Source organism: Streptomyces sp. NPDC107550, assembly GCF_055639095.1.
Genome location: NZ_JBVKBC010000008.1, coordinates 52878 through 162926 on the forward strand (window position 1 = coordinate 52878; position 110049 = coordinate 162926).

The 110049-nt window shown below is 73.7% G+C and carries 106 protein-coding genes and 1 riboswitch (1 of these 107 cut by a window edge); of the genes, 58 read left to right on the forward strand and 48 right to left on the reverse strand.

All coding sequences use genetic code 11. From position 1 onward, the window contains the following. Positions 1-209: 209 nt before the first annotated feature. The 5 genes from ACZ7LY_RS13735 to ACZ7LY_RS13755 all read right to left on the reverse strand — a co-directional run bounded on the left by ACZ7LY_RS13735 (position 210) and on the right by ACZ7LY_RS13755 (position 5928). A complete protein-coding gene (locus ACZ7LY_RS13735; RefSeq protein ID WP_471624759.1) occupies positions 210-1103 on the reverse strand; it encodes a TIGR03619 family F420-dependent LLM class oxidoreductase in 894 nt (297 codons plus the stop codon). Positions 1104-1334: 231 nt separating this feature from the next. Next, entirely contained in the window at positions 1335-1724 is a 390-nt protein-coding gene (locus ACZ7LY_RS13740) for a universal stress protein (protein WP_471624760.1), read from the reverse strand. Next, positions 1721-2197 carry a universal stress protein gene (locus ACZ7LY_RS13745; RefSeq protein ID WP_471624761.1) on the reverse strand — a complete coding sequence of 159 codons (477 nt, stop codon included), beginning with the start codon at positions 2195-2197 and terminating at the stop codon, positions 1721-1723. Before ACZ7LY_RS13745 ends, ACZ7LY_RS13740 begins: the two co-directional genes overlap by 4 nt. A 133-nt stretch (positions 2198-2330) precedes the next feature. Then, positions 2331-4694 carry an ATP-binding protein gene (locus ACZ7LY_RS13750; protein ID WP_471624762.1) on the reverse strand — a complete coding sequence of 788 codons (2364 nt, stop codon included), beginning with the start codon at positions 4692-4694 and terminating at the stop codon, positions 2331-2333. A gap of 328 nt (positions 4695-5022) precedes the next feature. Then, positions 5023-5928 (reverse strand): LysR family transcriptional regulator, encoded by a 906-nt coding sequence (locus tag ACZ7LY_RS13755; RefSeq protein ID WP_471624763.1) that lies wholly within the window; start codon positions 5926-5928, stop codon positions 5023-5025. Positions 5929-6008: 80 nt separating this feature from the next. Here ACZ7LY_RS13755 and ACZ7LY_RS13760 point away from each other — a divergent pair, with 80 nt between their 5' ends. The 3 genes from ACZ7LY_RS13760 (at position 6009) to ACZ7LY_RS13770 (ending at position 8515) form a co-directional block, all read left to right on the forward strand. Further along, on the forward strand, positions 6009-7301 hold the full coding sequence (locus tag ACZ7LY_RS13760; RefSeq protein ID WP_471624764.1) for an MFS transporter: 1293 nt from the start codon (positions 6009-6011) through the stop codon (positions 7299-7301). A gap of 166 nt (positions 7302-7467) precedes the next feature. Then, a complete protein-coding gene (locus tag ACZ7LY_RS13765) occupies positions 7468-8136 on the forward strand; it encodes an NAD(P)-dependent oxidoreductase (protein WP_471624765.1) in 669 nt (222 codons plus the stop codon). 118 nt (positions 8137-8254) lie between these two features. Continuing rightward, a complete protein-coding gene (locus ACZ7LY_RS13770; RefSeq protein WP_471624766.1) occupies positions 8255-8515 on the forward strand; it encodes a DUF5133 domain-containing protein in 261 nt (86 codons plus the stop codon). Positions 8516-8525: 10 nt separating this feature from the next. Here the strand turns inward: ACZ7LY_RS13770 and ACZ7LY_RS13775 are convergent, their stop codons facing one another. Continuing rightward, the gene (locus ACZ7LY_RS13775; RefSeq protein WP_471624767.1) at positions 8526-9101 is read right to left on the reverse strand and encodes a DUF4232 domain-containing protein; all 576 of its coding nucleotides are present in this window, start codon (positions 9099-9101) and stop codon (positions 8526-8528) included. Positions 9102-9272: 171 nt separating this feature from the next. Between ACZ7LY_RS13775 and ACZ7LY_RS13780 the strand changes: the two genes are divergently transcribed. Both ACZ7LY_RS13780 and ACZ7LY_RS13785 read left to right on the forward strand, forming a co-directional pair. Beyond that, the gene (locus tag ACZ7LY_RS13780; RefSeq protein ID WP_471624768.1) at positions 9273-9911 is read left to right on the forward strand and encodes a TetR/AcrR family transcriptional regulator; all 639 of its coding nucleotides are present in this window, start codon (positions 9273-9275) and stop codon (positions 9909-9911) included. 162 nt (positions 9912-10073) lie between these two features. Further along, complete coding sequence (locus ACZ7LY_RS13785; protein ID WP_471624769.1) at positions 10074-11705, forward strand: MDR family MFS transporter; 1632 nt, start codon at positions 10074-10076, stop codon at positions 11703-11705. Positions 11706-11990: 285 nt separating this feature from the next. On the opposite strand, the gene ACZ7LY_RS13790 is transcribed toward ACZ7LY_RS13785, so the two are convergent. From ACZ7LY_RS13790 to ACZ7LY_RS13815, 6 genes are all read right to left on the reverse strand, one after another. Next, the gene (locus tag ACZ7LY_RS13790; protein ID WP_471624770.1) at positions 11991-12557 is read right to left on the reverse strand and encodes a GNAT family N-acetyltransferase; all 567 of its coding nucleotides are present in this window, start codon (positions 12555-12557) and stop codon (positions 11991-11993) included. 37 nt (positions 12558-12594) lie between these two features. Further along, positions 12595-12975, reverse strand: coding sequence for a hypothetical protein (locus tag ACZ7LY_RS13795; protein ID WP_471624771.1), 381 nt, complete (start codon positions 12973-12975; stop codon positions 12595-12597). A gap of 70 nt (positions 12976-13045) precedes the next feature. Then, entirely contained in the window at positions 13046-13618 is a 573-nt protein-coding gene (locus ACZ7LY_RS13800) for a GNAT family N-acetyltransferase (protein WP_471624772.1), read from the reverse strand. Between the two features lie 125 nt (positions 13619-13743). After that, positions 13744-14010, reverse strand: a complete 267-nt coding sequence (locus ACZ7LY_RS13805) for a metal-sensitive transcriptional regulator (RefSeq protein WP_471624773.1) — start codon at positions 14008-14010, stop codon at positions 13744-13746. Continuing rightward, positions 14007-14573, reverse strand: a complete 567-nt coding sequence (locus tag ACZ7LY_RS13810) for a rhodanese-like domain-containing protein (protein ID WP_471624774.1) — start codon at positions 14571-14573, stop codon at positions 14007-14009. Before ACZ7LY_RS13810 ends, ACZ7LY_RS13805 begins: the two co-directional genes overlap by 4 nt. Before the next feature lie 124 nt (positions 14574-14697). Then, on the reverse strand, positions 14698-16320 hold the full coding sequence (locus tag ACZ7LY_RS13815) for an FAD-dependent oxidoreductase (RefSeq protein ID WP_471624775.1): 1623 nt from the start codon (positions 16318-16320) through the stop codon (positions 14698-14700). 257 nt (positions 16321-16577) lie between these two features. On the opposite strand from ACZ7LY_RS13815, the gene ACZ7LY_RS13820 reads away from it, so the two are divergent. Further along, positions 16578-17546, forward strand: coding sequence for an SDR family oxidoreductase (locus tag ACZ7LY_RS13820; RefSeq protein ID WP_471624776.1), 969 nt, complete (start codon positions 16578-16580; stop codon positions 17544-17546). Positions 17547-17663: 117 nt separating this feature from the next. On the opposite strand, the gene ACZ7LY_RS13825 is transcribed toward ACZ7LY_RS13820, so the two are convergent. After that, positions 17664-17900 (reverse strand): hypothetical protein, encoded by a 237-nt coding sequence (locus tag ACZ7LY_RS13825; RefSeq protein ID WP_471624777.1) that lies wholly within the window; start codon positions 17898-17900, stop codon positions 17664-17666. A gap of 310 nt (positions 17901-18210) precedes the next feature. Here ACZ7LY_RS13825 and ACZ7LY_RS13830 point away from each other — a divergent pair, with 310 nt between their 5' ends. Continuing rightward, the gene (locus ACZ7LY_RS13830) at positions 18211-19989 is read left to right on the forward strand and encodes a hypothetical protein (protein WP_471624778.1); all 1779 of its coding nucleotides are present in this window, start codon (positions 18211-18213) and stop codon (positions 19987-19989) included. Between the two features lie 193 nt (positions 19990-20182). Here the strand turns inward: ACZ7LY_RS13830 and ACZ7LY_RS13835 are convergent, their stop codons facing one another. Then, positions 20183-21040, reverse strand: coding sequence for an endo alpha-1,4 polygalactosaminidase (locus ACZ7LY_RS13835; RefSeq protein ID WP_471624958.1), 858 nt, complete (start codon positions 21038-21040; stop codon positions 20183-20185). 334 nt (positions 21041-21374) lie between these two features. Next, positions 21375-21531: riboswitch (cobalamin riboswitch) on the forward strand. A gap of 37 nt (positions 21532-21568) precedes the next feature. On the opposite strand from ACZ7LY_RS13835, the gene ACZ7LY_RS13840 reads away from it, so the two are divergent. From ACZ7LY_RS13840 to ACZ7LY_RS13855, 4 genes are all read left to right on the forward strand, one after another. Beyond that, a complete protein-coding gene (locus ACZ7LY_RS13840; RefSeq protein WP_471624779.1) occupies positions 21569-22552 on the forward strand; it encodes an ABC transporter substrate-binding protein in 984 nt (327 codons plus the stop codon). Next, positions 22549-23592: a FecCD family ABC transporter permease gene (locus ACZ7LY_RS13845; RefSeq protein ID WP_471624780.1), complete on the forward strand. Its 1044-nt coding sequence runs from the start codon at positions 22549-22551 to the stop codon at positions 23590-23592. Before ACZ7LY_RS13840 ends, ACZ7LY_RS13845 begins: the two co-directional genes overlap by 4 nt. Beyond that, on the forward strand, positions 23589-24380 hold the full coding sequence (locus tag ACZ7LY_RS13850) for an ABC transporter ATP-binding protein (RefSeq protein WP_471624781.1): 792 nt from the start codon (positions 23589-23591) through the stop codon (positions 24378-24380). Before ACZ7LY_RS13845 ends, ACZ7LY_RS13850 begins: the two co-directional genes overlap by 4 nt. 222 nt (positions 24381-24602) lie before the next feature. Beyond that, positions 24603-25295, forward strand: coding sequence for a restriction endonuclease (locus ACZ7LY_RS13855; RefSeq protein ID WP_471624782.1), 693 nt, complete (start codon positions 24603-24605; stop codon positions 25293-25295). Between the two features lie 51 nt (positions 25296-25346). On the opposite strand, the gene ACZ7LY_RS13860 is transcribed toward ACZ7LY_RS13855, so the two are convergent. The 3 genes from ACZ7LY_RS13860 to ACZ7LY_RS13870 all read right to left on the reverse strand — a co-directional run bounded on the left by ACZ7LY_RS13860 (position 25347) and on the right by ACZ7LY_RS13870 (position 27235). Continuing rightward, a complete protein-coding gene (locus ACZ7LY_RS13860) occupies positions 25347-26027 on the reverse strand; it encodes a DUF5701 family protein (protein ID WP_471624783.1) in 681 nt (226 codons plus the stop codon). Between the two features lie 79 nt (positions 26028-26106). Further along, a complete protein-coding gene (locus tag ACZ7LY_RS13865) occupies positions 26107-26727 on the reverse strand; it encodes a DUF1345 domain-containing protein (protein ID WP_471624959.1) in 621 nt (206 codons plus the stop codon). 40 nt (positions 26728-26767) lie between these two features. After that, on the reverse strand, positions 26768-27235 hold the full coding sequence (locus ACZ7LY_RS13870; protein WP_471624784.1) for a GreA/GreB family elongation factor: 468 nt from the start codon (positions 27233-27235) through the stop codon (positions 26768-26770). Positions 27236-27543: 308 nt separating this feature from the next. On the opposite strand from ACZ7LY_RS13870, the gene ACZ7LY_RS13875 reads away from it, so the two are divergent. The 5 genes from ACZ7LY_RS13875 to ACZ7LY_RS13895 all read left to right on the forward strand — a co-directional run bounded on the left by ACZ7LY_RS13875 (position 27544) and on the right by ACZ7LY_RS13895 (position 32157). Then, positions 27544-27822 (forward strand): hypothetical protein, encoded by a 279-nt coding sequence (locus tag ACZ7LY_RS13875; protein WP_471624785.1) that lies wholly within the window; start codon positions 27544-27546, stop codon positions 27820-27822. Positions 27823-28180: 358 nt separating this feature from the next. Next, entirely contained in the window at positions 28181-28570 is a 390-nt protein-coding gene (locus tag ACZ7LY_RS13880) for a nitroreductase/quinone reductase family protein (RefSeq protein WP_471624786.1), read from the forward strand. 63 nt (positions 28571-28633) lie between these two features. Beyond that, a complete protein-coding gene (locus tag ACZ7LY_RS13885) occupies positions 28634-29335 on the forward strand; it encodes a ribonuclease H family protein (protein WP_471624787.1) in 702 nt (233 codons plus the stop codon). A gap of 247 nt (positions 29336-29582) precedes the next feature. Next, positions 29583-30368, forward strand: a complete 786-nt coding sequence (locus ACZ7LY_RS13890; protein WP_471624788.1) for an SAM-dependent methyltransferase — start codon at positions 29583-29585, stop codon at positions 30366-30368. 157 nt (positions 30369-30525) lie between these two features. Continuing rightward, entirely contained in the window at positions 30526-32157 is a 1632-nt protein-coding gene (locus tag ACZ7LY_RS13895) for a GMC oxidoreductase (RefSeq protein ID WP_471624789.1), read from the forward strand. Between the two features lie 46 nt (positions 32158-32203). Here ACZ7LY_RS13895 and ACZ7LY_RS13900 read toward each other — a convergent pair whose 3' ends face one another. From ACZ7LY_RS13900 to ACZ7LY_RS13915, 4 genes are all read right to left on the reverse strand, one after another. Then, complete coding sequence (locus tag ACZ7LY_RS13900; protein WP_471624790.1) at positions 32204-32683, reverse strand: carboxymuconolactone decarboxylase family protein; 480 nt, start codon at positions 32681-32683, stop codon at positions 32204-32206. After that, a complete protein-coding gene (locus ACZ7LY_RS13905; RefSeq protein ID WP_471624791.1) occupies positions 32680-33762 on the reverse strand; it encodes an NAD(P)H-dependent amine dehydrogenase family protein in 1083 nt (360 codons plus the stop codon). The genes ACZ7LY_RS13900 and ACZ7LY_RS13905 overlap by 4 nt, the downstream gene beginning before the upstream one ends. Positions 33763-33822: 60 nt before the next feature. Then, positions 33823-34686, reverse strand: a complete 864-nt coding sequence (locus ACZ7LY_RS13910) for a fructosamine kinase family protein (RefSeq protein ID WP_471624792.1) — start codon at positions 34684-34686, stop codon at positions 33823-33825. Between the two features lie 481 nt (positions 34687-35167). Next, complete coding sequence (locus tag ACZ7LY_RS13915; RefSeq protein ID WP_471624793.1) at positions 35168-36517, reverse strand: benzoate/H(+) symporter BenE family transporter; 1350 nt, start codon at positions 36515-36517, stop codon at positions 35168-35170. Between the two features lie 185 nt (positions 36518-36702). Here ACZ7LY_RS13915 and ACZ7LY_RS13920 point away from each other — a divergent pair, with 185 nt between their 5' ends. Further along, positions 36703-37251 (forward strand): helix-turn-helix domain-containing protein, encoded by a 549-nt coding sequence (locus ACZ7LY_RS13920; RefSeq protein WP_471624794.1) that lies wholly within the window; start codon positions 36703-36705, stop codon positions 37249-37251. A 16-nt stretch (positions 37252-37267) separates the two neighbouring features. On the opposite strand, the gene ACZ7LY_RS13925 is transcribed toward ACZ7LY_RS13920, so the two are convergent. Beyond that, complete coding sequence (locus tag ACZ7LY_RS13925) at positions 37268-38812, reverse strand: substrate-binding domain-containing protein (RefSeq protein ID WP_471624795.1); 1545 nt, start codon at positions 38810-38812, stop codon at positions 37268-37270. A gap of 121 nt (positions 38813-38933) precedes the next feature. Beyond that, positions 38934-39593: a DUF6629 family protein gene (locus ACZ7LY_RS13930; RefSeq protein ID WP_471624796.1), complete on the reverse strand. Its 660-nt coding sequence runs from the start codon at positions 39591-39593 to the stop codon at positions 38934-38936. A 129-nt stretch (positions 39594-39722) separates the two neighbouring features. Here ACZ7LY_RS13930 and ACZ7LY_RS13935 point away from each other — a divergent pair, with 129 nt between their 5' ends. Further along, the gene (locus tag ACZ7LY_RS13935; RefSeq protein ID WP_471624797.1) at positions 39723-40310 is read left to right on the forward strand and encodes a MarR family winged helix-turn-helix transcriptional regulator; all 588 of its coding nucleotides are present in this window, start codon (positions 39723-39725) and stop codon (positions 40308-40310) included. Next, complete coding sequence (locus tag ACZ7LY_RS13940) at positions 40307-43078, forward strand: FUSC family protein (RefSeq protein WP_471624798.1); 2772 nt, start codon at positions 40307-40309, stop codon at positions 43076-43078. Before ACZ7LY_RS13935 ends, ACZ7LY_RS13940 begins: the two co-directional genes overlap by 4 nt. Here the strand turns inward: ACZ7LY_RS13940 and ACZ7LY_RS13945 are convergent. Then, the gene (locus tag ACZ7LY_RS13945; protein WP_471624799.1) at positions 43068-43427 is read right to left on the reverse strand and encodes a Ser-Thr-rich GPI-anchored membrane family protein; all 360 of its coding nucleotides are present in this window, start codon (positions 43425-43427) and stop codon (positions 43068-43070) included. The genes ACZ7LY_RS13940 and ACZ7LY_RS13945 overlap by 11 nt on opposite strands. 234 nt (positions 43428-43661) lie before the next feature. On the opposite strand from ACZ7LY_RS13945, the gene ACZ7LY_RS13950 reads away from it, so the two are divergent. Together ACZ7LY_RS13950 and ACZ7LY_RS13955 are read left to right on the forward strand one after the other, a co-directional pair. After that, complete coding sequence (locus ACZ7LY_RS13950; protein ID WP_471624800.1) at positions 43662-44069, forward strand: hypothetical protein; 408 nt, start codon at positions 43662-43664, stop codon at positions 44067-44069. Positions 44070-44121: 52 nt separating this feature from the next. Beyond that, positions 44122-44685, forward strand: a complete 564-nt coding sequence (locus ACZ7LY_RS13955) for a DUF5709 domain-containing protein (protein ID WP_471624801.1) — start codon at positions 44122-44124, stop codon at positions 44683-44685. Positions 44686-44695: 10 nt separating this feature from the next. Here the strand turns inward: ACZ7LY_RS13955 and ACZ7LY_RS13960 are convergent, their stop codons facing one another. After that, entirely contained in the window at positions 44696-44899 is a 204-nt protein-coding gene (locus ACZ7LY_RS13960) for a hypothetical protein (protein WP_471624802.1), read from the reverse strand. A 141-nt stretch (positions 44900-45040) separates the two neighbouring features. Here ACZ7LY_RS13960 and ACZ7LY_RS13965 point away from each other — a divergent pair, with 141 nt between their 5' ends. Beyond that, a complete protein-coding gene (locus tag ACZ7LY_RS13965; protein ID WP_471624960.1) occupies positions 45041-45295 on the forward strand; it encodes a YkvA family protein in 255 nt (84 codons plus the stop codon). Here ACZ7LY_RS13965 and ACZ7LY_RS13970 read toward each other — a convergent pair. Together ACZ7LY_RS13970 and ACZ7LY_RS13975 are read right to left on the reverse strand one after the other, a co-directional pair. Then, positions 45282-45959: a TIGR00266 family protein gene (locus ACZ7LY_RS13970; protein ID WP_471624803.1), complete on the reverse strand. Its 678-nt coding sequence runs from the start codon at positions 45957-45959 to the stop codon at positions 45282-45284. The two genes, ACZ7LY_RS13965 and ACZ7LY_RS13970, sit on opposite strands and share 14 nt — an antisense overlap. Positions 45960-46043: 84 nt before the next feature. Beyond that, positions 46044-46790 carry a YwiC-like family protein gene (locus ACZ7LY_RS13975; protein ID WP_471624804.1) on the reverse strand — a complete coding sequence of 249 codons (747 nt, stop codon included), beginning with the start codon at positions 46788-46790 and terminating at the stop codon, positions 46044-46046. A 272-nt stretch (positions 46791-47062) separates the two neighbouring features. Between ACZ7LY_RS13975 and ACZ7LY_RS13980 the strand changes: the two genes are divergently transcribed. From ACZ7LY_RS13980 to ACZ7LY_RS14000, 5 genes are all read left to right on the forward strand, one after another. Further along, on the forward strand, positions 47063-50719 hold the full coding sequence (locus ACZ7LY_RS13980; protein WP_471624805.1) for a nitrate reductase subunit alpha: 3657 nt from the start codon (positions 47063-47065) through the stop codon (positions 50717-50719). A 1-nt stretch (position 50720) separates the two neighbouring features. Then, positions 50721-52250 carry a nitrate reductase subunit beta gene (narH, locus tag ACZ7LY_RS13985; protein WP_471624806.1) on the forward strand — a complete coding sequence of 510 codons (1530 nt, stop codon included), beginning with the start codon at positions 50721-50723 and terminating at the stop codon, positions 52248-52250. Beyond that, complete coding sequence (gene narJ / locus ACZ7LY_RS13990) at positions 52247-52900, forward strand: nitrate reductase molybdenum cofactor assembly chaperone (protein ID WP_471624807.1); 654 nt, start codon at positions 52247-52249, stop codon at positions 52898-52900. Before narH ends, narJ begins: the two co-directional genes overlap by 4 nt. After that, the gene (gene narI, locus ACZ7LY_RS13995; protein ID WP_471624808.1) at positions 52900-53616 is read left to right on the forward strand and encodes a respiratory nitrate reductase subunit gamma; all 717 of its coding nucleotides are present in this window, start codon (positions 52900-52902) and stop codon (positions 53614-53616) included. The genes narJ and narI overlap by 1 nt, the downstream gene beginning before the upstream one ends. Before the next feature lie 122 nt (positions 53617-53738). Continuing rightward, positions 53739-54794, forward strand: a complete 1056-nt coding sequence (locus ACZ7LY_RS14000; RefSeq protein WP_471624809.1) for a PP2C family protein-serine/threonine phosphatase — start codon at positions 53739-53741, stop codon at positions 54792-54794. A 58-nt stretch (positions 54795-54852) separates the two neighbouring features. Here ACZ7LY_RS14000 and ACZ7LY_RS14005 read toward each other — a convergent pair whose 3' ends face one another. After that, the gene (locus tag ACZ7LY_RS14005; RefSeq protein WP_471624810.1) at positions 54853-55305 is read right to left on the reverse strand and encodes a hypothetical protein; all 453 of its coding nucleotides are present in this window, start codon (positions 55303-55305) and stop codon (positions 54853-54855) included. Beyond that, positions 55295-55786, reverse strand: coding sequence for a cupredoxin domain-containing protein (locus tag ACZ7LY_RS14010; RefSeq protein ID WP_471624811.1), 492 nt, complete (start codon positions 55784-55786; stop codon positions 55295-55297). Before ACZ7LY_RS14010 ends, ACZ7LY_RS14005 begins: the two co-directional genes overlap by 11 nt. Before the next feature lie 193 nt (positions 55787-55979). On the opposite strand from ACZ7LY_RS14010, the gene ACZ7LY_RS14015 reads away from it, so the two are divergent. The 4 genes from ACZ7LY_RS14015 to ACZ7LY_RS14030 are packed head-to-tail and all read left to right on the forward strand — an operon-like array spanning position 55980 to position 59656. Then, positions 55980-56564 carry an RNA polymerase sigma factor gene (locus ACZ7LY_RS14015; protein ID WP_471624812.1) on the forward strand — a complete coding sequence of 195 codons (585 nt, stop codon included), beginning with the start codon at positions 55980-55982 and terminating at the stop codon, positions 56562-56564. 5 nt (positions 56565-56569) lie between these two features. Next, positions 56570-57280: an anti-sigma factor family protein gene (locus ACZ7LY_RS14020; RefSeq protein ID WP_471624961.1), complete on the forward strand. Its 711-nt coding sequence runs from the start codon at positions 56570-56572 to the stop codon at positions 57278-57280. 59 nt (positions 57281-57339) lie between these two features. After that, entirely contained in the window at positions 57340-59130 is a 1791-nt protein-coding gene (gene glsA / locus ACZ7LY_RS14025; protein WP_471624813.1) for a glutaminase A, read from the forward strand. Positions 59131-59188: 58 nt separating this feature from the next. Next, entirely contained in the window at positions 59189-59656 is a 468-nt protein-coding gene (locus ACZ7LY_RS14030) for an SRPBCC domain-containing protein (protein ID WP_471624814.1), read from the forward strand. An 11-nt stretch (positions 59657-59667) separates the two neighbouring features. Here the strand turns inward: ACZ7LY_RS14030 and ACZ7LY_RS14035 are convergent, their stop codons facing one another. Then, positions 59668-60408 (reverse strand): DUF4232 domain-containing protein, encoded by a 741-nt coding sequence (locus tag ACZ7LY_RS14035; protein ID WP_471624815.1) that lies wholly within the window; start codon positions 60406-60408, stop codon positions 59668-59670. 184 nt (positions 60409-60592) lie between these two features. Here ACZ7LY_RS14035 and ACZ7LY_RS14040 point away from each other — a divergent pair, with 184 nt between their 5' ends. Then, positions 60593-61366, forward strand: coding sequence for a type 1 glutamine amidotransferase family protein (locus ACZ7LY_RS14040; protein ID WP_471624816.1), 774 nt, complete (start codon positions 60593-60595; stop codon positions 61364-61366). A 340-nt stretch (positions 61367-61706) separates the two neighbouring features. Here the strand turns inward: ACZ7LY_RS14040 and ACZ7LY_RS14045 are convergent, their stop codons facing one another. Then, on the reverse strand, positions 61707-62363 hold the full coding sequence (locus ACZ7LY_RS14045; RefSeq protein WP_471624817.1) for a hypothetical protein: 657 nt from the start codon (positions 62361-62363) through the stop codon (positions 61707-61709). 23 nt (positions 62364-62386) lie between these two features. Between ACZ7LY_RS14045 and ACZ7LY_RS14050 the strand changes: the two genes are divergently transcribed. The 7 genes from ACZ7LY_RS14050 (at position 62387) to ACZ7LY_RS14080 (ending at position 68243) form a co-directional block, all read left to right on the forward strand. Next, a complete protein-coding gene (locus ACZ7LY_RS14050; RefSeq protein ID WP_471624962.1) occupies positions 62387-62614 on the forward strand; it encodes a LysR family transcriptional regulator substrate-binding protein in 228 nt (75 codons plus the stop codon). A 104-nt stretch (positions 62615-62718) separates the two neighbouring features. After that, positions 62719-62829: a putative leader peptide gene (locus ACZ7LY_RS14055; RefSeq protein ID WP_471624818.1), complete on the forward strand. Its 111-nt coding sequence runs from the start codon at positions 62719-62721 to the stop codon at positions 62827-62829. Positions 62830-63083: 254 nt separating this feature from the next. Then, the gene (locus ACZ7LY_RS14060) at positions 63084-64289 is read left to right on the forward strand and encodes an LLM class flavin-dependent oxidoreductase (RefSeq protein WP_471624819.1); all 1206 of its coding nucleotides are present in this window, start codon (positions 63084-63086) and stop codon (positions 64287-64289) included. Between the two features lie 21 nt (positions 64290-64310). After that, positions 64311-65672, forward strand: coding sequence for an NtaA/DmoA family FMN-dependent monooxygenase (locus ACZ7LY_RS14065; protein WP_471624820.1), 1362 nt, complete (start codon positions 64311-64313; stop codon positions 65670-65672). A gap of 70 nt (positions 65673-65742) precedes the next feature. After that, positions 65743-66132 carry an STAS domain-containing protein gene (locus ACZ7LY_RS14070; RefSeq protein ID WP_471624821.1) on the forward strand — a complete coding sequence of 130 codons (390 nt, stop codon included), beginning with the start codon at positions 65743-65745 and terminating at the stop codon, positions 66130-66132. Positions 66133-66265: 133 nt separating this feature from the next. Further along, entirely contained in the window at positions 66266-66835 is a 570-nt protein-coding gene (locus ACZ7LY_RS14075) for a group III truncated hemoglobin (RefSeq protein ID WP_471624822.1), read from the forward strand. A gap of 82 nt (positions 66836-66917) precedes the next feature. Next, entirely contained in the window at positions 66918-68243 is a 1326-nt protein-coding gene (locus ACZ7LY_RS14080) for a hypothetical protein (RefSeq protein ID WP_471624823.1), read from the forward strand. A gap of 49 nt (positions 68244-68292) precedes the next feature. Here the strand turns inward: ACZ7LY_RS14080 and ACZ7LY_RS14085 are convergent, their stop codons facing one another. Next, positions 68293-68952 (reverse strand): YceI family protein, encoded by a 660-nt coding sequence (locus tag ACZ7LY_RS14085; RefSeq protein WP_471624824.1) that lies wholly within the window; start codon positions 68950-68952, stop codon positions 68293-68295. A gap of 300 nt (positions 68953-69252) precedes the next feature. On the opposite strand from ACZ7LY_RS14085, the gene ACZ7LY_RS14090 reads away from it, so the two are divergent. Then, positions 69253-69762, forward strand: a complete 510-nt coding sequence (locus tag ACZ7LY_RS14090; protein ID WP_471624825.1) for a DUF3592 domain-containing protein — start codon at positions 69253-69255, stop codon at positions 69760-69762. A 78-nt stretch (positions 69763-69840) separates the two neighbouring features. On the opposite strand, the gene ACZ7LY_RS14095 is transcribed toward ACZ7LY_RS14090, so the two are convergent. The 3 genes from ACZ7LY_RS14095 to ACZ7LY_RS14105 form a co-directional block, all read right to left on the reverse strand. Further along, positions 69841-70728 carry an MBL fold metallo-hydrolase gene (locus ACZ7LY_RS14095; protein WP_471624826.1) on the reverse strand — a complete coding sequence of 296 codons (888 nt, stop codon included), beginning with the start codon at positions 70726-70728 and terminating at the stop codon, positions 69841-69843. A gap of 136 nt (positions 70729-70864) precedes the next feature. Continuing rightward, positions 70865-72514: an amidohydrolase gene (locus tag ACZ7LY_RS14100; RefSeq protein WP_471624827.1), complete on the reverse strand. Its 1650-nt coding sequence runs from the start codon at positions 72512-72514 to the stop codon at positions 70865-70867. A 64-nt stretch (positions 72515-72578) separates the two neighbouring features. Then, positions 72579-74024, reverse strand: a complete 1446-nt coding sequence (locus ACZ7LY_RS14105) for a purine-cytosine permease family protein (protein WP_471624828.1) — start codon at positions 74022-74024, stop codon at positions 72579-72581. Positions 74025-74181: 157 nt separating this feature from the next. Here ACZ7LY_RS14105 and ACZ7LY_RS14110 point away from each other — a divergent pair, with 157 nt between their 5' ends. From ACZ7LY_RS14110 to ACZ7LY_RS14125, 4 genes are all read left to right on the forward strand, one after another. Continuing rightward, entirely contained in the window at positions 74182-74793 is a 612-nt protein-coding gene (locus tag ACZ7LY_RS14110) for a TetR/AcrR family transcriptional regulator (RefSeq protein WP_471624829.1), read from the forward strand. Between the two features lie 362 nt (positions 74794-75155). Further along, positions 75156-76490 carry an NAD-dependent succinate-semialdehyde dehydrogenase gene (locus ACZ7LY_RS14115; RefSeq protein WP_471624830.1) on the forward strand — a complete coding sequence of 445 codons (1335 nt, stop codon included), beginning with the start codon at positions 75156-75158 and terminating at the stop codon, positions 76488-76490. Between the two features lie 281 nt (positions 76491-76771). After that, a complete protein-coding gene (locus tag ACZ7LY_RS14120; protein ID WP_471624831.1) occupies positions 76772-78136 on the forward strand; it encodes a beta-xylosidase in 1365 nt (454 codons plus the stop codon). A 102-nt stretch (positions 78137-78238) separates the two neighbouring features. Next, the gene (locus tag ACZ7LY_RS14125) at positions 78239-79396 is read left to right on the forward strand and encodes a DUF916 domain-containing protein (RefSeq protein WP_471624832.1); all 1158 of its coding nucleotides are present in this window, start codon (positions 78239-78241) and stop codon (positions 79394-79396) included. Positions 79397-79441: 45 nt separating this feature from the next. Here ACZ7LY_RS14125 and ACZ7LY_RS14130 read toward each other — a convergent pair whose 3' ends face one another. Continuing rightward, a complete protein-coding gene (locus tag ACZ7LY_RS14130) occupies positions 79442-80230 on the reverse strand; it encodes a VOC family protein (RefSeq protein ID WP_471624833.1) in 789 nt (262 codons plus the stop codon). 257 nt (positions 80231-80487) lie between these two features. Between ACZ7LY_RS14130 and ACZ7LY_RS14135 the strand changes: the two genes are divergently transcribed. The 3 genes from ACZ7LY_RS14135 (at position 80488) to ACZ7LY_RS14145 (ending at position 83614) form a co-directional block, all read left to right on the forward strand. Continuing rightward, positions 80488-80856, forward strand: coding sequence for a hypothetical protein (locus ACZ7LY_RS14135; protein ID WP_471624834.1), 369 nt, complete (start codon positions 80488-80490; stop codon positions 80854-80856). Positions 80857-81039: 183 nt separating this feature from the next. Then, a complete protein-coding gene (locus ACZ7LY_RS14140) occupies positions 81040-82419 on the forward strand; it encodes a hypothetical protein (protein WP_471624835.1) in 1380 nt (459 codons plus the stop codon). 436 nt (positions 82420-82855) lie between these two features. Beyond that, positions 82856-83614, forward strand: a complete 759-nt coding sequence (locus ACZ7LY_RS14145) for an RNA polymerase sigma factor (protein ID WP_471624836.1) — start codon at positions 82856-82858, stop codon at positions 83612-83614. Positions 83615-83696: 82 nt separating this feature from the next. Here the strand turns inward: ACZ7LY_RS14145 and ACZ7LY_RS14150 are convergent, their stop codons facing one another. Next, positions 83697-84383 (reverse strand): phosphatase PAP2 family protein, encoded by a 687-nt coding sequence (locus ACZ7LY_RS14150; RefSeq protein ID WP_471624837.1) that lies wholly within the window; start codon positions 84381-84383, stop codon positions 83697-83699. Positions 84384-84640: 257 nt separating this feature from the next. Between ACZ7LY_RS14150 and ACZ7LY_RS14155 the strand changes: the two genes are divergently transcribed. Continuing rightward, positions 84641-85486, forward strand: a complete 846-nt coding sequence (locus ACZ7LY_RS14155; RefSeq protein ID WP_471624838.1) for an SAM-dependent methyltransferase — start codon at positions 84641-84643, stop codon at positions 85484-85486. 36 nt (positions 85487-85522) lie between these two features. Here ACZ7LY_RS14155 and ACZ7LY_RS14160 read toward each other — a convergent pair whose 3' ends face one another. Further along, complete coding sequence (locus ACZ7LY_RS14160) at positions 85523-86305, reverse strand: GNAT family N-acetyltransferase (RefSeq protein WP_471624839.1); 783 nt, start codon at positions 86303-86305, stop codon at positions 85523-85525. Positions 86306-86549: 244 nt separating this feature from the next. Then, complete coding sequence (locus ACZ7LY_RS14165; RefSeq protein ID WP_471624840.1) at positions 86550-87410, reverse strand: GNAT family N-acetyltransferase; 861 nt, start codon at positions 87408-87410, stop codon at positions 86550-86552. 231 nt (positions 87411-87641) lie between these two features. Here ACZ7LY_RS14165 and ACZ7LY_RS14170 point away from each other — a divergent pair, with 231 nt between their 5' ends. From ACZ7LY_RS14170 to galU, 3 genes are all read left to right on the forward strand, one after another. Further along, positions 87642-88697 carry an SDR family NAD(P)-dependent oxidoreductase gene (locus tag ACZ7LY_RS14170; protein WP_471624841.1) on the forward strand — a complete coding sequence of 352 codons (1056 nt, stop codon included), beginning with the start codon at positions 87642-87644 and terminating at the stop codon, positions 88695-88697. 205 nt (positions 88698-88902) lie between these two features. After that, positions 88903-91182: a bifunctional glycosyltransferase/CDP-glycerol:glycerophosphate glycerophosphotransferase gene (locus ACZ7LY_RS14175; protein WP_471624842.1), complete on the forward strand. Its 2280-nt coding sequence runs from the start codon at positions 88903-88905 to the stop codon at positions 91180-91182. A 186-nt stretch (positions 91183-91368) separates the two neighbouring features. Continuing rightward, complete coding sequence (gene galU, locus ACZ7LY_RS14180; protein ID WP_471624843.1) at positions 91369-92271, forward strand: UTP--glucose-1-phosphate uridylyltransferase GalU; 903 nt, start codon at positions 91369-91371, stop codon at positions 92269-92271. A gap of 84 nt (positions 92272-92355) precedes the next feature. Here the strand turns inward: galU and ACZ7LY_RS14185 are convergent, their stop codons facing one another. Further along, positions 92356-94080 carry a molybdopterin-dependent oxidoreductase gene (locus ACZ7LY_RS14185; RefSeq protein WP_471624844.1) on the reverse strand — a complete coding sequence of 575 codons (1725 nt, stop codon included), beginning with the start codon at positions 94078-94080 and terminating at the stop codon, positions 92356-92358. A 320-nt stretch (positions 94081-94400) separates the two neighbouring features. On the opposite strand from ACZ7LY_RS14185, the gene ACZ7LY_RS14190 reads away from it, so the two are divergent. After that, complete coding sequence (locus ACZ7LY_RS14190; protein WP_471624845.1) at positions 94401-95069, forward strand: fasciclin domain-containing protein; 669 nt, start codon at positions 94401-94403, stop codon at positions 95067-95069. A 197-nt stretch (positions 95070-95266) separates the two neighbouring features. Here the strand turns inward: ACZ7LY_RS14190 and ACZ7LY_RS14195 are convergent, their stop codons facing one another. Both ACZ7LY_RS14195 and ACZ7LY_RS14200 read right to left on the reverse strand, forming a co-directional pair. After that, positions 95267-96022, reverse strand: a complete 756-nt coding sequence (locus tag ACZ7LY_RS14195; protein WP_471624846.1) for an anti-sigma factor — start codon at positions 96020-96022, stop codon at positions 95267-95269. Further along, the gene (locus tag ACZ7LY_RS14200; protein ID WP_471624847.1) at positions 96019-96603 is read right to left on the reverse strand and encodes a sigma-70 family RNA polymerase sigma factor; all 585 of its coding nucleotides are present in this window, start codon (positions 96601-96603) and stop codon (positions 96019-96021) included. The genes ACZ7LY_RS14195 and ACZ7LY_RS14200 overlap by 4 nt, the downstream gene beginning before the upstream one ends. A 337-nt stretch (positions 96604-96940) precedes the next feature. On the opposite strand from ACZ7LY_RS14200, the gene ACZ7LY_RS14205 reads away from it, so the two are divergent. The 3 genes from ACZ7LY_RS14205 to tpg all read left to right on the forward strand — a co-directional run bounded on the left by ACZ7LY_RS14205 (position 96941) and on the right by tpg (position 100929). Further along, the gene (locus tag ACZ7LY_RS14205; protein ID WP_471624848.1) at positions 96941-97933 is read left to right on the forward strand and encodes a trypsin-like serine peptidase; all 993 of its coding nucleotides are present in this window, start codon (positions 96941-96943) and stop codon (positions 97931-97933) included. Between the two features lie 188 nt (positions 97934-98121). Beyond that, on the forward strand, positions 98122-100359 hold the full coding sequence (tap, locus tag ACZ7LY_RS14210) for a telomere-associated protein Tap (RefSeq protein ID WP_471624849.1): 2238 nt from the start codon (positions 98122-98124) through the stop codon (positions 100357-100359). A 12-nt stretch (positions 100360-100371) separates the two neighbouring features. Further along, a complete protein-coding gene (gene tpg, locus ACZ7LY_RS14215; RefSeq protein ID WP_471624850.1) occupies positions 100372-100929 on the forward strand; it encodes a telomere-protecting terminal protein Tpg in 558 nt (185 codons plus the stop codon). A gap of 11 nt (positions 100930-100940) precedes the next feature. Here the strand turns inward: tpg and ACZ7LY_RS14220 are convergent, their stop codons facing one another. The 3 genes from ACZ7LY_RS14220 to ACZ7LY_RS14230 all read right to left on the reverse strand — a co-directional run bounded on the left by ACZ7LY_RS14220 (position 100941) and on the right by ACZ7LY_RS14230 (position 102807). Then, positions 100941-101462: a P-loop nucleotide/nucleoside kinase family protein gene (locus ACZ7LY_RS14220; protein ID WP_471624851.1), complete on the reverse strand. Its 522-nt coding sequence runs from the start codon at positions 101460-101462 to the stop codon at positions 100941-100943. A gap of 68 nt (positions 101463-101530) precedes the next feature. After that, on the reverse strand, positions 101531-102385 hold the full coding sequence (locus tag ACZ7LY_RS14225) for an NAD(P)H-binding protein (RefSeq protein ID WP_471624852.1): 855 nt from the start codon (positions 102383-102385) through the stop codon (positions 101531-101533). Beyond that, positions 102385-102807, reverse strand: a complete 423-nt coding sequence (locus ACZ7LY_RS14230) for a nuclear transport factor 2 family protein (protein ID WP_471624853.1) — start codon at positions 102805-102807, stop codon at positions 102385-102387. Before ACZ7LY_RS14230 ends, ACZ7LY_RS14225 begins: the two co-directional genes overlap by 1 nt. 93 nt (positions 102808-102900) lie before the next feature. On the opposite strand from ACZ7LY_RS14230, the gene ACZ7LY_RS14235 reads away from it, so the two are divergent. The 3 genes from ACZ7LY_RS14235 to ACZ7LY_RS14245 all read left to right on the forward strand — a co-directional run bounded on the left by ACZ7LY_RS14235 (position 102901) and on the right by ACZ7LY_RS14245 (position 106668). Next, positions 102901-103506: a TetR/AcrR family transcriptional regulator gene (locus ACZ7LY_RS14235; protein WP_471624854.1), complete on the forward strand. Its 606-nt coding sequence runs from the start codon at positions 102901-102903 to the stop codon at positions 103504-103506. A 361-nt stretch (positions 103507-103867) separates the two neighbouring features. Next, positions 103868-105820 carry a beta-N-acetylhexosaminidase family protein gene (locus ACZ7LY_RS14240; protein WP_471624963.1) on the forward strand — a complete coding sequence of 651 codons (1953 nt, stop codon included), beginning with the start codon at positions 103868-103870 and terminating at the stop codon, positions 105818-105820. A 362-nt stretch (positions 105821-106182) separates the two neighbouring features. After that, on the forward strand, positions 106183-106668 hold the full coding sequence (locus ACZ7LY_RS14245; RefSeq protein WP_471624855.1) for an ANTAR domain-containing protein: 486 nt from the start codon (positions 106183-106185) through the stop codon (positions 106666-106668). Positions 106669-106781: 113 nt separating this feature from the next. Here the strand turns inward: ACZ7LY_RS14245 and ACZ7LY_RS14250 are convergent, their stop codons facing one another. From ACZ7LY_RS14250 to ACZ7LY_RS14260, 3 genes are all read right to left on the reverse strand, one after another. Beyond that, the gene (locus tag ACZ7LY_RS14250; RefSeq protein WP_471624856.1) at positions 106782-108008 is read right to left on the reverse strand and encodes an ATP-grasp domain-containing protein; all 1227 of its coding nucleotides are present in this window, start codon (positions 108006-108008) and stop codon (positions 106782-106784) included. A 78-nt stretch (positions 108009-108086) separates the two neighbouring features. Continuing rightward, complete coding sequence (locus ACZ7LY_RS14255; RefSeq protein WP_471624857.1) at positions 108087-109322, reverse strand: ATP-grasp domain-containing protein; 1236 nt, start codon at positions 109320-109322, stop codon at positions 108087-108089. A gap of 14 nt (positions 109323-109336) precedes the next feature. Further along, positions 109337-110049: the 3' portion of a cupin-like domain-containing protein gene (locus ACZ7LY_RS14260; RefSeq protein ID WP_471624858.1), read on the reverse strand. It continues 244 nt past the right edge of the window; 713 of the gene's 957 nt are visible here — the last part of the coding sequence; its start codon lies beyond the right edge, outside the window; the stop codon is at positions 109337-109339.

The window sequence follows — 110049 nt, forward strand, 5'->3', positions numbered from 1 at the left end:
GGGCGCGAGGAACTGCGCGCCCAGCCCCAACGAACCCCGCACCCGGCGACGACGCCCGGGGCTCCGCCCCAGCCCCCGCTCCTCAATCGCCGGAGAGGCTTGAATTGGCCGGCGCTGTAAGCCCCCTCAGGGGCGCGGGGAACTGCGCGGCCAGCCACGATGAAACCCGCACCCGGCAAGGAACCCCACCCCGCCGAGAGGCCCATTCCTCACGCCGGCAAGACCTTTTCCGTCAGGAGTTCGAGGACGCGGCGGTCGTCCTCGGCACTGCCCCGCACCCCGGGCTCACCCGGATACGTGTCGAAGAGAACATGCGTCGCCCCCAGTTCCCGCAGCACCGCCACATCCGCCCGGATCCGCGCAACACTCCCGTGCCCGAGCGGCCGCCCCTCCGTGTCCGCGACCTCCCCCACCCGGACCTGCAGGCGCGGCGCCAGCCCCGGCACCGCCCGCCCCGCCGCCTCCGCCTCCCGCGCGAGCACCGGCAACTGCCGCCGCAGCCCCGCCAGCGTCGGCATGAACGGATGCCACGCCTCCCCGAGCCGCGCCGCCCGCCGCAGCGCCGCCGGGGAGTCGCCGCCCACCCACACCGGCACATGCGGCTCCGTCGCGGGCGCGGGCGCGGTGCGGACGTCCTCGTAGGAGACGTACCGGCCCTCGAACGAACACGGGTCCTGCGTCCAGGCGGCGCGGATGGCCGTCAGGTACTCGTCGGTGATCGCCCCGCGCTCCTCGAACGGCACGCCGAGCGCCCGGTACTCCGCGGCCGACCAGCCGACCCCCGCGCCGAGGATGAAACCGCCCTCGTTGAGCTGGTCCAGGTTCGCCGCGAGCCGGGCCGTCTGGAGCGGATGCCGGTAAGGGATCACGGTGATGGTCGTGCCGAGCGTCAGCCCCGGCACCCGCCCCGCGAGATGCGCGGCCAGCAGGAACTGGTCGTAGAAGGGCGCCGGGTACACCGCGTGGACATCCGGGGTGACCGCGATGTGGTCCGAGATCATGGCGAAGGAGAAGCCCAGGTCACGGGCGTCCGTGGCTTGGCGGAGCAGGCTCTCGGGGGTCGTGCCGGAGCCGAAGTTCAGAAGGTTCACGCCGTATCGCATGGCGCGCAGTCTCGATGATCTTGCCGGGACGGTCGAAGCGGACCGACGCGATCCGGCCGCATCACCCGCCGTGCACCCCCGTCGCCTCCATTCGGACGGTGTCCCCAACACCCGCACCCGGCACGGCATTTGCCACCCCGCACGCACCGGCGTCCCGGCAGCACATCCGGACATGTCCTGACGTGGCGCGGGGCTTGTACTGGCCGGTGCGGGTAGCCGCCCGCGCCCGTGTCACGCGTACGGCACGACCGCGACCGGGCTCGTCGCGTGATGCACGACCGTGTGCGAGGTGCAGCCCAGATGGCTGTTGCCCGCGCGGCGCCCGAGCACGGTCAGACTCGCCCCGGCCGACGCCTTCAGCAGATGGTGCCCGGCCTGCCCGTACAGCAGCCGCTCCACGACCGGGACCTCCGGGTACGCGGAACGCCACGCTCGTACCGCGTCCCGCAGCAGCCCCTGGCGCCGCTCCTCCTCGCGGGCCGCGTCGCCGGGCCGCGCGGGCTCGGCGGTGTGCCCGGCGACCGGCGGCAGCGTCCACGCGTGCAGGGCGTGCAGCCCCGTACCCCGGCGGGCCGCCGCCTCGAACGCGTACGACAGGACCTCGTCGGCGGTCGCGCTCACGTCCAGGCCCGCCACCACCGGCCGGTGCTCCGCCGCGCCCGGCACGTCTCGTCCTGCGGCCGCCCGTCCTCCCGTACGAGCACCACGGGACGCATCGAACGCGCCGTCACCGCGAGCGCCACCGAGCCCACGGGCAGGTCCGCGCGGTCGTCGAAGCCGTGGGAGCCGAGCACCATCGCCTCCGAGTCGGCGGCGGCCTCCAGGAGCGCGGTGACCGGCGGGGCGGGCCGGCGGCGCGCGATGATCTCCAGCGCCGGATGCGCGTACGACAGGTGCAGCGCGGCCCGGTCGAGGACGCCCCGCGCCGGCAGGTCGACGTCCGGCGGCGCGGGCGCGGCGCGCGGCCCGCTGCCGGCGTGCAGCAGACGCAGCGGCAGCCCCCGGCGCAGTGCCTCGCGTGCCGCCCAGTCGGCGGCGGCCGTGCTCTCGCGCGACCCGTCGGTCCCGACGGTCAGTACGCGGGTGTCGGTCATGACGGAACCCCTCCGTGGCGGTGGCGGTGGCGGTGGCGGTGGCGCGTGGCAGGTGCGCGACCACGGGTTCCACGCTGCGCGCGGCTCACGCGTGCCGGACGCGACCGCCCGGCGGACCGGGCCGGGCCTCGGGTCAGGGCGTGGGCGGCGGCGCGGCCGTGTCGCCCGCCTCCGTGCCGTGCAGCGCCGCGATCTGGGAACGGGAGGTGAAGCCGAGCTTGGTGAGGATGTGCTCGACATGGGAGTCGACGGTCCGCTTGGAGACGACGAGCTGCGCGGCGATCTCCCGGTTCGTCAGCCCCTCGCTGACCAGCGCCGCCACCTGCCGCTCCCGGGGCGTCAGTCCGTCCGCCGGACCCGAGCGCTGCGGCGGCACGTCCGGCGCGGCGGTCGACTCGTCGGCGAGCGCGAGGTCCACCACCGCGTCCAGCGGCAGCACCCCGCCCTCGCTGAACGCGTCGTGGTAGCCGTCGGCGCCGAGCGCGGCCCGCGCCTGCCCCGCCGCCCGGTCGTGCAGTTCGTGCAGGACGGGGATGCCGAACCTGGCCTCCTTCGCCGAGCGCCGCCACAGCGCGTCCGCCGCGCCCTGGAGCACCGCGACCCGCTCGAAGTGCCGCAGCCGCGCCGCGTGCCAGGCCAGCCCCTCCATGAAGTGGGCGAGGCCCATCAGGTCGTGCAGGACGGCCTTGCACCGGATGCCCTCGCGGCAGCACTCGACGGCGCCCTCGTGATCGCCGTGCAGCCACAGCCCGACGCTCTTGACCCACAGCGCCCAACTGCGCGCCCACTGTTCCGCCGGATGCGCCGCGCCGCGCGCCAGGGAGTCGTCGCACCAGGTGATGCCCTTCTCGTGGTCGCCGGCGAGGATCAGCATGAACCCGCCGTAGAAGCCGAGCATCAGCAGACCGGTGTCGTCGCCGAGCGCCGTCATCCGCAGCCGCGCCTCCTCCAAGTCGTCGGCGCAGCCCTCCATTCGGCCGAGGAAGTAGCGGCGGTGCGCCTGGAACGCGAGCGTCCACGCGGCGCCGACCCGGTCGCCGATGCGCGTGGCGACGGCCTCGGCCTCCTTCAACAGCTTCTCGTTGTTGCCGCGTTCGCCCTGGAGGTCCATGTACCAACTGGTCAGGTACAGCGCCCTGACCCGCTCGGGCGAGTCCTCGCGGCAGCCGTCGAGGGCGCGGCGCAGCCAGTAGCGGCCCTCGGTGAGCAGGCCCGTCGCGTGCCAGAACCCCCACAGCGCCGTCGCCGTGCGCAGGCCCGCGCAGTGCAGCCGGGGCGTGCTCATGCAGTGTTCCAGCGCGGCCCGCAGGTTCGCCTGATCGCGGACGAGCGCCCGCAGCAGCGGGATCTGCGCGTCGCCGGTCCACTGCTCGTCGAACGCGGCAGCCGCCGCCCGGAAGTGCGCCAGGTGCCGGTCACGGGTGCGCTCCTCGTCGCCGAGCGCGGCCAGTCGCTCCAGGCCGAACTCGCGGATCGTGTCGAGCATCCGGTACCGCGTGCCGTCCGGCGTCTCGACGCGCAGCACCACCGACTTCTCCACCAGGCCGATCAGCGCGGTCAGCACGTCCTCGACGGGCAGCCCCGGCCCGCCGCCCGTCCCGGGCCCCGCGCACACCGCCTCGGCGGCCTGGAGGCTCAACTCGCCTGCGAACACGGACAGTCGGGCCCACAGCAGCCGCTCCTGCGGGGTCGACAGCTCATGGCTCCAGCCGATCGCCGTACGCAGGGTCTGGTGGCGCGGCACCGAGGTGCGCCGCCCGCCCGCCAGCAGCCGGAAGCGGTCGTCGAGCCGCGTCAGCATCTCGTCCAGGGACAGCACCCGCAGCCGGGAGACGGCGAGTTCGATGGCGAGGGGGATGCCGTCGAGGCGGCGGCAGAGCGCGAGGACGTCCGCACGGTTGTCGTCGTTCACGGTGAACCCCGGCACGGCGGCCGACGCCCGGTCCGCGAACAGGTGCAGGGCGTCCGGATCGCCGCCCGCGCCCGCCTCCGGCACGCTCAACGGGCCGATGGCGAGGACGTGTTCGCCCGCCACGTCCAGCGGCTGCCTGCTCGTCGCCAGGATCCGCACGCCGGGCGCCGCCCGCAGCAGCTCGTCGCAGAGCATCGCGCAGGCGTCGACGAGGTGCTCGCACGTGTCGAGCAGCAGCAGGAGTTCCTTGTCCTCCAGGTAGTCGGCGATCACCTCGGAGGCGGGCCGTCCGGCCTGCTGCTCGGGCAGGTCGAGCGCGGCGGCCACCGTGCCCGCGAGCAGGGCCGGGTCGGCGAGCGCGGACAGCTCCACCAGATGCACGCCGCCCGCGAACGACTCGCGTGCCGCGTGCGCCGCCCGCACCGCCGTACGGGACTTGCCGACGCCTCCAGGGCCGGTGAGGGTGACCAGCCGGGCCCGCGTCAACAGCTCGGACACCTGCGCGAGTTCACGGCGCCTGCCGACGAAGCTCGTCGCCTCGGCGGGCAGTTCACCCGACACACGTCGACCGGAACTGCGGTTCATGAAAGGACTCTCCGTACGGGGAAGCGGATGCGGGGCGATGGGGGGGGCGGCTCCTGCCGCCACCGTAGGGGAGTGTCGCGCGCGCCCCGCGATTTCCCCTGATAGCCGCCTCGCGGCCCGCCGGGGGTGGGACACTTCCCCTTTTGCCCGCGCCCCGGCGGACGCTGCCTGCCCGCCCGCGCCTCGGCGGTGCTGCTCCAGCTCGGCCGAGCCGGAGCGGGCGCTGCTTTGCCCGCACCGCGCCAGGCGGCACCGCCCGCGCCAGGCGGCACCGCCCGCGCCAGGCGGCACCGGCCGCGCGGGTGTCCGGAAGTGCCTGGGCCCGCCCCTACGTCACCGCACCGGCCGGCGCCGGCCCCTCCACCGTCGCCAGGAACGCCGCCGCGGCGGGCGAGAGGCGGGCCGTGTTCCACACGAGCCGCTCCTCACGCACCGGCCCGTCCCGCAGCGGGACCACCGCGAGCCCCGGCAGCCGGGGCACCAGCCGCGACGGCAGCAGCGCGAGACCCAGCCCGCCGCGCACCAGATCGGCGAGGAAGTCCAGGCCCTTCACCTCGAACGCCACGTCGCGCCGCAGCCCCGCCGCGTCGAACGCGTCGTCCGTCTGCGCCCGCGCCGCGAGCCCCGCGGGGAAGTCCACGAACGGCTCGTCCGCCAGCCGCGCCAGCGCCAGCGGCCCGCCCGCCGCCTCCCCGGCCAGCCGGTGCCCCGGCGCGACCACCGCGACATGCCGGTCCACGACCAGCGTCCGCGACGCGAGCCCCGGCCCCTCGATCCGGAACGACGGCGCCACCCCGAGGAACGCCAGATCGAGCGCGCCCTCCCGCACATCCCGTACGTGCGCCTCGCTCATCCCGTCCATCAGGCGCAGCGCCACCTGCGGATAGGCCGCGTGGTAGGCGCGCATCAGATCCGGTACGTCCACCGCCGTCACCGTGGCGATCGCCCCGACCGTCAGCCGGCCCCGGATCTCCCCGGTGGCCGCCGCGACCTCCGCGCGGGCTCGCTCCGCTGCCTCCAGCGCCTGGCGCGCGGCGGGCAGGAACGCCTCGCCCGCCGAGGTCAGCCGCACCCGCCTGCTCGTCCGCTCGAACAGCCGCGCGCCCAACTCCTTCTCCAGCTTGCCGATCTGGTGACTGAGCGCGGACTGCACCACCAGGCACCGCTCGGCGGCCCGGGTGAACCCGCCGGTCTCGGCGACGGCGACGACGTACCGCAGTTGCTGCAACTCCATGCGATCCATCGTGATCCACGATCGTTGGGATGACAAGGATGTGTTGGACTCATGAGTGGGTGGGGCCGCAGGCTGAGCGCATGACACAGACCACGACCCCGAACGCCGCCTCCCGCAAGGGAGTTGCCCCCGACCGGGCGACCTCCGACGCACTGACCGCCGCCGAGACTCCGGTCACCCCCGGCGCTGCCGCCGCACCGGAGGCCGCCGCCGGCACCCGCCGCTCCCTGCTGCTCCTCATGGCCGTCGCCACCGGCCTGTCCTGCGCCGGGAACTACGTCGCCCAGCCCCTCCTGGAGGTGATCTCCCGCGAACTCCACCTCGGCAGCCTGCTCGCCGGGCTCGTCGTCACCGCCGCGCAGGCCGGTTACGCCCTCGGCCTGATGCTGCTCGTGCCGCTCGGCGACGTCGTCGACCGGCGCCGCCTCGCCGTCACCCTGTTCTCCGCGACCGCCCTCTTCCTCACCGTCTCCGCGCTCGCCCCGACCGGCCCGATCCTGCTGGCCGGGACCGTGCTGACCGCGCTCACCTCCGTCGGCGCCCAGGTCGTCGTCGCCCACGCCGCCGCCCTCGCCACCGCCGAGACCCGCGGCCGTGCTGTCGCCACCGTCATGTCCGGGGTCCTGCTCGGCGGGCTCCTCGCCCGCACGGCGGCCGGCGGACTGTCCGAACTCGGCGGCTGGCGCACCGCCTACTGGGTCCTCGCCGTCCTCATGGCCGTCGCCGCCGTCACCCTGCGCCGCGTCCTGCCGACCCTGCCCGTCACCGCCGCCCTGCGCTACCCGGCCCTGCTGCGCTCCACCCTCGTCCTGCTGCGCGAGGAGCCCGCGCTGCGCCGCCGCGCCCTGCTCGGCGCCCTCTCGCTCGCCTCGTACAGCACGCAGCTCACCGCCATGACGTTCCTGCTCTCCGGCGCCCCCTACCACTGGTCGCCGCCCGCCATCGGCCTGTTCGGGCTCGTCGGCGCGGTGGGCGTGCTGTCGATGACGTTCGCGGCCCGGCTCAGCGACCGGGGGCACGTCCAGAAGGTCACCGGCACGGCCACCGTCCTGCTGCTGACCGGCTGGCTGCTGCTGGCGGCGGGGCAGCACTCCCTGCTGTGGCTGGCCGTCGGCGTCGTCGCCCTCAACATCGGCCAGCAGGCCGTCCTCAACTCCAGCCAGACCGTCATCTACGGGCTGCGCCCCGAGGCCCGCAACCGCCTCAACTCGGCGTTCAGCACCAGCTTCTTCCTCGGCGGCACGGTCGGCTCCGCGCTCTCCTCGGTCGTCTGGGCGGCGGCCGGCTGGAGCGGCGTCTCCGTCCTCGGCGCGACCCTCGCCACCGCCGCGATCGCCGTCTGGGCCTGGGAACGCGCCCACTGGAACCGCTGACCCGCCTCTCACCGCACACGCCAACTCCCGTACGGGAACTGCCGTACACGCCAACTCCCGTACGGGAACTGCCGTACACGCCAACTCCCGTACGGGAACTGCCGTACACGCCAACTCCCGTACGGGAACTGCCCTTTCTCCCCGCTGAACCAATGAAGGAGTCCCCATGGCCGTCGAACCCGCCGCCCCGAGCCCCCTGCGGATCGCCGTGCTCGGTGCGGGCGGTGCCGTAGGCCGCCGGGTCGTCGGAGAAGCCGTGCGCCGGGGCCACCGGGTCACCGCCGTCGTGCGCGACCCGGCCCGCGCCACGACCCCGCCCGGCGTCGTCATCCGCGCCGGGGACGCCGCGGACCCCGGCACGTCCGCCGGCCTCGCCGCCGACCACGATTTGGTGATCGCCGCGACCCGCCCCGCGCCCGGCGCCGAAGCCGAACTGCCCGCCGTGGCGCGGGCCGTGCTCGCCGGGCTGCACGCCACCGGCGTCCGGCTCCTCCTCGTCGGCGGCGCCGCCACCCTCACCGTCCCCGGCACCGGCGGCACCGCGCTCGTCGACACCCCGGACTTCCCCGCCGCGCTCCTCCCCATCGCCCGCGCCTGCGCCGAACAGTTCGCCGTCTGCCGCGCCTCCGGCCGGGGCGTCGACTGGGCCTATGTGAGCCCCGCGGCTCGTCTCGAACCGGGGGAGCGCACGGGCCGCCACCGGCTCGGCACCGACGAGCTGGTGACCGACGCGGACGGCGTCTCCGCCCTGTCCATGGAGGACCTGGCCGTCGTCCTGCTCGACGAGGCGGAACGCCCCCGGCACCACCGCGTCCGCTTCACCGCGGGCTATTGATCGACTCGCTGTTTGCGGGGGCGCACGCAGGGCAATCGGGTGATGGCCGACCAGGCCACACGGAGTGCGGCGACAGCCGTACGCCCCGTAGACGCCCTCGACCAGAAGGAACCCCACGATGCTGCTGGCCCACCCCGCCCTGCTGGCCGACCTCGTCCGCGAGTACGAGACCCTCCGCGCCCTCGACGCCGACAACGGCTCGCCGGACGCGCAGCGCCGCGTCGCCGACGTGGCCTACTCGCTCTGCCTCGCCACCGGCACCGCCGACGTGGACGCCGCCCTCGTCGCCGCGCGGCACGGGCTGCCCGGCGCCCGCGTCCACGACGACTCGCTGATCACCGCGCGCCGCCCGCGCGGCTCCGCCCCCGCCCTGTCGTGACCCCTGGGCCTCACGCCTGACCGGTGGTCAGGTCCGTCAACTGCCGTACCGCCCCGGCGGCCGAGCCCTGCCAGAGCGTCGTCACCGGCTCCCACACGCGGACCCCGGTCAGCGCGCCGACCGTGAGCGCCTGGAACGTACGGCCCTCCTGATCCGGCGCGGCCGCCGCCGTCACGAAGTCGACCGTGAGCGCCCGCTCCGCCGCGTCCGCGCTGTCGGAGACCGAGCGGACCGCCGCGTACAGCGTGCGGTGCCCGGCCAGTACACGCGACGCCTCAGGTCCGGGCGGCAACGGCAGCGCCGCCCCGTCCAGATCCCCGTACGTGAAGGTCGGCGCGCGGTCGATGCGGCAGGCGCGGCCCGAGTCGTTGCGGACGCTGACCCCGATGACGCCCGGCTCGGCGTCGGAGGGGTCGGCACGCAGCGTCAGATCCTCCTCGGCACAGCGCGGCGGCGCGGACGACGCCGCCGGGGCCCCGGCGACCGCCGCGGGCGCGGCGAGAGCGGTCAGGGCGAGGGCGGCGGCGCAGGCCGAGGCCCACTGGCGTACGTGCACGTGACGTACGTGCGTGTGGCGTACGTGCATGGAACCCACCCCTTCCAAGGGGGCGACACGGACATTCGAGACTAGCCCGGGGAGGGGTGGGCCGCACCGCGACGGCGACCCGGCAGGGCGACCTAGTACGGACGCAGGGCGTTCCCGTACCGGCCGGGGGTGCACAGTGGGCAAGTTTGCACGGTGTGCAAGAATCTCGGCGTGATCTCCTCCGACCCGCGCCGAACCGCCCCCGCCGAGGGGCTGCGCGCCCAGCGGCGGCGCCGGACACGGGCCGAGCTGCACGCCACGACGCTGCGCCTGGCCCGCGCGCACGGCTTCGCGCACATCACGGTCGAGATGATCAGCACCGAGGCCGGGGTCTCACCCCGCACCTTCTTCAACTACTTCCCGAACAAGGAAGCCGCCCTCTTCGCGCTGCCCGGCGCGCTCCCGGACACCCTCGCCGACCGGTTCGCCACCGGGGCGGGCCGGGACACCGACGCCGTGCTCCGCGACCTCGGCGACGCGCTCGCCGACCACCTCCAGGAGTCCGCCGTCAGCCCCGGCGAACTGGAGGACGCGCTGCGCATCGCGGAGGGCGTCCCCTCCGTCCTCGCCACGTTCCTCGCCCAGTGCGAGGCCGCCGAACGCGACCTGGCAGGCGTCATCGCCCGCCGCACCGGCACCCCGCCCGACGGCGAGGCCGCCGCGCTCCTCGCGGGCATCGCCATGGTGACCCTGCGCGGCGCCCTCAAGAGCTGGTCCCACGCCGGCGACCACACCGAAGGGCCCGCCTCCCGCGTACGGGACTCCTTCACCACCCTGCGCGCCCTGCTCGGCACGGCCGCTGTGCGGTGACGAGCCCCGCGGTGTGACCGGCGCTCCCCACCTGGTCACCCTCTCGAACTCCCCCTCACCCTCCCCGTACCGCATCACCCGTACGCGGCCACCGCTCCCGCGCCGCACGGGCCGCCCCACCCACGTGTCCGCACGTGACCATCACCAACGGAGAACGACGTCATGACGCACGCCCCCGTGCCCGAGGGCCCCGACACCGCCGCCGGGCCCGGCCCCGGCCCCGGTCCGCTGGACGGCGCGGCCGACGAGGCCGTCGCCAAGCCCGCCAACTTCGGCCTGATCTTCGCCGCGCTCATGCTCACCATGCTGCTCGGCGCCCTCGACCAGACCATCGTGTCCACGGCCCTGCCGACCATCGTCGGCGAGCTGAACGGCATCGAGCACATGGCCTGGATCACCACCGCCTACATCCTCGCCGCCACCATCGGCATGCCCGTCTACGGCAAGCTCGGCGACCTCATGGGCCGCAAGAACATCTTCCTCGCCGGCATAGCCCTGTTCCTCGTCGGCTCGGTGGTCTGCGGACTCGCCCCGAACATGGGCACCCTCATCGCGGGCCGCGCCCTCCAGGGCCTCGGCGGCGGCGGGCTCATGATCACCTCGCAAGCGATCATCGCGGACCTCGTGCCGCCCCGCGAACGCGCCAAGTACATGGCCCCCATGGGTGCCGTGTTCGGACTGTCGTCCGTCGTCGGGCCGCTGCTCGGCGGCTGGTTCACCGACGCGCACTCCTGGCGCTGGGCGTTCTGGGTCAACCTGCCGCTCGGCGTCCTCGCGTTCTGTGTCGCCGCCGTCGCGATCAAGCTGCCCCGCAAGGCGGTCCGCGTCACCCTCGACTACCTCGGCACCGCGCTCATGGCGGTGGCCGTCACCTGCACCGTCCTGTTCGCCAGTTGGGGCGGCACGCAGTACGCGTGGTCGGACCCGCTGGTCGTCGGCCTCGGCGCCGGCGCGGTCGCCGGGTGGCTGCTGTTCTTCGCCGCGGAGAAGCGCGCCGCCGAACCGGTCATCCCGCTCCACCTGTTCCGCAGCCCCATCTTCAACGTCGCCACCCTGCTCGGCATGATCGTCATCGGGCTCGGCATGTTCGCCATCGTCGGCTACATGCCCACGTATCTCCAGATGGTCTACGGCAAGTCCGCCACCGAGTCCGGGCTGCTGCTGATCCCCATGGTCGTCGGCATCATGGCCACGGCCCTGCCGTCCGGCGCGATCATGTCCAAGACCGGCAGGTACAAGGTGTATCCGATCGCCGGCACGGTGATCATCATGGGTGTCGCCTACCTCATGTCCACGCTGGACGTCTCCGACCCGGTGTGGAAGGTCTGCGTGTACGTGGGGCTCGCCGGCGCCGGTGTCGGACTGCTCATGCAGACGCTCGTGCTCGCCGTGCAGAACGACTTCCCCGGCTCCGAGGTCGGCACCGCCACCTCCGCGAACAACTTCTTCCGGGAGATCGGGGCGACGCTCGGTACGGCCGTCGTCGGCGCGGTGTTCGCCAGCCGGCTCACCGACCAGCTCGCGGTCAGGCTGCCCGCCGACGCCGCGGCCAAGGTCGGTGACAGTGACTCGTTGACGCCGGCGCTCGTGCGGGCCCTGCCGGGTGATCTGCGGGCCTCGGTCGTCACGTCCTATCAGGAGGCGTTGGTGCCGATCTTCCTGTACCTGTTGCCGGTGTTCGCGGTGGGGCTGGTGCTGGCGTGCGTCCTCAAGGAGAAGCCGCTTGCGGAGTCTGCCGACTGGCGGGCGGAGAATGTGGTGCCGGCGGTGGAGCACCCCGAGCCGGTCGCTTGACGCCCGCCTCTCCGGCGCGGGGGGGGCGTTGAGGTTGTACGTCGGGTTCAGCCCCGGTGAGGCGACTCGCGCAGTTCCCCGCGCCCCTGACGGGGGTTGTCTGATCGCCCGCTCCCGGCCTCCGGCCCTGGGGTCCTGGGGGCTGGCCTCGGCGCCAACCTCCAGCCCCTCCGGCGATTGAGGAGCGGGGGCTGGGGCGGAGCCCCGGAGTGCCGGGTGCGTCGTGGCCGCTCGCGCAGTTCCCCGCGCCCCTGAGGGAGTGGGGCTCAGCGTCAGCTTCGCGGCTCAAGCCTCTTCGGCGATTGAGGAGGGCGCGGTGTAGGCGTGGACCGGGGTTGGGTGGGGGTGGCCCCAGTCGAGGGGGACCGTGGCCAGGCGCTGCCAGCCCCGGCGTTCGTACAGCGCCACCGCCGACACATCCGTCGCCACGACATCAAGCACCGGCCACAACCCCCGCCCCCGAGCCTCCCGAACCGCCCGCTCCAGCAGCATCGCCCCCAGCCCGTGCCCCCGCCCCCCGGGCCCCACGAACAGCCGCCCGACGACAGCGGTCGCCGCGACCGGCACCCCCGTCCGCTCGCTCCACAGCGCCGGCGCAGCGTCCCCGGAGGACGGCGGCGACAGGCTGACATGCCCGACAGCGCAGCCCCCGCCGACCCCGGCGACCCACGCCCCGAGCCCCGATGCCTCCGCGAGCCAAGCGCCGGGCCGCGCAGGCCAGTTCACCGGGTAACCGTCACCGGCGTGGACGTCCGCCAGAGCCCGTACGCAGGCGTCCACGTCCGCCTCGCGCCGAGCCCGCACCCACCGCCGGGGCCGCGCCCCACCCGCCTCGAAGTCCGTACTGTTCACGCCGGGATACAAACACACCCCGCGCCGAGGCGAGGGCTCAGGCCGGCGAGAGACCCGCGCGCTCCAGCGCCTTACGGGCCGCCAGCGCGCCCGCGACCCTGAACGCGAGTTCGTGCGACGCGGGCGCCCGTGTACGGGCCCGGCGCAGGACGACACGGGTGGCGACGACGAACTCCTGCCCCCGCTCCCGCAGTTGCTCCTCGATCCCGGCGGCGACGGCCGCGAAGAAGCGGGGCAGTTCCTCGGCCGGTTCGTGGTCCACCGCGAGGGAACGCGCCACCTCGAAGGCGAAGCCCTGCGCCGCGGGCTCGAAGTCGACCTCGATCTCCGCGAACTGCGGCCCGCAGTTCTGCCGCTGATGCAGTACCCGTACGCCCCTGATCGGGTGCGGCGGGAACCGGAAAAGCGCTGTCGTCATGGGGCAACCCTTCCCCTCGGTGTCCGTCGCCATCCACCCACCTGCCGGGTTCGTCGCCCTCAACTCTCCCTCACCTGGCGGCAGTTGCCGTCTGTCCCGGTCGCCACTCGCGCCGCAGGAGACCGTAGACCCACGAGTCCGAGACCTCGCCGTCGACCACGCAGTCCTCCCGCAGCGTGCCTTCCCGTACGAAGCCGAGCTTCTCCAGGACGCGGGCGGACGCGAAGTTGCGGGTGTCCGCCTCGGCCTGCACGCGGTTGAGGTCCAGCGTCTCGAACGCCCAGGTCAGTACGGCATGCGCGGTCTCCGTGGCGTAACCGTGGCCCCACATCGAGGGGGCGAGGCAGTAGCCGAGCGACGCGGAGCGGAACTCCGGGTTCCAGTCGACGAGCCCGCACCAGCCGACGAACGCGCCGTCAGTGGCCCGTTCCGCGGCCACCCGCGCCCCCGAGCCCGCCTCGGCCATCGTGCGGCACGCGGTGAGGAAGCGGGCGGCGCGGGCCGGGTCGGTCCAGCGCGGCGAGTCCCAGTAGCGCATCGCGGCCGGGTCGCTGTGCAGCGCGAAGAGGCGGTCCGCGTCGCCATCGGTGAAGGGCCGCAGCCGCAGCCGGGACGTACGCAGGACAGGGGTGGCCAAGGGCATGCGCCCCATCCTGCGCCGGGAGCCGCCTCGCGGGACACCGAATTACCGTACGGCGGCGCGGCCGGTACGCGCGTACGCCGACGCCCCGCACCCTTTCGGCAGGGCGCGGGGCATCGGCGTGGACCTCAGGCGAGGGAGAGGAACAGCTTCTCCAGTTCGTCCTCGCTGAGCGGGGGCGCCTCGCCGTCCGCCGCGTTCATGCAGTCCCGCATGCCCGAGGCGATGATCTTGAAGCCGGCCCGGTCGAGGGCGCGGGAGACGGCGGCGAGCTGCGTGACCACGTCCTTGCAGTCACGGCCCGCCTCGATCATGGCGATCACCCCGGCCAACTGGCCCTGGGCGCGCCGCAGTCGCTTGAGCACCGCGTCGGTCGCGGCCGGGTTGCCGCTCATGCGCGCAGGGCGGCGCGGGCCGCGTCGAGGGCGCCGGGCTCGGGCCGGTTGAACGGCAGCTTGCCGAGGAGCGCGGCCATCCCGCACGTGTTGCTGACGCCGGACCAGACGAGCCCGGAGGCGACACCGGCGGCGAGCAGCCGGGCCTTGGGAGCGCGGCGGCCGAGCGCGAGCCCGAGCAGGACGAGCGAGCCGGCCGTGAACCGCACCTGGCGGTCCATCGCCCACACGGCACGGCCCTGGCGGGGCGCGGTGTCCACGGGGTGGCCCTCGGCGGACCACGCCTGCGTGCCGCCGGCGAGGCCGACCGCGTCGACGCCCGCCTCCACGAGCTTCGCGCAGGCCGCCGCCGAGCGGTGACCGGCCGCGCACACGACGACGAGACGCCGCCGCTCGCCGGCCGCCTTCAAGTCGGGCAGCAGTGCGTCGAGGTGCTCCGCCGGCACGTTGAGCGCGCCGGGGACATGGCCGGCCGCGTACTCGCCGGGGCCCCGCACATCGATGACGAGGGTGTCGTCGGCGGGCCGGGCGCGCAGCTCGGCGGGGGCGAGGGTGGTGCTCATGCTTCTCCCTTGAGGACGTTCGGGACGGGGGGTCGGACGTGGGTGCGGGCGGTGCGCCCAGTGCTGACGGTACGGACGGTACGGGCGATGCCGGTGGGGCGGTGCGCCGGGGCCTTCGCGGATCTCACGCGGCGCTGCCCGCGGCCCAGGTGGCGTACCCGCCGTCCAGGTTGGCGGCGTCGCGGCCGAGCCCGGCGAGCAGCCGCAGCGCCGTGTGACCGCGCAGGCCGACCTGGCAGTGCACGACGAGGTCGCCCTCGGGCAGTTCACCGGCTCGCTCGCGCAGCTCGTCGAGCGGGATGTTGACCGCGCCGGGGATCGCGCCGCGCGCGTGCTCGCCCGCCGTGCGGACGTCCACCAGCGTGGCGCCCGCCTCGCGGACGGCGGCCAGTTCGTGCCACTGGACGGTGCGGTCGGTGCCGGTCGCCAGGTTCTCCGCGATCATCCCGGCCATGTTCACCGGGTCCTTCGCCGAGCCGTACGGGGGAGCGTAGGCCAGCTCCAGGTCCGCGAGGTCGGGCGCGGTCAGGCCGCCCGCGATGGCGGTGGCGACGACGTCGACGCGCTTGTCGACACCGTCGGCGCCGACCGCCTGCGCCCCGAGGATGCGCAGGTCACGCGGGTCGAACAGGACCTTGAGCGCGATGGGGGAGGCGCCCGGGTAGTACCCGGCGTGCGAACCGGGGTGCAGATGGACCGCCTGGTAGGGGCGGCCGGCGGCGCGCAGCCGCTTCTCGTTCCAGCCGGTCGCGGCGGCGGTCAGGCCGAAGACCTGCACGACGGCCGTGCCGGTCGCCGGGCGCGCGGAGACCGGGCGGCCCATGATCGCGTCGGCGACGAGCCGCCCGTGCCGGTTTGCGAGGTTGGCCAGCGGGACGAGCGTGGATTCGCCGGTCAGTGCGTCGGTCTTCTCCGCCGCGTCGCCCACCGCGTACACGTCGGGGTCGCTGGTGCGGCCCGTGTCGTCCACGGCGATGCCGCCGCGCGGGCCGAGGGCGAGACCGGCGGTACGGGCGAGCGCCACGTCGGGGCGGACGCCGATGGCCATGAGGACGACATCTGCGGGGACCCGCCGCCCGTCGTCGAGCAGCACCTCGTCCGCGCCGATCTCCTTGAGCTGCGTACCGAGCGCCAACTCGACGCCACCCGCGCGCAGTTCGTCCGCGAGCGGCGCGGCCATCTCCGGGTCGAGCGGCGGGAGCACCTGACCGGCCAGCTCCACGAGCGTCACGCCGAGCCCGCGCCGGCGCAGGTTCTCCGCGGCCTCCACGCCGATGAACCCGGCGCCCACGACGACCGCCGAGCGGGCGCCGCCGTCGAGCACCTCGGCGATCCGGTCCGTGTCGGTGACGTCCCGCAGCGTGAACGCCCGCTCCACGCCCGGCAGTTCGGGCACGAAGGGACGCGCGCCGGGGCTCAGTATCAGCTTGTCGTACGTCTCCGTGTACTCCTCGCCGCGCTCCAGGTCCCGTACGGTCACCGTGCGCGCGGCCCGGTCGACGGAGACGGCCTCGCTGCGGACCCGTACGTCGAGGCGGAAGCGGGCGCGCAGCGCCTCGGGCGTCTGGACGAGCAGCGCGTCCCGCTCCTCGATGACACCGCCGAGGAAGTACGGCAGCCCGCAGTTCGCGTAGCTGACGTGCGCGCCGCGCTCCAGGACGACGACCTCGGCCGTCTCGTCCAGGCGACGCAAGCGCGTCGCCGCGGACATGCCGCCTGCCACGCCTCCGATGACCACGATCTTCACGGGAACCTCCTGCCGACTCTGCCGAAACTATACCCCCGAGGGTATCAGCTATACGGGAGGGGGTATCCAATCAGGCTTATTCGGACGCTATGCACCTGTGGGAGCGGGCGGGGGCGCGGGGTCCGGATCGGTCAGGGGCCTTCCGAGAATCCGCCCAGGTGTCCCGGAAAGCCGGACAGGAGATGTCGGGTTTCGCGGGGATGCTCGTCATGTGCTCGGCAAGCAGCACCTCCGCACCGACCCGAAGGAGAACCCCCGTGTCGCAGTCCCGCCCCGCCGACGGACCCCACCGCCCGGACGCACCGGCCGACCCCGCCCGGCCCCTGCGCGGCAAGGTCGCCCTGGTCGCCGGGGCCACCCGCGGCGCCGGCCGCGGCATCGCCGTGGAACTGGGCGCGGCGGGCGCCACCGTCTACGTCACCGGCCGCAGCACCCGCGCCCGCCGTTCCGAGTACGACCGCCCCGAGACCATCGAGGACACCGCCGACCTCGTCACGGCCGCCGGCGGCACGGGCATCGCCGTACCCACCGACCACCTGGAGCCCGAGCGGGTCCGGGGACTCGTGGAGCGCGTCGACGCCGAACAGGGCCGCCTCGACGTCCTCGTCAACGACATCTGGGGCGGCGAACACCTCTTCTCCTGGGACGCCCCCGTGTGGGAGCACGACCTCGACAAGGGGCTGCGGCTGCTCCGCCTCGCGGTCGACACCCACGCGATCACGAGCCATCACGCGCTGCCCCTGCTGCTGCGCCACCCCGGCGGGCTCGTGGTCGAGATGACGGACGGCACCGACGCGTACAACCGCACGCACTACCGCAACTCGTTCTTCTACGACCTCGCCAAGACCGCCGTCCTGCGCATGGCGTTCTCCCTCGGGCACGAGCTGGGCCCGCGCGGCGCCACGGCCGTCGCGCTGACGCCCGGCTGGATGCGGTCGGAGATCATGCTCGACGCGTTCGGCGTCCGTGAGGAGAACTGGCGTGACGCGCTCGCCGGCGAGCCGCACTTCGCCATCTCCGAGACGCCGCGTTACACCGGGCGCGCGGTCGCCGCCCTCGCCGCCGACCCGGACGTTGCCCGGTTCAACGGCACCTCGCTCTCCAGCGGCGGCCTCGCCCACACCTACGGCTTCACCGACCTCGACGGGAGCCGCCCCGACTCCTGGCGCTACCTCGTCGAGGTGCAGGAGGCCGGAAAGCCGGCCGACGTGACCGGCTACCGCTGACCCGCGCGGCGGCGGGGCGCGGCGGTCACCGGTCGTGCGGGCCGGGGCTCACCATGCCCCCGGCTCGGCGCTCACAGGCCGTCCGGCTCGGCGCTCACCCTCCGGCCGGCCCGGTGCTCACAGGTCGTCCGGGTCGGCGATCCGCGCCGGCCACATCGCGCTTCCGCCGCCCCGCCACTCGACCAGGTCGGGGTCGTCCAGCGGCGCGTCCTCCAGTCCCGCGCGCCGCAGGAACTCCACGACGTCCGCCGTCGAGGTGGCGAGGCCCGCGTCCTCGCCACGGATCGTCACGCGCCGCCCGCCGGGCTGCGCGGCGTGCACGACAACAGGGGGATATCCGCCAAGTCCGTCCATGCCCCTCAGCTTCGTCCCCGCGCGCCCCGACCGCACCTCCAGCGCGGCGACCGGGGGCCGCCTGCGGTGCCGTGATTCGCTGTGTGGCCGGAATCCGCCGGGTGATCCGCGCGGGACTCCCGGCGGGCGCGCCCGGTGGGAGTCAAGTCGCGGGCGGGCGTGGCCGGATGGGCGTCCGAGGCGCGGGTACGGGGCCTGCGGCGGCAGGGGAACCCGAGGTGAGAAAAGGGCTGAAACCCGCCCGTAGTCGCGCCAGTTGAGTGGGGGAAGCGGGGCGCGGGGCGCGCCGGGTTGCGGTTACGGTGCTGTCGTGGTGATCAACGCGCAAGGCAAGAACGAGGCACAGTCCACCGAGCCGGGGACCGCGCTGCTGCTGGCGGCGGCCCCCGAGGGCAAGGGCGGCCTCATCGACGCGGTGTCCGTCCTGCCCGCGCTCGCGGCCGTGCCGCCGTCCGCCCTCACCGGCACCCCGGCGGCGAGCGTGGTCGAACTCGCCGACCCGGTCGACCCGCAGACCGTCCTCACCCGGATCCGCACGGCCGCCGCGCAGCCCGGACCGCTGCACCTGTACGTCACCGGGCAGCTCCACCTCGACCACCGCCAGCGCCTGCTGCACTTCGGGCTCGCCCGCAGCACCGCCTCCACCCTGCGCTACACCGCGCTGCCCTGGCACTGGCTCACCGGCGAACTCGCGCTGCGCCGCCCCGACACCACCACCCTCGTCCTGGACCTCGTCACCGACACCGCCGCCTGGGACCACGTCCGCTCCGGCGGGCTCGGCCTCGGGCACGGCGTCCGCGTCTTCGGGCGCCTCACCCCGCCCCCGCCGCGCCGCACGGTCGCCCTGCCGGACTATCTGCGGGCGTACGCGGACATCTGGCGGTCCGGCGACCGCCCGGCCCAGCCCCGCCTGCACGAGACGGCCGCGGCTCGCTCGGGCGCGCCGGACGCCCTGTTCCTGGCCCTCGGGGCGCCGTTGGGGGCCCATGCCGGGGGCGGGTACGGGGAGGTGCAGGTGCCTGCGGTCGGGTACGGGGAGCAGCAGGTGCCCGGGGCGGTCTCCGCCGCTCCGGTGCCGGTCGCCGGCTCCGTGGGAGTGGCGGGGACCGCTGTGCTGCCCGGTCAAGCGGCGGTTTCCGGCCAGGGCGCGGGGGAGCCTCCTGCGCCCATGCCCGCGCCCGTGTCCCAGGCGCCGGGGGCGGGGTTCTCGCGTCAGGCGGAGGAGGGGCACTCCGCCGGGCTCGCGCGCCCCGCGTTTCCCACGTCACCGGCCCCCGGGATGCCCGCCGCGTCCACGGTGCCCGGGTTCACAGCGGCGGCCCCGGTGCCGGTCAACGGGGGTGCGGGGGAGCCCGCCGACGCCCAGGCCCCCGGCACGCCTGCCGACACCGGCACCGGTACGGGTACGGGTACGGGCGTCGGGAAGCCGTACGCGGGCCACGCCCCGACGACACCCCCGGCGCCCGCTGCCCCGCCCCGCCCGACCAGCACCCCCGCCCGACCTCAGGCCCAGGCCCCAGCGCCTACCGCACCCCGTACGAGCTCGGCGCCGGCGCCCTCCATCCCCGTACCGGAGCACGCGCCCGCGCACGACGCCTCGGCCCCGCAGGAGACCCGGCCCGCGCCGCACGCCCCCGGCGCCGCCCCCGCACCGCAGGCCACCGCCACCGCCGCCGACGACCCGCACCCGGCGCTGCTCGCCGCCGCGCAGGCCGGGCGGCACGGGGAGGCCGCCGCCATCGCCGCGCTGTGGGAGAGCGAGGCGCTGCGCACCCACGGCGCCGGGTCGCCGCAGGCCATCCACTGGCTGGAGGTCCGGGCGGACCTCGCCCGTCTGGCGCGGGAGCCCGACCGCAGCTTCGAACTGTGGGCCGCCGTCGCCCACGCCCGCCTGTCGCGCGGCGAGGAACCCGGCGACGAGGACGTGGAGGCCGCCGTGGACCGCGCCCATCACCAGTGGGAGCAGCTCGCCGACCCGGCCCGCGCCCGCGCGCACGCCCCCGCGCTCACCGCCCTGCGCGCACGCGTACCGGGCCGCAGACCGGGCGCCCTGGAAGCGGTCCGCCGCCGCCTCGACGCCCTGAGCTGACCGCCCGCCCCGTGCTCAGCCGCCGCCGAGGTGTGCCCCCCCGCGACCGACCCCGACCGGGCGTCCTGAGCTGATCGGGAGCCCGCGCTCAGCCGCCGAGGTGTGCCCCGCGACCGACCCCGACCGGGCGCCCTGAGCTGGACGGTCGGCCGCGCGGAGGCGCCGAGACGCGCCCTCGGCATCGGGTTCGGGCTCAACACCCGCGCCGCACATACCCGTCCGCCCCGGCCGGCCGCACATCGCGGTCCCGGAGCACGATCGACAGGCGCGGGCCCCACGCGCGGCACGCGCGCGTGAAGTCGGCCGCGCGGTACTCGATGACGAAGACGCGGTCGTCGTACGTGTCCGCGTACGCCCCGCACTCGTCGTAGCGGGCGCACTCCTCGGCGACAGCGAAGTCGAAGCCCATGGCGGAGTGCCGGGGCAGCAGTTCGGCCGTGTTCTTCTGCCCGGCCGCGAGCCCCGCCGCGTGCGCCCGCGCGGTCAGCAGCCGCGCGAACGCCGCCGCGTCCCCGGCCCGCAGCAGGCCGTCGGAGCGCTGGTAGGAGTCCAGGTTGTCCGGCTCCACCGCCTGGAAACCGGCGTCCGCGCAGCCGTCGATCCACCGCCCCACGATCCGCGCCAGCCGTTCCCGCTTGGCGGCCGTCGAGAGGTCGAGCAGCGCCTCGTTCCAGTCCTCGTCGATGACGAGCGCGCCCTTGCCGTCGCGCAGCAGCAGGTCCGGATGGGTGCGCCGCCACCAGCCGAGCGCGTCCGGCTGCGCCTGGAAGGCATTGACGTAACAGACGTTGTAGAGGCCGGGCGCCGGACGGTCCGTGCGGTCGCGGGAGAGCGCGCGCACACCCGAGGGCGGGCGGTAGGCGCCGCCGATCTGATAGTCGAAGTCCGCGTCCGCCACCGGCATCCGCACCCGGGGCGGCCCGTCCGTGGAGGAGGAAGCGGACGGGGAAGTGGGTGAGGAAGGCGCGGCGCACCCGCCGAGCAGGACGGCGGCGGCCAGGGCGAGGCCGAGCGCCGCGCGGACACGGCGGGCGGAAGCGAAGATCACCAGCGCAGCCTACGGTCCCGGCCAGGCGTGACGTACCTCACCGGCCGCTTCCGGAAGGCGGGGAACAACAAGGGGGCCCCGCCCGTTGAACCCACCGTGGACACGGATGGAACAGTGTCCCCGGGCCTCACCTATAGCCCGCAGGGAAGATCGTTCGGCTGAAGCCCTGCGGAGCCCCCCGCCGAGAGGCGACCGCCATCCGTGCCCACTCCCAAGCCGCCCCGGCCGTGGTCCCCCGTCACGGCCGGGGCTTCCTCATGCCCGCGCGCACACCCGTGGGACCGCGTGCCCGCCCGTGCGGACCTCCCGTGTGGACCTCCCGTGTGGACCTCCCGCGAAGGTCGAACACCCGTCTGGCACACTGTCACCACTCCACCCAGGCGGTCAGGGCCAGGAAACCGGTGCGAATCCGGTGCGGTCCCGCCACTGTGACCGGTCGTCGCGCCGCACGCGACGCCCGGGAGCCAGACACTGACCTGCCGCCTTTCCGCACCGACCAGGGGACGAGGACATCCCCCGGAAAGGCACCGCATGCCCCGCATCGGCGCAGCCTCGCGCGCGCTCCTGACGTCCCTGCTCCTGCTGCCGCTCGCCGCCTGCGGCACCGGCGCCCACGGCGACGCGAAGAAGGCGGGCGCGGCGCCCGGTTTCCCGTACACCGTCACCAACTGCGGTGTGCGCACCACCTTCCAGGAGCCGCCCCGGCGCGCCGTCACCCTCAACCAGCACGCCACCGAGGTCATGCTCGCCCTCGGTCTCCAGAAGCGCATGGCCGGCACCGCCTACCTCGACGACCGGATCGAGCCCGCGTACAAGAAGGCGTACGAGAAGATCCCTGTGCTGGCCAAGGAGTACCCCTCCAAGGAGGAACTCCTCGGCGCCGACCCCGACTTCGTGTACGGCGGCTACGCCAGCGCCTTCGACAAGGGCTCAGGGCGCGACCGCGAAAGCCTGGAGAAAGCGGGGATCCACACCCGGCTCAACCGCGAGAACTGCCCGGCCGGTCACGTCGGCGTCGGCGACCTGCGCACCGAGATACGCCAGGTCGCCCGCACGTTCGCGGTGCGCGAGCGCGGCGAACGCCTCATCGACCGCATCGACGGCCGGCTCGACGCGGTCGCCCGCCGCCTCAAGGGCGCCCGGCCCGTCTCGGTGTTCGTCTACGACTCGGGGGAGTCCAGCGCGTTCACGGCGGGCGGCGCCGGGCTCGGCGACGACCTGATCCGCCGCGCCGGCGGCCGCAACGTCTTCGCCGACCTCGACAAGTCCTTCGCCGACGTCTCCTGGGAGCGCGTCATCGACCGCAAGCCCGACGTCATCGTCATCTACGACTACGGCGGCACCTCCGTCGCCGCGAAGAAGAAGCGCCTGTTGGACGACCCCGCGCTCGCGGACGTCCCCGCCGTCCGCCACAAGCGGTTCGCGGTGCTGCCGCTGTCCTCGGCCGTCCTCGGCGTCCGCGCCGCCGACGCCGTCGCGGACCTCGCGGACCAGCTCCACCCCGGCGCGAAGTGAGCGCCCGCACCCGGACCGCGTTCCCGCTGCTCGTGACCGCGCTCGCCGCCGCCCTGTGCGCGGCGGCGCTCGCGGGGCTCGCCTTCGGATCCGTCCGCATCCCGCCCGGCCGCGTCCTCGGCATCCTCCTCGGCATCCTCCTCGGCGGCGAGGACAGCGGCGCGTTCGCCTCCATCGTGTGGGACGTGCGACTGCCGCGCGTCGTCCTCGCCGTCGTCGTCGGCGCCGGACTCGCCGTCGCCGGAACGGTCCTGCAAGCCGTCGTCCGCAACCCGCTCGCCGACCCCTATCTGCTCGGCGCGTCCTCCGGGGCCTCCTGCGGCGCCGTCCTCGTCATCGCGCTCGGCGTCGGCGCGGGCGCGGCGACCAGCGTGGCGCTGCCCGTCGCCGCGTTCCTCGGCTCGATGGGCGCCCTCGTCGTCGTGTACGCCCTCGCCCGGCGCGGCGGCACCATGACCGCGGGACGGCTCGTCCTCGCCGGGGTCGCCGTGCAGTACGTACTGTCGGCTTTCACCAGCCTCGTACTCGTCCTGTCCGCCCGCGCCGAACACGTCCGCGCCGTCATGTTCTGGACGCTCGGCGGGCTCGGCGGCGCCCGCTGGGACCAACTCCTGCTGCCCACCGTCGTCCTGGGCGCGGGCACCCTCGTCCTGCTCGCGCTGGCCCGCCCCCTCGACCTGCTGCTCGCGGGGGAGGAGGGCGCCCGCGTCCTCGGCCTCGACACGCACCGCTTCCGCGCCGCCGTCTTCGTGCTGACCTCGCTCGTCGTAGGCGTGCTCGTCGCCTACAGCGGCGCCATCGGCTTCGTCGGCCTGATGGTTCCGCACGCCGCCCGCATGGTCACCGGCGCCGCCCATCGCAGGCTGCTGCCCGTCGCCGCGCTCGGGGGCGCCGCGTTCCTGCTCCTGGCCGACCTGATCTCCCGTACCGTCGCCGCGCCCCAGGAGATCCCCGTCGGTGTCGTCACCGCGCTCACCGGCGGCCCGTACTTCCTGTGGCTGCTGCGCCGCCACGCCCGCCCCGAAGGAGTCACCGCGTGAGACCCGCCGCCCTCACCGTGCGCGGCCTCGGCCACACCACCGCCTCCGGCGCCCGCCTCGTCCACGGCGTCGACCTCGACGCGCGGCCCGGCGAGACCGTGGGCCTCGTCGGCCCCAACGGCAGCGGCAAGACGACCTTCCTGCGCTGCGTCTACGGCACCCTGCGGTCCACCGCCGGCACCGTCCGCCTCGACGGCGCCGACGCGGCCCGCCTCGGCGTGAAGGAACGCGCCCGGCGCGTCGCCGTCGTCCCGCAGGACGCCACCGGGACGTTCGGGCTCACCGTCGCGGAAGTCGTCGCCATGGGGCGCAGCCCCCACAAGAGGTTCTGGGAGCCCGACACCGAGGACGACCGGCGGCTCGTCGCCGAGGCACTCGGCCGGGTCGGCGCGGGCGACTTCGCCGCGCGGCCCTTCGAGGAACTGTCCGGCGGCGAGCGCCAGCGCGTCCTCGTCGCCCGCGCCCTCGTCCAGGACCCGGGGCTGCTCGCCCTCGACGAACCCACCAACCACCTCGACATCCGGCACCAGCTGGAACTCCTCGGCCTCCTCCGCTCCCTCCCGGTGACAGTGCTCGTCGTCCTCCACGACCTCAATCTGGCCGCCGCGTACTGCGACCGCCTGTACGTCCTCGACGCGGGCGAAGCCGTAGCGGGAGGCCCGCCGTCGGAGGTCCTCACCCGGGACCTGCTGCGGCGCGTGTACGGAGTGGACGCGCACATCTCCCCCCACCCGACAACGGGCGCCCCGCACATCGTGTTCGTACCGCCGGAGGTGGTGGCGGGATAGTGCGGCGGGGCGGCGGCGGACTCCGGGCGCGGACCTCCTCGCGCGGAGAGCCGAGCGCCGTGCCTCCCCTGTCTGCGTTTCGGACAGCTCCGACAGCTTCATGCCATTCACCGGCATCCCGCCCTCACACCCACCACGGCCCGGCTACACAGGAAGCCTGCGGTGCGGTCTGTGACGGGTAGAAGCGGGGGAGCGATGGCGGCACGCCGTAGGGGCGGGCGTATGAAGAAGCGGACTCGTCGGCAACTGCTGGGCTGGGGGAGTGCGGTGGCGGCGGCCGCAGTGCTCTGGATGGCGGGGCACTGGTCGGCGGTGTGGCCGGTCCTGGTGGTCGTGGCCGGCGCGGCGGCGATGGGCGGTGCCGGATGGGCGCTCTGGCGGGCGCACCGTCTTGCGGTCGAGCGGGACCGGGTGTGGCGGGCGCGGGAGGAGGCGCGGGCGCGCGAGTTGTCGATGGCCGAGGTCGACGCGCTGTCATGGCGGGAGTTCGAGAGCTACGTGGCCGATCTCTGCCGGCGCGACGGGTGCACGCGGGTCGTCGTCAGCGGGAAGAGCGGCGACCTCGGTGCGGACGTCGTCGGCCGGCTGCCCGACGGACGCAAGCTGGTGATCCAGTGCAAGAAATACGCACCGCACCGGAGCGTGCCCTCGCACGACATGCAGAAGTTCGTGGGCACCGCCCGCCCCGAACACGGCGCCGACGTCGCAGTGTTCGTCACCACCTGCCACGCCTTCACGAAAGCCGCTCTCGGCCTCGCGCTGCGCCAGGACATCGTGGCCCTGCACCGCGACCTGCTCGGTTCCTGGGTCAGGGGCGCGCACCTGGAGACCCTGCTCGCGCTGAACGGCAGAGGCAGCGGGCGGAGCAGCCGCAGCCGCAGCGGCGGTGGGGCGCGGGGACGCCCCACCGCCTGACCATTGCAAACATCACCGTGAGCTACGGGCCGGTGGGCGGGGCCCGGGATTTCAGTCCTGGCGGCCTCGACGGGCGGCGGCCGAGGCGAAGCCGAGCCAGGTGTGGCGGTTGCCTGCCCAGCACCAGCCGACCTTCGGCGCGTCGCGGCGTTCGCGGCCGTCGCGTCCGGTGCCGTTGCTGATCCAGACCGCCGGTGTACGGGCGTCGAGCGCGCCGCCGGTCTTGCGCAGCCGGGAGCCGATCGTCATGAAGCAGCGGTTCCGCTCCAGGACGTCGGGCTGCTGGATCGCCCAGAGGATGCCCTCGGTGAGCAGCAGGGGCGTACGCCCTTGTGAGGTGAGGGTGGTCAGGGCCTCGTCGGGGCTCCAGTTCGCCATGTGGTCGCCCCGGTCGACGCCGGTGAGGACGTAGAGCGGGGTGTCGGGCAGGTCGATCGAGTCGAGCGGGGCGAACAGGTCGACGTCCGTCATGTCGGTGACGACGAAGCCGGGCTTGCCGGCCCGGCGCAGGAGCGGGGCCAGGACCGAGGCGGGAACCCGGTCGGGGTGGACGGCGAGCAGGGCGCTCTCGCCGCCCGTGGACGCTTCGGCGGCCGCCGCGAACGTACGGACGTCACTGTCGGACAGCCCTGCCGAGCGGTGCACGCCCAACTCGACGAGCCGCTCGGCCTGGGCGCTCAAGGCGGGGGAGGCGGGGAGAACGGTGGAAGGTGCGGACGAGGCTTCGGGCACGACACTCCCAGGGGTGGAAACGTGAACGGGCCTCGGGGCAACGCCGTGCCACCCCGGGAAGTTCCCGCCGCGCCGACTTTTATGAACTCACGATCCCCGCGACGAGGTTGATGGCCGTGGCGAGGATGCCGGTGCCGAAGACGTAGGACAGCAGGCAGTGGCGCAGCACGACGGCCCGCAGCCGGGACGTGGACACGTTCGTGTCGGAGACCTGATAGGTCATGCCGAGGTTGTAGCTGAAGTACAGGAAGTCGCTGTAGCGGGGCGCCTCCGGCGAGTTGAAGTCGATCCCACCCTTCGGCTGCGCGTAGTACAGGTACGCGTAACGGGCGGCGTACATCAGATGCAGCGCCGCCCAGGCCATGAACACGCCACACAGCGCTGTCGCGGCCCCGGCGCTGCTCAGGCTCGATCTGGCGACCACGAGCAGCAGGGCGATGGCACCGAGCCCGCCGACAGCCGCCCCGACGACGACCGTCTCTTCGAGGACCGGGCGGAACTCCTCGCGTCCGATGTTGCGCCGGGTGGTCTCCGCGTCCATCGGCCACAGGACCAGCCACCCCGCGACGACGAACAGCGTCAGGGTCGTGGCGATCCCCGCGAGTACGCCCATCGCCGGGCCCGTGGGCACCGCGACCCCCATCCCGGCCACGACGCCCAGGACGGCCGAACAGGCGAGGCGGGGGACGGCCGTCAGCAGCCGCCGGGGGTCGGTACGGGACGTCACGGCGCGGCGGCGGTCAACCGCGGCGGATGTCCACGACGGTGGCCCGCGCCGGACCCTCCGGGGTCTCGTACGTGACCTCCTCGCCCGGGCCGCGGCCGAGCAGTTCCCGGCCGAGCGGACTGTCCGCCGTGACCTCCGACCCGTCGAGCGGCTCCGCGACCTCACCGATGCGGACGGTACGCGTGGTGCCGTCGCCGAAGCGCACCACGACCGTGCTGCCGACGCCGACCACGTCCGTCGGCGGTGCGGGCGCCTTGTCGGCCTCCGCCAGACGCAGCGTGATCTCGTCGATACGGGCGTCCAGGTGCCGGAGGTCGTCGGACCGCTGCAATTCGTCGGCCTGGTCGGCGCGGTCGCCCTCGTAGTCGGAGTCACGCAGGGTGGCGGCGACCTTCGCGCGTTCGTCGCGCAGGCCGGCGAGTTCCCGCTCCAGCGCTGTGCGGGTCGCGGGGCTGATCGGTTGGGCCGGCTGCTCGACCATGGGATCTTCTCCTGTGCTGACAGGTCACGTGGCTCGGGTGTGCTGGCAGGTGAGTGCCCCGAGTCTCGGTCCGTCCGGTGCGTACGGGGCGCTCGGGTCTCTCAGGGAAGCGTGCACGGCGGGCGTGTCCGGGACCATCGCGCGTACGCCATTCCGGCGAACGCCGGGCTGCGGTTGCAGGGGGTGGCATGCCGGGGTTGGCTGAATGGGCGTCCCCGCGCACCGGCACTTCCGCGCCGGGCGCCGGCGCTCGAACCGTACGTCCACGCACCGTGCCGTACCCCGGTGCCCGCCCCAGGGAGCAACCGATGGGACATCACAAGTCGAACCGCCGCGTCGAAGGCGACCCCGAGAGCCGCCACAGCGGGGGCCTGCCCAGGCGCCCCGACGAGGAGGCGCTGGAGGAGCGGACCGAGGGCGACCGCCGCGCGTCGGGCCTGCCCGCCGACGCGCCGGCCGACGCCGACACGCAGTACGAGGAGGCGCACGACGTCGTCGACCGGCAGGCGGGCAGCGGTGAACTCCGTACGGGGTCCGAGCACCGCAAGGACCGCGACCCGTACCCACCCACCGACTACGACCGGTGACGGAGACAGGGACGTACCGGGCCTGGGCGGCCCACAGCCATCTCCACCCGGGCGCCCGGGTGGAGGGGGGCCTCGGGTGGGTGGGGGTTCTCGCGCAGTTCCCCGCGCCCCTGCCGGGGCTGTCATCGTCGCCCACTTCAAGCCTGGCGGGTTTCAACGCCGGGAATTCAAGCCTCTCCGGCGATTGAGGAGCGGGGTCTGGGGCGGAGCCCCAGGGGGCGTCGCCGGGTGTCCGATTCGTCGTGGCTGGGCGCGCCGTTCCCCGCGCCCCTGACGGGGCGCTGGCCCCTGGGGTGGGTGGTCAAGGGTGGGGTTGGCGGGGATGATGGGGCGCACATCCTCGGGCGGGAGAGTCGGTATGCGTTTTCTCAAGGACAAGCAGCGCGTCGTCACCGCGTTCCAGCGCACCGTGGCCAACCCCCTCGCCCGGCGCAACCCCTCCCAGACCCTCCTGGAGACCACGGGCCGGATCTCCGGCGAGCCCCGCCGCACCCCCGTGGGCGGCCGCCGTATCGGGGACTCCTTCTGGATGGTGTCGGAGTTCGGGCACGCCTCCCAGTACGTACGGAACATCGTCGCCGACCCCGCTGTACGGGTCAGGCTGCGCGGCCGGTGGTACGACGGCACCGCCCATCTGCTGCCCGACGACGACGCCCGCGCCCGCCTGCGCACTCTGCCGCGCGGCAACAGCGCCGCCGTACGCGCGTTCGGCATGGATCTGCTCACCATCCGCGTCGACCTGCGCTGACCGCCGCCACGCCGAGAATGCCGTGAACATGACAGGAGTCTTCCATCGGCGGCCGCCCCTGGCATGATCGGGGCCATGGCAGAACGTGTGATCGCCGCGTGTGACGGCGCGTCCAAAGGAAACCCCGGGCCCGCCGGCTGGGCCTGGGTCGTCGCGGACGGCGACGAGAAGCCCGTCCAGTGGGAGGCCGGCGCGCTCGGCACGGCGACCAACAACGTCGCCGAACTGACCGCCCTGGAGCGGCTGTTGAGCACCGTGGGCGCCGACGTGGAACTGGAGGTCCGGATGGACTCCCAGTACGCGATGAAGGCGGTCACGACCTGGCTGCCCGGCTGGAAGCGCAAGGGCTGGAAGACCGCGTCCGGCAAGCCCGTCGCCAACCAGGAGCTGGTCGCCCGCATCGACGCCCTGCTCCAGGGCCGCACGGTCGAGTTCCGGTACGTACCCGCCCACCAGGTCGACGGCGACCCGCTCAACGACTTCGCGGACCGCGCCGCCAGCCAGGCCGCCGTCGCCCAGCAGGCCGCGGGCAGCGCCCTCGGTTCCCCGGAGCCGCCCCCGTCGGCGCCCGGCGCGTCCGCCCCGGCCAAGCCCCGGGCCGCCAGCGCCGGCAAGAAGCGCGCCGCGTCCGCCTCCTCTTCCTCGCGCACCCTGAAGGCCAAATTCCCCGGCCGCTGCCGCTGCGGCCGCTCCTACGCCGCCGGTGAGGACATCGCCAAGAACCCCGACGGCTGGGGCCACCCGGAGTGCCGGGCCTCCGCCTGACCGCTCCCGACCGCCCTCCTGGTCCGCCCCGGACGCACGCCCGCGTCCGGGGCGGACCGCGCTCCGGGACCGGGCGGCGGCTCTCGGGGCCCTCCCGTACATGCCCCGCACCGAACGGCCGCGCCACCCTCCGCGACCGCCGGCACACCCCCGGTGAACGCCCCAACGCGGCAGCGGCGCGGCCCAGTTGGCATGGCAGACTGCCCCCAGACCGGTCCATGATCCTTCTCGACGTTGGAGCCCGCCCATGACGGCATCCGCACCCCGGCCGCGTATCGACACCAGCCAGGCCCACCCCGCCCGGGTCTACGACTGGCTCCTCGGCGGCAAGGACAACTACCCGGTCGACGAGGCGGTCGGCGCGCAGTTGCCGCCGCAGGCGCGCGACGCGGCCCGCCAGAACCGGGAGTTCATGCGCCGGGCCGTCGCCTGGCTCGCCGGGCAGGGCGTCGACCAGTTCCTCGACATCGGCACCGGCATCCCCACCGCGCCCAACCTGCACCAGATCGTGCAGCGCGTCGTGCCGTCCGCGAAGGTCGTCTACACCGACAACGACCCCATCGTCCTCCGCCACGCGCAGGCCCTCCTCGTCTCCAGCCCCGAGGGCGCCACCGACTACATCCAGGCCGACGTGCGCGAGCCCGCCGCGATCCTGGAGCACGCCCGCACGATCCTCGACTTCGAGCGGCCCGTCGCGCTGTCCCTGATCGCGCTCATGCACTTCATCTCCGACGAGCAGGACCCGTACGCGATCGTCTCCACCCTCGTGTCCGCGCTGCCCTCGGGGAGCTACCTCGTCCTCTCGCACGCCTCGTCGGACCTCTTCCCCGAGCTGTCCGACCAGGTGACCGCCGAGTACGCCAAGGGCGGTATCACGCTCGGCTTCCGCACCCGCGAGGGCGTCGCCCGCTTCCTCGACGGCCTGGAGCCGGTCGAGCCCGGCCTGGTGACGGCCACCGAGTGGTACCGCGACGGCGAGGCGCCCGCGAGCGAGGACTGCGGGATCTACGCCGTCGTCGCACGCGTCCCCTGAGACGCGCCTCGCACACGAACCGCACACGCGGCGCGCGAGCGACAAGATCGGGTGAACAGGGCGGGAATCCCGACACATTACCCCTTGGTATGCATTCACTTGCCTGGTGAACAACAGTAGAACTCGTTCCCATTCCGTCGAGAGTGAGGAACCAGAAATGACCGACAGCACCCGTCCTGACGTCGGCCGTCACGGGATCTCCCGCCGTGGCTTCCTCGTAGGAACGAGTTCTCTTCTCGGTGCCGTGGCCCTCGGTGCGCCCGCCGTGGCCGCGGCACCCCGCGTCCGCGCCGTCGCCGACGGCGCCCATGTGCCCGCGCTCGTCATCGGCACCGGCTACGGCGGCTCCGTCGCCGCGCTGCGGCTCGCCGAGGCCGGCGTCGACGTGCAGATGCTGGAGATGGGCATGGCCTGGGACACGCCCGGGTCCGACGGCAAGGTCTTCGCCAACACCACGAAGCCCGACTACCGCTCGTTCTGGCTGCGGACCAGAACCAAGCAGCCCCTGAGCAACTTCCTCGGCTACCCGCTCGACAAGGACGTCCCCCGCTACACCGGCATCCTCGACGCGGAGGAGTTCGCCGGCATCACCGTCTACCAGGGGCGCGGCGTCGGCGGCGGCTCCCTCGTCAATGGCGGCATGGCCGTCACCCCGAAACGCGAGAACTTCGCCGCGATCCTGCCGAGCGTCGACGCCGCCGAGATGTACGGCACGTACTACCCGCGCGCCAACGCAGGCCTCGGCTCGGCGACCATCGACCCGGCCTGGTTCGAGACCGCCGAGTGCTACCAGTACGCGCGCGTGGGCCGCAAGCACGCCCAACGCTCGGGCTTCGGCTTCCAGTTCGTGCCGGACGTGTACGACTGGGACTACATGCGGCGCGAACAGGCGAACCAGGTGCCGCGCTCCGCGCTCGCCGGGGAGATCCTCTACGGCAACAACTACGGCAAGAAGACCCTCCAGAAGACCTATCTGGCCCGCGCCGCCGCCACCGGCCGCGTCAGCGTCTCCCCGCTGCACAAGGTCACCTCCGTCACCCCGGCCGCGGGCGGCGCCTACACCGTGCGCGTCGACCAGCTCGACACGGCGGGCGCGGTCACCGGCACCAAGGAGATCACCGCCGACCGCGTCTTCTTCGCCGCAGGCAGTGTCGGTACGAGCAAGCTCCTCACCCGGCTCAAGGCGACCGGCGCGCTGCCCGCCCTCAACAGCGAGATCGGCAAGGGCTGGGGTGACAACGGCAACGTCATGTGCGGGCGCGCGAACCACATGTGGGACGCGACCGGCGCCCTCCAGTCCGCCATTCCGACCGCCGGCATCGACAACTGGGCGGCGGGCGGCGCCTTCGCCGAGGTCGCCCCGCTGCCCACCGGCATCGAGACGTACGCCTCGTTCTATCTGTCGATCACGAAGAACCCCAACCGCGCCCAGTTCACGTACAACCCGTCGACCGGCGGCGTCGGCCTGAACTGGCAGACCGCGTGGAAGCAGCCCGGCATCGACATGGCGAAGTCCATCTTCGACAAGATCAACGCGACGGAGGGCACGATCTACCGCACCGACCTGTTCGGCGCGTACAAGATCTGGGGCGACCACCTCACGTACCACCCGCTAGGCGGCGCCGTACTGAACAAGGCGACCGACAACTACGGGCGGCTGCACGGGCATCCGGGCCTGTACGTCATCGACGGCGCCCTGATCCCCGGCAACACCAGCGTCAACCCGTTCGTCACCATCACGGCGCTCGCCGAACGCAACATCGAGCGGATCGTCGCCACCGACCTCTGAATCGGGGTTCGTCGTCCTGCCCAAGTTCTGTCGCCCATAAGCGAGTTCAGGGCTTGGGCAGGGCGCAGACCGAGTCGAGGCCGAGCACGTGATTGAGCCGGCCGAACGCCAGCCACGCACCGATGGCCATGCTCAACTCCACGATCTCCGCCTGCGTGTAACAGGCCGTCATCCGCGACCAGAACGCCTCGTCGAGCCCGTGATGGTCGAGCGCGTACCGCTCCGCGTACTCGGCGGCCAGCCGCGTGCGCGCGTCGAACGCGTCCGTCGTACGCCACTCGGTGACCGCCAGGGCGAAGCCCTCCTCGACCTTCTCGCCGTCCCGTTCGGTGCGCCAGTCCAGACAGACCAGACAGCCGTTGATCTGCGCGATCCGCAGCCGCGCCGCCTCGAACTCGCGCAGGCCCAGCGTCGAATGGTCGTACACCGCCATCGAGTACTGCGCGGCGGCCGGCCCGATGCCCGGCACCATCTCGCCCCACACGTACGGGATGGGCTCCTCGCCCTCGGGGATGTCGATCCTCATGACTGCTTCCTTCCGAGCCGTCCCGTCGCCGGGAGCACGGGCACGTCCAGCGCGTCGTACAGTCCCGGCTCCGCCGCGACCAGCCACGCGACGGCGCCGACCAGCCGCGCGACCGCGGTCGCGTTGCCGCCCGCCGCGTGGTTGCCGCCTTCGTCGCTCGCCTGCACGGTCACCTCGATCCGCGGCCTGCCCTCCACGATCACGCGGTGCGCGCCCGCGCCGCCGCCGGGCGGTACCGGCCAGTCCGGCGCGCACGAGGGGTGGATGCGGGTGACGTGCTCGACGACGATCCGCTCGGCTCCGTCCACCACCCCCGCCACCTCGAAGCGGACCGCACCCTGGGTGCCCGCCGCGAAGTCGCCCATGGCCGCCGTCGTCACGTCCGCGTCCAGCGGCCTGCGGCGCACGCTCTCGCGGATCGTGTCGAGGTCGACGCCGAGCGCGCGGGCCATCAGCCGTATCTGCCCGCCCCACACCATCGTCGGCACGCCCTCCAGCAGCATGGGCGGCTCGTACGTCAGCGGGTGGCCCATGCCGACGAGGTCGCGCACCGACTCCGGCTGGTCGTACGAGGAGTAGTCGAAGATCTCCTGGCAGCGCAGCACGTCGACGCGCGCGCCGAGGCCGCTCACAAGCAGCGGCAGCACGTCGTTGGCCCAGCCCGGGTCGACGCCCGACGCGAACAGCGAGCCGCCGCCCGCCGCGATCGCCGCCCGCACCGGCTCCGTGAACTCGGCCGGGGCGCCCCGGGGGTCGTACAGCGGGTAGAGCGCCGGGGTGACGACCACCGCCCCGGCGCGGATCGCCCGGCACACGTCGGTGAGCGCGTCGTCGGGCCGCAGGTCGCCGGAGGCCGCGTAGACGACGGCGCCGGGCCGCGCCGCGAGGACCGCGTCGACGTCGGTCGTCGCGGCGACACCGAGGGCGTGGCCGAGCCCGGCGAGGTCGCCCGCGTCGCGGCCGTCCTTCGCGGGGTCGTGCACGAGCACGCCCGACAGTTCGAGCCCGGGGTGGGCGTCGACGGCTCTGATCGCCGCGCGGCCCACGTTCCCGGTGCCCCAGACCACCGTGGAAGTCATGCGCCGGAGCGTAACCTGACTGGGCGTCAGTTCATAGGCCGGTGACGGGCCTTGACGTCCTCAGTGGGGGAGGGCGCGGGCCGCCGCGAGCGTCTGGCCCGCGTAGCCCCGGCCGAACAGGACCGTGTGGACGAGCAGGGGGAACAACTGGTGCAGCGGGATCCGCTCCCGCCAGCCCTCGGCGAGCGGCGCGACCTCCTCGTACCCGGCGATCACCCGCTCCAGGTGCGGGGCGCCGAACAGGCGCAGCATCGCCAGGTCGCTCTCCCGGTGGCCGCCGTGCGCCGCCGGGTCGATCAGCCAGGCGCGGCCGTCGGGCGCCCAGAGCACGTTCCCGTTCCACAGGTCGCCGTGGAGCCTGGCGGGCGGTTCCGGCGGTCCCGCCGCTTCCCCGATCCGCGCGCAGGCCCCCTCGACGACGGCCGCCTCCTCGGGCGTGAGCGTGCCGGCGTCGACCGCTTGTCGCAGGTACGGCAGTACGCGGTGCTCGGCGAACCACTCGGGCCAGGTGTCCCCGGGGACGTTGCGCATGGGGGCGAGGCCGATGAAGGCGTCCGCGGGGCCGTCCGGGGGCGGGGCGCCGAACGCGGGGGCGCCGCTCGCGTGCAGGGCGGCCAGCTCGCGGCCGAAGCGGGTGGCGCCCTCGGGGGTCGGGCGGCCCTCCGGTACGTGGGCGCTGACCAGCCAGTGCGGGTCGTGGCCGTACACATGCGGTACGGGGATGGCGTGCGCGTCCGCCAGCCAGGTGAGGCCGGCAGCTTCCGCGTGGGTGGCGCCGGGCTGGTCGGCGTGCTTCACGATCACTACGTGGGTGTTGTCGAGGGTGACCTTGGTGAGCTGTCCGCTCAGGGGGTGCGAGGCTGTGGCGCGGCGGGCGGTGTGTCGGGCGGCGACGGCTGACGGGGTGGGGGAGGGGTCGGCCATACGGCCAGGGTAAGCGCCGCCCCGCCTCCTCAATCGCCGGAGGGGCTGGGAGCCGACGATGAGGTCAGCCCCGTAAGGGGCGCGGGGAACTGCGCGACCAGCCACGACGAAGCCCGCACCCGGCGACGCCTCCTGGGGCTCCGCCCCAGACCCCGCTCCTCAATCGCCGGAGGGGCTTGAATTGGCGGCGTTGAAGCCCCGTTAGGCTGGAAGCGGGCGGCGTCGACAGCCCCGCCAGGGGCGCGGGGAACTGCGCGGCCAGCCCCGACGAATCCGGCACCCGGCGACGCCTCCTGGGGCTCCGCCCCAGACCCCGCTCCTCAATCGCCGGAGAGGCTTGAATTGGCGGCGTTGAAGCCACATCAGGCTGGGAGGATGCGCTGAGGTCAGCCCCATAAGGGGCGCGGGGAACTGCGCGACCAGCCTCAACGAAGCCCGCACCCGGCGACGAAGCCCGGGGCTCCGCCCCGGACCCCGCTCCTCAATCGCCGGAGGGGCTTGAATTGACCGGCGCTGAAAGCCCCGCCGGGTTTGAGGCAGAAGCAGCTGGGAGGCTCGCCGCTGGTCCGCCCGGAGTAGCGCGCTCGGGGACCGGTGACGGCACCGGCGACGGGCCGGCGGGAGTGGAAGGGCGGCGCCGTACGGAGGTCACCGCGCTGGTCAGGGCGCCCGCCACAAGCCCCCAGAACGCCGAACCGATGCCGAGCAGCGTGACGCCCGACGCCGTGGCGAGGAACGTCACGACCGCCGCCTCCCGCGCCCGCGGGTCCGACAGGGCAGAAGCGAGGGACGCCTCGATCGTGGCGAGCAGCCCCACCCCGGCGACCGCGAGGACGAGGGCGTGCGGCATCGCCGTCAACAGCGTGGCGACCGTCGCCCCGAGCAGGCCCACGCAGAGGTAGACCGCGCCCGCCCACACGGCCGCCAGATAGCGCCGCTCACGGTCGGGGTGCGCCTCCTCGCCCGTACAGATCGCCGCCGTGATCGCCGCGAGGTTGATGCCGAACGCCCCGAACGGCGCGAGCACCGCCTGCACGGCCCCCGTCCACGTCATCAGCGGCGACACCGGCACGTCGTACCCCGAGGTGCGCAGGACCGCGACGCCGGGCAGGTTCTGCGAGGCCATCGTCACCACGAACAGCGGGACGCCGACGCTGATGAGCACCTTCCAGTCGAACTCCGGGGCGGTGAAGACGGGTTGAGCGAGCGAGAACCGCACCCGTTCCAGATGCCAGCCGCCCGCCACCACCGACGCCACGACCCCGCCGGCCAGGGCCACGAGGACCGCGTAGCGCGGGAGGAACCGCCGCGCCGGCAGGTACAGCGCGAAGACGGGGAAGGCGATGGCGAAACTGGCGTGGATCTGCGCGAACAGGCCCGTCCCGAACTGGAACAGGACCCCCGCGAGCAGCGCCGCCGCCAGCGGCACCGGGACCCGGTCCATGATCCGCGCGAACCAGCCGGTCACCCCGCTCAGCAGGATCAGCACCCCGCTGAACACGAACGCCCCGATCGCCTTCGCCATGGGCACGCCGCTCAGGCTCGTCGCCAGCAGCGCCGCGCCCGGCGTCGACCAGGCCGTCACGACCGGCGCCCGGAACCGCAGCGACAGGCCCGCAGACGTCACCGCGAGCCCGATGCCGAGCGCGAGCATCCACGACGAGACCTCGCGGGCGTCCGCGCCCGCCGCCCGCGCCGCCGTGAAGACCAGCGCCGCCGAACTCGTGACGCCCACCGTCACCGCGACGAGCCCCGCCGTGACGGCCGACGGTGGCGCGAGCCCCCGCAGCCGGGCGAACGGGGACGATGGCGGTGCTTGCTGGCTGGGCATCAGGGGCGTCGCTTCCGGGGGCAGGGGGTCCCGCGTACGGGTGTTCCAGGCACAGTCGTTCCATAAACAGAACGTTCTGTTTATGGAACACTAGGGACCCGGGCCGCGAGCCGTCAACCGGCCGCGACCCGCCGACCGACCGGGGCGCCGCACCCGCCGCGCAGCGACACGACAGGAGCCGGGCGATGGGCCTGAACGACGAAGTGGGCCGCCGGCTGAAGGAGTTGCGCCGGCGCGAGGGGCTGTCGCTGTCCGAGCTGTCCCGCCGGTCGGGCGTCGGCAAAGGCACCCTCTCCGAGCTGGAGGGCGGCCTGCGCAACCCGACCCTGGAGACCCTGTACGCGCTGACCACCGCGCTCGGCAGCCCGCTCAGCGCCGTCCTCGACGACCCGCCGCCCGGCGTCACCGAGGGCGCGGGCGGCGTCTCGGGCAGCGCCGTCACCGCCGTCCTGCTGGAACGGTACGAGGACGCCGACGCCGCCACCGACGTGTTCCGGATCTCCATCGCCGCCGGCGCCGTCCAGGAGTCCGCCGCGCACGTCCCGTACACCACCGAGAGCCTCATGGTGCTCTCCGGCACCGCCCGCGTCGGGGTCCCGGACGCCCCGCAGTCCGTGGGCCCCGGCGGGCACGCCCACTGGCGCGCCGACGCCCCGCACCTGTACGCCGCCCCCGAGGGTGAGGTGCAGGGCGTCCTCTTCGTCCGCTACCCGAAGCGCCCCCAGCACCCCTAGCGCCCGGCGCCGCCGGTCAGTCGCCCGCGCCGCACACCCGCAGCCCGACCGGCGTCCCGCACGGCAGATGGCCGTGCGTGGCGACCACCGCCTTGCCGGTGCCGTCGACCGCGTACGCGAGGAAACTGGCGGCCAGCGTGTCGGCGGGCGGCCTGCCGTACGTGTACGCGTACTCGATCTCCCGGTACGGATAGCCGCCCGACGCCAGCCGGTCCGGGTCGGGGACGTGCCCGCCGAGCGTCAGCCGGTGCAGCCCGCGCGGCGCCTGCGGGGCGGACGCGGCGCGCAGGTCGCTGTAGCCGACCGCGCCCGGCGTCCGGGCCACCGCGTCCAACACCTGTTCCGTGGAGTCCAGTTCGCAGCGGAGCACCGGCGCCGAACGCACCGTACGCTCCACGCAGTCGTCGGAGGACGTCGGCGGCTCGTCCGCGCCCCCGAGCACCCGCGCCGACAGCGACGAGCGGGTGCCGGAACCCGACGTGCGGCTCACCAGGACCACCGGCAGCCGGGGGCCGCCGAGTTGCGACCAGTTCCGGATCTCACCCCGGTACAGCCGCCGCACCTGCGCCACGGACAGATCGGTGAGGCGTACGTCGTCGTGCACGACCAGCGTGAACAGCGACACCGCGACCCGCGTCCCGCTCAGCCGCGTGTAACTCGCCGGACGCGGACCGTCGGAGAACGCGATCACCGCGGGCGCGTGCGCCGACTCGCCGCCGGACAGCGCCAGTTCGCGCACCCCCGTACGGCTGCCGCGTGCCGCGACCGTGATGTGCGGCTCGCCCTGGCAGTGCGCGCGATAGGACCGCGCCAGTTCGCTGAGCACCGGCTCGAACGCCGTCGAGCCCGTCAGCCGCAGCGAGCCCGTCGCGCAGTCCTCGGGCAACGGCGGCGGCAGCGCGAGCGGCAGCGCCGTCGCCACGATCAGCGCGAGCCCGAGCGCCACCGTCGTCCAGCGCGCGTGCCGGCTGAACACGGGTGGCTTCTCGTCCGGCGTCAGACTGTGGTTCTCGTGCAGCGAACCGTCCTTGAGATCGCCCGTCACGACCACCGGATCGCCCTCGTGGCCCCCCGTCAGCAACACCAGGATCTTGTAGTACGCGCCCGGCTTCAGCGGCACGCGCGGGATGCGCAGGGTGCTGGGTCCCGCCACCAGCAGGCCCGGCTGATCCTCGAAGTAGCCTGCCAGATTGGCGTGTTCGTCGGGCAGCGTCACATCCCGCGCCTCGATCCGGCGGCCCGGGAACTCGGCGGTCAGCCCGTACTGCGCCGACGGGTCGATGTAGTCGGACTCCTCGATGTGCCGCGAGCCGTCGTTCTCGACGCGCAGCAGCACCAGCGTGGCGTCCCGCATCGCGGGCAGGTCGTTGAACAGGCCGAGCCCCGCGGCCCCGGCGGCCGCGCCCGCCTGCCCGCTGTGCCCTATGGCGATGTCCATCTGCGTACGGAAACCGATGCGCCTGCTGCGCCGCGCCCGCCCGTCCGCCACGAACGGGACGACGACGGAGACGGCGCCGAGCAGCAGGCCCGCGGCGGCGAAGGTGATGTCGAGCCAGCCCATGGCGTCAACGTACGAACCTGCCGCCCGCCGCGCGCCGCCCTGAGCGTCCCTTCGCCCACTGTTCCACGGGAGTTCACCACCCGCCGCGCGCCTCGGCCCGCCGGTGCCGTACGCCCCCCGCTCACCCCGGACGCGGTCGAACTGGAGGTCCGGGCCGACCGCGACGCCTGGCGGGCGCGCGCCGCAGCCACCCGTACAGGACGACGGAACACAGCGCGGCCCACGCGCACCACGTCGACACGAACTCCCAGCGCCACAGCGCCGCGCACACCGCCGCCCCGGCCGCCGCCGCGCCGCCCAGCACGACGAGACCGCGCTCACCGGAGAGCAGCAGCGCCCCCACAGTGGCGAACAGATACCCCGCGAGCAGCGGGCCCGCGTGCGGCAGGCCGACCGCGTACCCCATCGTGTGGCCGCGCACCTCGGCCGTCACGGGCCGCGTCGCCAGCACCCACGCGAGCACCCCGGCCACCACCGAGCCGACCGCGCAGGGCGCGAGCAGCAGCGGCCACCGCCGGGGCACCGCGCACAGCACGGCGAACGGCACCCACAGCGGGAGCAGCGGCAGCGCGATCACCGCCCACGCGAGGGTCGCGGGCCCGCTGCCGCCGCCCGCGTGCCACACGGCCGCCTCGATGAGCTGATGCGCCCCGAGCAGCAGCGGAAGCGCCGCGAGGGGGAGGGCCCGGGGCCGGGTGCGCGCCGCCCGCACCACACAGCCGACGCCGACCGCGCTCACGGCGCTCCCCGCCGCGAGATCCGCCGTCGCGCTCCAGCACATGCGCCCACGCTACGGCCGTACGGGCGGGGTCGCCGCCCGGAAGCCCGGGGGAGAGGGGTCGGCGGCCGCGGGGTTCGTACGGGCGGACCCGCGCGATGTACGTGTAGCGGGCAGCTATATACTTTCGATATGCATCTATCCCCGGAGGTCGACGACACCGATGCCGCCGGACGGATCGAGGTGTCCGCGCGGGGGCTGCTTCGGGGGATCGGGACCCTGACCCGCGCCCTGTTCCGCGCCGGCGAGTTCGGCGGGCTCACCCGCAGTCAGGTCGCCCTGCTCGACGCGCTGGAGGCGGCACCCGGCCGGGTGACCGAGCTGGCCGCCCGCACCGGCATGGCGCAGCCCCGCGTCACCGTCGTCCTCGCCCGCCTGGAGGACGCCGGGCTCGTGGAGCGCCGGCGCTGCGACGACGACCGGCGCGCGGTGCGCAGCACGCTCACCCCGGCCGGCCGTGACGTACTCGACCAGGGGCGCCGCCGGATGGCCGCCGCCCTGCTCGCCGCCCTGGACGGAGCGAGCGAGGACCCCGAACGCGCCGTGCGCGAGGCGCGGGACGCCCTGGCCACCCTCGTCCACGCGATGCACACGACGGACGCCCCGGCGACGGCGATACACGCCGCGGACGCCCCGGCGACTGACGCCCCGGCCAGGGACGCGACGAGCGTCCGCGCGCCGGTCACCCCGGAAACCGAAACGGAAGCGGAGGCCACTTGAGCACCCCGGGCACCCTGCACGACACGCCCACCACGCCCACCACGCCCACGACCGTCACGCCTTCGGCCGCCCCGGGGACCGACCTCGCGCCGCACCGGGTCTCCGGACCCCGCAGAGGGTGGGACTGGGTGCTCGCCGCCGACCCCGGGCTCGGCCAGCTCCAGGCCGGCTGGCGCACCTTCGTCGCCATGGTCACCTCCCTCGCCGTCGGCCACTCCGCCGCCCACGCCCTCGCCGTGCCCGCCGTCACCGGCATGATGATCGCCGGGATGATGGGCCTGATGAGCGCGTTCGCCGTCGCCGAGAACACCTGGGACCGGCTGGCCCGCGCCATCCTGTGGATGCCCTTCCCGTACTCCGCCGTGCTCTGGCTGTGCGCGCGCCTGCAAGGGCACCGCGTGCCGCAGATGGCCCTGATGATCGCCGCGCTCGCCGTCACGTTCCTGCTCGCCAGGTTCGGGCCGTTCGCCCTGGTCACCGGCATGATGCTGTTCAACGGCCTGATGGTCGGCATGCTCGCCGGGCTGCCCGCGGCCCTCGTCGGCAAGGCGTTCGCCATCGCCCTCGTCTCCGCCGCCGCCGTCCTCGCCACCCGGCTCCTGCTGTGCCGGCCCACCCCGCGCGAGGACCTGCTGCGCACCCAGCGCGCGTTCGTCGTCGAGGCCCGCCGGATCGCCGACGCGGCCGCCCGCGCCCTCGGCACCGACCTGGAGCCCGCCCGCGCCGCCCGCCGCGTCCAGCGAGGGCTACGCCGCCTCAACATCACCACCGTCACCATCGACGGCCGCCTCGCCCAGCCCGAGGTCGCCGCCGACCCGGCCGCCGCGGAACTCCTGCACCGCCACCTCTTCGACGCCGAACTCGCCCTGCGCGGCATCGGCCAGGCCGCCGTCGAACTGACCCGGCTGCCCGTCCCCGAGCCCCTGCGCGAAGCCCTCGTCGTCGCCATGGTCCTCGCCCGCGACACGCCCGTCGGCCGCGCCGAGTCGCTGCGCCCGGCCGCCGCCCGCGTCCAGGCCCGCGCCGAGGCGGTGCTCGCCGACCCCGCCGCTCCCACCGGGCACGTCGAGGCCGCCGTCCTCGCCCGCCGCGTCGGCCACCTGCTCGACTCACTCGCCGAGTCGCTGCGCGCCTGGCTCAGCCTGGGCCGCAGCTCCGCCTCGGGAGCCGCCGCGGGCGTCCCCTTCCAGCAGAGCGTCGCCCTGGAGAACAACCGGCTGCCCGGCTCCGCGGGCCCCGCCCGCCGCGTCCTCGCCGCCACCACCGAACGCGGCTGGCGGCGCGCCGTCCCCTACGTCCGCGTCCCCGCGCACGCCGCCGTCGCCGCCGCGATCGTCTGCCCGCTCACCGACGCCATCGACCCCCGCCGCTTCTACTGGGGCCTGGTCGGCGTCATGATCACCCTGTTCGGCACCAACACCACCCACGAGCGGCTGCGCAAGTTCGGCCACCGCATGGTCGGCACCGCGCTCGGCGCCGTCCTCGGCCTGCTCGTCCTGCACCTCACCGGCCGCGGCCACCCGTACGCCACCCTCGCCGTGATCGTTCTCGGCCTCACCTTCGGCGCCTGGGGCATGCAGCGCGCCTACGCCTGCTGGGTCACCGGCCTCGTCGTCGCACTCATCCAGCTCTACGCCCTGAGCACGCCCGACAGCGCCATGGACCACTTGCTCGGCGAACGGCTCCTCGACAACGGGCTCGGCGTCCTCGTCGCCACCGCCTGCGCCGCGCTGATCTTCCCCCTCTCCCGCCGCACCGTCGTCCAGGAGGCCGAACGCGGCTACGTCGAAGCCCTCGCCCAGGTCGTCCAGCAGGTCGAACAGCGCTGGAGCACCCCCGACGCCCCCGTACGGCTGCGCGGCGCCGCCCGCGCCGTCGACGCGGCTCTCCTCCAGGTCCGCAGCGTCGCCCGCCCCCTGGTGCGGATGCCGCTCGGCGTACGCGGCCCCGCCGCCGACCACCGCGTGGCGCTGCTGACCACCGCCACCGGCCACGCCCGCACCCTCGCCTCCGCCGCCGACATCGACATCGACCTCGCGCCCGGCCCCGCCGCCCGCGCCCACGCGCTCACCGCCCGCCTCACCGCGTCTCTGCGGGCCCTCGACCGCGCCCTCGCCGGCGGCGAAGCTGACGGCGACGCCGGCTGGCAGCGGATCGGCCCCCTCGTACGCGCGCTGGAGACGGATCTGCCGCCCGCGCAGGCCGGGCCGCGCGCCCGCCGGCTGCGTGCCGCGCTGCGGGAGCTGGCCGCGCTCGACGAGACGCTCGCCGCCTACGCCGAACAGGCCGGCCTGCGCGTCGCCGACGGCCCCCGCCCCGAGACGCCGCCCGCCACCCCCATGCAGCGCCGCGCCCACGCCGTCGTCGCCGCCTGGAACGAACCCCGCCGCCCGGCGCCGGTCGCTCCGGTGCCTGAGACACGCGAACAGGCCGCCGCACCGGCCCCCGCCACCGCCCCGGCGCCGATGCCCACCGCCGGACGCGGCAGGGCCCGTATCGAAGGCGCCGTGCGCTGCGCCGAGCATGGGGACGGCTGTCCCGCCTGGACGACGCTGATCAGCGCCGGAGGCCGCCGCCTCGCCACGTCACCGGTCCACGACGGGCACTACGCCCTGACCGGGCTGCCCGCCGGCGCCCACACGCTGATCGTCTCCGCGACCCGGCACACCCCCCGCGCCGAACTCGTCACCGTCGCGGACGCCGACCAGCACGTACGCCACGACATCGCCCTCGGGGACGGGCACCCGGAGGCGCGGGCTAGGAACTGACCGAAAAACGCGCGCTGAACGCGTGCGCCGACCCGTCGCGGCTCGCCAGCTCGATCGCGTACCCGCCGCCCTCCGGGACCGGCGGGAGCACGGTCGTCGTCTCCCCGGACGGCGCCGCCGTCAGCTTCGCGGCGAGCTGCGCGACCCGCGCCGTGCCGCCCCGCACGAGCCACATGTCGAGCTGCCGGCCCGTGCCGTTGCGCCAGTTCACGAAGACGCTGGAGCCCGCCGGATGCACCGAACCGGCGGCCGGGGCGGTCACCGTGAGCCCCGGATCGGCGGCGGCGGACGGCGTGGTGAGGAACAGCAGGGGAGCGACGGTCAGGGACAGGAATCCGGTGCGGCGCATGCGACGACCTCGTTCCGATCGGGGGTTGCCTCTACGGACACGTACGTCTGAGCCCTCCCCGCTCCCCAAGATCGGCAAAGGGCCGGGCGGCCGTCCCCACCCCATGGGGGACGCCTCTGTCCCCGAACCGGAGGGCTCGACAGGACAGCCGCCCGCCGGAGGCGCATCCTCGCGCGCGCCCGCGCGCCACCCCCCCTGGCACAGGACCCGGCCCCCGCCTGCGAGGATCGGCCGATGACTTCGAGCCCGTACGTACGCTTCCAGGCCCCCGAGCCCGACGAGCACGGCCATCACACCGGCGTGTTCGGCCTGGTCAACCGGCTCGGCAGGGCCGGCAGGCTCAGCGCGGAGCAGGAGTCGTTCCGGCGCGCGAGCAACGCCTGGTACGACGCCGCCTACACCGACCCCTCGACCGTCGACCCGAGCGTCTACGACCCGGCCGTCCACCCCGGCGCCGCCGCCTGGTTCAAGCCCACCGCCGTCCACCTGCTGGAGCGCGTCGAGGGATATCTGGCGATCCTGGAGGAGCACGGCGTGCCCTGCCGCAAGGTCGTCTCCACCGACCCCGGGCGGGTCGTCTACGAGGACGACGTGCAGATCGTCGTCGTGCCCCATCTGATTTCGTACGGCGACCGGGCGTGAGGTGGCGCAGGCTGGATACGTGAGGTGTGACAGACAAGGCAGGTGATTGAGGATGACCGAGCGCGACGACGACACGGGCATGGGCGACGACGTGTACCAGCCCTCGGACCCCGACGGCCGGGAGGACGAGGGCATCCTCGACCCGGAGGACACACTCGACGACCGCGGGGTCGACCCGTACGACGAGGGCTGGTCGCCCCCCGAGCGCCCGCTCGGCGTCGAACACAGCGGGAACACGGTGGCGGAGCGCCGCCACGGGGAGAGCCTCGACGAGAGACTGTCCGAGGAACGCCCCGACCCGGTGATCGAGGAGTACGAGGTCCTGGAGTCGGGCGACGGCGACGACGGCCTCGGCGACCTTCCCGAGGGCGAGGGCGAAGTGCTCGACGCCGAGGTCGGTGGCCGGCGCTCCGGGCGGCTCGTGGCACCCGACGAGGGCGCCCACGAGGACGCCGAGAAGGACATGCTGGCCGAGGAGAACGGCCTGGCCGGGGGAGCGGCGTCGGCCGAGGAGGCCGCCGTGCACGTCATCGACGACGACGTCGCGGACGCCGCCGAGGACCGGCTCGGCTACGCGGCCCTCGACGCCGCCGACATCGAGGACATCACCAGGTGAGCGCCGGGGGTCACTGCCCCGACGCCATCGCCGTCAACAGCAGCGCCACCGCCGCGAACCCCGCGAGCAGCGCGAGGACCGGCGCGCCCAGCGCCACATGGTCCGTCGCCATCCCGCGGGCCGTCACCGCTATGCACACCACACCCAGCACCATCAACACCATGGCCACCATCACGAGCACGGCGTCGACCTCCTCGTGTCGCCCGACCTCCAAAGCCGGCTCCCATCGTCGCCCGTGCCCCGCGCTCGCGCACCCGGGAGCGGCGCCGCGGGGGCCGCGCCGGTGGCGATCCGGGGGAGGACCCGCGTGAACGAACGCACCTGGCTGGTGCTCGGCGCCCTGGCGGCCCTCGCCATGCTGGTCACGGCCGCCGTCCTGCTCGTACGGGTTTTCAAGGCCCGCAAGCTGCTCATGGACGCCGGCATCCCGCTGGGCCACAAGGCCCTGTTCTGGGCGGCCGTCGTCTACACGATCTCGCCCGTCGACCTGCTGCCCGACCCCATATACCTCGACGACATAGGCGTTCTGCTGGTCGCACTGCGCGCCCTGCACGCCGTGGCCCGCCGCGAGGGTGTAGAGCCGGAGGCGCGGCCCGTCAGCCGCGACTGAAGGGCAGCTTGGCGGTGAGCCAGGTGACGAGCGCGCCCGGGTTGCGGCTCTGCGTCCACACCCGGCCGGGCCCGGTGAACTCGAACACCAGGCCCTCACCCGACTTCAGTGTCTGCATCAGCCCGCGCGTCACCTTCCGCGTCGTGTAGGCGGGCCCGTCCTCGAACGCCACGAGGTGCCCCGAGTCCAGCACGAACGACTCGCCGGGCCCCAGCTCCACCACGTCGAGCGCGCCGTAGCAGGCGGCGACCACCTGGCCCCGGCCCTCGGCGCGCACCAGGAAGCCGCCCTCGCCGCCCGCCAGGTTCTTCAGGCCGCCCCACTTCGTGTCCAGGTCCACGCCGTCGGACGAGCACAGCCACGCCCCGCGCGCCAGGTTGAGGCCGCCGTCCACCTCGACGGCCCGCACGTCACCGGGCAACTGCGCCGCCAGATCCACCCAGCCGCCCGCCGCGCCCGCCGTGAACCGCGTGACGAACAGCGACTCCCCGCCGAGCACACTGCGCTTGAGCCCCTTGAACAGCCCGCCGTCCGAGGTCGCCTCCACGGAGAGGCCGGCGGAGTGCGCCATCATGGCGCCCGACTCCGCGCGCACCGTCTCCTGAGGGCCCAGGCGCACCCGGGCCACCGCGAACGAGGAAGCATGCCGTACGTCGATGTCCATGCCGTCAGCCTAGGGAGGCCCGGCCCGAGGGCGCGTCGGCCGAAAGGAGCGGGCGCGGCGACTTTAGGCTGACGCGGCCACCGATCACGCCGCGAGAAGCACCCCGAGCAGCAGCAGCGACAGCACGACCTCCACCGCGCCCACCACCGCCACCCGCACCCGCCCGCGCAGCGGCATCACGACCGCCCGCACCAGGCACACCGCGAAGAACAGCGCCGCCCACCACGACAGCAGCAGCGCGCCCGCCGGCACGGCAGCCGCGTGCCAGACCCAGGACGCCCACCGGTGGGGCGCGCTGTCCCGCTCGCGGATCATCGTCTTCACGTACAGGACCGTCCCGGCGAAGTAGAGCAGGCACACGAGCGCGGGCCGCCACGCACCGCCGAGCGTGCCGCCGCCGAGCAGCACCGCCACCGGCAGCATGCCGCACGCGGGCACGACGGCGACCAGCCCGTTGACCAGGGCGCGTTCACGGTTGCGGGACGCGTACCAGAGGTTCACCGCGAGGAACGGCGCCGCGCAGCAGGCCGCGAGCAGCAGCCACGGCGCGTGGACGAGCAGCGGCACCCCGGCGACCACCGTCGCGGCCAACGTCCAGCGCAGCGGCGGCACATGACGGGCCGCCGCCCGCGGATTGCGGGAGATCCGGCGCAGCCGCAGCCACTGCTGGGCGTGGTAGGAGGCGACGTACGCGAGCAGCCAGGCCACCAGCAGCAGCGCCTGCCAGGGCGTCGGCGTGCCGAGGGCCGCGCCCGCGACGAGCGGTACGACGAGCATCGCCCACGCCCCGTGCTGCCGGGGCACCCAGACCCGTACCGCGCGCGACACCATGCCCGTCCCTTCACCCGCCGGATGCGTCCACCCCAGCCTGCCACCGGGCCGGAGCCCTACACGCGTCCCCGGTCCCACGACCAGGGGGCCGAACGTCCCGTCTTCCGGGGGCAGTCGGTCCCGCGCGCGGGCCGGTCGTGCGGACCTTTCGGCCCGCAGGGGCGGGTCCAATGGCGAAGGGCGGGGGCGGGGCGCCGCCATAGGCTCGACCGGACGTGATCGTTTCGAGCCGGTGGAGGCGTGTGCGCCCGCCTTCGCCCCAAGGAGTCCCGTTGTCGAACCAGCAGGGCAGTGACCCAGCCGACCTCCTGATCCGCGCCGGACGCTTCCTCACCCGCGCCGACGTCTCCGACGACCTGCGCACGGTCACACGTACGGAGTCCTCCGAGGCCGAGTCGTTCTACCGGGACCGCTGGAGCCACGACAAGGTCGTGCACTCCACCCACGGCGTCAACTGCACCGGCTCGTGCCGCTGGAAGGTGTACGTCAAGGACGGCATCATCACCTGGGAGACGCAGGCCACCGACTACCCGAGCGTCGGCCCCGACCGCCCCGAGTACGAGCCGCGCGGCTGCCCCCGGGGCGCCTCCTTCTCCTGGTACACGTACTCGCCGACCCGGGTCCGCCACCCCCATGTGCGCGGCGCGCTGCTGGAGATGTACCGCGAGGCCAAGGCCCGCCTGAAGGACCCGGTGCTCGCGTGGGCCGACATCCAGGCCGACCCCGAGCGCCGCCGCCGCTACCAGCAGGCGCGCGGCAAGGGCGGGCTGGTGCGCGCGAGCTGGGACGAGGCGCTGGAGATCGTCGCCGCCGCGCATGTGCACACCATCAAGGAGCACGGCCCCGACCGCGTCGCCGGGTTCTCCCCGATCCCCGCCATGTCGATGGCCTCGCACGCGGCGGGCGCCCGCTTCCACTCGCTCATCGGCGCGCCGATGCTGTCGTTCTACGACTGGTACGCGGACCTGCCCGTCGCCTCCCCGCAGGTCTTCGGCGACCAGACCGACGTGCCCGAGTCCGGCGACTGGTGGGACGCGGCCTACCTGATGATGTGGGGCTCCAACGTCCCCGTCACCCGCACCCCCGACGCCCACTGGATGACCGAGGCCCGCTACCGGGGCCAGAAGGTCGTCGCCGTCAGCCCGGACTACGCCGACAACACGAAGTTCGCCGACGAGTGGATGCACCCCCACCCCGGCACGGACGGCGCGCTGGCCCTCGCCATGGGGCACGTCATCCTGAAGGAGTTCTTCGTCGACCGCGAGACGCCGTTCTTCGACGGGTACGTCAAGCAGTACACCGACCTGCCGTTCCTGATCACCCTGGAGGAGCACGACGGGGCGTACGTCCCCGCCAAGTTCCTGCGCGCCGCCGACCTCGGCCAGGACGTCGAGCACGCCGAGTGGAAGCCCGTCCTGTTCGACGACGCCACCGGCGCGCCCGCCGTGCCGGGCGGCACCCTCGGCCACCGCTGGGGCAGCGGCGACGAGGGCGACTGGAACCTCGACCTCGGTGACCTCCGCCCCCGCCTGACGCTCCATCAAGAAGGCGGCGAGAGCGTCGAGGTGCTGCTGCCGCGCTTCGAGGAGGCGTCCTCGGACACCGTGCGGCGCGGCGTGCCCGTGCGGCGGATCGGCGGCAAGCTCGTCACCACCGTCTTCGACCTGATGCTCGCCCAGTACGCCGTCGCCCGCCCCGGCCTGCCCGGCACCTGGCCCGCCTCCTACGAGGACGCGAGCACCCCCGGCACGCCCGGCTGGCAGGAGACCCTGACCTCGGTGCCCGCCGCCCAGGCGGTGCGGGTGGCCCGCGAGTTCGCCGACACCGCCGAGCGCTCCGAGGGGCGCTGCATGATCCTCATGGGCGCCGGCACCAACCACTGGTTCCACTCCGAGACCATCTACCGCTCCTTCCTCGCCCTGCTCACCCTCACCGGCTGCCAGGGCCGCAACGGCGGCGGCTGGGGCCACTACGTCGGCCAGGAGAAGTGCCGGCCCGTCACCGGCTGGGCCACCCTCGCCGCCGCCTCCGACTGGTCCCGCCCGCCCCGCCAGATGATCGGCGCCGGCTGGTTCTACACCCACACCGGGCAGTGGCGCTACGACACGCTGCCCGCCGAAGCCCTCGCCTCGCCGCTCGGCACCGGCCGCTTCACCGGCATGACCGGCGCCGACTGCCTCGCCGCCTCCGCCCGGATGGGCTGGATGCCGTCCTACCCCACCTTCGACCGCAACCCCCTCGACCTCGGCGCGGGCGCCGACCCGGTCGCGGGCGCCGTCGAGGAGCTGAAGGCCGGCACGCTGAAGCTCGCCGCCGAGGACCCCGACGCGCCCGTCAACTGGCCGCGCGTGATGACCGTCTGGCGGGCCAACCTGCTCGGCTCCAGCTCCAAGGGCAACGAGTACTTCCTCAAGCACCTCCTCGGCACCCACTCCAACCTGCCCGACGACGGGCCCCGCGCCACCCCCAGGGACGTCGCCCTGCGCCCGGAGGAGCCGCGCGGCAAGCTCGACCTGCTGCTCAGCCTCGACTTCCGGATGACGTCCACGACCCTGCTCTCCGACGTCGTCCTGCCCGCCGCCACCTGGTACGAGAAGCACGACCTGTCGTCCACCGACATGCACCCCTTCCTGCACGCCTTCACCCCGGCGATCGACCCGCCCTGGCAGGCCCGTACCGACTACGACGCCTTCCTCGGTCTCGCCCGCCGCTTCAGCGACCTGGCCCGCGACCACCTCGGCGTGCGCAAGGACCTCGTGGCGACGGCACTCCAGCACGACACCCCCGGCGGCGAGATGGCCCAGCCCGGCGGCGTCGCCCTCGACTGGGGCAAGGGCGAATGCGAGCCCGTGCCCGGCAGGACCATGTATCAACTCACCGTCGTGGAACGGGACTACGGCGCCGTCGGCGACAAGTTCGCGGCGCTCGGCCCGCTCGTCGACAAGCTCGGCGTCACCACCAAGGCCGTCACCTTCGACGTCCGCGAGGAGGTCGACCGGCTCAAGGCCGCGAACGGCACCGTGCGCGGCGGCGTCGCCGACGGCCGGCCCCGCCTCGACACCGCCCGCCGCGCCTGCGACACCATCCTCGCCCTGTCCGGCACCTCCAACGGCCGCCTCGCCACCCAGGGCTTCCGCACCCTGGAGCGCCGCACCGGACGCCCCATGGCGCACCTCGCCGCCGAGCACGAGGGCAAGCGTGTCACCTACGCCGACACCCAGGCCGCCCCCGTGCCCGTCATCACCTCACCCGAATGGTCCGGCAGCGAGTCCGGCGGGCGCCGCTACACCGCCTTCACGCTCAACACCGAACACCACAAGCCCTGGCACACCCTGACGGGCCGTCAGCACTTCTTCCTCGACCACGACTGGCTCCACGAGGTCGGCGAGGCCCTGCCCGTCTACAAGCCCCCGCTGGACATGAGCCGCCTGTACGGGGAGCCCGCGCTCGGCAGCGTGGGGGACGAGGGGCGCGAGGTCGCCGTCCGCTTCCTCACCCCGCACAACAAGTGGGCCATCCACTCCCAGTACCAGGACAACCTGTACATGATGACGCTCGGCCGGGGCGGACAGACCGTGTGGATGTCGCCGCAGGACGCCGACGCCATCGGCGTCAAGGACAACGAGTGGATCGAGGCCGTCAACCGCAACGGCGTCATCACCGCCCGCGCCATCGTCTCCCACAAGATGCCGCCCGGCACCGTCTACATGAACCACGCCCAGGAGCGCACCGTCGGCGTCCCCCGCACCGAACGCACCGGCAAGCGCGGCGGCATCCACAACTCCCTCACCCGCATCATGCTCAAGCCGACCCATCTCATCGGCGGATACGCCCAGTTGACCTGGGCGTTCAACTACCTCGGCCCGACCGGCAACCAGCGCGACGAGGTCACCGTCATCCGCCGCCGCGCGCAGGAAGTGGAGTACTGACATGCGCGTCATGGCCCAGATCGCCATGGTGATGAACCTCGACAAGTGCATCGGCTGCCACACCTGCTCCGTCACCTGCAAGCAGGCGTGGACCAACCGGCGCGGCACCGAGTACGTCTGGTTCAACAACGTCGAGACGCTGCCCGGGCAGGGCTACCCGCGCCGCTGGCAGGACCAGGACCGCTGGCGCGGCGGCTGGGAACGCACCCGCTCGGGCCGGCTGCGGCTGCGCGCGGGCGGCCGCCTCAAGCGGCTCGGCACCCTCTTCGCCAACCCCGACCTGCCCACGCTCGACGACTACTACGAGCCGTGGACGTACGACTACAAGAACCTCACCGACGCCCCCGCGGGCGACGACATGCCCGTCGCCCGGCCCCTGTCGCAGACCACCGGCGAACCCCTCGACACCATCGAGTGGGGACCCAACTGGGACGACAACCTCGGCGGCGCCCCCGAGCACGGCCACCGTGACCCGCTCGTGGAGAAGATCCGCGACGAGGTCGGCGCCCGCATCCGCTTCGAGTTCGAGCAGAGCTTCATGTTCTATCTGCCGCGGATCTGCGAACACTGCCTCAACCCGGCCTGCGTCTCCGCGTGCCCCTCCGGCGCCATGTACAAGCGCGTCGAGGACGGCATCGTCCTCGTCGACCAGGACCGCTGCCGCGGCTGGCGCATGTGCGTCAGCTCCTGCCCGTACAAGAAGGTCTACTTCAACCACGCCACCGGCAAGGCCGAGAAGTGCACCTTCTGCTTCCCGCGCGTCGAGATCGGCATGCCGACCGTCTGCTCCGAGACCTGCGTCGGCCGCATGCGCTACCTCGGCGTCATGCTCTACGACGCCGACAAGGTCACCGAGGCCGCATCCGTCGAGGACGAACACGACCTCTACCCGGCCCAGTTGGAAGCCTTCCTCGAACCCGACGACCCCGCCGTCGAGGCCGCCGCGCGCGCCGCCGGGATCAGCGACGACTGGCTCGACGCCGCCCGCCGCTCCCCGGTCTTCGACCTCATCCGCACCTACCAGGTCGCGCTGCCGCTGCACCCCGAGTACCGCACCATGCCCATGGTCTGGTACGTGCCACCGCTGTCCCCGGTCGTCGAGGCGGTCGCCGCGAGCGGCCACGACGGCGAGGACGCGGGCAACCTCTTCGGCGCGATCGACGCCCTGCGCATCCCCGTCGGATACCTCGCCGAACTCCTCACCGCCGGCGACCGGGTGCCCGTCGAGGCCGTCCTGCGCCGCATGGCCGCCATGCGCTCCCACATGCGCGCCCGCAACCTCGGCGAGGAACCCGACCCCGACATCGCCGCCTCCGTCCACCTCACCGGCACCGAACTGGAGGACATGTTCCGCCTGCTCGCCGTCGCCAAGTACGAGGACCGCTACGTCGTGCCCACCGCCGCCCGCGCCGACGCCGACGCCCTCGCCGAGACCCACCCCCTCGACGACGGCTGCCCCGTCGCAGGCGTCGAGGACGCGGTGCGCCCGCCGGTGCTGCTCAACCTCTCGCCCACCCGGAGGACCGCATGACCCCCGACGCGCGCGTCCGCCTCGCCGCCGGCCGCCTGCTGACCTACCCCGACGCGGCCCTCGACGCCGAACTGCCCCTCGTCCGCGACCTCGTCACCGGCCTCGGCCACCCCGAACTGGCCGCGTTCCTCGCCGACTTCGACGACCGTGCCCCGCTGGACCGCGCCGCCCACTACACCTCGGTCTTCGACACTCGTAACCGGCGCTGCCTCTACCTGACCTGGTGGACCGACGGCGACACCCGCAACCGGGGCCTGTCCCTCGTCCGCGTCCAGCGGACCTACCGCGACCACGGCCTCGCCCACACCGGCGACGAACTGCCCGACTTCCTCCCCGTCATGCTGGAGTTCGCCGCCCGGAACGAGGACGCCGGCACCGCCCTCCTCCAGGAACACCGCGCCGGACTCGAACTGCTGCGCCTCGCCCTGGACGAGCACGGCACCCCCTACCGGCTGCTCCTGCACGCCGTCTGCGCCACCCTCCCCGGGCCCTCGCCCGCCACCCGCGCCGAGGCCAAGGCCCTCGCCCGCTCCGGCCCGCCCCGCGAGAGCGTCGGCCTCGCCGCCCTCGAACCCCTCGGCCCCGGCATCGACCTGCCCTGGCCCGCGCCCCGCCGCCCCGCCGCCGCCCACGGAAGGACCACCCCCTGATGGACCTCATGCTGTGGGGCGTCGTCCCCTACCTCGTCCTCGTGCTCTTCGTCGGCGGACTGATCTGGCGCGGCCGCCACGACCGGTTCGGCATCACCAGCCACTCCAGCCAGCTCCACGAGTCGAAACTGTTGCGCATCGGCTCGCCGCTGTTCCACTTCGGCATGCTGTTCGTCGTCCTGGGCCATGTCGTCGGCCTCCTCATCCCCATGAGCTGGACCGACGCCGTGGGCGTCTCCGACCACACCTACCACCTCGTCGCCGTCTCCACCGGAGCCGTCGCGGGCCTCGCCGCCGTCGCCGGACTCGGCGTCCTCGTGTACCGGCGCCTGCGCGTGCCCGCCGTCCGCCGCGCCATGCTCCGCAGCGACCACCTCATGTACACGCTGCTCATCGGCGCCATGGTGCTCGGCCTGACCGCCACCGTCCTCAACTCCACCGGCGCGGGCGGCGACTACAACTACCGCGAGGGCGTCTCCCTCTGGTTCCGTTCCCTGTTCGCCCTCAGCCCCGACTACACCCTCATGGCGGCGGCTCCCCTCGCGTTCAAGGCGCATGTCCTGTTCGGGCTCGCCCTCATCGCGCTCGTCCCGTACTGCCGCCTCATCCACATGTTCACCGCGCCGCTGCGCTACCTCTTCCGCCCCTACGTCGTCTACCGGCGCCGCCCCCGCACGCCCCGCCCCGCCCGGCGCGGCTGGGAACGCGCCTCCTGAGCAGGGCTGCGATCCTGTAACGAGATCACCCCCCGCTCATCGACAGCTCAGAAAGCACGCATACGCTCAGGAACCGACGAGTTCCGACCCGAGGCGTGTGCCGTTGTGGCGGGGGGAGAGCGATGAGCGAGACGAAGGCACTTGCGGTCCGTGTCCTGTCCGCGCTGCCGTACGGCGTGATGGCGCTCGTGGTGGTCGCCGAACTGGTGACCCCCACCGGCTTCGGACTGCTGCTCCTCATGTCGCTCGGCCCCGCCTTCGCCGGGCTCGTCGGCACCAAACGCCGTACCGCTCGCATCGGCGCCGTCGCCGCCGGACTCTGTGTCGCCCTCGCCGCCTACGACGGCACCCTCGGCAGGCGGCGCGTCTACATCGCCGTCCTCAGCGTCGCCGGCGTCACCGCCGCCGGACTCCTCGCCGTCGCCCTGCGCGAGCGCCGCGACGCCGAACTCGCCGACGTGCGCGACATCGCCGAGGTCGCCCAGCGCGTCCTGCTGCGCCCGGTGCCCCGCGTCGCGGGCGAACTGCGCGTCGCCGTCTCCTACACCTCCGCCGTCGCCCAGGCCCGCATCGGCGGCGACCTGTACGAGGTCGTCGTCGCGCCCGGCGGCACCCGCGCCGTCATCGGGGACGTCCAGGGCAAGGGGCTGGAAGCCGTCGAGACGGCGGCCCTCGTCCTCGGCGTGTTCCGCGAGGCCGCCCACGACGAGCCCGAACTCGCCGGACTCGGCCGGCGCCTCGCCCGCGCCGTCGACCGCGAACTGGAGGGCGAGCGCTTCGTCAGCGCCCTGCTCGTCGAGGTCCCCGCAGGCAGCCGCGAGGTCACCTTCCTCAACTTCGGCCACCCGCCGCCCCTCGTCGTCCGGGCCGACGGCACCACCCACTTCCCCGCACCCCCGCACTACGCGATGCCGCTCGGCCTGAGCGTGCACGGCGGCGACGCACCCCTCCCGTACACCGTCGACTTCGCCCCCGGCGACCAGATCCTCCTGTACACCGACGGCGTCAGCGAGGCCCGCGACGGCCACGGCGCCTTCTACCCCCTCGCCGAGCGCGCGGGCCTCCTCAAGGCCGCCGACGCCGAAGCCGCCCTCGCGGGCCTGCGCACCGACCTCGTCGCACACGCCGCCGGCCCCCTCCACGACGACGCGGCGATGCTGCTGCTGCGCCACCGCTGACGGGAGCCGGCGCTGGCGGAGACAACCGCTGGCGGAGGCCGGCGCGGGCGGTGCGCCCTCATGCCACGCGGTGCCCGCCGGGGACGTGGAACCTGCGGGCCCGGGCGCGCGGCCTGCCGCGTACGGCCAGATACGCGGCCACGCTCAACGCCGCCGCGACCAGCACCCCCGCCGACTCCACGTACAGCGCCGGCCGCACCAGCTCCGCGCCGATGTACTCGCGGAACCCGAACAGGCCCCGGGTCAGGCTCAGCACCAGCGCGCCCAGCGTCCCGGCGGTGAAGGCGGCGGTCAGCGCGGCGAGCGGGGCGAGCAGCCGCAGCGGCGTCAGGAGCAGCGCCACGGCGAGCAGGGCGCCGACGACGCCGTTGACGAGGAACAGCGGGCCGATGGTGGCGAGGTCGCGGTAGCCCTCGGCCCACAGCCGCAGATGGATCACGGCCATCGCCGCCGTCAGCCCGGCCCCGCCGAGCCGCAGCACGAGGCGAACGGCCGCGCCCTCAGTAGCCATGGCCGTTGGAGGTCGGGCCGGTGCCGGTGCCGGACGACGCCGGCGCCCCACCGACGGTGATGGCCGTCTTCATGCCGAGGTCCTTGTGCCCGTCGACCGGGCAGAACACCTGATAGGTGCCGGACTTCAGGCGGACCGTGAGGGTCGTCGACTGCCCGGGCTGCACGTCCTTGCTGCGGTTGTCGCCGCCGGGGCCCTTGATCTCCAGGCCGTGCAGATGGTGGCCCATGTTGTCCGCGGTGAACGTGTACGCGCCCGGCCGGTAGCTCTGCGTGGACAGCTGGATGTGGAAGTCGGTCAGCTCCGCGGTCACCCGGGTGCCGGAACCGCCGGCCGCGTGCGCCCCGGTCATCGTGCCGCCACCGCCTCCGCTCGAACCGCCGCCGTAGCTGCCGCCGCCTCCGCAGGCGGCGAGCAGCGCTGCCAGACCGCCGACGGTCGCGCCGAGGAACACGCGCCGGCGGATGTGCGGGATGGTCATGACTCGGCCCTCCAGGTCGATCCCCCTCCCGGTCGATCCCCCTGCCAGAGGTACGGCCCGGCCGCCCGAACGGATTGCGCGGCACCCGCGCCCCGCCGGGGGGACAATGGCAGGGCGCAGCTTTTCCGGCAGCGCGATCCCTTTCCGGTTCCGGTGGCGCAATCCCTTTCCGGCGGCGGAACGTATCCCTGACATGTGGCGCATGGGACCGACCCCGACACGGCTCCCCGACGAGGCCCTGCTGACCGGCCTGACGACGGGCGACGCCGAACTCGCCGTCGCCTTCGTGCGCCGCTTCCAGGGCCCCGTCTTCGGTGTCGCCCTGACCGTCCTCGGGGACCGCCAGCTCGCCGAGGACGTCGCCCAGCAGACGTTCGAGCGGGCCTGGCGCCACGGACAGCTCTACGACCCCCGGCGCGGTTCCGTACGGGCATGGCTCACCGCCATCGCCCACAACCTCGCCGTCGACGCCGTCCGCGCCCGCCGCGCCCGGCCCCTCGACCCCGACGACCTCGACGCGCTCGACGTCCTGTACGGCCTGGTCACCGAGACGCCCGAGCGGCGGGCCCTCGCCGACGACAGCGCCGCGCGCGTGCGCACGGCCGTCGCCCAGCTCCCGCCCGAACAGGGCCGCGCCCTCGTCATGGCCGGCATCTACGGCATGACCGCCCGCGAGGTCGCGCAGGCCGAGGGCATCCCGCTCGGCACCGCCAAGACCCGCATCAGGACCGGCACCCACAAGGTGCGGGACCTGCTCGCCGCGCAGGAGAGGCGGTGACCGCCATGGACTGCGCACGCCTGCGCGACCTGGACGCCGAACTCGCCCTCGGCGTGCTGCCCGCCGACGAACGCGCAGAGGCCCTAGCCCACCTCGACACGTGCCCGGCCTGCCGCGACCACGTCGAGAGCCTCACCGCCGTCGGCGACGGACTGCTCGCGCTCCTGCCCGACGCGGAGCCGCCCGTCGGCTTCGAGAGCCGCGTCCTGCGCGCCCTCGACGCGAACCCCGCCCCCGAGCCACGCCACTGGTGGACCCGCGCCCCCGCCCCGGCCCCGGCCCCCGCCCGGGCGCGGCGGTGGCCCGGCCCGCGCCTCGCCGCGGCGGGCCTCGCCGCGGCCCTGGCCTGCGGCTTCGGCGGCTTCGCCACCGGCGCCGCCTTCCAGGCCGACGCCCCGCCGCCCGCCCCGCACGTCACCACCGGACTGCGCGAGGCACCTCTGCTCGCCCACGGCCGCGACGTCGGCCGCGTCTACGCCCACCCGGGCGACGGCTGGGTCTACATGTCCGTCGACCTCGGCCGCGCCGCCCATGGCCCGGTGCGCTGTCTGCTCGTCCACGCCGACGGCACGACCACCCGCGCCGGCTCCGTCCCCCTCAAGGACGGCTACGGCTACTGGGCGGCCCCCGCCGCCGACGCCGGCGCCCTGACCGGCGCCCGCCTCACCGCCGCGGACGGCACCGTCCTCGCCACAGCGGCCCTCCCGGCCGGCTGACGCCCCGCCGGCCGGGGGCGGCACATGCGCCCGCGCCCCCGATGCGCTTCGATGGACGCGTGCGAAACGAGCCCACCACCCCCGCCGACGACCCGCTGACCGGCCTTCTCGACCGCGTACGGCTCGGCCTGCGCGACCTCGACGACGGCGAACCCGCGTCCTACATCCCCGAACTCGGCCGCGTCGACCCCACGCTCTTCGGCATCAGCCTCTGCGCCCTCGACGGGCAGGTCTACGGCAGCGGCGACACCGCCGTCCCCTTCACCGTCCAGTCCGTCTCCAAGCCCTTCGTCTTCGCGCTCGCCCTCGCCGACCAGGGCATCGACCAGGTCCTCTCGCGCGTCGGCGCCGAACCGAGCGGCGAGGCGTTCAACTCCATCCGCCTCGAACCCGGCACCGGCCGCCCGCCCAACCCCATGGTCAACGCCGGGGCCATCGTCACCAGTTCCCTCGTCGCGGGCGACACGCCCGACGAGCGCTTCGCCCGCATCCTCGCCGGGCTCGGCGCGTTCGCCGGCCGCCCCCTGGACGTCGACGACGCCGTCTACGCCTCCGAGCGCGCGACCGGCGACCGCAACCGCGCCCTCGCCTACCTCATGCACAACGCGGGCTCCCTCACCGGCGACGTCGAGGAACAGCTCAGCGTCTACTTCCGCCAGTGCTCCGTCCTCGTCACCTGCGACGACCTCGCCGTCATGCACGCCACCCTCGCCGCGGGCGGCGTCAACCCCGTCACCGGGCAGCGCGTCGTCGCCCCGCGCCACGCCCAGCACGTCCTCGCCGTCATGGCCACCTGCGGCATGTACGACGCCTCGGGCCGCTGGATGCTCCAGGTCGGCATGCCCGCGAAGAGCGGGGTCTCCGGCGCCATCGGGGTCGCGCTGCCCGGCCAGTTCGGCATCGGCGTGTTCAGCCCGCCGCTGGAGGAGAAGGGCAACAGTGTCCGCGGGATCGCCGCCTGCCATCTGCTGTCCGACCAGTTCGGCCTGCACCTCATGCGCGCCACCGACCCGCAGCGCCGCCCGCTGCCCCCGCGCTCCCTCCACCCCGCCCCGCTGCGCTCCCTGCGGCACCGGCCGCGCGCCCAGCGGGCCGCCCTCGATGCCCACCCGGACCGGATCCGCGTCCACGTCCTCCAGGGCGACCTCGACTTCGCCACCGCCGAGCAGACCCTGCGCGCCGCCCGCGAACTGCCCGCCGCCGTCGGCTGGTTCGTCCTCGACCTGACCCGCGTCGGCCGCGTCGAGCCCGTCGCCGCCGACCTGCTGCGCGCGCTCGCCGAGGACCTGCGCCGCCGCGAGGTGCGCATGGTCCTCGCCGACCCCGACGAACGCCAGGCGATGACCCGCACCGCCGACGAGTTCCCCGACCTCGGCCGCGCCCTGGAGACCTGCGAGGACGACCTGCTGCGCGGCCTCGGACTCGACCCCGACGCGCCCGTCCCGCTCGCGGACTGCGACCTGTTCGGCCGCGCCGGCACCGGCCTGCGCACCGCGCTCGCCGACGCCTTCGACACGCTCCGCCTGGAAGCGGGCGAGAGCGTGGAACCCCCGGGCACCCTCCGCGACCGCATCGTGCTCTGGTACGTCGAGTCCGGCCGCCTCGCCGTGTGCGCGGACGGCGTCTCCGCCCGCCGTACGTGGTCCGCGGGCCCCGGCGCCGCCCTCACCCCGGCCGACTTCCCCGCCCGTATCGCCCGCCGCGTCCTCGCCGAACGCGACACGGTGTGCCGCACGCTGACGGCGGCGGGCCTGGGCAGCCTGCGCGACCGCGTGCCCGAGGCGGTCGCCTTCCTCGAACGCGCCCCGCTGGACGGCGCGGAGACGGTGGACCGCCCGGACACGGCATAGCGGCCCGCTGTCGGTGCCGGGCCCTGCGGTTGTCAGTGCCGGGTCCTAAGGTGCGGCCATGTACACCACGCGATGCAGCCGCCATGTCGAGGCCCCGCCGTCCGCCGTCTACCGCGCCCTGCTCGATCCGGACGCCATCGCCGCCTGGCGGGTCCCGGACAACATGACGAGCCAGGTGCATGTCTTCGAGGCCCGTGAGGGCGGCGCGTTCCGCGTGTCGCTGACCTACGTCACGGCGGACGAGGCCGGGAAGTCGGGCGCCCACACCGACACGTACCACGGGCACTTCGTGCAGCTCGTGCCGGACGAGGAGGTCGTCGAGGAGTTCGCGTTCGAGACCGATGACCCGGCTCTGCGCGGCACGATGACGATGACGACGGCCCTCGCCCCCGCGCCGGGCGGCGGCACCGACGTCACCGTCGTCCACGAGGGACTGCCCGACGCGGTCTCCCCGGCCGACAATGAGACCGGCACCCGGATGGCCCTGGACAACCTGGCCCGTCTGGTGGAGTCACGCGCGCGTTGAGGGCGGGCGCGTCACTGCGCCGACGTACGGACCGCCGTCACCGTGAACCGGTCGCCGCACACGCGGACCGTGTGGTCGCGCAGCGTCAGCGGTTCGTGGGAGTCCGGCGGGTACACGCGCAGCAGATCGTGCGGCTTGCGGCAACCGGCGTCGGACACCCCCTGGTTGAGGGTGTGCAGCACGATGTGCGCGGAGCCGCCCGGCGCCAGCGTGACCGCCTTGCCCACGGGCCCCTCACGGTCGGCGGGCTCACCGACCATGCTGCCGTCCCGCCGCAGGAGCGACACACCGGGGTAGCCCTGGAGGACGCAGGCCGAGTTGCCGACGTTGGTCAGGGCGAGGTCGTAGTAGACGCTGCCCGCCGCGCCCTCGCTGCCGGCCAGCTTCGGCTTGAGCTGGATCGACAGGCAGTGCCCGGTCAGGCGCGGGGAGGGCGTCTGCACCCCGCCGGCGGTGTCCGAGCCGCGCGGCGCGGCCGTGGACGCGGAGGGGGACGCGCCGGTCGTACCCGCGCCGCTCGGCGCACGCGTGGACGGTGACGAGGACGGCGAGGCGGAGGCGGTCGTGTCGCCCGCCGACACCGACGCGCCCGGCGACCCGTCCGCCGACGGCGTCGAGGCGCCGCAGGCGCTCAGCACGAGGGCCGCCGCCCCGGCACCCGCGAGCGCCAGCGCGGCCCGCGAGCGCGCCCCACCGGCCGCGCGCGTGGCGCGCGTGCCCCTGACGCGAAGAGATCCCTGTGGCAATCGCATACCTTCCGGGTTCCCTCCTGCCCCCGTACGAACCTGCCGGGCGCGCGGCTCCTGACGCGGACGGCACTCTGGCGAAAAGCCGTCGACGCGCCCCCACCGCCTCGCATACGGTCCTGCTCGCGCCGCGGGGGAGCGGCGCGCACACCCGCCACAACACCGCCCACACCACCCAGGGGGACCCGTCATGGACCATCAGCACCCGCCCGCGGGCACGCATCTCATCGGCGGCGGCTGGAACGCGCCCGATGTCTACACCGCCTTCCTGCGCGAAGCGGGCGACGGCGCGCGCGTCGGCTGCGTGGTCCTCGACGAGGGCGACGCGGACGAGCAGTTCGCCCGCTACGCCGCGCGCCTGCCGGAAGCCGCGCCCTGCGTCCCCGTCGCCCTGCCCGTCCCGCTGGGCGGCACCTTCGACGTGGCGGCCCTGGACGACGTGGACGCGCTCCTCGTCTGCGGCGGCCTGACCCCCGGCTACCAGGAGGCGTTCGCGGACGTGGCCGCCGACGTCACCCGCGTCCTCACGGCCCGGCGCATGCCGTACGCGGGCTTCTCCGCGGGTGCCGCGCTCGCCGCCGCCGACGCCCTGGTCGGCGGCTGGCTCGACGCCGGCGTCCCGGTCTGCCCCGGCGACAGCGCGGAGGACCTGGAGGAGATCGCCGTACGGGCGGGGCTCGGGCTCGTCCCCTTCACCGTGGACGTGCACGCCGCGCAGTGGGGCACGCTCGGCCGGCTCATGGCGACTGTCGCCCGGGGCGCGGCCCGCTTCGGTGTCGCCCTCGATGAGGACACGGCGCTCACATACGTGCCGGGCGCCCCGGTCCGCGTCACCGGCTCCGGCCGCGCCCACCTCGTGCGCCGCACGGACGTCGGGGTGACGGTGCGTTCGGTGGCGGCGGGCGCGGGCTTCCGCGTACCGCGCGACCTCGGCCCGGACGACGGGGACGGCGCCGGGATGTGAAGCCCCTGTGCCCGTCCCGCGACCGGCGCGCGAAGGCGGTCAGCCCGACACGCCGGGCGACTTCGTGCAGGTGACGTCACGCGGCATGGCGGAACATGGCGGATCGCCCGTCGTTGACCCTGGTGTGCCGGCGCCGGACCCCGCCGAGTCGTGGCGAACGGGGACGTGTGCACTCCCGGTGCCCGGCACACCGCCCCGGCGCGTCCCTCGAATCGACGCGCCGGGGCCCACCCCTGTCAGCGGTTCGTACGGCACCGCCGCCGCCCGGTAGCTGATCCCGCCGCCGACCCCATCGCCGCCGACCCCGCCCGCCGACCCCGCCCGAAGGCCCGCGTGAGGCTCAACGCCCCGCGCGGGCCCGGGAGTCGAGTACCGCGACCGCCGCGAGCAGCGCCAGCAGCAGCCCCGCGAACCACGTCATCGCCGTCGTCGCCGGCACCGCGAGCGTCGCCACGCCGATCGCCACCGAGGGCACGCTCAGCCCGAGGTAGGCCACGAGGAACAGCCCCGCCAGCGCCTCGCTGCGCCGCTCGGGAGCCGCGCCGGCCGCGACCGCGCCGACCGCCGCCTTGAACAGCAGCCCCGCGCCCACCCCGGCGACCATCCCGCCGGCCAGGAACAACGGAAGCTGCGCGAGCCGCATCCCCGCGACCAGCGCCACGAACCCGGCGCCCTCCGCGACCAGCCCCAGCGTCATCCGCGCCCGCGCCCCGAGACCTCGCGTCAGCACCTGGGCCAGTGCCGCCGCGCCGAACACGGCGAACACCACGAGCCCCGCCAGCGCCCGCGACGGATGGTGCAGCGTCCGCCCCACGAACCCCGCCGCGATCGACGTGAAGAGGCCGAACACCGCGAACGCCGAGAACCCGGCCGCCGCCGCCCCCGCGAACACCGCCCGCTCGCCCTTCGCCACCCGCACCCGCTGCGGCCGGTACGCGGGCCGCACCCGGGGCGCCCGCACGGTCTCCGGCACGGACGCCAGCGCCGCCACCGCCACCACGAGCAATCGAGATCACCGACATCGCCACCAGCGCCGACTACGTACGCGCCGGGCTCGGCGTCGCCCTGCTGCCCCGCTTCCTCGCCCACACCGCGCACGACCTCGCCGTCGTCGAGGTGACCGACGCCGACCTGCGCTGGCCCCTCTTCCTCGCCTCACCCACCGACCGCGCCCCGAGCGCCGCCGCCCGCGCCCTGACCGACCTGCTCACCGAGTTCATCGACCGCTCCGAGCCGCCCGCTCCTTGATTTCACACCTCCGCAACCATTCACCGGCCCCCGCCTGCTAGACATGACACGGCGGCGGGCGGCCACGCGCGCCGCCACCTCCTCAGCGGACAGAAGGGACGGCCATGCGTACGACGACACGCACGCCCGCCCTGCGCCCTCGCCGCGAGGTCCGGCTCCACACCCGGCCGCACATCGACCTGCGCCGCGTCGCCGCCGCGCTCTGTCGCCCCTGACCCGGGGCGTGTCCGCCTGAGCCTGCGCCCCGCCGGCTCCGGCCTCGCGCGGTACGGGAAACAGCCCGTACCCCCGCCATCGGCGCCTCCTCCGGCGCATCGACGCGCCCCGCGCCCGGCCCGCGCCCCGTTCTGCCGGGACCGGCCCCGGGTGGTGCGGCGGCCGTACCTCACCAGCTCCGCGCGCGGCCTTTGCGTATGGCCGTGTGCGGTGTCGCGCGCATTCGCTCCCTCGCTCTCCAGGAAGGCACCCCGTGTCCTCAGCATCCGCATCCGGTCCGCTGCGTCTCGCCGTCGCGCTCGACGGGACCGGCTGGCATCCCGCGTCCTGGCGCGAGCCCGTCGCCCGGCCCCGCGAGCTGTTCACCGCCCGCTACTGGGCCGATCTCGTCGCGGAGGCCGAGCGCGGGCTCCTCGACTTCGTCACGTTCGAGGACCGGCTCGGCCCGGACTCCACCGACCCGCACGGGCCCGACGGCCGCACCGATCGCGTACGGGGACGCCTCGACGCCGTGCTGCTCGCGGCGCGGATCGCGCCGCTCACCCGGTCCATCGGGCTCGTGCCGACGGCCGTCGTCACGCACACCGAGCCGTTCCATCTCTCCAAGGCGGTCGCCACCCTCGACCACGTCAGCCGGGGCCGCGCCGGACTGCGCGTCAAGGTCAGCGCCCGGCGCGACGAGGCCGCCCACTTCGGCCGCCGCACCCTGCCCGCCCCCGCCTCCTTCGACAGCCCCGAGGGGCAGGCCCTCGCGGCGGAACTCTTCGACGAGGCCGCCGACTGGGTCGAGGTCGTGCGCCGCCTGTGGGACAGCTGGGAGGACGACGCGGAGATCAGGGACACCGCCACCGGCCGCTTCATCGACCGCGACAAGCTCCACTACATCGACTTCGCCAGCCGTCACTTCGCCGTCAAGGGCCCCTCGATCACGCCCCGGCCCCCGCAGGGCCAGCCCCTCGTCACCGCCCTCGCGCACGCCACCGTGCCCTACCGGCTCCTCGCCCGCCAGGCCGACCTCGGGTACGTCACCCCGCGCGACCCCGCCGAGGCCCGCGCCGTCGTCGCCGAGGTCCGCGCGGAACAGGCCGCCGCAGGCCGCGCCGAGTCGCCCTTGCACCTCTTCGGTGACCTCGTCGTCCTCCTCGACGACAGCGCCGCCGCCGCCCGCGCCCGCCTGGGCCGCCTCGACACCCTCGCCGGTACCCCGTACACCAGCGACGCGCCCGTCTTCACCGGTACGGCCGCCGAACTCGCCGATCTGCTCCAGGAGTTCGCCGGGGCTGGGCTGACCGGGTTCCGGCTGCGGCCCGCCGTCCTCGGCCACGACCTGCCCGCGATCACCGGCGCGCTCGTGCCCGAACTCCAGCGCCGGGGCCTGTTCCGCCGCCACTACGAGGCCGACACCCTGCGCGGCCTGCTCGGCCTGACCCGCCCCGCCAACCGCTACGCCACCGCCTGAGCCGGACGGAGACCGACCGCCATGAGCAAGCCGCAGAAGCAGATCCACCTCGCCGCGCACTTCCCCGGCGTCAACAACACCACCGTGTGGAGCGACCCCGCCGCCGGCAGCCACATCGACTTCGACTCCTTCGTCCACTTCGCGCGCACCGCCGAACGCGCCAAGTTCGACTTCCTCTTCCTCGCCGAGGGCCTGCGCCTGCGCGAACAGGGCGGCAAAATATACGACTTGGACGTCGTCGGCCGCCCCGACACCTTCACCGTCCTCGCCGCGCTCGCCGCCGTCACCGACCGCCTCGGCCTGACCGGCACCATCAACTCCACCTTCAACGAGCCCTACGAGGTGGCCCGCCAGTTCGCCACCCTCGACCATCTCTCCGAGGGTCGCTCCGCGTGGAACGTCGTCACCTCCTGGGACGCCTTCACCGGCGAGAACTTCCGCAGGGGCGGCTTCCTGCCCCGCGAGGAACGCTACTCACGCGCACAGGAGTTCCTCGCCACCGCCCACGAACTCTTCGACTCCTGGGGCCCCGACGAACTCCTCGCCGACCAGGACACCGGCGCGTTCCTGCGCGACGCCAAGGCAGGCTCCTTCGTCCACACCGGGCAACACTTCGACATCCACGGCCAGTTCGACGTGCCGCGCTCCCCGCAGGGACGGCCCGTCATCTTCCAGGCCGGCGACTCCGACGAGGGCCGCGAGTTCGCCGCGTCCGACGCCGACGCCATCTTCAGCCGGTACGCCACCCTCGCCGAAGGCCAGGCGTTCTACGCCGACGTCAAGGGCAGGCTCGCCCGCCACGGGCGCACCCCCGACCAGTTGAAGATCCTGCCCGCCGCCACCTTCGTCATCGCCGACACCGACGCCGAGGCCGCCGAACTCGCCCGGCACGTGCGACGCCAGCAGGTCAGCGGCGCCACCGCCCTCAAGCACCTGGAGTTCGTCTGGAACCGGGATCTGTCCGCGTACGACCCCGAAGGGCCGCTGCCCGACATCGACCCGGACGTCAGCGAGGACCACATCTCGAAGGGCCGCGCCCAGGTCCGCATGTACCGCGACCCGCTGGCCACGGCCCGCGCCTGGCGCGCCCAGGCCGCCGAACACGGCTGGTCCATCCGTGACCTCGTCATCAACACCGGCAACCGGCAGACCTTCGTCGGCTCTCCGCGCACCGTCGCCGACGCCATCGACGCGCAGGTGCAGGCCGACGCCGCCGACGGCTTCATCCTCGTCCCGCACCTCACCCCCGGCGGCCTCGACGTCTTCGCCGACACGGTCGTCCCGCTGCTCCAGGAGAAGGGCGCCTTCCGCACCGACTACACCGGGGTAACCCTCCGCGACCACCTCGGCCTCGCCCACCCGGACGGCGCGCGCGCCGGGTGAAAGCTCCGCGTCGGGGGTGTACGACGCGCGGATGCGGGCAGGCGCCCCGGCGGGAAGACGGGAGACCTGGATGACTCACCGACGCGGGACCGCGCACAGCCGCCCCACGGCCGAGGCGCGCTGGGAACACGGCGGCATCCTCGTCGTCGACGTGCGCGGCGCGTACGACGCGGCCGCGGCGGACGTCGTGGACGGACCGCTGCTGCGCATGTCCCGCACCGGGCACCGGCACTACGTGGTGAACCTGAGCGGCGTCGAACGCTTCGACACCGACGCGCTGCGCGGCTTCGCGCGGACCTGCGAGGCCATCGAGTGCGCCGGCGGCGTCCTCACGCTCGCCGCGCCCGGCGCCGCCCGCGCCGCGCTCACGGCGGCGGGCGCCGCGCATCTCGCCGCGTACGCCCACGAGAGCGTCGAGGACGCGGTGACGGCCTGCCGGGAGAGGGACCTCGCGCTCTGACGGGGCGGCCTCCAAGGCGCCGGGCTGGGGGCGGGTGGTCAGGCTGTCCTCGTCGGGCGTCGGGCGTCGGGCGTCGGGTGCTCGGGTCTTTGGGCCCTGGGCCCGGGGCCGTACGCGGGAGCATCATGCGGTCATGACGACCATGCGGCGAGACGTACGAGACGGGCGGGGCGACCGAGACGGGCGGGGCGACCGAGACGGGTCGGGTGACGGTCTCGCCGTGGCGGGCGCGTGTCCGGACGCGGCGGGCGCCTCCCCGGGCCGTGACATCCAGGACCGCGCCGACCTGGAGGCCCTGCTGCGACGCTTCTACGGCGCCGCGTTCGAGGACCCGCTCATCGGTCCCTTCTTCACCGAGATCGCCGGCACCGACCTGGACGTCCACATCCCGCACATCACGGACTTCTGGGAGCGCGCGCTGTTCCGTACGGCCGAGTACCGGCGCAACGCGTTCGCCCCGCACGTCCGGCTGCACGCGGAACGGCCGCTGACCGCCGCGCACGCGGGACGCTGGGTGCAGCTGTGGCACGCCACCGTCGACGGGCGGCACGCCGGGCCGAACGCCGAGCGCGCCAAGGCGACCGGCGAGCGGATCGCCCTCACCATGGTCCGGCGCCTGAACGGCGGCGACCTCGACACCTCGGGACCCGCCGGATCGCCCGGGTTCGTCCCGGTCAGCGCCCTGCTGCTGCGCGCCGCCTGACGGGCGCCGGGTAGGCTGCCCGCTCCGCCGGGACCCGAACTGTGTGGGGGAGCGGCGGTCCGGCCGACCAGGGGGAGCCAGCATGCGCGCAGCGAGGAGCCGTACGACCGCCACGACGGGCGCATCCGCCACGGCGGTCACGCACCGCACCGGCGCCACCGCCGTGCCGCGCCGCCGGGTGCCCACCGCCTCCGCCGCCGTCGCCACAGCCCTGGCCGCCGTCCTCGTCGCCGGATGCTCCGCGCACCCCGGCGGCCCCGGACCGGACCGCGCCTCCTCCGCCGCAGCCCGGGGCGGAGCCCAAGACGCCGCCATGACCTGGGAGTTCACGCACATCGAGCGCGGCAGCGGCGACATCAAGGACATCGCCGCGCTCGCCGCCGACGACATCTGGGCCGTCGTCCAGGACAACAAGGGCGTCCGCCCGCCCACCCTGCTCCACTTCGACGGCCGCGCCTGGTCGAACAGCCCGCTCTCGGACGCCTTCGGCGCCGCCGTCTACCCGCCGCTGCTCGAAGAGGTCGGCGACAAGCTGTGGCTGCGCCCCGCCAGGAACGTGCCGCCCACCGACCCCGGCCCCGGGCGCTGGGCCCAGTGGGACGGCACCGCGTGGACGCCCGTACGCAACCCGCCGCCCCTGGACACCGTCGACTTCGAGACGGCAGGCCCGGCCGACCTGTGGGCCCTGACCGGCGACGGCCGCGTCGCCCACGGCAAGGGGGACGGGACCGGGAGCGGCGGCGGGTGGCGGGCGGAGCGGCTGCCGTTCCGCGTCGAGGACCTGGCGGCGGCGGGCCCGGGCGACGTGTGGGCCGTGGGGCGCCGCGCCGACGGCCCCGGCACCGAGCTGAACGGCCGCGAACGCTACGAACAGCCCGCCTCCGCCCACTTCGACGGCACGGTCTGGAAGACCGTCGACACCCCGCAGGCCCGCTTCCCCGCGCCGGTCCCGCCCGAGCCGAGCGCCGGGCTCGGCCGCGTCACCGTCCACGACGGGCAGGTCACCGCCTACGGCAGCAACTCCTTCAATCAGGGCGAGATGGAGAACGAGCCGCAGATCCAGCCCATCCGGCTGCGCTGGGACGGCACCCGCTGGCGCGACGCCCCGCCCGCGTCCGGCGGCTGCGCCGACCGGCTGCCCGTCGCCGAGGACACCGGCGGCCGGTTCCTCGACGGCAACTGGTACGTCACCGACGCGGGCGACTGCCTCAAGATCCAGCGGCACCGGCTGCCCGCCCGGACGGGCGCCCGCAAGGGCTCGCAGCAGTCCCTGTGGCTGAACGCCGTGCGCCGCGTGCCCGGCGGCGGCGACCAGTGGCTGGGCGCGGGATCGGTCCAGGTCAACCAGTCGGGCGCGGGGTTCAGCGCCCCCGTCGTGGTCCGCCTGCGCCGCGCGGGACGACCGTGAGCCCCGTACGGGACGGCCGTGAACGCCCGCGCGGCGGCCCGGGCGGCGCTCAGCCGTCGACGGGGATCCGGATCGCCGAGATGTCGAACTGGAGCCGTACCTTCTCGCTGACCATCGTGCCACCCGCGTCGAGCCGCTGGTTGTAGACGAGCCCCCACTCCGTGCGGTCGATGGTCGTCGTGCCGTCGAACCCGGCCCGCTCGTAGCCGAACGGGTCGACCACCGAACCCAGGTAGTCCAACTGCAACTCGACGGGGCGCGTCACGTCCCGGATGGTCAGATCGCCCGCCATCCGGAACGTCTCACCCCCGTCGTGCACCGTCGACGTCGAACGGAACACCATCTCGGGGAAGCGGGCCGCGTCGAAGAAGTCCCGGCCGACGACGTGCGCGTCCCGCTGCTCGACACCCGTGTCGACACTGCCGACCCGGATCTTGATCTCCGCGCGGGAGCGCGAGGGCCGGTCCCCGTCGAAGAAGAGCGTGGAGTCGTAGTCGGTGAACGCGCCCCGCACCGTCGTCACCATGGCGTGCCGCACGGAGAACCCGATGCGGCTGTGCGGGCGGTCGATGGTCCACTCCCCGGTGAGCGCGCGCAGCGCCGGGTCGAGCCCGTCGTCGCCCGGACCGCTCTGACTCCCGGGCGTACGGGGGCCGGGCGTCGGCGTCGGCTCGATGGTCGCGCTCTGGCGGCGGCTGAAGATACCCATGCGTCGTGGCTCCTTCGGATCTGATCACTCCGTGTTATCACGCCGGTGTGAAGACCCCGCTGCGAGATGGGCGGCCTCGTCCGTGTTCCATGGCGCCGCCTGCATAGATGCACAGGATCGACACGAATGTGAATGCACACCGGGGTGTCCGTACGTAACGGCCAGTCACTTCCCGGTACGGGTAAGGGGTTCGCGGAGCCTCGCCGGCCGCGCACCGCCTCCACCGTTCGTGACGGTCCGCGCGGTGGGGTACGGTCCTGCCTGGCCAGGACGACGACGAGGCGAGGGGAACGGGGACACATGGCGAGCGCGAGGGGCCGGGGCTCCGGTTTCTGGGTCACGACCGGACTGATCGCCTTCGGCGCCGTCTTCCTGACCGTGGGCCTGATCCTGACCTGGGTCTCGGTGTCGGGCGTGCGGGGCGCGGAGCACGCCCGTGGCACGGTCGTCGGCCTCGACTGGGGTCCCGGCGGCACGTCCTCGTACCGGCGTTCCTCGGGCGGCGACGCGGTCGCGCACCCCGTGGTCCGCTTCACTCCGGCGCACGGCGCTCCGCGCACGTTCCGGGGCTCGATGGGCTCCAGCCCGCCCGCGTACGACCCCGGGGAGCGCGTCGACGTGCTCTACCAGCCGGACGACCCGGGCGACGCCCGCATCGACAGCTTCGTCTCGCTGTGGCTGCTTCCGCTGATCTTCACCGGCATCGGCGTACTCGTCATCGGCGGGACGACGGCCGTCGCCCTGGCGATCCGCCGCGGTCGCCGCAACCCGGCGCCGGCCGTCTCCCTCGCCAAGGGCAGCCCGGCCTGAGCCCGGGGCCCGCCGCCCCCGGGCGGGTGCGGGGGACGGACGGGCCGCGCTCCCTGTGGGCTACGGCACCGCGGTACGTCAGGCGGTCGCCTCTGGCACCCCGGCCGGGCCCACCGTCTTGGGCCCGCCCTTCTTGGGGCTCACCGTCTTGGGCCCGCCCGTCTTGGGCGCCGCTGTCTCAGGTGTCGCAGGCGCGGACCCGGCGCCCGGGCGGGACCCGGGGACGGCCCCGGCAGCGCACCGCTCGACGATCGTGCTCATGGCGGCCCGCTCGACGATCCCGTGCCCGGGGACGAGCACGTCGGCCGGGAGCGCGGCCATCTCGCGCAGGCTGCGCGCCATGACCTCCTCGTCCTCGTTGAACACGCTCGGCAGCATCTGCGGGCCGAGCCGCCCCGGCCGCAGCGGATGCCCGGTGACCAGGGCGTCGCCGCTGAACAGGACGCCCGCCGACGCCATGAGGAACACCGTGTGCCCGGTGGTGTGCCCGGGCGCCGCGACGGGCGTCAGCGCGCCCGGCACGTCGAGCGGCACCCCGTACGGCACGCCCGTCGCCTGCGGCACCGACATCTTCAGGTGCGGGACGACCGCGCGGAGCGCCTGCGCCGTCCACACCAGGCCGCTGAGCCTGCCGCACTGGGCGAGCATCTGCCCGGGGCTGATCTGCTCCAGGTGCTCGCGGTGCGCATGCGCGACCTCCTCCTCGCCGGTGTACACGGGCACTTCGTGCGCGGCGAGCAGCGTCGGGATGCCGCCCATGTGGTCGAGGTGCGCGTGCGTGAGGACGACGGCCCGCACGTCCTCGGGCCGCCGCCCGATCGCGGCGAGCGACGCGAGCAGGGCCCGCCCGTCGTTGGGGTAACCGGCGTCGACGACGGTCACCGCGTCGCCTTCCGTGACGAGCGCCCAGTTGACGTTCGTACCGGTGACCATGTGGACGTTGCCGGTGACGCGAGTGATCTTCACTTCCGCGCGGGCCCTTCCTGCTGACGGTGCGTGGCCAGGGGATGTGCCGGGTGCGGCACGAGCGCCAACTCTACGGTGCCGCCCGGCCGTTCGCCCCCGGCGCGCGACCCTGTCCGAGGTCCCGTCGCCCGTCACCTCACGCCCGGTGGACCTCCTCGCCGCCCACCACGACGACCTCCGCGACGGTGCCCGGGATGTCCTCCGGAGCCGCGCGCAGGATGTCGCGGGACAGGACGACGAAGTCGGCGGCCTTGCCGACCGTCAGCGAACCCAGCTCGTCTTCCAGGAAGTTGGCGTACGCGGAGCCCATCGTGTAGCCGCGCACGGCCGTCTCCACGTCGATGGTCTCCTCCGCCTGCCATGCCGCGCCGCCGCCGAGCGGCCGCCGGGTGACGGCCGTGTAGATGCCGGCCATGGGGTCCATCTCGGCGACGTTCCAGTCGCTGGAGAACGCCAGCGGCGCGCCCGCCTCGTGCAGACTGCGCATCGGCCACGCCTTGTGCCAGCGCTCGGGACCCACGTTGTCCGCCCAGTCCTTGCCAGGACCCGCGACCTCGGGCGCGCAGTGCCGGGGCTGCATGCACGCGACGACGCCAAGCCGCGCGAAGCGGTCCGTGTCGGCGGGGTCGAGGCACTCGACGTGCACGATCTGGTGGCGGGAGTCGCGCACCCCGTTGACCTCGCGGGCGTGCGCGAACGCGTCGAGCGCCACCCGGATGCCCCGGTCGCCGGTCGCGTGCACGAAGCACTGGAAGCCCCGCGCGTCGAGCTTGGCGAGCAGCCCCGCGAACTCCTGCGGCGGGTAGTACGTGTCCCCGCGGTGCCGCCCGCAGCCCGCGTACGGTTCGAGCAGCGCGGCCGTACGCGGCTCCACCACGTCGTCGATGTACAGCTTCAGGGGGCCCACGCGCAGCCGGTCCCCGGTGTGCCGGCGAGCGGCGTCGGCGAACTCGTCGAGGTCCGCGTCGCTCGTGCCGCGCGGATGGAACAGGGCCGCCACCAGCCGCGACCGCAGCCGCCCCTCGGTACGGGCCCGCTCGAACAGGGCCAGGTCGTCCAGGGAGTTCTGCGGCTCCACGACGGTCGTCAGGCCGAAGCCGATCGCGGCGTCGAGGGAGGTGGCGAGCCGCCCGTACTGGCGCTCGGGCGACGCCCACGGCACACCGAGATCGCGCAGTGCCCGGTGCCCTTCGCGGGACAGTCCCTTGACGGCGAAGTCCTTGACGAAGCCGGTCGGTTCGCCGGTCGCCGGGTCGGTCACCGCCTCGCCGAACGGCAGCCTCGTACGGTCGCGGGTGATGCCGAGGCGGCGCAGCGCGGCCGTGTTGAGCCAGGCGGTGTGCACGTCGTAGCTGAGGACGAAGGCGGGGGTGTCGCCGGTGACCGGGTCGAGGTCGGCGGCGGTGGGCATACGGCCGCCGAGCGCCGAGTAGTCGAACGCCTCGCCCTCGATCCACTCCGCGTCCGGGTGCGCGGCACGCCAGGCGGCGATCCGGGCGTGCACCTCGGCGAGCGTGTCGGCGCCCGCGAGCTGGACGCAGGCCGCGTCCGAGCCGAGCCGTACGTGGTTGTGGGCGTCGATGAAGCCGGGCAGGACGAGCCGGCCGCCGGCGTCGAGCACGCGGGTGCCCGGGCCGGCCCAGGCGTCGGCGTCCGCGTCGGCGCCGAGCCAGACGATCCGCCCGTCGCGCACGGCCATCGCCTCCGCCTCGGGCAGCGCCGGGTCGACGGTGTGGACGCGGGCGCGTCGGACGAGGAGGTCGGCGGGGCGCTCGGTACGGGACATGGGTCAACTCCGTTGGTGGTGCTGGTGGTTCGGTTGGTTCGGTCGTGCGAGGTGCGAAGGCCGGTCAGGGAGCGGGCTGTCCGTCCGGCGCGTGGGGGAGGGGCGGCGCCGAGCGGCGGAAGAGGAGCGTGTAGACGAGCGCCGCGACCAGGCTGGAGGCGAGGCTCAGGTCGGCCCCGCCGAGCGGCGCGACCAGCGGCCCGGTCCACAGGTCGCAGTCGCAGGTCAGCGCGGCGAACGCCGACCCGCACAGCAGGGCCGTGACGCCCGCCGGGTGGTAGCCGCGCCGGTACCAGTAGGCGCCCGCGCGGCCCGCGTGCAGCGCGTCCGTGTCGTAGCGGCAGCGGCGCAGCACCATGTCCGCGAGGAACACCCCGCCCCACGGCGCGAACACCACGATCAGCAGCGACAGGAACGACAGCAGCGCGGTCGTGAAGTCGCTGAAGAACAGCGCGTACAGCGATCCGGCGAGGGTGACGGCCGCGCTGATGAGGATGGCCTTCGCGCGGCTCCACGGGATGCCGAGCACCTGGAGGTTCAGGCTCGACGAGTACAGCGTGACGATGGAGTTGGTGACGGAGCCGCCGAGCACCAGCGCGAGGAACACCGGCTTGAACCAGCCCGGCACCAGCGCCTCAGTCCCCGCGACCGCGTCGGTCAGGTCGCCCTGCGTCGCGGCCGCGACTCCCGCGACGCCGAGGGCGACGGAGGACACGAAGCCGCCGAGCGCCCCGGCCCAGGTCAGCGAGCGCAGCGAGGTCGTCACCGGCAGATAGCGGGTGTAGTCGGCGGGCATCGGCACATACGAGAACGGTCCGGCGAGCGCGACGACGAACGCGAGGCTCCACCCCGACGCCCCGGGCCCGCTCCCGCCGCCCGCGGACAGGTCGGCGCCGGGCAGCAGCACCACGAGGAGCACGGCGAACCCGGCCGCCAGCGCGTACGCCATCCAGCGTTCCGCGAACTGCACGGTGGCGTGCCCCCACAGGGCGACGGCGAACGTCAGCGCCATCGTCACCGCCAGCGACACCGCGCGGGCCGCTGTGCCGTGCCAGCCGAGGTGCGCGCAGAACGACTCCAGGGCGAGGACGCCGACGACCGTGTTGACGACGGTGTAGCCGATCGACACCACCCAATTGAGCAGCCCGGCGGGCCAGTTGCCGCGCACCCCGAACGCGGCCCGCGAGATCACCAGCGTCGCCGTGCCGGTCCGTACGCCGCTGTACCCGGCCGCGCTGATCGCGAAGAACGCGAGACCGCCGACGACCACGACCGCCGTGGCCTGCCAGAAATCCAGCCCGAACGCGACCGCGAGGGCGCCGTTGATGACGTAGGTGAAGGTCAGGTTGGAGCCGAACCAGAGCCAGAACAGATCCTTCGCGGCGCCGTGCCGGGCCGACGCGGGGATCGGCTCGATGCCGTGCGTCTCGATCTGGAAGACCTCGTCACCGGCGGCGGCTGCGGGCCCCGCTGTGCCGGTTTCCGGCTGGTCTGTCCGTAGTTGGGTCATCGGTGCCCTCTCGATGCCTCTAGAATGGTGTTCAAGAAGTTCGAACGGCATTCAAGATGCGGGGCGGTGTCCCACGGCGTCAAGACCTGCGCGTGATCACTTTCCGGAACGCGGATAGGCTCGCCGGGCAGAAGGGGCGCGGACAGCGGAGGAGCGTGTGGTGAGTACGCGGGAGCGCGAGGGCGGCAAGCCGTCACCGGAACGCATCCTCGAAGAGGTCATGGCCGCCGTCGCCGAGGGCGGCCTCGCCGATCTCACCATGGCCGCGCTCGGCCGCAGGCTCGGCATGAGCGGCGGCCACATCCTGTACTACTTCGGCAGCAAGGACCGCATCTTCCTGGAGGCCCTGCGCTACAGCGAGGGCGTCCTCGCAAACGAGCGCCGCGCCCTGCTCGCCCGCCGCGTGCCCGCCGAGCGCAAACTCGACCGCTTCCTGGAGCTGTATCTGCCGCGCGGCCCCCGCGATCCGCGCTGGACGCTCTGGATCGAGCTGTGGGCCCGCACCCCGGCCGACCCGACGCTGCGCGAGGCGCAGGACGACCTGGACGCCGGCTGGCACGCCGACCTCGCCACCCTGCTCGCCCGGGGCGTACGCCAGTCCCGCTTCGCCGACCACGACACGGACGCCGCCGCGTCCCGGCTCCTCGCCCTGCTCGACGGACTGAGCACCCGCGTCGTCCTCGGCCTGCGCGGCGCGACCGCGGCCTCGGCGCTCGCCTCGGCCCGGGAGGCGGCCCGCGCGCTCGTCCCGCGTCCGGCGGGGGAGTAGGGGCGGGGTAGGGGCAGCGCCGGCCGCGCCCCGCCCGTGCAGCCCTGGACCGGCTCCGCCGTCACGGGGATGGGGCGACGGAGCCGGCACGCCCATTGTTCCGTGTTCAACTGCGCTTGTGCCAGAGGGCGTCGGCTCGCACCGGAGGGCGTTGAGAGGTGCCCGGGGGCGCGCGCCGGTGCCGGGCGCGCCGGGGTCCGGGGCGCCGGACCCCCACCCCTTGCGCCCCGCCGACCAGCGCAAACGTATCCTCGGCAGCGAGCGACGACATGAGGTCCGGCGTCGGGGGCCGCGCCGCCCCCACGCCGTAGCCTCGCCTCAGGAACACCGCACACCGCACGCGACACCTGGAGACACACCTGATGTACGCCGTCACCGACCCGGCCACCGGTACCACCGACCGCACCTACCCGACCGCCACCGACGCCGAGGTCACCGCCGCCGTCGACAGCGCCCACGCCGCCACCGCGTGGGGCCGCACCAGCACCGTCGCCGAGCGCGCCGCGCTCCTGCGCCGCCTGGGCGACCTGCACGCCGAGCACCGCGACGAGCTGGCACGCGGCATCGTCCAGGAGATGGGCAAGCCGCTGGAGGAGGCGGAGGGCGAGGTCGACTTCTGCGTCGACATCTACCACTACTACGCCGACCACGCCGAGGAGTTCCTCGCCGACGAGGAGCTGAACGTCACCTCGGGGCCGGGCACCGCCGTCATCCGCCGTCGCCCGGTCGGCGTGCTGCTCGGCATCATGCCGTGGAACTTCCCCGCCTACCAGGTCGCCCGGTTCGCCGCCCCGAACCTCGCGCTCGGCAACACCATCGTCCTCAAGCACGCCCCGCAGTGCCCCGGCACCGCCGCGCTCCTCGAGCGGCTGTGCGCCGACGCCGGCTTCCCCGAGGGCGCCTACGTCAACGTGTACGCGACGAACGAGCAGATCGCCGACGTCATCGCCGACCCGCGCGTCCAGGGCGTCTCCCTGACCGGTTCGGAGCGGGCGGGGGCCGCCGTCGCCGAGATCGCGGGCCGCTACCTGAAGAAGGTCGTCCTCGAACTCGGCGGGTCCGACCCCTTCCTCGTGCTGTCCACCAGCGACCTCGACGCCGTCGTCGAGTCGGCCGTCGCCGCGCGTCTGGACAACACCGGCCAGGCGTGCAACGCGGCCAAGCGTTTCATCGTCGTCTCCGAACTGCACGACGCGTTCGTGGAGAAGTTCAGCGAGCAGCTCCTCGCCCGCCAGTCCGGCTCGCCGCTCTCCTCGGTCGCCGCCGCCGACAACCTCGCCCGCCAGGTCGAGGCCGCCGTCGCCGACGGAGCCCACCTGCACACCAAGGGCGAGCGCTCCGGCGCCTACTACCCGGCCGGCGTGCTCACCGGCCTGACCACCGACAAGCCCGCGGCCCGCGAGGAGCTGTTCGGCCCGGTCGCCATGGTCTTCGAGGCCGCCGACGAGGCCGACGCCCTGCGCATCGCCAACGACACGCCCTTCGGGCTCGGCTCCTACGTCTTCACCGACGACCCCGAGCAGGCCGCCCGCGTCGCCGACGGCATCGACGCCGGCATGGTCTTCGTCAACGGCGTCGGCGCCGAGGGCGCGGAACTGCCCTTCGGCGGCGTCAAGCGCTCCGGCTTCGGCCGCGAACTCGGCCGCCCCGGCATCGAGGAGTTCGTCAACAAGAAGCTCATCCGCACGGTCGCCTGAGCCCCGCCTGAGCCTCATCCAAGGCCCGTCCGCATCACGGGGGAGCGGGCGCGACGGCGGCCGGCTTCCGGCCGCTCCGTACGCGCCCGCTCTCTGCGCGCAGCCCCAACTGCCCCTTGCGCCAAGCCCAGTTGCCAAAAGCTGAGGGTTCGTCAGCAATCGGGGCCATGCTTCTTGACTTCTCCGCCTGACGCCCCGTCAATGAGGCCCACCTCCGTGAAGGGCGTATGAACCTCATGGAGTTCCGGGGAAGAAGAAGCGTGAAGGAGGGCCCCATCGTCATGGCCTCATTCAGTCGAAGACGCCGCTGGGCGACCACCCTCGGGGTGGCCGCCCTGGTGGGCGGAGCGGCGGGACCGCTCGCCTTCGCGGGCTCCGCGACAGCGGCTTCGAGCGCCGCCCGCACCACGGCGGCGTCCAGCGCCGTCGAGTTCGCCACGCACTGCGTACCGCCGCCGATCGCCGGTATCCCCGACATCGACGGCACGACCGGCGCGCAGATCACCGTGGACAACGCGACGCCCAAGGTCGGCGACACCGTCACCGTCACCTACCAGGTCGTCAAGCCCGCCGCGGGCAACCCGGTGGACCTGGCGCTGCCTGCCGACATCATGACGCCGACCGGCAAGGTCCAGCTCGGCGGCGCCCAGAGCGGCAGCGTCACCGTCGCGGGCCCCAAGAAGAACGACCCCGTGCCCGGGAAGGCGCCGTTCCCGGCGTTCAGCATGACCGGCACGTTCAAGGTGACCGCGCCGGGGAACATCACGCTGTCGCCCGGCGACTACAACATCCACACCAGCTACATCATGGATCTGGACACCCCCTGCACGGTCAGCAACCCGCCCGCGCCCGTCTCCGAGACGATCACCGTGGCGGGCCAGCCGACCGTCAACGAGCGGACGCTGCAACTCGGTTCGGCGGCGGGCGCGGCCGGTGACAGTGTCGCCGTCACCGGCGCCAAGTTCACGGCGGGCGCGAGCGTCACGGTCGCCGGGTTCGCGGGCGGCGCGGTGACGGCAGACAAGAAGACGGTCACCGCCGACGCGCAGGGCGGCTTCAGCGCCTCCCTCAAGGTCGACGACCCGGCCACCACCGGCGTCGTCGCCTACGAGGGGGCCGCCTGGAACCCCGACAAGGGCGCTGGCCCGGCCGCGTACAAGGTCACCGGAGGGGGCGGGCCCAACCCGCCCGGGAGCCTCGAGCAGCACCTGAACACCAGTGTCAAGGCAGGCGAGTTGACGATGAGTCAGGCCGGGGACGCGGTCGCCATGGACGGGGTCGGCTTCGGTGAGGGCGGCGCCTCGCGCGGCTCCCTCAACACCGTCACCGTGCAGGACTACCGAGGCGGCGCCGCCGGCTGGTCCCTGACCGGCAAGGTGACCGACTTCAGCGGTCCCGGCGGCGCCCGTATCGCCGCCGGCAAGCTCAGCTGGACGCCCTCCTGCACCGACGGCCCGGGCACCCCGAGCCGCTGCAAGGCCGGTTCGTCCGGCGCGGTCGGCACCGGCGGGGCGACCCTCGCCTCGACGCCCGACCAGGCCCTGACGGGCGGCAAGTTCTCGGTCGGCGCGGGCCTGTCCCTGGACGTCCCCGCGTACACGACGCCCGGCGCGTACAGCGCCGTGCTGACGCTCACCCTCACCTGACGGCGACGCCTTCGGGTGGGCGGGGGCGGCCGGTGCGGATACGCCGGCCGCCCCCGCTGCCCGACGCTCCGGCCCCGGCCCCGACCCCAGAGGTGTCCGCACATGCCTCGCACCGCCTCCGCCCACCGCCCAGCCCCGACCCACCGCACCGAAAGACCGGCGGGCATCCGTCTCACGCACCCCACCCGCCCCACGCACCCCACGCGCCACCCCGCGCTCTCGGCCCTGCTCGCGCTGCTCGTCACCGCCGGCGCCGCACTCACGGCTGTCTCCGGCCTCATCGCCCTCGCCGCGCCCGCCGCAGCCGCCGACAACGGCCGCTGGGCCGTCGCCCCCACCGCCGGCCGACTCGGCGAGCGCCCCTACTTCTTCCTCATGGCCGACCCCGGCACCACCCTGCGCGACAAGGCCGTCGTCACGAACAAGTCGCCCCGCGCCATGACGTTCCGCCTCTACGCCGCCGACGCCTACAACACCGCCCGCGACGGAGGCTTCGCCGTCCGGGGCCCGAACGAACGCCAGCGCGGCATCGGCGCCTGGGCCCGCACCCCCGCCGCCCGCCTCACCGTGCCCGCCCACGCCACCCGCACCGTCCCCTTCACCCTGACCGTCCCGCGCGGCGCCGAACCCGGCGACCACCCCGGCGCGCTCGTCGCCCTCGACGAACACACCCGGCGGACCTCGTCCAAGTCCCTGACCGTGGGGGTGCGCCAGGCAGTCGGCGCCCGCATCTACCTGCGCGTCGGCGGCCCCGCCGTCCCCGGCATCGCCGTCGAGGACGTCCGCGTGGACCACCGGCAGCCCCTGGTCCCCGGTTTCGGGCCGAGCCGCGCCGTCATCTCGTACACCCTGCACAACCGCGGCAACGTCACCCTCAACCCGCGCGTCAGCCTCGAAGCGACGGGCCTGTTCGGCCGCCGCCTCCTCGACCGCGATCTGCGCGCCGTCCCCGCGGAACTGCTCCCGCACCAGAAGGTCCGCCTCCGCGAACGCTGGAACGCCGCCCCCCAGGCCGACCGCGGCGCGATCACCCTCACCGCCACGGCCCGCGACGTCCGTCAGGCCGCCTCCGTCTCCTACCTGGCCGTGCCCTGGCTCCTCGCGGCGCTGCTCGCCCTGCTGGCCGTAGCCGCAACCACGTACGCCGTCCACCGCCGCCGCAGAACACACAGGAACCACGGGACACGCGAGACTCAGCGAGCCAAAGTCCGCCCCAAGCAACCCAAGCGCCCCAAGAACGTCAGGGTCCGCCGGGCGTGACCCACCCCGTCACCGCCCGGTGTCCCTCACCCCTCGGCAGGCCGCTCACCGGCCGGCGCCCAGCCCCCACCCGGCCCCGGCCGCCCCCCGCCGCACCCAGAACTCGGTCCCGTCCGGATCGAACAGCACCACCCCCTCCGAATCCTCCGGCGCGGAACTCGCCGCCCGCGCCAGCGCCTCGGCCGTATCTGGGGAACCCGGCGCCCGTGTCGCGCCCAGTGACACCAGCCGCTCGACCTCCGCCTCGAAGCCCCCGTCCGCCCCCGCGGCCGGATCCGCTTCCGGGACGACGAGTTCCAGAACCACCCGCTCGACCCCGGTCTGCGGCGCGACCGGCGGCCCGCCCCACGTGATCTTCGTGCCACCGCCCGGCGCCTGGATCACCGTCTCCTCGTCCTGGTCCCACACCAGCGGCCAGCGCAGCGCCGCGCTCCAGAACAGCCCGACCTCCCGCGTCCCGTCACACGCGAGCGCGCCGACGGCACCCGTCCCGGCGAGGAAGGTGTTGCCGGGGGCGATCACACAGAACTCGTTGCCGTCCGGGTCGGCGAGGACGACGTGCCCCTCCTCCGGCCGCTGCCCGACATCGAGGTGCCGGGCGCCCGCCGCCAAAGCCCGTTGCACGATGCGCCCCTGGTCCTCGGGCGAGGCGCTGGTCAGATCGAAATGCCCCCGGTTCCGCTCATTCTTCTCCTTCCTCGGCACGTCCCCCTCGACGAACCGCACCGGAAGCCCCACCTCCTCCGGCGCCATGTCCAGCACCCGCGCCCAGAACGCCGCCAACTCCCGCGGCCGCCCCGAACGGAAACACACCGCCGACAACTCGCTCGCCACAGCACACCCTCCCGCCCGGCGGACACCCGCCACCGAGCCTCACTGCCGCGCAGCGTAGGACCCCGGCCCACGGCCCCGCACACGCATTTCCACCCCGGCCACCCAAGCCCTCGTACAAAGAACGCGTACAAAGACCTCGTACGAAAAGGCCGCACAGGCCAGTCACCGGCGCAACGCGGCGGTCAGTTCCGGTCCGATTGCGGTCAGTTCCGTGAAGTGCGAGGCCCGGTGGCCGGTTCTGCTCGTTCATGGAACCCATGAAGGACGCGAGGAGAATCGTTCCTGTCGAGGCGGAGGCCCACGCCGAGGCGCACCTGGAGGCCGACGCCGAGGCACACCCGGAGGCCCGAGCGGACGCGTACGCCACCGGCCCCGCAGCCCCGCCGCCCCCGGCCTCCGTACCCCTGGACGCCCAGACCGCGCCGCCCCCACCACCGCCCCCGGCGCCGTCGCAGACCCCGATCTACGACCGCCTGCTCGCCGAGTGGCAGGAGCAGCGACGCCACCGCCCGGGCAGCGGCAGGCCGGCCGGCATCAACCTGAAACGCGCCAAGTCCGCCGCGCAGAACCACCGGAGCGCCCCGCCCGCCGCCGCCTTCGCCGAGACGGGCCGCGCCGCGTCCTGAGCACATCCGGCCGGTCGGGTGGCGGAAGCGGCCGGACGTGGAATCCGACAATTCGACACGGCGCGTTGCCTTGTGCACATCCACGATGTGTCTGAATCTTCGCGTATGTCAGAAAATCGCACAAACAAGGACTTTGCGGCCCCTCGGGGCGGCAAGCGCCGCGCTGCGCTCAGCATCGCGGCCGTGACGGCGGCCATCGGCTGCGTCACCCCCGCGGCACTGGCGGTCCCCGCGGCCGTCGAGAAGTCGCACACGAAGCCGTCCGGCGAGGCCCACGCCGGCGGCCACCACGGCGGCTACGGGGAGGAGTCGGGCTACGGCGACACCCCCAAGGGCACCTCCCACGGCAGCCCCGCGGGCGCCGCCCAGGCCGGCTACGGCGAGTCCGGCTACGGCCAGTCCGCCAAGAAGGAGACCGGCTACGGCGCGACCGGCGGCCACAGCGCCGGTTACGGCTCCACCACCGGTTACGGCGAGACGCCCAAGAAGCCCGCGAAGCCCATGGGTTACGGCGAGTCGGCCAAGCAGTCCGCCGGCTACGGCGAGCAGCCGAAGCAGTCGTCCGGCTACGGCCAGAGCGGCGCGGAACACGGCTACGGCGACACCCCCGCCAAGCCCGCGAAGCCGGCGGGTTACGGCGACTCCGGCGCCGAGAAGGGCTACGGAGACAAGGGTTACGGCGACATGGGCTACGGCGACACGGGCATGGGCGCCGGCGCGGGCTACGGCTCCACCGGCTACGGCGACGAGACCAAGCCGAAGCCCAAGCCGGCAGGCTACGGCGACGACACGAAGCCGAAGCCTGGCGGTTACGGCGACGAGGCGAAGCCCAAGCCTGGTGGTTACGGCGACGAGGCGAAGCCGAAGCCTGGTGGTTACGGCGACGAGGCGAAGCCTAAGCCCGGCGGCTACGGCGACGACACCAAGCCTAAGCCCGGCGGCTACGGCGACGACACCAAGCCGAAGCCGTCCGGCTACGGCGACGAGGGCAAGCCGAAGCCCGCGGGTTACGGCGACGCGGGCAAGCCCTCGGGTTACGGTGACGACCAGCACGCCGCCGGTCACGGCTACGGCGACGAGCACCACGCCCCCGGCTACGGCGAGCACGCCCCGTCGAGCGCGCCGGAGTCCTCCGGTGAGCACGGTGCAGCCCCGGTCGTGATGTCGCCTTCGCCCACGGACCGTACGGCCGCCCCGTCGGCCGCGACCGGCACCGAGGGCAAGCCGTCGACCGGTTCCTCCGTGCCGGGCGCACCGGCCGCGCACCCGGGCAAGCCGGCGGCGCCGGCCGGAGCGACCTCCGCCGCTTCCGGGTCGTCGTCCACCGGGTCGACGTCCACCGGTTCGTCGTCCGCCGGGGCGTCCTCGCCGCGCGCGTCGCACGAGGCCACGACCCCGTCGAAGTCGACGACGTCGAACGCGTCGGCGCCCACGACCTCGCACCTGTCGCACCTCGCCCAGACTGGCGAGCGGTTCGCCGCGCCGGTCCTCGGCGGGATCGCCGCGCTGCTCGCCGCGTCCGGTGTGGCGTTCCGAGTCATCAGCCGCCGTCGCCGCGTCTGACCCACCCCGCTCTCCACGCCCACCCGCGCCCCGCGTCCCACCAGCCTCTGGAGGGACGCGGGGCGCCCGCATGCCCACCCGAGCCCACCCGAGAACGCGCGAGAACGGCACACACGTGAACGCCTGCGCACCGAGCCCACGTTCGGTCCCCGCACGATCCACAGTCACCCGAACGTGTACATACTCCTCCCGTGCGAAACTCCGTAAGAGTGAGAGGTGTTGGCCTCGCGGAGCCGCCGGACCTGAGGCAAGGAGACGAACGATCACCGCAGGCACAGGAACAGAGGCAGAGCCCGCCGCCGGGACCACGCCCGTCGGCCGGTCCCGTCCCCGCCCACGTCAGGGGACGGACCGCCCCTCGGCGCCACGGGCGCTCCCGGCGACCCCGCTGTCCTCGGCGGCGCGTTCCCGGGCCATGCTCCTCAGCGCACTCGATGTGCCTCTCACAGCGACGATCCCCGCCCAGCCCGTACCGGTCGGCGCCCGCCTGTGCGCGCCGGACCTGCCCGCGCCCCGCCGCTCCGCCTCCGAGCCGCCCCCGCGCGCGCCGCTCACCCCGCACGGCGCGTTCGATGCGCTCTACGTCTATGCCGCGCCCGGCCTGATCCGGCAGACGCACGCCCTGACGGGCAGTCGCCGTATGGGCTTCGAGGCGACGGAACACGCGTTCCGCCAGGCATGGGCCCGTTGGCCCGAGGTCGCCCGTGACGCCGATCCCGTCGGCTGGGTCCGCACCCGCGCCCACGAGTACGCGCTCTCGCCCTGGCACCGCCTGCGCACCCGGCGCCGTCCGCGCCCCGCGCCCGCCGACCCCGCACTGCCTGCCACGGACCAGCTCCTGAACGCCCTGCAACACCTCCCGCCCCGCCACCGCCGCGCCCTGCTCCTGTGCGACGGGCTGGGGATGACCGTCCCGGAGACGGCGGCCGAGTGCGAGGCCGGCACGACCACCACCCGCCGGCGCCTCCACCACGCCCGCACCACCGTGGCCGCCCGGCTCCCGGACCACACCCCGGACGAACTGCGCGCCCTGCTCGCCGCCCGCCTGGAGGACGCCCCCGGCGCCACCGTCACCAACCCCGGCGTGATCCGCAGGGACTGCGAGCACCGCCTGCGCCTGATGACCCTCACGGTCTGCGTCGCCGTGACCGCGCTCGTGGCCCTGAGCGCCACCGTCATCGCGGCCGGCCCGTGACCCCGCCTCCGCCCGGACCGACCGGCGGCCGAGCCCGCAGGAGCGGAAACCGTTGCTCATGGCCAGCGGGCGGGCCGCCCGCTCAGGCCGCCCGGCGACGCTGCCGCGCCACCACGTCCACGCCGATCACCACCGACGCCACGACCGCGCCGAGCGCCATCCCGCCGATCACGTCCGACGCCCAGTGCACCCCGAGATACACCCGGCTCGCGCCCACCAGCACCGTCCCGGCGACCGCCGCGGCCCACACGCCCGCCTTCGCCCAGACCGACGTCAGCCGCGCCGCGATCAGGCAGGCCAGCACCGGAAGCAGCGCCGCAGCCATCGTCGTGTGCCGCGACGGGAACGAGAACCCGCTCTCCTGCACCAGCCAGTACGAGGCCGGCGGCCGCGCCCGGTCCGTCAGGCTCTTGGCGACGGACGCGCACGCCACCGACAGGACGCCCGCCGCGCCCACCAGCAGCACCGGCCGCCACGACCGCGCCCGCCGCGCCAGCACCACGGCGATCAGCACCGACAGCACGATCAACGGGATCTCGGCGGCCGTGCTCACCCCGTTCATGAAGGCGTTCAGCACGCCGTCCCGGTGCTCGACGGCCTGCGACAGCGCCGGGCGGTCGAGCCAGCCGGCGTGATGCCCGGTGACGAGATCGGCGTCGGCGGCGAACGCGGCACCCGCGACCACGAGCCCCGCCACCGGCACGGCGAACAGGGCGCGGCGCCGGGCGGCCGGGGCGGCGGAGGCGGGGGAGAGGGCGGAGGACGACACGTGAACACACTCCGAAGGACCGAGCCCCGGAACCGGACCGGGCGACACGGAAGGACGACGACAGGGACGAGGGAGAGGAGGCGGACGAAGACGAAGGGAGGAATCGGAGAGACCGGAAGGACCGGAGGAACCGGAGGAGGACACGGGCAGAATGTCCGATCCGGGTAAGAGCGGAACAAGAAACCCCGCCCGGCGTGCCGCACCTCACCCGAACGCCCGCCCGGGCCGCTCACAGGTCCGTTCCCTAGGCTGGCCGCGTGAGCGACGAACCGACCCGGCCCGAGCCGTCGGGAGTATGGGCCACCGCTGTGGGGGTGGCGCGGGTCCGAGCGAGCGAGACGCTGCGCCCCGACGCCCTGTTCCGCGACCCGCTGGCCGGCGCCTTCGCCGCCGCGGGCGGCCCGCCCGCCGCTCCGCGCCCGGCCGATGAAGGCGACCGGCGCCGCCGCGAGGCCGTCGCCCGTTCCATCGTCATCAGGACGAAGTTCCTCGACGACCTGCTGCTCCGGGCGATCGCGACCGGCATCCGGCAGATCGTGCTGCTCGGCGCGGGCATGGACAGCCGCGCGTACCGCATGGACTGGCCCGAGGGCACGCGTCTGTACGAGATCGACACCGCGGCACCCTTGGAGTTCAAGGAATCCGTCCTGCGCGACCAGGGCGCCGAACCCCGCTGCGCCCGCGTCCCCGTGCGGGCGGACGTGCGCGAAGACTGGCCCCGCGCGCTCGAGGCCGCGGGCCACGACCCGGCGCGGCCCACCGTGTGGACCGCCGAGGGCCTGCTCATCTACCTGCCCCAGGACGCCGTCGACCTGCTCCTGACCCGTATCGGCGCCCACTCCGCGCCCGGCAGCGCCCTCGGGCTCACGCTCGGCGCGCGCGGCGTCCTCGACCGCTTCGGCGCGGGCGCGGCCCCCGGCTCGGCGGCGTCCCTGTGGGTGTCGGAGTCGCCCGAGGACCCGGTGGCCTGGCTCGCCGGACACGGCTGGACGGCCACGGCCCACACCCTGCGCGAACGCGCCGCCGCCTACGGCCGCCCGTTCCCCGCCCCGCAGGGCGACACGGAGGGCCCCGGCGGCCTGATCGCGGCGACCCGCCCCTGAGCCCGGAGGCCGAAGCGGTCGCCGGTCTCTCTGAGTTCAGGGGCGGAGGGCGTACTCGGTGAAGGAGCCGTTGGCGGTGAACCCGAGGCGGCGGTAGACGGCCTCGCCCTCGACCGACGCCTGCAACACCGCGGTGACGTGGCCCGCGTCCCGGGCGGTGTGCAGGGCGGCCGCGGTCAGGGCGCCGCCGTAGCCGCGGCGGCGGTGGGCGGCGAGGGTGGCGATGTTGTAGACACCGGCGACGCCCGCGTGCAGGAAGACCTCGGCGGAGGCGACGGGCCGGCCGTCCACGTAGCCGACCAGATAGCGGGCGGGGCAGCCGGGGGCGAGCGCCGGGCCCGCGGCATCGGCGTAGAACCGGCGTACGGTCTCGGCGGGCGGGTCCCAGTTCGCCGCGACGACCAGGGCGTAGTCGGCGAGCCGGGCGGTGCTGGTGACGGCACGGATCTCCAGGCCCTCGGCGTGCGCGTGGGGGAGGGGACCGCGCAGGTCCATCGCCATGCCCACCTCCGTCTCCGCCGCCTCAAGCCCGGCGGCGACCAGGCGCTGACCGAGATCGTCCGGCGCGGACGCGGGCCCCACCCACCACGAGAAGGGGCGCCCGGTGGCCGCCAGCCCGCGCACGGTCTCCGTGACGCGCCGTGCCGCGTCTTGCGGAGCGAAGCGGGCCGCCGCGACGACGTTGAAGGTGTCGTCCCCGAGCCCGCTGTCGGCGACCATCAGATCACCGCTCTCGACGACTGTCGCGCCGAGCAGATGCCGATGCAGATGACAAGCATGCTCAGCAAGATTCAACTCGGCCCTCAACTCCGCATCCATCCCCCCATCTAACCAAACCCCCTGCTCGGGGGAGCGAGGAACCGCGCACGGCAAGCGCAATGCGGTGCACCCGGAAACTCCACGGGCCGAAACCCCGCCGCCAGGGGCGCGAGGAACCGCGCACGGAACCGAGACCCCGCCCGCAGGCAAGCCCCCTGGGCCGAAACCCCGCCATCAGGGGCGCGAGGAACCGCGCACGGCACACCAAACCCCGTTCACACCAAGGCACGGGCCCGCCCCAAACTCACCCCGCCGCCGAGGCAACCAGCGCCGTACCGACCCGCAGAAACCCAAGCCTCCCGTACATCCGCGCCACGGCATCATCACTCGCCGACAGAAAAACGGTCTCCGCACCCCGCCCCCGCGCATCCGCCGCGAGCGCCCCCGTGACCGCCAGGGCCAGACCGCGTCGGCGGGCCGAGGGAAGCGTTCCGACACCGACGATCTCGCTGACGCCCCCGACCGGCTGATGCTGCCCCGCGCAAAGCGCCGCCGCATCTCCCCGGACCGCCGCCGCGACCACGGTCAGACCCGCGCGGATCCGGACGCGCGCCCGCTCCACGGAACCGTCCCCGACGCCGGCGCGAACCGCTGCCGCCAACTCGTCCGCCTCGGCCTCCGCGTCCACCCCACCCCCGAAGGGCGCGGCGAACGCCAGGTGAGGAACCGCCAGCGCGCTCGGCAGCGCCGGATCGTCCGCGCCGACCACCCGCACGCCGACCCCCGCCGCAAGCTCCCCCGACTGCCGCAGGGACGCCCCCGGTGGAAGCACCATCAGCGGATGCTCCCGGACGGCGAGACCCGCTCCCTCGACCGCCTCCCGCAACTCCGGCGCGTTCTCCGCGACCCACTCGAAGCTCTCCGGTACGCCCAACTCCCGCTGACGGGCACAGACCTTCCGTACGTCCTCGGCGGTCGGCGCCGGTCCGGCCCACCCCCGCGCGGGACGGCCGTAGTAGGGCCAGCCCGCGCCTTCCCGTACGAACAACGTCAGGGGCCCGTGGTCCTCAGCCCGCGCACCGGAACGCGGCACCGCGTCGTAGTACGCCTCCAGCCGGTCCAGCACGGCACGCTCGGAACTCCCGGTCGGGACGGCAGCAGTCATGCCGCGCATCCAAGCAACCCCGCGCCGACGCCACCACCTCTTTTCGCCCGAGCTTGACTCCCGGCGCAGCCCGCGCCCTCGGACGAAAGCCCCCGCCGACCCCGAACTCCCCGCTGTAGGCCCCCTGTAGGAGCCCCCTGCTCGCTGTCGGCCCCCTGTCGGCGCCCCCTGCGATCTTGATCGAGCCGCAACACAAACCCGCCCCACACCCCACCGCAAGGAGCCCCACCCATGCCCGCGACCCCCAGGACCCCCGCGACCCCCGCAAACCCCACCCCGCACACCCCCTCCGCCCCCGAGGCGACCCCCTGGGACGTGCACACCCCGCCCCGCGCAGCGAACCGCGTCTTCCTGGTCACCGGCGCCAACGCCGGCATCGGTTACTTCGTCGCCGAGCAGCTCGCCACCACCGGCGCCGTCGTCGTCCTCGGCGCCCGCGACCCCGCCCGCGCCAAGGCCGCCGAACAGGCGATCCGCGCCCGCGTCCCCGCCGCCCGCATCCGCCACCTGCGCCTCGACCTCGCCGACCCGGCGTCCCTCGCAGCCGCGCCGGAACGGTTGCGCGAAGACGGCCTGGACCGGCTGGACGCCGTCGTGCACAACGCCGGCATCGCGCTCGACGCCCCGCCCCGCCGCGAGACCCCGTACGGGCACGAGCTGATGTTCTCGACGAACCACCTCGGCCACTTCGCGCTGACGCACCACCTGGCGCCGCTGCTGAGCGCGGCCCCCGCGGCCCGCGTCGTCACCGTCGGCAGTTTCGCCGCCCGCTCGGAACGCCTCGACCTCGACGACCTCCACTCCACCCGCGACTACCGCCCCAAGCGCACCTACGGCCGCTCGAAACTGGCGCAGATGACCTTCGGGTTCGCCCTCGACCGCCGCCTGCGCGCCCTCGGCAGCACAGTCCGCAGCATCGTCGCCCACCCCGGCGGCGCCCTCGACGCGCTCACACCCTCCCGCCCGCCGATCACCGTGACGCCCAAGGCCAAGCGGCTCGGCGCACTGCCTGCCGCCCTCATGGTGCAGGGCAAGGAGGCAGGCGCCTGGCCGCTCGTACGGGCCGTCCTCGACCCCGGCGCGAACGGCGGGGACCTGTGGGGCCCGCGCACCTTCGGCCTGCGCGGCACCCCGCGCCGTGAACCGGCCCCCGCCCACATGACCGACGAGGCCACCGCCGACCGCCTGTGGACCGCGAGCGCGACCCTCACCGGCATCGACGACCCGGATCTCGGCTTCCGTCCGGCATCCGCGACCCCCGCCGCACCTCACCCGCCTGTGGTATGAGTCACACCAGCCTCACCCGCTACAACCGCCCGCGCCCCACGCCCGTCTAGCACATGCGGGAAGAACGCGGGGCTAATGCAGATGACATAGGCATGAATCCGTACAAGATCGGTCTTCCTGCATCATCCGTCGGTCCTCCGTACCTCCTACGCAAAGGCGGTACAAGGGGACCGTCATCAGGGCCCCCACGTACCAGGGAAGTCGTATGAGCCACGCAGTGAACCCGTCCATGCCGCGAATAAGCCTCGTCGTTCCGGTCTACCGGGTTCAGGGGTATCTGCGCGCCTGCCTCGACTCGATCCTCGGCCAGTCCTTCGGGGACTTCGAGGTCATCGCCATCGACGACGCCTCGCCGGACGCCTGCGGACGCATCCTCGACGAGTACGCCGACCGCGACAGCCGCGTACGCCCCGTCCACCTCACCGAGAACAAGGGCATCGGCAAGGCCCGCGACCTCGGCGCGCTCCGCGCGAACGGCGACTACATCTTCTTCCTCGACAGCGACGACACCCTCGCCGAGGGCGCCTTGCAGGCCATCGCCGACCGCCTCGACCTCACCGGCGACCCGGACATCCTGCTCCTCAACCACGTCCGCACCTACTGGACGAACCGCGTCCAGCCCAGCGCCGCGGGCGAGTTGCTCACGGCAGCGGGCAAGGACGTCTTCACCGCGCTCGAACGGCCCGACTACCTCACGCTGTTCGCTGTCGTCTGGAACCGGGTCTACCGCCGCGACTTCTACGTCGGAGGCGAATTCACGTTCACCGAGGGCATCTACGAGGACGCCCTCATGGTCTACAAGACCATGCTGGAGGCCGAGCGCATCGCCTGCCTGGAGCACGTCTGCGTCGAGTACCGCCAGCGCCGCCAGGGCAACTCGATGCGCACGCCCGGCCGCAAGCACTTCGGCATCTTCGAGCAGTACGCGCGCCTGTTCCAATTCCTCGACGAGCGACCACACTTGGCGGCCGTCAGACCGCTGATGTTCGAGCGGATGGTCAGCCACTTCCTGTTCACGCTGGTGCGCGAGGACCGCATCCTGCCCCAGGACCGCGCCGCGTTCTTCCGCCGCGCCGCCCAGCAGTACCGCCGCTACAAGCCCGCCGGCTTCGCCCGCCCCGAAGGCATGACGGGCGTACGGTTCGAGCTGCTGGAGCGGGGCTCCTTCCCCGCGTTCCAGGCGGTCGAACTCGCCGGGGCCACCCGCTCCAAGCTGCGCAAGCGCGCCGTCAAGGCGAAGAACGTGATCGGCCGCAAGGCGTACGACCAGCTCTACCGCATGTATCTGCGCCGCCCCCTCGACGAGAACCTCGCCGTCTACAGCGCCTATTGGAACCGCGGCGTCGCCTGCAACCCCGCCGCGATCTACCACAAGGCGAAGGAACTCGCCCCGCACATCCACGGCGTGTGGATCGTCCGCCCCGGCGACGAGGAGAACGTACCGGCGGGCGTCGACTACGTCGTGAACCGCTCGCCGCGCTACTGGGAGGTCATGGCCCGCGCCAAGTACCTCGTCAACAACGTCAACTTCCCCAATGAGATCATCAAGCGCCCCGGCCAGATCCACCTCCAGACGCACCACGGCACGCCGCTGAAGCAGATGGGCATCGACCAGCAGCGCTTCCCGGCCGCCGCGAAGAACATGAGCTTCCACAAGATGCTCGAACGCGTCGACAAGTGGGACTACAGCCTCTCCTCCAACCAGCACTCCACGGAGATCTGGGAGCGCGTCTACCCCTGCGCGTTCGAGAACATCGACTCCGGCTACCCGCGCAACGACGTCTACTTCCGCGCCACCGCCGACGACGTCGCCCGGATCCGCGCCGAACTCGGCATCGCCGACGGCCAGAAGGCCATCCTGTACTGCCCGACGGTCCGCGACTACCAGAAGGGCTTCATCCCCCGCCTGGACCTGGAGCGCCTGTGCCGTGAACTCGGCCCGGACTACGTCGTGCTGGTCCGCGCCCACTACTTCTACGGCGCCGACCCGCAGCTCGCCGTCCTCCAGGAGCGCGGCCTGATCAAGGACGTCTCGCGCTACCCGGTCGTCGAGGACCTCGCCCTCGCCTCCGACGTCCTCGTCACGGACTACTCGTCCATCATGTTCGACTACGCCTGCCTCGACCGGCCCATCGTCTCCTACGTCGACGACTGGGACGTCTACAGCAAGGCGCGCGGCGTCTACTTCGACCTGCTCTCCCAGCAGCCCGGCCAGACGCCCGGGGCCACGGCCACCACCGAGGACGAACTCATCGAGGTGTTCCGCAGCGGCGCCTGGGACGACGAGCGCGCCACGGCCCTGCGCGCCGCGTTCCGCGAGCGCTTCGTCCAGTACGACGACGGCCACGCCGCGGAACGAGCCGTACGCAAGGTCTTCCTCGGCCAGGACGCGACCCCGCCGGTGCTGCCGCTCGCCGATCGCACCCCGGCGCCGCGCCCCGGCAAGGCCGCCCCGACGACGGACGGGCAGCTCGCGGGAGCCTGACGCCCGCCCGGCAGGGCGACGGCACGGCGGGGCGGCACCCAGGCCACCCCGCCGCGCCCGCGCACACCATTGATCACAGTCCCGCTCACCGCGGACCCACTCACCGCGCCACCCCATGGCGCCCACCCAGCAACTCCGCGCGCCCGGCGCCGAGTTCAACGAAAAAGCGGGGGAAGACGTTTCACCATGACGCCCAAGATCACCAAGGCTGTCATCCCGGCCGCCGGACTCGGCACCCGATTCCTGCCCGCCACGAAGGCGACGCCGAAGGAGATGCTGCCGGTCGTCGACAAGCCGGCGATCCAGTACGTGGTCGAAGAGGCCGCGTCGGCGGGCCTGGACGACGTCCTCATGATCACCGGCCGTAACAAGCGGCCGCTGGAGGACCACTTCGACCGCAATTACGAACTGGAGTCCGCCCTCCAGAAGAAGGGCGACGCGGGCCGCCTCGCGCGCGTGCAGGAGTCCAGCGACCTCGCCACCATGCACTACGTGCGCCAGGGCGACCCCAAGGGTCTCGGCCACGCGGTCCTGTGCGCAGCCCCGCACGTCGGTCACGAGCCGTTCGCCGTCCTCCTCGGTGACGACCTCATCGACCCCCGCGACCCCCTCCTCGCCCGCATGGTCGAGGTACAGGAGCAGTACGGTGGCAGCGTCATCGCGCTCATGGAGGTCGAGCCGTCGCAGATCCACCTCTACGGCTGCGCGGCGGTCGGCGCGACCCAGGACAGCGACGTCGTCTCCGTCACCGACCTCGTCGAGAAGCCGGACCCGGCCGAGGCCCCGTCCAACTACGCGATCATCGGCCGCTACGTCCTCGACCCCCACATCTTCGACATACTGCGCACGACGGAACCCGGCCGCGGCGGCGAGATCCAACTCACCGACGCCCTCCAGCAGTTGGCCGCCGACGAGAACATCGGCGGCCCGGTCCACGGCGTCGTCTTCAAGGGCCGCCGCTACGACACCGGGGACCGAGGCGACTACCTGAAGGCCATCGTCCGCCTCGCCTGCGAACGAGAGGACCTGGGCCCCGACTTCCGCACCTGGCTGCGCCGCTACGTATCGGAGGAATGCCCGGAGTCCTGACCCCACCCCCCTGGATGACCCGCCGCCACACTCCCCGTGGCGGCGGCCCACACCGCCCGCCGCCACCGCCCCACGCCGCTCCCGTCACCCGGCTTCGACCGCCACCGAATGCCATCCCGTCGCCCCGTCCGGCATTGTCGGGGCGCGGTCGCTCGTCTGGGTGTGGCCGGTTCGGTCGGTGGCGCGGACCGTGAAGGTGTGGGTGCCGGGCGTCGCCCGCCAGGGCAGGGACCACTGGCGCCAGGTGTCCGTCGTGTCCTGCGCCGCGAGGCGGGCGCGCTGCCACGGGCCGTCGTCGACGCGCACCTCGACCCGGTCGATGCCCCGGTGCTGCGCCCAGGCCACCCCGGCGATCATGACGGTGGCCCCGGCCGAGAGGCTTGCGAACGGCTTCGGGGTGTCGATGCGCGAGCCCGTCTTGATGGGGGCGCGCCGGGCCCAGCCCCGCTGGACCCAGTACGGGTCGTACGCGGCGAACGTCGTCAGCTCGATCTCCTTGAGCCACTTGCACGCCGACACGTACCCGTACAGCCCTGGTACCACCATCCGTACGGGAAAGCCGTGTTCGAAGGGGAGCGGGCGGCCGTTCATGCCGACGGCGAGCAGCGCGTCCCGCCCGTCCATCACGGTGTTCACGGGGCTGCCGAGGGTCATGCCGTCCACCGAGCGAGCCACCAACTGGTCGGCGGGCCCGCCCTGGGACGGCGGCCTGACCCCGCAGTCACGCAGGACATCGGCCAGTCGTACGCCGAGCCAGCGGGCGTTGCCGACGTACGGGCCGCCCACCTCGTTGGAGACACAGGTGAGGGTGATGTCCCGTTCGATGAGCGGCATGCGCAGCAACTCCTCGTACGAGAAGGTGTGTTCGCGCTGCACGCCCATGCCGTGGATCCGTAGCCGCCAGCCGTTCGTGTCGACCTTGGGGACGACGAGCGCGGTGTCCACGCGGTAGAAGTCGGCGTTCGGTGTGACGAACGGGCTCAGGCCGGCGACGCGTGGCCCGGCGGCCGCGGGCACGGGCGCGGCGGGGGAGGAGGGCGCGGGCAGGACCACCCGGTTCCGCGAGGCGACCGCGCCCGCGCCGCTCGTACCCTGCAATCGCAGCCCGGCGGCACCGGCCGCCGTGGAGGCGACGGCGGCCGCCCCCGCCACGACGAGGAACCCGCGCCGGTCCCAGGTTCCGGAAGCCGTCCGCGCGGCGGCCGCGAGCGTCGACGGGCCGTCACCCTGACCCTCGCTCTCACCCTCACCTTTAGCTTCACCCTTACGTTCAGACTCCGGGCCGCCCGTCCCCGACACATCACCCGGCCGTACGGAATCCGAGTCCGCCCGCGCCCCCGGCAGCCGCCCCGCCAGATGGAACAGCAGCCCGGCGCCGACGGCCGCCCCCGCGAGGGACGGCAGGGCGTCGCCCGCGCCGAGGGAATCCGGCCGTGTCGTCGCCGCGAGCGCGCCGACGACCCCGAAACCGAAGACGCCGAGGGCGCCCGCCACCCTGTGCCGCACCGCGAGCACCCCGAGGGCCAGGGCGAGCACGGCGAGCGCGACGACGATCCCGAGTTCCAGGACGAGTTTGTCGGAGGTACCGAAGTGGCGGATCGCCCAGTCCTTGACGGCGGCAGGCGTACGGTCGATCGCCGCGCCGCCCACGGCCACGACCGGTCCGGCCTGCGGGCGCGCCGCGGCGGCGACCAGTTCGGCGACCGCGAGCGCCGCGTAACCGCCGAGCAGGCCGCTGAGCGCGCCGAGTGCGCCGATGGCCAGGCGGGGCCGCCGGCCGGAGCGGTGCTCGTTCACATGGTTGTCCATACGGGGAATCCGTTCTGCCCACGGGCGCGGATGGGTCTGTCACACGATCGGCCCTACGGTCAGGCATGCCACCGGACTTATGGCCAGGCACGCCACCGGCCTTGCGGCCTGTCACACGACCGGTCCGGCACAGCGCATCACGCCATCCGCCCCGCGCCCGCCCCCGCGAAGACGGCCACGCGCACCCGGCCCGGAGCGTCACTCGTGCGGGTGATCGCGGACCGGGACGCGAACGTCGACCAAACCATCCGCCCGCCAGCTCCGGATCAAGGGCGATGAGGGCAACGGGCCCTCACGGATCCGAAGGACGAGGGACCGTCATGAAGACCCCCCTGCGCCGTATCGCCGTCATCGCCGCCGCTGCCGCCGTGCTGCCGCTCGCCCTGACCGCCTGCTCCGACAGCTCCAAGGACAAGGCGTCGGACAGCGCGTCCGCCTCCACCGCCGCGTCCCAGGGCTCCGCCTCCAAGGGCTCCGACATGGCGAGCCCCTCCGGTGACATGAACACCATGAGCAAGCCGTTCGGGCCCGCCTGCGGCGCCGTCCCGAAGGACGGCGCGGGCTCGTTCGACGGGATGGCCAAGGACCCGGTCGCCACGGCCGCCTCGCACAACCCGGCGCTGTCGACCCTGGTCACCGCCGTGAAGAAGGCCGGCCTCGTGGACACCCTGAACAACGCCAAGGACATCACCGTCTTCGCACCCACCAACGACGCCTTCGCCAAGATCCCGAAGGCCGACTTGGACAAGGTCCTCAACGACAAGGCGCAGTTGACGAAGATCCTCACGTACCACGTGGTGGGGCAGAAGCTGGCGCCGAAGGACCTGGCCGACGGCACGTTCAAGACCCTGGAGAAGTCCGAGCTGACGACGGCGGGCTCCGGCGAGTCCTACAAGGTCAACGGCTCGGCGAACGTCGTGTGCGGCAACGTCGACACCGCCAACGCGAAGGTCTACATCATCGACTCCGTCCTCATGCCCAAGAGCTGACCCGCCGTCCGGGACCGGTTCCGAGAGACGGCTGACCGCTCCGAAGCAGCGCAGGGCCCCGCGCCGCCCCGCCCCCCCCGGGACGGGACAACGCGGGGTCCTGCGCTGTTCACCGGCCGCGCGGAACACGGCCCCGAGTCACCAAGGGGCCGCGCTCCAAGGGGCAGCGCTCCAAGTGGCGGCTGCCCGAAGCGCGTTCAGGCCGGAAGACCCATCAGCATCATGGGCGCGCTGGTGGGCCGCTCGGACCCCCCGGCGGGCTCTACGGTGACGCCGATGCGGGACGCCCCGCCGACCCCGCCCTCCAGGAGCACGGCCTGGTCGGGCCGGTCGGCGTCCATGAGCCCCGCGGGACGCATCGTGCCGCCGTCGTCGAACCACAGTTGGTACACCTTGCCGCGCGGCGGCCGGCTCATCCCGGAGGCCGCGAACACGGCCCGGTCCCGCTTCTCGGACACGACGACCATGCCGGTGGCGCCGCCGTGCATCGTCGCCGAGCCGGTACGGGCGTCGGGCGCGGCGAGGACCGCGGCGAGTTGCTCGGCACGCTGCTCGGCGCGGGCGCTCTGCTCGCGGGCGTCGGTCGCCTGCCGGTGCTCCCAGGCGGCGGTTCCCCCCAGGGCGGCGGCCGCAGCGAGGCACGCGGCGAGCGCCCAGCGCGACAGGGCGCGGCCCCTGCGAGCCCCGGTGCGCCCGGGCCGGACCCGCGCGGCTTCCCGAGGCGGCTCCTGCCGTACGGAAGTGATCTGCCCCAGCACACGCTCGCGCAGCTCGACCGGCGGTACGACGGACACGGCGAGCCCCAGCCGGCCGGCGGTGGCGCTCAGTTCGGCGCTCTCCTGGGCGCACGACGGGCAGCCGGCGAGATGCTCCTCGAACGCGGCGCGCTCGTCGCCGGGCAGCGCGTCCAGCGCGTACGCGCCGGTGAGGGTGTGCGGGTCGACGGTGCTCACGCGGTCACCCCCAGGCAGTCGCGCAGCCGGATCAGCCCGTCCCGCAGCCGCGTCTTGACGGTGCCGAGCGGCACGGCCAGCGCCTCCGACACCTGCCGGTAGGTGAGCCCCCGGTAGTAGGCGAGGGTGACGGCCTGCCGCTGGATCTCGGTGAGCGTCCGCAGACAGCGCCGCACCTGCTCCCGTTCGAGACGGGCCTCCACCTGCTCGGAGACCTGATCGAAGGCGGGCGTGTGGTCGAGCAGCGCCGCCTTGTGATCGCGGGCGGACGCGGCCTGCACGGAACGGACCCGGTCGATGGCGCGCCGGTGGGCCAGCGTCAGGATCCAGTTCATCGCGGTGCCCAGCTCACGCCGGTAGCGCGGGGCCGTCCGCCACACCTCGACCAGCACCTCCTGCGCCACCTCCTCCGACTGCGCCCGGTCCCGCAGCACGGCCCGCACCGTCCCCAGCACCGGGCCCGCCACCCGGTCGTACACCGAGGCGAACGCCCCCTCGTCCCCGAGCGCCACCTGCCCCACCAACTCCTGCAGATCGGGCTCTGCGGACGCATACCTGCCGATATGCACGGCTTCTTTCACGGGGTCCTCCGGGGTCGGTGGTCTACGAAGGTGATCCGGAGCCGGCACGCCTCCGGTTTGGTCGGCTGGCCAGAGGAAGGCACCTCCTCCTCGCTGCTTCCGGAGCGGAGCGGGCGGCGGATGCGGCGACGGCGCCCGCCGGTCCCGCGCGGGGCGAGGCCGGTGAACCGACGAACGGCTGTAGGCCACACGTACCTCGTCCGGGTATGTCCACGCCGGGAATGCCACGTTCTGGGCGGCGAGAGCGGCAAGGTGATGGACGCATTCCTCCAGCCCCTCAGCAGTGAGCGGCGACGAACCGCTCACCCCTACCGGAGCACCCCCCCCCATGCGAGCCTTGCGTAACGCTACTGCCGTCACGGCCGCCGCCGTGTCGATCGCGGCCGTCTCCCTCACGGCGCCCGCCTCAGCCGACGCGGGAGACCTGTCACCCGGAAGCGACGGGAAGGTCCTCGTCCGGACCGTGCCACCCGAACAGATGAAGGCCGCGACGGCGCATTGGACCGACGACCGTCTGACGAATCCCGTCAGCGACGCGATCGACGACGACGCCCTGCCGCCCCCGGGCAAGGTCCTGACCCCGGGCGGCGACCGAATCGGATACGGGCGGCCGTCCCTGCCCTATTCCCGGGGAATGGAACGCGGCGTCGGGAAGGTCGCCTTCACCACCAAAGGAAAGGACAACACCTGTACCGGCTCGGCCATCGGCGGGAACCTCGTCCTGACCGCCGCGCACTGCGTCCTGCGCGACGGCGACGCCTCGCAACCGCAGCAGGACATGGTCTTCGTCCCGGACCTCTACGGAAAGACCCCGGACAAGCCGTTCGGCGTGTGGACCGTCAAGAAGTGGTTCGTCCTCGCGGATTACGCCAAGGGGGACGACGGCGACTACGTCAGCACGGCCGGATCCGACATCGCCGTCATGCAGGTCGCCCCGTCCGCCACCGGCAAGACGCTGGCGGGCACGCTCGGAAAGGCGTACAAGACCGTCCAGACGACGAATCGTGGGCCCGTCCGGGGGACGACCTTCGGATATCCGGCCACCGGCGGAAAGAAATTCTCCGGTACGGAGATGTTCTACTGCGTCGCCGGAGTGAAGAAGGACACCGTCGTGAAACCGGTCGGGTTCAAGACGGACAACTGCGCCGGGCGGGGCGGCCACAGCGGTGGGCCCCTCTTCGGCCCGCGCGGAAACGTCGTCGGCGTATGCACGTACGGCGCGCCGCAGCAGGACGCGAACGGGCGCGATGTCTCCCAGTCCCTGCACTTCGCACGCCTCACCCCGAACACGTTCGGACGTCTCTTGAAGGAGGCGAAGACCGCCGGATGACTCGTTCGGCACCTCTCTGACGTCCGCTCAGCCCTTCGCTGTCGGTTTCGCTACGGCTTCCGCCACGGCCTTCGCTACGCGAGAGCCGTCGGCGGGCCGACCCGGGAACCCCCGGGGTACGCGACACGTACGGTCCATATGCGGTGTCCGTACGGTTCGAAGGTAGGGTGCGCGGTGGGAGGTGCTGCATGTCGGAGTTGTTCGAGGCGGTGGACGCGCTGGTCGCTTCGCGCGCCCCGCTGCCGTCCGCCGAGGAGCGCAAACGGTTGCGCGTCGCGCACGGGCTGACGCTGGACGACGTGGCCGGGGCGTTGAAGGTACGACGGGCCACGGTGTCCGCCTGGGAGTCGGTGAAGAAGCCGACCGAGCCGCGCGGTCCGGAACGTGAGGCGTACGCGCGGCTGCTGGCGCAGTTGGCGCAGCTCTATCCCGCGCCCCAGGAGCCGCCCGCTTCCGCTCCCGCCGCCACAGCCACAGCCGCCGCTACCCCCGCACCGGCCCCGGTCGCCGACGTCCCTGCCCAGACGGAGGCCCCGCCGGCCGCCGCCCAGGCCCTCGAGCCGGCGCCCGAGACCTCGCCCGGCGCCGTCCCCGCCGCCGCATCCCGCCCCACGGGCACCGCGCGCCCCACACCGGCGACCCCCCGCCGCCCGGGCGCGAAGAAGGCGGCCCCGGCCTCGCCCCCGGCGGCGGCCGCCGCCCCTGACCCCCGCTTCGAGAACGGCCCGCTGGCGGTCGTCGACGCCGTCGACGGGAACGTGGTCGCGTACTGCGCCGGCGGTCTGGTCCTCGACGTACCCGCCAAGTCGCTGCCGTCGCTGGTGGAGTGGACGCTCAGCGAGGCGAAGCTCGGCCAGCCGCGCCTGTCCGGCCCCGGCAAGGACGCCGACCCGCTGCTCGTGCTCACCGAAGCCGCGCTGGAGCGCTACGGCCTGCCCGTCACGCTCACGGACGACGAGAAGCACGCGGGCCGGATCCCCGAAAGCCACAAGGTCGTCAAGCAGCTCCAGCGCGCGCAGTGGAAGCTGACCAAGCGCGGCTTCGGCCCGTGGGCGCGGATCTACCGGCCCGCGACCGGCTCCGAGCGGGCCTGCGTGCAACTGTGCGTCCCGTCCTGGAACGCGCTGGACACCCGGCACTGGGGCGCGGCCGCGGACCTCCCGCCCGCCGAACTCGCCCGCGTCCTCGGCACGTACGCCACGCGCGTGATGACACCGCGCGGCTCCACCGCCGTCACCGGCCTGGAGCTGATGACCGCCCTGCACCCGCCGACCCGCGCCTCCGAGCCCGACGCCGACGGCAAGCGGCACTCCGCGCACAACCCCGGCTCCCTCGGCAAGGACCCGGTCGACCCGGCGCCGTGCGAGGCCCCCGACGGGCACCCCGTCCTCAAGGACCTGCCCCGCTTCCACGTACGCGGCCCGGGCGAGAAGCTGTTCGAGGAGGCGTACGACTGGGCGCGGCCGATGACCGACGCCGAATGCACCCTGCGCCATCTGGTCGGCATCGACGTCAACATGGCCTTCGCCGCCGGCGCCAACGGCCTCACCGTCGGACTCGGGGCGGCGACCCACGTCACGAACCCCGCGTTCGACCCGAAGCTCCCCGGCTCCTGGCTGGTCGACCTCTCGCACGTCGACCTGTCCCGCGTGAAGGTCGGCAAGGAGTGGGTGGAACTGGACGGCGCGCTGCTGCCGAGCCCGTTCACACCGAAGGGCGAGCGGCCCGATGGCCCGGCCTGGTACGCGACCCCGACCGTGGCGTACGCGGCCGAACTGGGCTACGAGGTACGACCCGTCGAGGCGTGGGTGCGCCATGACAACGGCCGTTACCTGGACGGCTGGTACAACCGGCTGCGCGACGCCTACCTCGCCACCATGGCCGACCTCGGCGTCGCCGCCGACCTGCCGCCCGAGGAGTTCCTCACGGCGATGAACGGCTACCGCGACCGCGACCCGGAACTCGCGGTCGTCGTCTCCGCGATCAAGGCGACCGTCAAGGGCGGTCTGGGCAAGCTCCGCGAACGCCCGCGCGGCGAGGGCTGGCGGCCGGGGGAGCCGTGGCGCGCGCTGGCCCGGCCGACGTGGCGGCCCGACATCCGGGCGGCGGTCATCTCCCGTACGCGCACCAACCTCCACCGCAAGATCGTCAAGCACGCCGCCTTCACCGGCCAGTACCCGGTGGCGATCCTGTCCGACTGTGTCGTCTACGCCGCCGCCGGGCCGTCCCCGCTGGACTTCCTGCCCTACCGCGAGGGCAAGCCGCTGCCCGGCGGTTTCAAGCTCGGCGTCAACCCCGGCCTGGTCAAGTGGGAGGGGACGCAGAGCGTCCTGTGGGGCGAGGAGGTCCGCGAGCGGTTCGACGCCCCCGACCTCAACCTCGCCCGGTACATCAAGGACGGCACCGACGCCGACAACGGAGAGTAGGAGGAGGCGACGATGAGCCTGTTCGGGGACGGCCTCGACGCCGCCGTGCAGAAGGCGTTCACGCGGCCCGCGCCCAAGAGCGCGGGCGCGCAGATGCGGTATCTGGTCAGGCAGCTCAAGGGCACGCGGGCGGTCGCCCAGATGCTGCGCATCTCGCAGCGCACGGTCGAGCGGTACGTGAAGGACCAGATCAAGAAGCCCCGCCCGGACCTCGCCGCGCGCATGGAACACGAGGTGAAGAGGCGCTGGCAGCCGCAGGTACGGGCCCGCGCCCGCCAGAAGGCGGCGACCACCGACGGCATCGTCATCGACGTCCGCGCCCGCATGGGCTACACCGCGCCCATCGGCACGACGGACCAGGACCGCATGCGCTACCTCACCGTAGGCCTGCCCCCCACGCACGCCGCCCGCCTCTTCGATGCCCAGGAGTCCGGCGCGACCGAGCAGCAGCTCCAGCAGATCGCGGCCGAAGCGCTCAAGGAGGTCTACTTCCAGGACGGCGGCCGCCGCGCCGGCTCCCTGGAGGAGATCCGCTTCACGGACATCGAGCACCTGGAGTTCGAACTGTAGGCACCGGCCCGCTACTTGACGGCCTCGGCGATCCGCTGGGCGGCCTGGGCGGGGGTGAGGTGCGTGGTGTCGACGACCTCGGCCTCGGCGTGCAGCCAGGTGCCGGCCGCCTCGGCGTAGGGCCTCAAGTACTGGAGCCGGAACGGGGAGTCGGGGCCGATCACCGTGTCGCCCGCGATGCGCGCGCGGAGGGTGTCCTGGTCGGCGTGGAGGACGAAGTGCCGGACCGGAATGCCGTGCTCCGCGAGACCCGAGCTGATTTCGCGCCAGTACTCCTCGACCAGGACGGTCATGGGCATCACCAGGGTGCCGCCGGTGTAGTCGAGGATGCGCCGGGCGGTCTCGACCACGAGGGGCCGCCACGGCGGCCAGTGCTGGAAGTTGTCCGTCGCGGGCAGCCCCGGCTTGATGTCCATGAGCGTCTCGCCGACCTTCTCGGCGTCGAACACCCGTGAGTCCGGAATCAGCGGTTGGAGGAGTGCGCTGGTCGTCGTCTTGCCCGCGCCGTGCGTGCCGTTGAGCCATACGATCATGGGCTTGACGCTAGCGGCGTGCGGGCCCCGGGCACACCTCCCGGTGACAGGTCAGCTCCGGATTCGGGTCAACTCGGGATTCCGCTCAACTCCCGTTCCGCGAAAGCGCGGAAGGTGCGCGGCGGGCGGCCGGTGAGGCGCTGGACCGTGTCGGTGGTGCGGTCCTCGGCACCTTCGGCGATGGCGTGGTCCAGGCCGACGAGAAGCGCGGCGAACTCGGCGGGCATGTCGGCCGCCAGGCGGTCACGCATCTGCTCGTACGTCAGTTGACGGTGGGTGATGGTCCGGCCGGTGACCTGGGTGAGGACGGCGGCGACGTCGCCGTAGCTCAGGGCCTGGGGCCCGGTGATGATCAGGTCGGTGTTCGGGGCCTGCGCCTCGGTCAGCGCGTGCACGGCGACGGCGGCGATGTCGTCGGCGTCGACGAACCCCACACGGCCCTCGCCGGTCGCCGTCCGGATGGTCCCGTCCGCTCGGATGGTCCGGGCGTGCGCGTGGTCGGCGGTGAAGTTCTGCATGAACCACGAGGGCCGCAGAACCGCCCACTGGGAGAACAGGCCGGGCAGGGCCTGATGGACCTGTCCCACGGCAGGCCCGCCGGCGGGGATCGCCGACGAGCTGAGCAAGACAGCGCGGTGGACTCCCGCGGCGCGGGCCTGCCGGAGAAAGGGCAGCATGACGGCCGCCGGATCCGGAGAGCCGACAGGCGGGACGAGATAGACCCGGTCCGCGTCTTCGAGCGCATCCTCGAAGGACGCGGGGTCGTCCCAGTCGAACCGTACGGGGCGGGCCCCGCCGACCGGGGTCGCACGCCGGCTGGCGGCCTTGACGCGCAGGCCCGCGGCGCCCAGCCGGGCGGCGACGCGGCTCCCGGTGGTGCCGGTGGCCCCGATGACCAGGGTGAACTTCTGGGATTCGGTCATCAGTTGCTCCTGGCGAAGTGAGTGGCGGGGTTCTGGAGGGCGAGCGGGTTCCAGTAGTCGCGGTAGTGGGTGATGAGACCGTTCTTGACCGTGACCACGGCGATGTACGACATGTCGTAGGGGCTGTCGGTGTCCACCAGGCGGCCGACACCGCGCATCTCGACCACGATGGTCTCGGGGGCGGTGGTCTGATGGATCTCCACATAGGGGAAGTCGTGCAGGTCGATGCGGTCGGGGTAGTCACGCATGTAGGCGGCGACGGCCGCCTTGCCCTCCAGCCGTTTCGGCCAGCCGTCCGGCGCGAACGGGAACTCGAAGATCCCGTTCTCGTCCCACAGGTCGATCCAGGCAGCAATGTCCTTGTCCAGCAGCGCTCGCAGGCCGTGTCGGTACAGCTCTGCCGGTGCGGTGTTCGTGCTCATGGGGTGCTCCGTCCCGTACGATACGGACCCTGAGTCCGTTTCGCGGGTTCGACGATACGGACCCGGGGTCCGCTTTGCAATGGGAGGAACCCCATGCCCGAACGCAAGCCACGCGCGGACGCCCTTCGTAACCGGGAGGCCGTCCTCGCGGCTGCCGACGCGCTCTTCGCCCGTGGTGGGAGCCCTGAGGCCATCACCATGGCCGACATCGCGGCAGCGGCCGGCGTCGGCAAGGCGACGCTCTTCCGCGGCTTCGGCGACCGCACCGGCCTGATCCACGCGCTCTACGAGATGCGGCTCGCGCCGATCAGACTCGCCGTCGAAGAGGGGCCGCCACCTCTGGGGCCCACCACGCCGCCCCTGGAGCGCGTACCCGCCCTCCTCGACGCCCTGCTCCGCTTCAAGATCGACAACCGCCACCTCGCCCTGGCGCTGGAGGGCACCGGCGGCGACAGCCCTTACGCCGCGGAACACTACGAGCAGTGGCACAGCACGCTTCGGGCCGCACTGGAGCAGATCCCCGGACTCGCCGACGCCGACAGCGATTTCACCGCACACGCGCTACTGGCCGCCGTCCGCGCCGACCTCGTCGAACACCTCGTCGGGCAAAAGCGGATGACGCGCGAGCAGATGCGAACCCGGTTGGCGGCCTTCACCGCCAGAGCCCTGGAACCCCGTGGTCCGGGCGGAGGGAGGTGAGGGGCGACTGCCAGACCTGGGGGCGACGGAAGCGTGTGGGGTACATCGGCGGGTGCGTGGGCTGCTGCTCGGCCGTTGACCTGAGGCCCACTCATAAGTCGGGTGATTCAGTCACATTGCTGAACTTAAGTATTTTAGTGCGAAGTTGACATAAAACATGCCCTGGTGGTGGTCTAGACCGCACTCGTCGCTGACGGGCGACGATCCACAAAGCCGTGGAGGCACACTGCCGATGTCTGCTCACCAACGTCCCTCTCGCCCGAGCCCCGCTCCACAACGGCCCGTCCAGCAAAGCCCCGTTCCCCGTCCCGCCCGCTTCCCCCGCGCGTTCCGACCACTGTCCGTGGGTACCGCACTGATCATGGCCATGGGCGCGTTCGCCGCCCCCGCCCAGGCGCTCGACGGCCCGGCCCCGGCCGCCGGGAAGCAGGCGGCCGCCGCGAAGCGCGGCACCCTGCCCGTCGTCACCCCGACTCCTCAGCGGATGACAGCGGCCGGCAAGGAGATCCACGTCAGGGGACGGGCGAACATCGTCGTCGGTGAGAACGTCGACGCCGCCACCACGGCCGTCGTCGAGCGGGCCCTCTCATCGGCGGGCGTCCGCCACATCACGACGACGAAGGCCGGACAGGGCGCCCCGAAGCCGCCCGCCCACGGCGCGCTGAACGTCGTCGTCGGCTCCATCAAGGACCCTGCCGTGGCCTCCGCGCTGCGTGACGCCGGCGGCACGGTGCCCGGCACCCTGGTGCCCGAGGGCTACTCGCTCGTCACGAAGAAGGCACCGGGCGGCGACCGCGTCGTCCTCGCGGGCAACGACGGCGACGGCGTGTACTACGCGGCCCAGACCCTGCGCCAGCTGGTCACCGGCAAGCGCACCATCGCGTCCGTGTCGATCACCGACCACCCGAGCATGCCGCTGCGCGGCAGCATCGAAGGCTTCTACGGCGCTCCCTGGTCGCACAGCGACCGCCTCGACCAGCTCGCCTTCTACGGTGAGATCAAGGCCAACAGCTACATCTACACGCCCAAGGACGACAAGTACCTGCGGGACCAGTGGCGTGAGCCCTACCCCGCCGACAAGCTCGCCTCCCTGCGCGAGCTGATCCAGGAGGCCGGCAAGCACCACGTCGGCTTCACCTACGCCCTGTCCCCGGGCCTGTCGATCTGCTACAGCGACCCGGGCGACCTCGACGCCATGAAGAAGAAGATGGGCACCCTGTACGAGCAAGGCGCCCGCAGCTTCTACGTGGCACTCGACGACATCAGCTACACCAAGTGGAACTGCGCCGGCGACGAGACCAAGTACGGCGCCCCGGGCCGGGCCGCCGCAGGCAAGGCGCAGACCGACCTGCTCAACGCGGTCCAGCGCGAGTTCATCGACACGCACAAGGGCGCCGAGCCGCTCCAGTTCGTACCCACGGAGTACTCCGACACGGCGGACTCCGCGTACAAGAAGGTGCTGCGCGAGCAGCTCGACCGGAAGGTCGTCGTCCAGTGGACGGGCACGGACGTCGTGCCTCCGTCGATCTCGAAGGCGGACGCCGACGCGGCGGCCAAGGTCTGGGGCCGCAAGGTGTTCCTCTGGGACAACTACCCCGTCAACGACTTCGGCCAGACCGAGGGCCGGCTCCTGATGGCCCCCTACGACAAGCGCGAAGCGGGTCTGCACGACGCACTGAACGGCATCGTGCTCAACCCGATGAACCAGGCCCAGCCCAGCAAGGTCGCGCTCATGGGCGGCGCCTCCTTCGCCTGGAACGACAACGACTACGACCCGGTTCGTACGTGGCGAGCTGCCGCCGACCATCTGGCCGGGGGCGACCAGCGCACGGCGCGGGCCCTGCTGGCGTTCTTCGACACCGAACACCTGGCACCGACCTTCGGCCCCACCGCCTGGCAGCCTCAGGCACCCGAACTCGCCGCCAGGATCGCCGACTTCAAGAAGGCATGGGGCGGCGGCCGCACCGGACGCGAGGCCGCCCTGCGCACCCTCGGCGCGTACGCCGACCAGCTCGCCGACGCGCCCCGGCAGATCCGTACGGGGATGAAGCACAACCAGGCGTTCCTGGCGCAGACGAAACCCTGGCTGGACGCCCTCGACCTGTGGGGTGCCTCGTTCCGGAGCTCCCTGGACGGCATGCGTGCCGAATCGGACCGCCCCGGCAGCGGCAAGGCCGACTTCGACAAGGCGGCCCGGCTGGCGAAGGAAGCCGCGGCCATCAGGACGATCCCCGGCACCACCCGGCCGCAGGGCCCGGTCAAGGTCGCCGACGGAGTCCTCGACACCTTCATCGAGGAGGCGCCGACGATGTGACGCGCCCGCTCGCCCGGGTGACGCACGGGTGAGGACCCGTGCCCCTCCGCGCACCGCGAGGCCCCGCCCGTTCCTGGTAAGGAGCGGGCGGGGCCTCGTGTGAAACCAGGACGGCCAGTTGACCCAGTACTGTTTTCAGCACCCCTACCTGTCACTACCTCAGTGGGGGGGTGAGGGAAGAGCTGTGCCGGAAAGTGCGGCAATACCTGACCGCGCGGATCACCGCGGAAGTACTTCGAGCGGTTCTGCCGTTTCTCCTGGTCACCCGATGTGCCGGCCGGAGAGTCGGGTAGCGGGGGCCGGGGATGTTTGGCACGGTGGAAAGGCACGGCTCGCGCTTCTCGGGAATCGGTGACCAAGGCATGGCCTTCTTTGCGCTTTCTCAGCACAATCCGCTTGTTCTGCTTTCCGTAGGTGATCTGGTCCATGAGTACGACCGTCTCTCCACGGAGAACCAGCAGTTGGAGAAAGCGGTCTCCTCCCACGCGACCATCGACCAGGCCATCGGCGTGGTCGTCGTCATAGCCGCGGTCTCCCCGGAGGAGGCGTGGCGCGTCCTGCTGGACGTCTCACAACGGAGCAACGTCAAACTCCGGCTGGTCGCCGAGCGCGTCCTGCACTTCGCCCAAGGCGGCGACCTTCCTGTGGAGGAGCGGGTGCAATTACAGAGGGCCATCCGCCGCCTGAGCGCGCCCCCGGGAGGCTCCCGGCCGGCGCGCGTCGGCGTGGACGGTGTCCCCGGCCCCGGCCGGGGGACCGATCGCCCGGCCGGGAGGCCGCACGCCGGCCCCGCGGCCCGGCCCGGGGTACCCGTGGACAGGAGCAGACGGAGCCCGGTCACGCGATGAAGGTGCCGTCCTGCGCGTGCAAAGAGCGCCATCGGCCGCGCCGCACCTCGGCCCCGGGACGCGCCGGCTGCGCCGTTCCCCGCGTGTAGCGGTCTCCGTAAAGCGGGCGCGGCTCACACCTCCGGCGCGCTCCATGTGTAGACGAAGCGCAGCATCCCGGTCGTCGCGCGGGCACGGGCCAGCGCCTCCTGCGGCGATTCCCCTACGGCGATGACAAGGCCGGAGCGGTCGAAGTTCTGACGGACCGTGGGCTGGGGACTGCCGGGTTCCTGGAGCAGCGTCACGGTGTCCACGTACGGCATCTCGCGGACCTCCTCGACCCCCTCCACCCTCAGCAGGGTGTGCGTCGGCGGCCCGGACGGAGCCGCGTACCAGACGGCGGCGCTGCGCACGGGGGCGATCTCGGCGGGCAGCAGCGCGGCGACGTCGTCCCCGATGCTCTGCCGCGCGATCAGGTCGTAGAGGTCCACCTCGGTGGCGAGGCGTACGAGGTCCATGATGGCGTCCCCGGCGACACGGTTGTGCATCTCGATGATGCGGGGCCCGCGTGAGGTGAGCATGACCTCGGTGTGCGAGGGGCAGTCGTGGAAGCCGAAGGCGTCCAGGACCCGGACGACGTACGCGGACACCGCGTCGTACTCGTCGGAGGTCAGCGGCGCGGGCACCACATGCCCCCGCGACACGAACGTCTCCGGGTCGGTGAACTTCCGGGTGACCGCGACGACACGGTGCTCGCGGCCGACGGAGATCGCCTCGACGCTGTACTCCTCGCCGTCCAGGAACTCCTCCACCACCACCCCGCGTTCGACATGATGCGGGCCGACCCGGCGCAGCGCCGCCTCGACGTCCTCGGCCGCGCCGACATACGACACGCCGATGCTGGCCTCGGTGTCCACCGGCTTGACGATGCACGGCAGGCCGATGTCCTCGATGGCGTCCAGGACGGCCTGCCGCCCGCGCGCGAAGCGGTACCGGCAGCTCGGGATGCCGTGCTCGTCCAGGACGGCCCGCATCCGCGCCTTGTCCACCACCCGCTCGTACAGATCGACGTCGACGGTGGTCGGGACGCCCAGTCGGTCACTGACGGCGCGCACGATCGGATACGTGTGCTCGTTGAACGCGGCGACGGCGTCGAAAGGCGTACGGCGGTGCAGGGACTCGGCGACGTCGGCCCACAGGTCGGGGGCGGCGCTGTCGTCGAGGATGACGACGTGCGTGTAGAGGCCCACCGCGTCCTCGGGCCGTGCCCTGCCCCGGGGGACGAAGAGGACCAGTTCGTGTCCCAGGGCACGGAGGCGGTCATGGCACATCCTGTTGGTGCCGGACACGAGAATTCGCATGCTTCCTCACTTGGCTCAGTGCGGGTCCGAAGGGTCCGGGCGGGTCCGGGCGGGGCCTGACGGGCCGCCCGGCCCCGCTCATGTGGTGCTTCGGCGGGTCGGCGCGGCGGGCAGCGGTTCGCGGTCCACGCGGACCAGCTCACGCGCCGCCTCGGCGTTCGTGACGGCGTCCTTCGTGCTGTCGCCCGCGCACAGGACGTACCCCTGCCGGTCGGCGGAGGACAGGAGCGGGCCCAGTTCCTGACCGGGCCGCAGCGAGCACTCCACGCGGACGACTCCCGGGGCGCGCTCCGCGTCGGGCACTCCCTCGACCTGCCGGACGCGCGTGTTCTCGTACGAGAAGAAGCGGATGGCGGCGCCGCGCGCCTCGGGGACGCGCGGCGGGTCCGGCAGGTCGAGCAGCGCGCACATGGTCTCCGTCATCTGGTCGCAGCCGGTGACCATCTGGCACATCTCCCAGATCTGGTCGCCGCCCACGCGGGTCTGCGCCTCGATGAGACGCGGGCCGTCCGGCGTGAGGCGCACCTCGCTGTGGACCGGGCCCGTGCGCTGCCCGATGACGTCGAGGAACCGCAGGATCAGGTCCTCGACGGCCTGGTGCGCGCCGGGGTCGAGGCGGGCCGGGCTCTGGTGGCCCAGCTCCACGAAACCGGGGAAGTCGGTGGTCAACTTCTCCGTGATCATGACGAGTTGGTGCCCGCCGTGCCGGGACATCGTCTCGACGCTGAACTCGGGCCCGCTCAAGTACTCCTCGGCCAGCACCGGTTCTGGCCCGGACACCGCCGTGGTCCAGGCCCACCGCTCGGCGAGCTGCCGCGCGGACTCGACCACGTAGACGCCCTCGCTGAGACCGCCGGCGGTCGGCTTCAGGACGATCGGGCCCGCGATCTCGGCCAGGAAGTCCCCCGCGTCCTGTGCGGACCGGCACACCCGGTGCCGTACGGGGCTCAGCCCGTGCCGGTCGAGCAGCGCGCGGGTCCGCGTCTTGTCGCGGGTGGCGAGGACAGCGGCGAGATTGTCGCCGGCGACGCCCAGGTCGACAGCCGCGCGGGACGCGGGCTCCAGGCCGTACTCGGTGAAGGAGACCACGGCGTCGAAGGGGTCCGCCGCGTGCCAGTCGCGGGCCACCGGCAGGAACGCGTCCGGGTCGCGGTAGCCGAGGACGGCGTACCGCCCGGTGCGCGCGGCCTGTTCGTCGCTCGCCAACTCCGGGACCTGGACCATGGAGTGGCGCACCCCGAGGGCGGTCGCCTTGGCCAGTTCGTGGGCCTGGCCGCCGATGCCGCCGACGACCAGGATGTTGCGCTGCCTCATGGACGTTGTCTACCTCACTGACGCAAGCGGGACAGGTCGATGTCCATCCGGTCGGCCAGCGCGCGGGCCCTGGCGACGACGACGTCGAACAACTCGGAGTGGGTGACCTTCAGTTCGTCGGGGTTCAGGGCCAGCGCGAGCAGTTCCCCTACGCGCTGGCGGACATGGGCTTGCAGGTTCGCGCTGTCCAGGGCCTTGCGGCCGAGCCCGATGGAGTCGCTGAGCAGCTCGATGCGGTGGAACCAGCGGGCGGGGAGGTGGAGCACGTCACCGGGCCGCAGCACGAAGCGCATGAGCCGCGTCCCGGGCGCGGCGCACAGGTCCGCGATCCGCGCCTCGCCGCCGGGCCCCGGCAGGAGTTCGGCGTCGGGGCCCATGATGTGCCACAGCTTCTCGCCGACGATCTGCACATGCATCACGTCGACAGAGTACGAGTCCTGATGGAGCCGCGTGACGCCGCCGCGCTGGCCGATCCAGAGCTGATGATTGGCCGAGGCGGCCTCCCCGTACAGGTCCCGCCGGAAGTCGTACTGCGCGATGTCCAGTTCGGGCATGTCCGGCGCGAGCTGCGGGGCGATGGTCTGGTAGTACCACTCCTGGAGATAGAGCGGGGAGCCGCCGTCGGCGTTCTTGTCCAGCAGGCGGACGAACTCGCCGAAGGTGGTCCTGCGGGCCGACCTGCTGGAGTAGCTGTCCACCGTGACGGGCACGTCGGCACAGCGCACGG

What these genes read in the sequence shown, in the direction of transcription:
- ACZ7LY_RS14165 (WP_471624840.1), bottom strand. Translation starts at nt 87,410, where the DNA reads ATGACTGCTGCCGTCCCGACCGGGAGTTCCGAGCGTGCCGTGCTGGAC.
- ACZ7LY_RS13910 (WP_471624792.1), bottom strand. Translation starts at nt 34,686, where the DNA reads ATGGCCGACCCCTCCCCCACCCCGTCAGCCGTCGCCGCCCGACACACC.
- ACZ7LY_RS14235 (WP_471624854.1), top strand. Translation starts at nt 102,901, where the DNA reads ATGCCCGAACGCAAGCCACGCGCGGACGCCCTTCGTAACCGGGAGGCC.
- ACZ7LY_RS13805 (WP_471624773.1), bottom strand. Translation starts at nt 14,010, where the DNA reads ATGAGCGGCAACCCGGCCGCGACCGACGCGGTGCTCAAGCGACTGCGG.
- ACZ7LY_RS14160 (WP_471624839.1), bottom strand. Translation starts at nt 86,305, where the DNA reads ATGGATGCGGAGTTGAGGGCCGAGTTGAATCTTGCTGAGCATGCTTGT.
- ACZ7LY_RS13775 (WP_471624767.1), bottom strand. Translation starts at nt 9,101, where the DNA reads ATGCACGTACGCCACACGCACGTACGTCACGTGCACGTACGCCAGTGG.
- ACZ7LY_RS14250 (WP_471624856.1), bottom strand. Translation starts at nt 108,008, where the DNA reads ATGCGAATTCTCGTGTCCGGCACCAACAGGATGTGCCATGACCGCCTC.
- ACZ7LY_RS13735 (WP_471624759.1), bottom strand. Translation starts at nt 1,103, where the DNA reads ATGCGATACGGCGTGAACCTTCTGAACTTCGGCTCCGGCACGACCCCC.
- ACZ7LY_RS14010 (WP_471624811.1), bottom strand. Translation starts at nt 55,786, where the DNA reads ATGACCATCCCGCACATCCGCCGGCGCGTGTTCCTCGGCGCGACCGTC.
- ACZ7LY_RS13945 (WP_471624799.1), bottom strand. Translation starts at nt 43,427, where the DNA reads ATGCGCCGCACCGGATTCCTGTCCCTGACCGTCGCTCCCCTGCTGTTC.
- ACZ7LY_RS14090 (WP_471624825.1), top strand. Translation starts at nt 69,253, where the DNA reads ATGGCGAGCGCGAGGGGCCGGGGCTCCGGTTTCTGGGTCACGACCGGA.
- ACZ7LY_RS14105 (WP_471624828.1), bottom strand. Translation starts at nt 74,024, where the DNA reads ATGACCCAACTACGGACAGACCAGCCGGAAACCGGCACAGCGGGGCCC.
- ACZ7LY_RS13950 (WP_471624800.1), top strand. Translation starts at nt 43,662, where the DNA reads ATGACTTCGAGCCCGTACGTACGCTTCCAGGCCCCCGAGCCCGACGAG.
- ACZ7LY_RS14120 (WP_471624831.1), top strand. Translation starts at nt 76,772, where the DNA reads ATGGCCTCATTCAGTCGAAGACGCCGCTGGGCGACCACCCTCGGGGTG.
- ACZ7LY_RS13935 (WP_471624797.1), top strand. Translation starts at nt 39,723, where the DNA reads ATGCATCTATCCCCGGAGGTCGACGACACCGATGCCGCCGGACGGATC.
- ACZ7LY_RS13750 (WP_471624762.1), bottom strand. Translation starts at nt 4,694, where the DNA reads ATGAACCGCAGTTCCGGTCGACGTGTGTCGGGTGAACTGCCCGCCGAG.
- ACZ7LY_RS14020 (WP_471624961.1), top strand. Translation starts at nt 56,570, where the DNA reads ATGGACTGCGCACGCCTGCGCGACCTGGACGCCGAACTCGCCCTCGGC.
- ACZ7LY_RS14040 (WP_471624816.1), top strand. Translation starts at nt 60,593, where the DNA reads ATGGACCATCAGCACCCGCCCGCGGGCACGCATCTCATCGGCGGCGGC.
- ACZ7LY_RS14030 (WP_471624814.1), top strand. Translation starts at nt 59,189, where the DNA reads ATGTACACCACGCGATGCAGCCGCCATGTCGAGGCCCCGCCGTCCGCC.
- ACZ7LY_RS13870 (WP_471624784.1), bottom strand. Translation starts at nt 27,235, where the DNA reads ATGGTCGAGCAGCCGGCCCAACCGATCAGCCCCGCGACCCGCACAGCG.
- ACZ7LY_RS14100 (WP_471624827.1), bottom strand. Translation starts at nt 72,514, where the DNA reads ATGTCCCGTACCGAGCGCCCCGCCGACCTCCTCGTCCGACGCGCCCGC.
- ACZ7LY_RS14075 (WP_471624822.1), top strand. Translation starts at nt 66,266, where the DNA reads ATGACGACCATGCGGCGAGACGTACGAGACGGGCGGGGCGACCGAGAC.
- ACZ7LY_RS13855 (WP_471624782.1), top strand. Translation starts at nt 24,603, where the DNA reads ATGAAGAAGCGGACTCGTCGGCAACTGCTGGGCTGGGGGAGTGCGGTG.
- ACZ7LY_RS13885 (WP_471624787.1), top strand. Translation starts at nt 28,634, where the DNA reads ATGATCGGGGCCATGGCAGAACGTGTGATCGCCGCGTGTGACGGCGCG.
- ACZ7LY_RS13875 (WP_471624785.1), top strand. Translation starts at nt 27,544, where the DNA reads ATGGGACATCACAAGTCGAACCGCCGCGTCGAAGGCGACCCCGAGAGC.
- ACZ7LY_RS13965 (WP_471624960.1), top strand. Translation starts at nt 45,041, where the DNA reads ATGCTGGTCACGGCCGCCGTCCTGCTCGTACGGGTTTTCAAGGCCCGC.
- ACZ7LY_RS14170 (WP_471624841.1), top strand. Translation starts at nt 87,642, where the DNA reads ATGCCCGCGACCCCCAGGACCCCCGCGACCCCCGCAAACCCCACCCCG.
- ACZ7LY_RS14070 (WP_471624821.1), top strand. Translation starts at nt 65,743, where the DNA reads ATGACTCACCGACGCGGGACCGCGCACAGCCGCCCCACGGCCGAGGCG.
- ACZ7LY_RS13905 (WP_471624791.1), bottom strand. Translation starts at nt 33,762, where the DNA reads ATGACTTCCACGGTGGTCTGGGGCACCGGGAACGTGGGCCGCGCGGCG.
- ACZ7LY_RS14220 (WP_471624851.1), bottom strand. Translation starts at nt 101,462, where the DNA reads ATGATCGTATGGCTCAACGGCACGCACGGCGCGGGCAAGACGACGACC.
- tpg (WP_471624850.1), top strand. Translation starts at nt 100,372, where the DNA reads ATGAGCCTGTTCGGGGACGGCCTCGACGCCGCCGTGCAGAAGGCGTTC.
- ACZ7LY_RS13880 (WP_471624786.1), top strand. Translation starts at nt 28,181, where the DNA reads ATGCGTTTTCTCAAGGACAAGCAGCGCGTCGTCACCGCGTTCCAGCGC.
- ACZ7LY_RS14185 (WP_471624844.1), bottom strand. Translation starts at nt 94,080, where the DNA reads ATGGACAACCATGTGAACGAGCACCGCTCCGGCCGGCGGCCCCGCCTG.
- ACZ7LY_RS14225 (WP_471624852.1), bottom strand. Translation starts at nt 102,385, where the DNA reads ATGACCGAATCCCAGAAGTTCACCCTGGTCATCGGGGCCACCGGCACC.
- ACZ7LY_RS13925 (WP_471624795.1), bottom strand. Translation starts at nt 38,812, where the DNA reads ATGGGCTGGCTCGACATCACCTTCGCCGCCGCGGGCCTGCTGCTCGGC.
- ACZ7LY_RS14085 (WP_471624824.1), bottom strand. Translation starts at nt 68,952, where the DNA reads ATGGGTATCTTCAGCCGCCGCCAGAGCGCGACCATCGAGCCGACGCCG.
- ACZ7LY_RS13840 (WP_471624779.1), top strand. Translation starts at nt 21,569, where the DNA reads ATGCCCCGCATCGGCGCAGCCTCGCGCGCGCTCCTGACGTCCCTGCTC.
- ACZ7LY_RS14175 (WP_471624842.1), top strand. Translation starts at nt 88,903, where the DNA reads ATGAGCCACGCAGTGAACCCGTCCATGCCGCGAATAAGCCTCGTCGTT.
- ACZ7LY_RS14115 (WP_471624830.1), top strand. Translation starts at nt 75,156, where the DNA reads ATGTACGCCGTCACCGACCCGGCCACCGGTACCACCGACCGCACCTAC.
- ACZ7LY_RS13770 (WP_471624766.1), top strand. Translation starts at nt 8,255, where the DNA reads ATGCTGCTGGCCCACCCCGCCCTGCTGGCCGACCTCGTCCGCGAGTAC.
- ACZ7LY_RS13930 (WP_471624796.1), bottom strand. Translation starts at nt 39,593, where the DNA reads ATGTGCTGGAGCGCGACGGCGGATCTCGCGGCGGGGAGCGCCGTGAGC.
- ACZ7LY_RS14245 (WP_471624855.1), top strand. Translation starts at nt 106,183, where the DNA reads ATGGCCTTCTTTGCGCTTTCTCAGCACAATCCGCTTGTTCTGCTTTCC.
- ACZ7LY_RS14035 (WP_471624815.1), bottom strand. Translation starts at nt 60,408, where the DNA reads ATGCGATTGCCACAGGGATCTCTTCGCGTCAGGGGCACGCGCGCCACG.
- ACZ7LY_RS13900 (WP_471624790.1), bottom strand. Translation starts at nt 32,683, where the DNA reads ATGAGGATCGACATCCCCGAGGGCGAGGAGCCCATCCCGTACGTGTGG.
- ACZ7LY_RS14135 (WP_471624834.1), top strand. Translation starts at nt 80,488, where the DNA reads ATGAAGGACGCGAGGAGAATCGTTCCTGTCGAGGCGGAGGCCCACGCC.
- ACZ7LY_RS14000 (WP_471624809.1), top strand. Translation starts at nt 53,739, where the DNA reads ATGAGCGAGACGAAGGCACTTGCGGTCCGTGTCCTGTCCGCGCTGCCG.
- ACZ7LY_RS14080 (WP_471624823.1), top strand. Translation starts at nt 66,918, where the DNA reads ATGCGCGCAGCGAGGAGCCGTACGACCGCCACGACGGGCGCATCCGCC.
- ACZ7LY_RS13760 (WP_471624764.1), top strand. Translation starts at nt 6,009, where the DNA reads ATGACACAGACCACGACCCCGAACGCCGCCTCCCGCAAGGGAGTTGCC.
- ACZ7LY_RS13915 (WP_471624793.1), bottom strand. Translation starts at nt 36,517, where the DNA reads ATGCCCAGCCAGCAAGCACCGCCATCGTCCCCGTTCGCCCGGCTGCGG.
- ACZ7LY_RS13755 (WP_471624763.1), bottom strand. Translation starts at nt 5,928, where the DNA reads ATGGAGTTGCAGCAACTGCGGTACGTCGTCGCCGTCGCCGAGACCGGC.
- narJ (WP_471624807.1), top strand. Translation starts at nt 52,247, where the DNA reads ATGACCCCCGACGCGCGCGTCCGCCTCGCCGCCGGCCGCCTGCTGACC.
- narH (WP_471624806.1), top strand. Translation starts at nt 50,721, where the DNA reads ATGCGCGTCATGGCCCAGATCGCCATGGTGATGAACCTCGACAAGTGC.
- ACZ7LY_RS14230 (WP_471624853.1), bottom strand. Translation starts at nt 102,807, where the DNA reads ATGAGCACGAACACCGCACCGGCAGAGCTGTACCGACACGGCCTGCGA.
- galU (WP_471624843.1), top strand. Translation starts at nt 91,369, where the DNA reads ATGACGCCCAAGATCACCAAGGCTGTCATCCCGGCCGCCGGACTCGGC.
- ACZ7LY_RS13800 (WP_471624772.1), bottom strand. Translation starts at nt 13,618, where the DNA reads ATGCCCTTGGCCACCCCTGTCCTGCGTACGTCCCGGCTGCGGCTGCGG.
- ACZ7LY_RS13955 (WP_471624801.1), top strand. Translation starts at nt 44,122, where the DNA reads ATGACCGAGCGCGACGACGACACGGGCATGGGCGACGACGTGTACCAG.
- narI (WP_471624808.1), top strand. Translation starts at nt 52,900, where the DNA reads ATGGACCTCATGCTGTGGGGCGTCGTCCCCTACCTCGTCCTCGTGCTC.
- ACZ7LY_RS14005 (WP_471624810.1), bottom strand. Translation starts at nt 55,305, where the DNA reads ATGGCTACTGAGGGCGCGGCCGTTCGCCTCGTGCTGCGGCTCGGCGGG.
- ACZ7LY_RS13745 (WP_471624761.1), bottom strand. Translation starts at nt 2,197, where the DNA reads ATGACCGACACCCGCGTACTGACCGTCGGGACCGACGGGTCGCGCGAG.
- ACZ7LY_RS14190 (WP_471624845.1), top strand. Translation starts at nt 94,401, where the DNA reads ATGAAGACCCCCCTGCGCCGTATCGCCGTCATCGCCGCCGCTGCCGCC.
- ACZ7LY_RS13795 (WP_471624771.1), bottom strand. Translation starts at nt 12,975, where the DNA reads ATGACGACAGCGCTTTTCCGGTTCCCGCCGCACCCGATCAGGGGCGTA.
- ACZ7LY_RS13970 (WP_471624803.1), bottom strand. Translation starts at nt 45,959, where the DNA reads ATGGACATCGACGTACGGCATGCTTCCTCGTTCGCGGTGGCCCGGGTG.
- ACZ7LY_RS14240 (WP_471624963.1), top strand. Translation starts at nt 103,868, where the DNA reads ATGGCCATGGGCGCGTTCGCCGCCCCCGCCCAGGCGCTCGACGGCCCG.
- ACZ7LY_RS13920 (WP_471624794.1), top strand. Translation starts at nt 36,703, where the DNA reads ATGGGCCTGAACGACGAAGTGGGCCGCCGGCTGAAGGAGTTGCGCCGG.
- tap (WP_471624849.1), top strand. Translation starts at nt 98,122, where the DNA reads ATGTCGGAGTTGTTCGAGGCGGTGGACGCGCTGGTCGCTTCGCGCGCC.
- ACZ7LY_RS13810 (WP_471624774.1), bottom strand. Translation starts at nt 14,573, where the DNA reads ATGAGCACCACCCTCGCCCCCGCCGAGCTGCGCGCCCGGCCCGCCGAC.
- ACZ7LY_RS13825 (WP_471624777.1), bottom strand. Translation starts at nt 17,900, where the DNA reads ATGGACGGACTTGGCGGATATCCCCCTGTTGTCGTGCACGCCGCGCAG.
- ACZ7LY_RS13785 (WP_471624769.1), top strand. Translation starts at nt 10,074, where the DNA reads ATGACGCACGCCCCCGTGCCCGAGGGCCCCGACACCGCCGCCGGGCCC.
- ACZ7LY_RS13895 (WP_471624789.1), top strand. Translation starts at nt 30,526, where the DNA reads ATGACCGACAGCACCCGTCCTGACGTCGGCCGTCACGGGATCTCCCGC.
- ACZ7LY_RS14055 (WP_471624818.1), top strand. Translation starts at nt 62,719, where the DNA reads ATGCGTACGACGACACGCACGCCCGCCCTGCGCCCTCGCCGCGAGGTC.
- ACZ7LY_RS14065 (WP_471624820.1), top strand. Translation starts at nt 64,311, where the DNA reads ATGAGCAAGCCGCAGAAGCAGATCCACCTCGCCGCGCACTTCCCCGGC.
- ACZ7LY_RS13890 (WP_471624788.1), top strand. Translation starts at nt 29,583, where the DNA reads ATGACGGCATCCGCACCCCGGCCGCGTATCGACACCAGCCAGGCCCAC.
- ACZ7LY_RS13765 (WP_471624765.1), top strand. Translation starts at nt 7,468, where the DNA reads ATGGCCGTCGAACCCGCCGCCCCGAGCCCCCTGCGGATCGCCGTGCTC.
- ACZ7LY_RS14125 (WP_471624832.1), top strand. Translation starts at nt 78,239, where the DNA reads ATGCCTCGCACCGCCTCCGCCCACCGCCCAGCCCCGACCCACCGCACC.
- ACZ7LY_RS13975 (WP_471624804.1), bottom strand. Translation starts at nt 46,790, where the DNA reads ATGGTGTCGCGCGCGGTACGGGTCTGGGTGCCCCGGCAGCACGGGGCG.
- ACZ7LY_RS14255 (WP_471624857.1), bottom strand. Translation starts at nt 109,322, where the DNA reads ATGAGGCAGCGCAACATCCTGGTCGTCGGCGGCATCGGCGGCCAGGCC.
- ACZ7LY_RS14015 (WP_471624812.1), top strand. Translation starts at nt 55,980, where the DNA reads ATGTGGCGCATGGGACCGACCCCGACACGGCTCCCCGACGAGGCCCTG.